At 59.1% G+C, this 113,784-nt stretch carries 111 protein-coding genes, 4 tRNA genes and 1 riboswitch (2 of these 116 only partly in view); of the genes, 52 read left to right on the plus strand and 63 right to left on the minus strand.

Annotated features, from left to right (window positions below):
• On the minus strand, window positions 1-1,632 hold the 5' portion of the coding sequence (locus KGB18_RS03515) for a long-chain-acyl-CoA synthetase (RefSeq protein WP_223569412.1). 207 nt of this gene lie to the left of the window's left edge; 1,632 of the gene's 1,839 nt are visible here — the first part of the coding sequence; the start codon lies at window positions 1,630-1,632; its stop codon lies off the left edge, out of view.
• Between the two features lie 353 nt (window positions 1,633-1,985).
• Between KGB18_RS03515 and KGB18_RS03520 the strand changes: the two genes are divergently transcribed.
• Window positions 1,986-2,264 carry a DUF3509 domain-containing protein gene (locus KGB18_RS03520; protein ID WP_008005638.1) on the plus strand — a complete coding sequence of 93 codons (279 nt, stop codon included), beginning with the start codon at window positions 1,986-1,988 and terminating at the stop codon, window positions 2,262-2,264.
• 92 nt (window positions 2,265-2,356) lie between these two features.
• Here the strand turns inward: KGB18_RS03520 and mtnC are convergent, their stop codons facing one another.
• Genes mtnC through aroC form a run of 5 tightly spaced genes read right to left on the minus strand, consistent with a single transcriptional unit; the run spans window position 2,357 to window position 6,505 of the window.
• Entirely contained in the window at window positions 2,357-3,040 is a 684-nt protein-coding gene (mtnC, locus tag KGB18_RS03525) for an acireductone synthase (protein WP_123720805.1), read from the minus strand.
• A gap of 4 nt (window positions 3,041-3,044) precedes the next feature.
• Complete coding sequence (locus KGB18_RS03530) at window positions 3,045-3,590, minus strand: 1,2-dihydroxy-3-keto-5-methylthiopentene dioxygenase (protein WP_201059330.1); 546 nt, start codon at window positions 3,588-3,590, stop codon at window positions 3,045-3,047.
• 20 nt (window positions 3,591-3,610) lie between these two features.
• A complete protein-coding gene (locus tag KGB18_RS03535) occupies window positions 3,611-4,237 on the minus strand; it encodes a methylthioribulose 1-phosphate dehydratase (protein ID WP_223569413.1) in 627 nt (208 codons plus the stop codon).
• Complete coding sequence (locus KGB18_RS03540) at window positions 4,234-5,379, minus strand: MFS transporter (protein WP_223569414.1); 1,146 nt, start codon at window positions 5,377-5,379, stop codon at window positions 4,234-4,236. The genes KGB18_RS03535 and KGB18_RS03540 overlap by 4 nt, the downstream gene beginning before the upstream one ends.
• Before the next feature lie 34 nt (window positions 5,380-5,413).
• Window positions 5,414-6,505 carry a chorismate synthase gene (gene aroC / locus KGB18_RS03545; RefSeq protein ID WP_052963693.1) on the minus strand — a complete coding sequence of 364 codons (1,092 nt, stop codon included), beginning with the start codon at window positions 6,503-6,505 and terminating at the stop codon, window positions 5,414-5,416.
• A gap of 85 nt (window positions 6,506-6,590) precedes the next feature.
• Here aroC and KGB18_RS03550 point away from each other — a divergent pair, with 85 nt between their 5' ends.
• Both KGB18_RS03550 and KGB18_RS03555 read left to right on the plus strand, forming a co-directional pair.
• Window positions 6,591-7,589 (plus strand): alpha/beta hydrolase, encoded by a 999-nt coding sequence (locus tag KGB18_RS03550; protein ID WP_223569415.1) that lies wholly within the window; start codon window positions 6,591-6,593, stop codon window positions 7,587-7,589.
• A gap of 111 nt (window positions 7,590-7,700) precedes the next feature.
• The gene (locus tag KGB18_RS03555; RefSeq protein WP_223569416.1) at window positions 7,701-8,492 is read left to right on the plus strand and encodes a hypothetical protein; all 792 of its coding nucleotides are present in this window, start codon (window positions 7,701-7,703) and stop codon (window positions 8,490-8,492) included.
• A gap of 126 nt (window positions 8,493-8,618) precedes the next feature.
• On the opposite strand, the gene prmB is transcribed toward KGB18_RS03555, so the two are convergent.
• Window positions 8,619-9,527 (minus strand): 50S ribosomal protein L3 N(5)-glutamine methyltransferase, encoded by a 909-nt coding sequence (gene prmB / locus KGB18_RS03560; protein WP_052963689.1) that lies wholly within the window; start codon window positions 9,525-9,527, stop codon window positions 8,619-8,621.
• Between the two features lie 238 nt (window positions 9,528-9,765).
• Between prmB and KGB18_RS03565 the strand changes: the two genes are divergently transcribed.
• From KGB18_RS03565 to KGB18_RS03585, 5 genes are all read left to right on the plus strand, one after another.
• Window positions 9,766-10,356, plus strand: coding sequence for a cysteine hydrolase family protein (locus tag KGB18_RS03565; RefSeq protein WP_008005646.1), 591 nt, complete (start codon window positions 9,766-9,768; stop codon window positions 10,354-10,356).
• A 132-nt stretch (window positions 10,357-10,488) separates the two neighbouring features.
• Window positions 10,489-10,809, plus strand: a complete 321-nt coding sequence (locus KGB18_RS03570; RefSeq protein WP_030131642.1) for a hypothetical protein — start codon at window positions 10,489-10,491, stop codon at window positions 10,807-10,809.
• 75 nt (window positions 10,810-10,884) lie between these two features.
• Complete coding sequence (locus KGB18_RS03575; protein ID WP_007898817.1) at window positions 10,885-11,442, plus strand: Smr/MutS family protein; 558 nt, start codon at window positions 10,885-10,887, stop codon at window positions 11,440-11,442.
• Window positions 11,443-11,519: 77 nt separating this feature from the next.
• Complete coding sequence (gene folE / locus KGB18_RS03580; protein ID WP_007898818.1) at window positions 11,520-12,065, plus strand: GTP cyclohydrolase I FolE; 546 nt, start codon at window positions 11,520-11,522, stop codon at window positions 12,063-12,065.
• Window positions 12,066-12,166: 101 nt separating this feature from the next.
• Entirely contained in the window at window positions 12,167-12,538 is a 372-nt protein-coding gene (locus KGB18_RS03585) for a glutathione S-transferase N-terminal domain-containing protein (protein ID WP_048394407.1), read from the plus strand.
• A 197-nt stretch (window positions 12,539-12,735) separates the two neighbouring features.
• On the opposite strand, the gene KGB18_RS03590 is transcribed toward KGB18_RS03585, so the two are convergent.
• Window positions 12,736-13,902, minus strand: coding sequence for a PLP-dependent aminotransferase family protein (locus tag KGB18_RS03590; RefSeq protein WP_223569417.1), 1,167 nt, complete (start codon window positions 13,900-13,902; stop codon window positions 12,736-12,738).
• An 81-nt stretch (window positions 13,903-13,983) separates the two neighbouring features.
• On the opposite strand from KGB18_RS03590, the gene KGB18_RS03595 reads away from it, so the two are divergent.
• The 3 genes from KGB18_RS03595 (at window position 13,984) to KGB18_RS03605 (ending at window position 16,805) form a co-directional block, all read left to right on the plus strand.
• Window positions 13,984-14,430, plus strand: coding sequence for a MarR family winged helix-turn-helix transcriptional regulator (locus tag KGB18_RS03595; RefSeq protein ID WP_123720798.1), 447 nt, complete (start codon window positions 13,984-13,986; stop codon window positions 14,428-14,430).
• 318 nt (window positions 14,431-14,748) lie between these two features.
• Window positions 14,749-16,098 carry an NCS2 family permease gene (locus KGB18_RS03600; RefSeq protein WP_008005650.1) on the plus strand — a complete coding sequence of 450 codons (1,350 nt, stop codon included), beginning with the start codon at window positions 14,749-14,751 and terminating at the stop codon, window positions 16,096-16,098.
• 80 nt (window positions 16,099-16,178) lie between these two features.
• Complete coding sequence (locus KGB18_RS03605; RefSeq protein WP_123720796.1) at window positions 16,179-16,805, plus strand: LysE family translocator; 627 nt, start codon at window positions 16,179-16,181, stop codon at window positions 16,803-16,805.
• A gap of 208 nt (window positions 16,806-17,013) precedes the next feature.
• Here KGB18_RS03605 and uraH read toward each other — a convergent pair whose 3' ends face one another.
• The gene (uraH, locus tag KGB18_RS03610) at window positions 17,014-17,367 is read right to left on the minus strand and encodes a hydroxyisourate hydrolase (RefSeq protein ID WP_007898824.1); all 354 of its coding nucleotides are present in this window, start codon (window positions 17,365-17,367) and stop codon (window positions 17,014-17,016) included.
• A 435-nt stretch (window positions 17,368-17,802) separates the two neighbouring features.
• Here uraH and puuE point away from each other — a divergent pair, with 435 nt between their 5' ends.
• The 8 genes from puuE to KGB18_RS03650 all read left to right on the plus strand — a co-directional run bounded on the left by puuE (window position 17,803) and on the right by KGB18_RS03650 (window position 25,952).
• Entirely contained in the window at window positions 17,803-18,729 is a 927-nt protein-coding gene (gene puuE / locus KGB18_RS03615) for an allantoinase PuuE (RefSeq protein ID WP_201059443.1), read from the plus strand.
• The gene (uraD, locus tag KGB18_RS03620; protein ID WP_123720794.1) at window positions 18,726-19,241 is read left to right on the plus strand and encodes a 2-oxo-4-hydroxy-4-carboxy-5-ureidoimidazoline decarboxylase; all 516 of its coding nucleotides are present in this window, start codon (window positions 18,726-18,728) and stop codon (window positions 19,239-19,241) included. The genes puuE and uraD overlap by 4 nt, the downstream gene beginning before the upstream one ends.
• Window positions 19,242-19,331: 90 nt before the next feature.
• On the plus strand, window positions 19,332-20,327 hold the full coding sequence (alc, locus tag KGB18_RS03625) for an allantoicase (RefSeq protein WP_123720793.1): 996 nt from the start codon (window positions 19,332-19,334) through the stop codon (window positions 20,325-20,327).
• Window positions 20,328-20,453: 126 nt separating this feature from the next.
• Window positions 20,454-20,957 carry an ureidoglycolate lyase gene (locus KGB18_RS03630; RefSeq protein WP_007898831.1) on the plus strand — a complete coding sequence of 168 codons (504 nt, stop codon included), beginning with the start codon at window positions 20,454-20,456 and terminating at the stop codon, window positions 20,955-20,957.
• 50 nt (window positions 20,958-21,007) lie between these two features.
• Window positions 21,008-22,312: a urate hydroxylase PuuD gene (locus KGB18_RS03635; protein ID WP_123720792.1), complete on the plus strand. Its 1,305-nt coding sequence runs from the start codon at window positions 21,008-21,010 to the stop codon at window positions 22,310-22,312.
• A 167-nt stretch (window positions 22,313-22,479) separates the two neighbouring features.
• Window positions 22,480-23,835 carry a nucleobase:cation symporter-2 family protein gene (locus KGB18_RS03640; RefSeq protein ID WP_223569418.1) on the plus strand — a complete coding sequence of 452 codons (1,356 nt, stop codon included), beginning with the start codon at window positions 22,480-22,482 and terminating at the stop codon, window positions 23,833-23,835.
• Window positions 23,836-24,005: 170 nt separating this feature from the next.
• The gene (locus KGB18_RS03645; protein ID WP_201059446.1) at window positions 24,006-24,791 is read left to right on the plus strand and encodes an outer membrane protein OmpK; all 786 of its coding nucleotides are present in this window, start codon (window positions 24,006-24,008) and stop codon (window positions 24,789-24,791) included.
• Window positions 24,792-25,166: 375 nt separating this feature from the next.
• Entirely contained in the window at window positions 25,167-25,952 is a 786-nt protein-coding gene (locus tag KGB18_RS03650; protein ID WP_123720789.1) for an outer membrane protein OmpK, read from the plus strand.
• Window positions 25,953-26,070: 118 nt separating this feature from the next.
• On the opposite strand, the gene KGB18_RS03655 is transcribed toward KGB18_RS03650, so the two are convergent.
• Window positions 26,071-27,243, minus strand: a complete 1,173-nt coding sequence (locus tag KGB18_RS03655) for a patatin-like phospholipase family protein (protein WP_123720788.1) — start codon at window positions 27,241-27,243, stop codon at window positions 26,071-26,073.
• Between the two features lie 35 nt (window positions 27,244-27,278).
• Entirely contained in the window at window positions 27,279-28,211 is a 933-nt protein-coding gene (locus tag KGB18_RS03660; RefSeq protein WP_201059447.1) for a lipid A biosynthesis lauroyl acyltransferase, read from the minus strand.
• A 118-nt stretch (window positions 28,212-28,329) separates the two neighbouring features.
• On the opposite strand from KGB18_RS03660, the gene minC reads away from it, so the two are divergent.
• The 7 genes from minC to KGB18_RS03695 all read left to right on the plus strand — a co-directional run bounded on the left by minC (window position 28,330) and on the right by KGB18_RS03695 (window position 35,315).
• The gene (gene minC, locus KGB18_RS03665) at window positions 28,330-29,067 is read left to right on the plus strand and encodes a septum site-determining protein MinC (RefSeq protein ID WP_123721244.1); all 738 of its coding nucleotides are present in this window, start codon (window positions 28,330-28,332) and stop codon (window positions 29,065-29,067) included.
• A gap of 201 nt (window positions 29,068-29,268) precedes the next feature.
• Window positions 29,269-30,081 (plus strand): septum site-determining protein MinD, encoded by an 813-nt coding sequence (minD, locus tag KGB18_RS03670; protein WP_050681334.1) that lies wholly within the window; start codon window positions 29,269-29,271, stop codon window positions 30,079-30,081.
• Window positions 30,081-30,335 carry a cell division topological specificity factor MinE gene (gene minE / locus KGB18_RS03675; RefSeq protein ID WP_048394400.1) on the plus strand — a complete coding sequence of 85 codons (255 nt, stop codon included), beginning with the start codon at window positions 30,081-30,083 and terminating at the stop codon, window positions 30,333-30,335. Before minD ends, minE begins: the two co-directional genes overlap by 1 nt.
• 179 nt (window positions 30,336-30,514) lie before the next feature.
• On the plus strand, window positions 30,515-31,150 hold the full coding sequence (locus KGB18_RS03680) for an RluA family pseudouridine synthase (protein WP_030131660.1): 636 nt from the start codon (window positions 30,515-30,517) through the stop codon (window positions 31,148-31,150).
• A 238-nt stretch (window positions 31,151-31,388) separates the two neighbouring features.
• Window positions 31,389-32,678 carry a M18 family aminopeptidase gene (locus KGB18_RS03685; RefSeq protein WP_123720786.1) on the plus strand — a complete coding sequence of 430 codons (1,290 nt, stop codon included), beginning with the start codon at window positions 31,389-31,391 and terminating at the stop codon, window positions 32,676-32,678.
• A gap of 231 nt (window positions 32,679-32,909) precedes the next feature.
• Window positions 32,910-33,086, plus strand: a complete 177-nt coding sequence (locus KGB18_RS03690; RefSeq protein WP_167344810.1) for a hypothetical protein — start codon at window positions 32,910-32,912, stop codon at window positions 33,084-33,086.
• Between the two features lie 72 nt (window positions 33,087-33,158).
• Window positions 33,159-35,315 (plus strand): mechanosensitive ion channel domain-containing protein, encoded by a 2,157-nt coding sequence (locus KGB18_RS03695; RefSeq protein ID WP_223569419.1) that lies wholly within the window; start codon window positions 33,159-33,161, stop codon window positions 35,313-35,315.
• A gap of 119 nt (window positions 35,316-35,434) precedes the next feature.
• Here the strand turns inward: KGB18_RS03695 and KGB18_RS03700 are convergent, their stop codons facing one another.
• Complete coding sequence (locus KGB18_RS03700; protein WP_123360108.1) at window positions 35,435-36,148, minus strand: UTRA domain-containing protein; 714 nt, start codon at window positions 36,146-36,148, stop codon at window positions 35,435-35,437.
• A gap of 350 nt (window positions 36,149-36,498) precedes the next feature.
• Between KGB18_RS03700 and KGB18_RS03705 the strand changes: the two genes are divergently transcribed.
• From KGB18_RS03705 to KGB18_RS03730, 6 genes are all read left to right on the plus strand, one after another.
• A complete protein-coding gene (locus KGB18_RS03705; RefSeq protein WP_123720784.1) occupies window positions 36,499-37,563 on the plus strand; it encodes an ABC transporter substrate-binding protein in 1,065 nt (354 codons plus the stop codon).
• 212 nt (window positions 37,564-37,775) lie between these two features.
• Entirely contained in the window at window positions 37,776-38,582 is an 807-nt protein-coding gene (locus KGB18_RS03710; RefSeq protein ID WP_123720783.1) for an alkaline phosphatase family protein, read from the plus strand.
• Between the two features lie 5 nt (window positions 38,583-38,587).
• On the plus strand, window positions 38,588-39,424 hold the full coding sequence (locus KGB18_RS03715; protein WP_187326435.1) for an ABC transporter permease: 837 nt from the start codon (window positions 38,588-38,590) through the stop codon (window positions 39,422-39,424).
• Complete coding sequence (locus tag KGB18_RS03720) at window positions 39,411-40,211, plus strand: ABC transporter permease (protein WP_123720781.1); 801 nt, start codon at window positions 39,411-39,413, stop codon at window positions 40,209-40,211. Before KGB18_RS03715 ends, KGB18_RS03720 begins: the two co-directional genes overlap by 14 nt.
• The gene (locus KGB18_RS03725) at window positions 40,208-41,197 is read left to right on the plus strand and encodes an ABC transporter ATP-binding protein (protein WP_123720780.1); all 990 of its coding nucleotides are present in this window, start codon (window positions 40,208-40,210) and stop codon (window positions 41,195-41,197) included. Before KGB18_RS03720 ends, KGB18_RS03725 begins: the two co-directional genes overlap by 4 nt.
• Before the next feature lie 34 nt (window positions 41,198-41,231).
• Window positions 41,232-41,885, plus strand: a complete 654-nt coding sequence (locus KGB18_RS03730; RefSeq protein ID WP_007898869.1) for an HAD family hydrolase — start codon at window positions 41,232-41,234, stop codon at window positions 41,883-41,885.
• Window positions 41,886-41,991: 106 nt separating this feature from the next.
• Here KGB18_RS03730 and KGB18_RS03735 read toward each other — a convergent pair whose 3' ends face one another.
• The gene (locus tag KGB18_RS03735; RefSeq protein ID WP_223569420.1) at window positions 41,992-42,954 is read right to left on the minus strand and encodes a zinc-binding dehydrogenase; all 963 of its coding nucleotides are present in this window, start codon (window positions 42,952-42,954) and stop codon (window positions 41,992-41,994) included.
• Between the two features lie 138 nt (window positions 42,955-43,092).
• On the opposite strand from KGB18_RS03735, the gene KGB18_RS03740 reads away from it, so the two are divergent.
• Window positions 43,093-45,174, plus strand: a complete 2,082-nt coding sequence (locus KGB18_RS03740) for a carboxy terminal-processing peptidase (RefSeq protein WP_187326421.1) — start codon at window positions 43,093-43,095, stop codon at window positions 45,172-45,174.
• Window positions 45,175-45,319: 145 nt separating this feature from the next.
• Window positions 45,320-47,110 (plus strand): bifunctional diguanylate cyclase/phosphodiesterase, encoded by a 1,791-nt coding sequence (locus KGB18_RS03745; RefSeq protein WP_223569421.1) that lies wholly within the window; start codon window positions 45,320-45,322, stop codon window positions 47,108-47,110.
• A gap of 147 nt (window positions 47,111-47,257) precedes the next feature.
• Here the strand turns inward: KGB18_RS03745 and KGB18_RS03750 are convergent, their stop codons facing one another.
• The 6 genes from KGB18_RS03750 to KGB18_RS03775 form a co-directional block, all read right to left on the minus strand.
• Window positions 47,258-47,587 carry a hypothetical protein gene (locus KGB18_RS03750; protein ID WP_123720776.1) on the minus strand — a complete coding sequence of 110 codons (330 nt, stop codon included), beginning with the start codon at window positions 47,585-47,587 and terminating at the stop codon, window positions 47,258-47,260.
• Window positions 47,588-48,075: 488 nt separating this feature from the next.
• On the minus strand, window positions 48,076-48,483 hold the full coding sequence (locus tag KGB18_RS03755; RefSeq protein ID WP_123720775.1) for an SEL1-like repeat protein: 408 nt from the start codon (window positions 48,481-48,483) through the stop codon (window positions 48,076-48,078).
• Entirely contained in the window at window positions 48,484-48,855 is a 372-nt protein-coding gene (locus tag KGB18_RS03760; protein ID WP_007898892.1) for a hypothetical protein, read from the minus strand. It abuts the gene before it with no gap.
• Window positions 48,852-49,193: a helix-turn-helix domain-containing protein gene (locus KGB18_RS03765; RefSeq protein WP_030131674.1), complete on the minus strand. Its 342-nt coding sequence runs from the start codon at window positions 49,191-49,193 to the stop codon at window positions 48,852-48,854. The genes KGB18_RS03760 and KGB18_RS03765 overlap by 4 nt, the downstream gene beginning before the upstream one ends.
• Window positions 49,194-49,308: 115 nt before the next feature.
• A complete protein-coding gene (locus tag KGB18_RS03770) occupies window positions 49,309-49,764 on the minus strand; it encodes a YkvA family protein (RefSeq protein ID WP_123720774.1) in 456 nt (151 codons plus the stop codon).
• A 294-nt stretch (window positions 49,765-50,058) separates the two neighbouring features.
• Window positions 50,059-50,772, minus strand: coding sequence for an FKBP-type peptidyl-prolyl cis-trans isomerase (locus KGB18_RS03775; RefSeq protein WP_123720773.1), 714 nt, complete (start codon window positions 50,770-50,772; stop codon window positions 50,059-50,061).
• A 269-nt stretch (window positions 50,773-51,041) separates the two neighbouring features.
• Here KGB18_RS03775 and KGB18_RS03780 point away from each other — a divergent pair, with 269 nt between their 5' ends.
• Window positions 51,042-52,874 (plus strand): di-heme-cytochrome C peroxidase, encoded by a 1,833-nt coding sequence (locus tag KGB18_RS03780; RefSeq protein WP_123721243.1) that lies wholly within the window; start codon window positions 51,042-51,044, stop codon window positions 52,872-52,874.
• A 3-nt stretch (window positions 52,875-52,877) separates the two neighbouring features.
• Window positions 52,878-54,014 carry a catalase family protein gene (locus KGB18_RS03785; RefSeq protein WP_123720772.1) on the plus strand — a complete coding sequence of 379 codons (1,137 nt, stop codon included), beginning with the start codon at window positions 52,878-52,880 and terminating at the stop codon, window positions 54,012-54,014.
• 295 nt (window positions 54,015-54,309) lie between these two features.
• On the opposite strand, the gene KGB18_RS03790 is transcribed toward KGB18_RS03785, so the two are convergent.
• The 4 genes from KGB18_RS03790 to KGB18_RS03805 form a co-directional block, all read right to left on the minus strand.
• A tRNA-Asp gene (locus KGB18_RS03790) sits at window positions 54,310-54,386 on the minus strand.
• 19 nt (window positions 54,387-54,405) lie between these two features.
• Window positions 54,406-54,481, minus strand: a tRNA-Val gene (locus tag KGB18_RS03795).
• Between the two features lie 198 nt (window positions 54,482-54,679).
• Window positions 54,680-54,756: transfer RNA gene (locus KGB18_RS03800), tRNA-Asp, on the minus strand.
• 18 nt (window positions 54,757-54,774) lie between these two features.
• A tRNA-Val gene (locus KGB18_RS03805) sits at window positions 54,775-54,850 on the minus strand.
• Between the two features lie 161 nt (window positions 54,851-55,011).
• Between KGB18_RS03805 and rdgC the strand changes: the two genes are divergently transcribed.
• The 3 genes from rdgC (at window position 55,012) to sugE (ending at window position 57,508) form a co-directional block, all read left to right on the plus strand.
• On the plus strand, window positions 55,012-55,932 hold the full coding sequence (rdgC, locus tag KGB18_RS03810; RefSeq protein ID WP_052967943.1) for a recombination-associated protein RdgC: 921 nt from the start codon (window positions 55,012-55,014) through the stop codon (window positions 55,930-55,932).
• A gap of 176 nt (window positions 55,933-56,108) precedes the next feature.
• Window positions 56,109-57,074 carry a bile acid:sodium symporter family protein gene (locus KGB18_RS03815; protein ID WP_052967942.1) on the plus strand — a complete coding sequence of 322 codons (966 nt, stop codon included), beginning with the start codon at window positions 56,109-56,111 and terminating at the stop codon, window positions 57,072-57,074.
• 119 nt (window positions 57,075-57,193) lie between these two features.
• Window positions 57,194-57,508 carry a quaternary ammonium compound efflux SMR transporter SugE gene (gene sugE, locus KGB18_RS03820; protein WP_027922462.1) on the plus strand — a complete coding sequence of 105 codons (315 nt, stop codon included), beginning with the start codon at window positions 57,194-57,196 and terminating at the stop codon, window positions 57,506-57,508.
• A gap of 125 nt (window positions 57,509-57,633) precedes the next feature.
• Here sugE and KGB18_RS03825 read toward each other — a convergent pair whose 3' ends face one another.
• The 4 genes from KGB18_RS03825 to KGB18_RS03840 all read right to left on the minus strand — a co-directional run bounded on the left by KGB18_RS03825 (window position 57,634) and on the right by KGB18_RS03840 (window position 62,404).
• Entirely contained in the window at window positions 57,634-59,508 is a 1,875-nt protein-coding gene (locus KGB18_RS03825; RefSeq protein WP_123720771.1) for an MFS transporter, read from the minus strand.
• A gap of 91 nt (window positions 59,509-59,599) precedes the next feature.
• A complete protein-coding gene (locus KGB18_RS03830; protein WP_123720770.1) occupies window positions 59,600-60,751 on the minus strand; it encodes a TDT family transporter in 1,152 nt (383 codons plus the stop codon).
• 105 nt (window positions 60,752-60,856) lie between these two features.
• Window positions 60,857-61,168: a cupin gene (locus KGB18_RS03835; RefSeq protein WP_123720769.1), complete on the minus strand. Its 312-nt coding sequence runs from the start codon at window positions 61,166-61,168 to the stop codon at window positions 60,857-60,859.
• A 42-nt stretch (window positions 61,169-61,210) separates the two neighbouring features.
• A complete protein-coding gene (locus KGB18_RS03840) occupies window positions 61,211-62,404 on the minus strand; it encodes an MFS transporter (protein ID WP_123720768.1) in 1,194 nt (397 codons plus the stop codon).
• A gap of 91 nt (window positions 62,405-62,495) precedes the next feature.
• Between KGB18_RS03840 and KGB18_RS03845 the strand changes: the two genes are divergently transcribed.
• Both KGB18_RS03845 and KGB18_RS03850 read left to right on the plus strand, forming a co-directional pair.
• Window positions 62,496-63,035 carry a TetR/AcrR family transcriptional regulator gene (locus KGB18_RS03845; protein WP_123720767.1) on the plus strand — a complete coding sequence of 180 codons (540 nt, stop codon included), beginning with the start codon at window positions 62,496-62,498 and terminating at the stop codon, window positions 63,033-63,035.
• Window positions 63,036-63,210: 175 nt separating this feature from the next.
• The gene (locus KGB18_RS03850; RefSeq protein WP_123720766.1) at window positions 63,211-66,681 is read left to right on the plus strand and encodes a PAS domain-containing hybrid sensor histidine kinase/response regulator; all 3,471 of its coding nucleotides are present in this window, start codon (window positions 63,211-63,213) and stop codon (window positions 66,679-66,681) included.
• Window positions 66,682-66,798: 117 nt separating this feature from the next.
• On the opposite strand, the gene rmuC is transcribed toward KGB18_RS03850, so the two are convergent.
• Both rmuC and KGB18_RS03860 read right to left on the minus strand, forming a co-directional pair.
• Window positions 66,799-68,163, minus strand: coding sequence for a DNA recombination protein RmuC (rmuC, locus tag KGB18_RS03855; RefSeq protein ID WP_187326434.1), 1,365 nt, complete (start codon window positions 68,161-68,163; stop codon window positions 66,799-66,801).
• 175 nt (window positions 68,164-68,338) lie between these two features.
• Window positions 68,339-68,662 carry a sel1 repeat family protein gene (locus KGB18_RS03860; protein WP_123720764.1) on the minus strand — a complete coding sequence of 108 codons (324 nt, stop codon included), beginning with the start codon at window positions 68,660-68,662 and terminating at the stop codon, window positions 68,339-68,341.
• A 1,001-nt stretch (window positions 68,663-69,663) separates the two neighbouring features.
• On the opposite strand from KGB18_RS03860, the gene KGB18_RS03865 reads away from it, so the two are divergent.
• The 3 genes from KGB18_RS03865 (at window position 69,664) to KGB18_RS03875 (ending at window position 72,061) form a co-directional block, all read left to right on the plus strand.
• Window positions 69,664-69,888, plus strand: a complete 225-nt coding sequence (locus KGB18_RS03865) for a hypothetical protein (protein WP_007898912.1) — start codon at window positions 69,664-69,666, stop codon at window positions 69,886-69,888.
• 275 nt (window positions 69,889-70,163) lie between these two features.
• Window positions 70,164-70,646: a hypothetical protein gene (locus KGB18_RS03870; protein ID WP_038979731.1), complete on the plus strand. Its 483-nt coding sequence runs from the start codon at window positions 70,164-70,166 to the stop codon at window positions 70,644-70,646.
• Window positions 70,647-70,792: 146 nt separating this feature from the next.
• Window positions 70,793-72,061 carry an OmpP1/FadL family transporter gene (locus tag KGB18_RS03875; protein ID WP_201059473.1) on the plus strand — a complete coding sequence of 423 codons (1,269 nt, stop codon included), beginning with the start codon at window positions 70,793-70,795 and terminating at the stop codon, window positions 72,059-72,061.
• Between the two features lie 89 nt (window positions 72,062-72,150).
• Here KGB18_RS03875 and KGB18_RS03880 read toward each other — a convergent pair whose 3' ends face one another.
• The 14 genes from KGB18_RS03880 to cobO all read right to left on the minus strand — a co-directional run bounded on the left by KGB18_RS03880 (window position 72,151) and on the right by cobO (window position 83,647).
• The gene (locus KGB18_RS03880) at window positions 72,151-72,702 is read right to left on the minus strand and encodes a glutathione peroxidase (RefSeq protein WP_201087334.1); all 552 of its coding nucleotides are present in this window, start codon (window positions 72,700-72,702) and stop codon (window positions 72,151-72,153) included.
• 56 nt (window positions 72,703-72,758) lie between these two features.
• Window positions 72,759-72,881, minus strand: coding sequence for a hypothetical protein (locus KGB18_RS29835; protein ID WP_007898919.1), 123 nt, complete (start codon window positions 72,879-72,881; stop codon window positions 72,759-72,761).
• Window positions 72,878-74,086, minus strand: coding sequence for an MFS transporter (locus KGB18_RS03885; RefSeq protein WP_123720761.1), 1,209 nt, complete (start codon window positions 74,084-74,086; stop codon window positions 72,878-72,880). The genes KGB18_RS29835 and KGB18_RS03885 overlap by 4 nt, the downstream gene beginning before the upstream one ends.
• 52 nt (window positions 74,087-74,138) lie before the next feature.
• The gene (locus KGB18_RS03890; RefSeq protein WP_095051845.1) at window positions 74,139-74,543 is read right to left on the minus strand and encodes a MarR family winged helix-turn-helix transcriptional regulator; all 405 of its coding nucleotides are present in this window, start codon (window positions 74,541-74,543) and stop codon (window positions 74,139-74,141) included.
• A 78-nt stretch (window positions 74,544-74,621) separates the two neighbouring features.
• On the minus strand, window positions 74,622-75,356 hold the full coding sequence (locus KGB18_RS03895) for an adenosylcobinamide-GDP ribazoletransferase (RefSeq protein ID WP_223569422.1): 735 nt from the start codon (window positions 75,354-75,356) through the stop codon (window positions 74,622-74,624).
• Window position 75,357: 1 nt separating this feature from the next.
• Entirely contained in the window at window positions 75,358-75,933 is a 576-nt protein-coding gene (cobC, locus tag KGB18_RS03900; RefSeq protein WP_223569423.1) for an alpha-ribazole phosphatase family protein, read from the minus strand.
• Window positions 75,930-76,985, minus strand: coding sequence for a nicotinate-nucleotide--dimethylbenzimidazole phosphoribosyltransferase (gene cobT, locus KGB18_RS03905; protein WP_223569424.1), 1,056 nt, complete (start codon window positions 76,983-76,985; stop codon window positions 75,930-75,932). The genes cobC and cobT overlap by 4 nt, the downstream gene beginning before the upstream one ends.
• A complete protein-coding gene (cobU, locus tag KGB18_RS03910; protein ID WP_123720757.1) occupies window positions 76,982-77,503 on the minus strand; it encodes a bifunctional adenosylcobinamide kinase/adenosylcobinamide-phosphate guanylyltransferase in 522 nt (173 codons plus the stop codon). Before cobU ends, cobT begins: the two co-directional genes overlap by 4 nt.
• Before the next feature lie 147 nt (window positions 77,504-77,650).
• The gene (locus KGB18_RS03915) at window positions 77,651-79,111 is read right to left on the minus strand and encodes a cobyric acid synthase (RefSeq protein ID WP_123721242.1); all 1,461 of its coding nucleotides are present in this window, start codon (window positions 79,109-79,111) and stop codon (window positions 77,651-77,653) included.
• 8 nt (window positions 79,112-79,119) lie between these two features.
• Window positions 79,120-80,112, minus strand: coding sequence for a threonine-phosphate decarboxylase CobD (cobD, locus tag KGB18_RS03920; protein ID WP_123720756.1), 993 nt, complete (start codon window positions 80,110-80,112; stop codon window positions 79,120-79,122).
• The gene (gene cbiB / locus KGB18_RS03925) at window positions 80,105-81,013 is read right to left on the minus strand and encodes an adenosylcobinamide-phosphate synthase CbiB (protein ID WP_123720755.1); all 909 of its coding nucleotides are present in this window, start codon (window positions 81,011-81,013) and stop codon (window positions 80,105-80,107) included. The genes cobD and cbiB overlap by 8 nt, the downstream gene beginning before the upstream one ends.
• Window positions 81,010-81,660 carry a 5,6-dimethylbenzimidazole synthase gene (gene bluB / locus KGB18_RS03930; protein ID WP_123721240.1) on the minus strand — a complete coding sequence of 217 codons (651 nt, stop codon included), beginning with the start codon at window positions 81,658-81,660 and terminating at the stop codon, window positions 81,010-81,012. Before bluB ends, cbiB begins: the two co-directional genes overlap by 4 nt.
• Window positions 81,657-83,039, minus strand: a complete 1,383-nt coding sequence (locus KGB18_RS03935) for a cobyrinate a,c-diamide synthase (protein WP_223569425.1) — start codon at window positions 83,037-83,039, stop codon at window positions 81,657-81,659. Before KGB18_RS03935 ends, bluB begins: the two co-directional genes overlap by 4 nt.
• Complete coding sequence (cobO, locus tag KGB18_RS03940; RefSeq protein ID WP_052967210.1) at window positions 83,036-83,647, minus strand: cob(I)yrinic acid a,c-diamide adenosyltransferase; 612 nt, start codon at window positions 83,645-83,647, stop codon at window positions 83,036-83,038. The genes KGB18_RS03935 and cobO overlap by 4 nt, the downstream gene beginning before the upstream one ends.
• Window positions 83,648-83,727: 80 nt before the next feature.
• Window positions 83,728-83,962, minus strand: a riboswitch (cobalamin riboswitch).
• A 156-nt stretch (window positions 83,963-84,118) separates the two neighbouring features.
• On the opposite strand from cobO, the gene KGB18_RS03945 reads away from it, so the two are divergent.
• Window positions 84,119-84,715, plus strand: a complete 597-nt coding sequence (locus KGB18_RS03945; RefSeq protein ID WP_007898940.1) for a hypothetical protein — start codon at window positions 84,119-84,121, stop codon at window positions 84,713-84,715.
• A gap of 68 nt (window positions 84,716-84,783) precedes the next feature.
• Window positions 84,784-86,097: a PQQ-dependent sugar dehydrogenase gene (locus KGB18_RS03950; protein ID WP_223569426.1), complete on the plus strand. Its 1,314-nt coding sequence runs from the start codon at window positions 84,784-84,786 to the stop codon at window positions 86,095-86,097.
• A 164-nt stretch (window positions 86,098-86,261) separates the two neighbouring features.
• On the opposite strand, the gene KGB18_RS03955 is transcribed toward KGB18_RS03950, so the two are convergent.
• The 5 genes from KGB18_RS03955 to KGB18_RS03975 all read right to left on the minus strand — a co-directional run bounded on the left by KGB18_RS03955 (window position 86,262) and on the right by KGB18_RS03975 (window position 90,937).
• Window positions 86,262-86,798: a C40 family peptidase gene (locus KGB18_RS03955; RefSeq protein ID WP_123720753.1), complete on the minus strand. Its 537-nt coding sequence runs from the start codon at window positions 86,796-86,798 to the stop codon at window positions 86,262-86,264.
• 165 nt (window positions 86,799-86,963) lie between these two features.
• Window positions 86,964-87,614: a C40 family peptidase gene (locus KGB18_RS03960; protein ID WP_223569427.1), complete on the minus strand. Its 651-nt coding sequence runs from the start codon at window positions 87,612-87,614 to the stop codon at window positions 86,964-86,966.
• A 227-nt stretch (window positions 87,615-87,841) separates the two neighbouring features.
• The gene (gene hda, locus KGB18_RS03965) at window positions 87,842-88,546 is read right to left on the minus strand and encodes a DnaA regulatory inactivator Hda (protein WP_007898944.1); all 705 of its coding nucleotides are present in this window, start codon (window positions 88,544-88,546) and stop codon (window positions 87,842-87,844) included.
• A gap of 228 nt (window positions 88,547-88,774) precedes the next feature.
• Window positions 88,775-89,848 (minus strand): AI-2E family transporter, encoded by a 1,074-nt coding sequence (locus KGB18_RS03970; protein ID WP_123720751.1) that lies wholly within the window; start codon window positions 89,846-89,848, stop codon window positions 88,775-88,777.
• A gap of 30 nt (window positions 89,849-89,878) precedes the next feature.
• Window positions 89,879-90,937, minus strand: a complete 1,059-nt coding sequence (locus KGB18_RS03975; RefSeq protein ID WP_123720750.1) for a DUF2066 domain-containing protein — start codon at window positions 90,935-90,937, stop codon at window positions 89,879-89,881.
• 387 nt (window positions 90,938-91,324) lie between these two features.
• Between KGB18_RS03975 and purM the strand changes: the two genes are divergently transcribed.
• Genes purM through KGB18_RS03990 form a run of 3 tightly spaced genes read left to right on the plus strand, consistent with a single transcriptional unit; the run spans window position 91,325 to window position 93,755 of the window.
• Complete coding sequence (purM, locus tag KGB18_RS03980; protein WP_008013877.1) at window positions 91,325-92,383, plus strand: phosphoribosylformylglycinamidine cyclo-ligase; 1,059 nt, start codon at window positions 91,325-91,327, stop codon at window positions 92,381-92,383.
• The gene (gene purN, locus KGB18_RS03985) at window positions 92,383-93,033 is read left to right on the plus strand and encodes a phosphoribosylglycinamide formyltransferase (protein ID WP_018925121.1); all 651 of its coding nucleotides are present in this window, start codon (window positions 92,383-92,385) and stop codon (window positions 93,031-93,033) included. The genes purM and purN overlap by 1 nt, the downstream gene beginning before the upstream one ends.
• A gap of 8 nt (window positions 93,034-93,041) precedes the next feature.
• The gene (locus tag KGB18_RS03990; protein WP_123496149.1) at window positions 93,042-93,755 is read left to right on the plus strand and encodes a DUF3108 domain-containing protein; all 714 of its coding nucleotides are present in this window, start codon (window positions 93,042-93,044) and stop codon (window positions 93,753-93,755) included.
• Window positions 93,756-93,827: 72 nt separating this feature from the next.
• On the opposite strand, the gene KGB18_RS03995 is transcribed toward KGB18_RS03990, so the two are convergent.
• Window positions 93,828-94,292: a DUF3859 domain-containing protein gene (locus KGB18_RS03995; protein ID WP_123720749.1), complete on the minus strand. Its 465-nt coding sequence runs from the start codon at window positions 94,290-94,292 to the stop codon at window positions 93,828-93,830.
• A 254-nt stretch (window positions 94,293-94,546) separates the two neighbouring features.
• Complete coding sequence (locus tag KGB18_RS04000) at window positions 94,547-95,557, minus strand: amidohydrolase family protein (protein ID WP_223569428.1); 1,011 nt, start codon at window positions 95,555-95,557, stop codon at window positions 94,547-94,549.
• A gap of 163 nt (window positions 95,558-95,720) precedes the next feature.
• Between KGB18_RS04000 and KGB18_RS04005 the strand changes: the two genes are divergently transcribed.
• Window positions 95,721-96,137 (plus strand): OsmC family protein, encoded by a 417-nt coding sequence (locus KGB18_RS04005; protein WP_123720747.1) that lies wholly within the window; start codon window positions 95,721-95,723, stop codon window positions 96,135-96,137.
• A 61-nt stretch (window positions 96,138-96,198) separates the two neighbouring features.
• Entirely contained in the window at window positions 96,199-97,086 is an 888-nt protein-coding gene (locus tag KGB18_RS04010; RefSeq protein ID WP_223569429.1) for a pirin family protein, read from the plus strand.
• 143 nt (window positions 97,087-97,229) lie between these two features.
• On the opposite strand, the gene htpG is transcribed toward KGB18_RS04010, so the two are convergent.
• From htpG to KGB18_RS04025, 3 genes are all read right to left on the minus strand, one after another.
• Window positions 97,230-99,134 (minus strand): molecular chaperone HtpG, encoded by a 1,905-nt coding sequence (gene htpG / locus KGB18_RS04015; RefSeq protein ID WP_123721239.1) that lies wholly within the window; start codon window positions 99,132-99,134, stop codon window positions 97,230-97,232.
• Window positions 99,135-99,215: 81 nt separating this feature from the next.
• A complete protein-coding gene (locus tag KGB18_RS04020) occupies window positions 99,216-99,668 on the minus strand; it encodes a PaaI family thioesterase (protein ID WP_030131718.1) in 453 nt (150 codons plus the stop codon).
• Window positions 99,665-100,141 carry a PaaI family thioesterase gene (locus KGB18_RS04025; RefSeq protein ID WP_123720745.1) on the minus strand — a complete coding sequence of 159 codons (477 nt, stop codon included), beginning with the start codon at window positions 100,139-100,141 and terminating at the stop codon, window positions 99,665-99,667. The genes KGB18_RS04020 and KGB18_RS04025 overlap by 4 nt, the downstream gene beginning before the upstream one ends.
• A gap of 157 nt (window positions 100,142-100,298) precedes the next feature.
• Here KGB18_RS04025 and KGB18_RS04030 point away from each other — a divergent pair, with 157 nt between their 5' ends.
• Complete coding sequence (locus KGB18_RS04030) at window positions 100,299-100,544, plus strand: hypothetical protein (RefSeq protein ID WP_123720744.1); 246 nt, start codon at window positions 100,299-100,301, stop codon at window positions 100,542-100,544.
• Window positions 100,545-100,621: 77 nt separating this feature from the next.
• On the opposite strand, the gene KGB18_RS04035 is transcribed toward KGB18_RS04030, so the two are convergent.
• From KGB18_RS04035 to sdhA, 10 genes are all read right to left on the minus strand, one after another.
• A complete protein-coding gene (locus KGB18_RS04035; protein WP_223569430.1) occupies window positions 100,622-101,023 on the minus strand; it encodes an MAPEG family protein in 402 nt (133 codons plus the stop codon).
• Window positions 101,023-101,760 (minus strand): DUF599 domain-containing protein, encoded by a 738-nt coding sequence (locus tag KGB18_RS04040; protein ID WP_048394339.1) that lies wholly within the window; start codon window positions 101,758-101,760, stop codon window positions 101,023-101,025. Before KGB18_RS04040 ends, KGB18_RS04035 begins: the two co-directional genes overlap by 1 nt.
• Window positions 101,761-101,920: 160 nt before the next feature.
• On the minus strand, window positions 101,921-103,234 hold the full coding sequence (gene brnQ, locus KGB18_RS04045) for a branched-chain amino acid transport system II carrier protein (RefSeq protein WP_123720742.1): 1,314 nt from the start codon (window positions 103,232-103,234) through the stop codon (window positions 101,921-101,923).
• A 421-nt stretch (window positions 103,235-103,655) separates the two neighbouring features.
• Complete coding sequence (sucD, locus tag KGB18_RS04050) at window positions 103,656-104,537, minus strand: succinate--CoA ligase subunit alpha (protein WP_007898976.1); 882 nt, start codon at window positions 104,535-104,537, stop codon at window positions 103,656-103,658.
• A complete protein-coding gene (gene sucC, locus KGB18_RS04055) occupies window positions 104,537-105,703 on the minus strand; it encodes an ADP-forming succinate--CoA ligase subunit beta (protein ID WP_007898980.1) in 1,167 nt (388 codons plus the stop codon). Before sucC ends, sucD begins: the two co-directional genes overlap by 1 nt.
• A gap of 179 nt (window positions 105,704-105,882) precedes the next feature.
• The gene (gene lpdA, locus KGB18_RS04060; protein ID WP_007898983.1) at window positions 105,883-107,319 is read right to left on the minus strand and encodes a dihydrolipoyl dehydrogenase; all 1,437 of its coding nucleotides are present in this window, start codon (window positions 107,317-107,319) and stop codon (window positions 105,883-105,885) included.
• A gap of 110 nt (window positions 107,320-107,429) precedes the next feature.
• The gene (gene odhB / locus KGB18_RS04065; RefSeq protein WP_010456848.1) at window positions 107,430-108,650 is read right to left on the minus strand and encodes a 2-oxoglutarate dehydrogenase complex dihydrolipoyllysine-residue succinyltransferase; all 1,221 of its coding nucleotides are present in this window, start codon (window positions 108,648-108,650) and stop codon (window positions 107,430-107,432) included.
• A gap of 42 nt (window positions 108,651-108,692) precedes the next feature.
• Complete coding sequence (locus KGB18_RS04070) at window positions 108,693-111,524, minus strand: 2-oxoglutarate dehydrogenase E1 component (RefSeq protein WP_007898987.1); 2,832 nt, start codon at window positions 111,522-111,524, stop codon at window positions 108,693-108,695.
• A 262-nt stretch (window positions 111,525-111,786) separates the two neighbouring features.
• A complete protein-coding gene (locus KGB18_RS04075; protein WP_007898989.1) occupies window positions 111,787-112,491 on the minus strand; it encodes a succinate dehydrogenase iron-sulfur subunit in 705 nt (234 codons plus the stop codon).
• Window positions 112,492-112,502: 11 nt separating this feature from the next.
• A protein-coding gene (gene sdhA, locus KGB18_RS04080) for a succinate dehydrogenase flavoprotein subunit (protein ID WP_123720740.1) crosses the window boundary here: on the minus strand, window positions 112,503-113,784 show its 3' portion. It continues 491 nt past the right edge of the window; the window shows 1,282 of its 1,773 coding nt (coding positions 492-1,773); its start codon lies beyond the right edge, outside the window; its stop codon occupies window positions 112,503-112,505.

The following is a 113,784-nucleotide window of genomic DNA, read 5'->3' on the forward strand; positions in this document are numbered from 1 at the left end:
ATAGGCAGGCATTTGCTGCTTGGCGAAAGCCAGCAACTCGCTGAAGTCCAGGGTCGCCAGGGATTCGGCCGGCGTGATTGCCGCCATCCCTGCCCTCCCATTGGTGTTGTGGATTTCCACGCCATAGGCCACGGCTTCGGCGATCTGCGGGTGTTGCAAGAGGATGTTTTCGACCTCGGTGGTCGAGACGTTTTCACCCTTCCAGCGGTAGGTGTCGCCCAAGCGATCGACAAACTGCGCGTGGCCAAACCCGATATTGCGCAGCAGGTCACCGGTATTGAAGTAACGGTCGCCCTTCTTGAACACGTCGTGGAGCACGACTTTTGCGGTCTTCTGCGGATCGGTATAGCCGTCCAGCGGCGCCTTGTCGTCGATCCTCGCCAGCAGCAAACCCTGCTCGCCCTTGGCCACTTTGCGCATGAAGCCCTTGGCATCTCGCGTAGGTGCGCCGCTGTCGTGGTCGTACGCCACCAGTTCCCAGGACATCAGGGAAAAACCGATGGTGTTGTCGAAGTTGAGGATGTTGGTGAAGCCGATATTGCCGTCGCTGGCGGCGTACAGCTCGCAGATATGGTCAACGGCAAAACGCGTCTTGAACTCGCTCCACGCGCCGGGGCGCAGACCATTGCCGATCATCTTCGTCACGCTGTGCCGACTGTCGTCGACGCTGCGCGGTTGATCCACCAGGTAGCGGCACAATTCGCCGACGTAACCGAGGGTGGTCGCCCGGTACTTGCGCACGTCACTCCAGAACTGGCTGGCGCTGAACTTGCGGCGGATGGCAAACCCCGACGCCCCACTGATTGCCGAGCCCCAGCACACGCAGAGCCCGGTGGCGTGGTACAGCGGCAAGGTGCAATAGACGATGTCCTGCGGCTGCATATCCAGGGCAATCAGCCCGAAGCTGGCGGAGCTGCGCATCCAGCGGCCGTGCTTGAACACCCCGGCTTTGGGCAACCCGGTGGTGCCCGAGGTGTAAATGTAGAAACAAGGATCGTCGAGAAAAACCTTCTGGCTGCTGACGGGGTTATCGCTGCACGCTTCGGTGCTGACCGTCATCAGGTTGATGAAGCCATCGGGCGAATTGCCCGGATCGCGATAAGTGTCTTGATCGGCGACAAACCAGGTGCGCGCTGAGTCGATGGACACCCGTTCGCGGACCGCATTGAAGGCTGGAACCAGCTCTTCTCCGACCACGATCGCCACCGGCGCCACCAGGTTCAGGCTATGGGCCAGGGTATCGCGGGTCTGGGACGTATTGAGCAAGGCACTGATCGCGCCGACCTTGGCCACCGCCAATATCGTCACCAGCAGTTCCGGACGGTTTTCGATAAAGATCGCCACCACATCGCCCTTGCCGATGCCTTGGGCTATCAAGTGATGGGCGACGCGATTGGCCCACTGATTGACCTGTGCATAAGTGAGCGCTACCTCGCCCTGCAGCAAGGCCGGGCCATCGGGATTACGCAATGTCGCCTGCTCGAAGCTCCAGCCAAGGCCGCACGGTTGGGTCGGGTCCTTGACGTTGGCGGCTTTCATGCCCTTCACCACGCGGGGAATGGCTTTGGCAATGGAAGGCAGCTTGCGGAGCATCATGCCCCAGGTGATCGTGTCGTTCAGCGTGCGGCTCATGATGCTCCCGTTCGATCTTCTTATTGTCGGGTGGCGTTGATTGAGGCCGAAAATACGTCAGCGGTTCTTGAGCTGTACACGCAGTTTTTGAAATGTTTTGTATCCGCAGCCGAAGCGTTCGGACCAGACATCGAAAAGCGGAACTCTGGCGTTGTAATTGGTTCCATCGAGCCGATGCCGACCACGCAAAATGCAGGATGCACGATGGCCATTCATGCAGATTGCACGAAAGCATATAAACGCCAAAAGACTAACTTATTGATTTATATGAATTTTTAAAAAATCAGGGGCTGGCACAATCACTGCAACTACCTCTCCATGTTGCCCTTCAAGCACAAACGGAGCTGATAGACATGAGCCTGATCCAGGAAAAATTTTCGTCGCTGTTCTCCAACTTCGAAGTGACCACCCAGCCACGGCCTGACGGCGGCATTCTGCTGACCCTGCGCAGTACGGACGGCAAAGTCTTCAAACGTTCGATTTCCTACCAGCAATTACATGCCGGCGATCAGCTGTCGTGGGTGATCAGCGCGATTCGCCGTGACATCGCCGAACAGGCCAGCGAACTGCCGCAGATCTCCATGCTGCAAAGCCAGCAACGGTTCGCCTTGCCGACCTATCACTCGGTTTAAACGCTACAACGCTACAAACAAACAGGCCGTGAGAGCTTTCGCTTCACGGCCTGAGTTGTTTCTGGCTTCGCGCAATCCTTGTAGGAGGGGGTTTACAGGGCAGAAGGATTGATCCGCGCAAAGCTGTCGACGGTCACATGCCCTGCCAGTTCCCCGCCCTCACGGGCCAGGCCACAGGTTGCCATGCCGGCAGTGCGCGCCGCGTCCAGCTCTTGAACAATGTCGGACAGAAACAGAATCTGCGAAGCCTCGACGCCAATTGCCTGGGTGATGCGCTCGTAGGACTGCGCTTCACGCTTGGGCCCTGAGGTGGTGTCGAAATAGCCGCTGAACAGTGGCGACAAATCCCCCGCGTCCGAGCAACCGAAGATCAGTTTTTGCGCCTGAATCGAGCCCGAGGAATACACAAACAGTTGATAGCCTTCCTGATGCCAGCGCTTGAGCGCTTCGACGGCATCCGGGTACACGTGGCCTTTCAACTGCCCGGCCTGATAACCCTGCTCCCAGACCATGCCTTGCAACGCCTTGAGCGGCGTGGCCTTGCGGTCTTCGGCGATCCAGCCCAAGAGAATTTCGATGACCCGTTCGACGTCGGCTTGCGGCTCACCGCTGTCACGCCGAACAGCGGTGAGCTGCTCGGCAACGTCGGCGCGTTCGGCGTTTTCGCGAACGAAATCCGGCAGGTGTTTGGCCGCGTAGGGAAATAGCACGTCGAACACAAAACTCACCGCACTGGTGGTGCCTTCGATGTCGGTGAGAATCGCTTTGATCGGCATCGACTCAGTCCTCGAGACGCGGGAAGCGGCTGGCGATGTCGTCGCCGGTGAAACTGGCCACCCAGCCTTCGGGGTTGTTGAACAGTCGGATTGCGACGAAATGCGGATGCTCGCCCATGTCGAACCAGTGCGGCGTACCGGCCGGCACCGAGATCAGGTCGTTTTTCTCGCAGAGCACGGCGTAGACGTAATCGCCGATGTGCAGGGTGAACAAGCCACGGCCGGCGACGAAAAATCGTACTTCGTCTTCAGCATGGCGGTGTTCATCGAGGAACTTGGCGCGCAACTCGGCTTTTTGCGGGTGATCGCTGTTCAGGCTGATCACGTCGACAGTGACGTAACCGCGCTCGGTCATCAGCTTGTCGATTTGCTCCTGGTACGCGGCGATCACTTCTTCCTGGCTGGCACCGGGCTGGATTTTCGCCGTGGCCTGCCAACGGTCGAAGCGCACGCCCTGCTCGGCCAGGGTCGAGGCGATGTCCTCGAGGTGGGTCAGGACTTTGTTCGGTATTTCAGGGCTGGAGACGTGATAAACGGACAGGCTGCTCATCTGGGCAACTCCTTAACGGTTCATGCTTTATGGTTCGAGAGCGAGCGCGTCTTCAACTCGCACTCGAACAAAAATTCAAAGGCCTCGATCTGCCGCAGCGCGTCGCTCATGCGCGCGCCCCACGTGTAGAGGCCATGGCCGCGGATCAGATAACCGACGCAATCAGGATGGGCGTCGAGCCAAGGCTGCACCTTGGCGGCCAGCCGTGCAATGTCCTGGTCGTTGTCGAAAATCGGCACGCGCACCCGGGACTCGTGGGTCGAGATGCCGCTGAAGGCTTTTTGCAGTTCATAGTCTTCGAATTCGATGAAGTCTTCCGGCGTCAGGCGCGACAGCACGGTGGCATTCACCGAATGGGTGTGCAGCACCGCACCGATCTCCGGGCGCCAACTGTAGAGCTGAGTATGCAACAGGGTTTCGGCGGACGGTTTTTTGCCCGGTTCCAGGCTATTGCCCGACAAGTCGGTGGCCAGCACATCGTCGATGCCCAGGTGGCCTTTGTGCTTGCCAGACACCGTCAGCAAGGCTTCGGTCGGCGACAGGCGGGTCGAGTAATTGCTGCTGGTGGCCGGCGACCAGCCGCGGCCATACAGAAAACGCCCGGCGTCGATGATTTCCTGGGCGAGGTGTTCACGGGTAAGGCTCATGGCCTGTCCTCTTGCATACGTGTGGCAATGATAACGGCAGCGGCAAAGGCTGCGAGGCTGGCAATACTAAAGGTCAATGTGGCGCCGAGGGCATTCCAGCTATAGCCGGAGTACAGCGCGCCCAGTGCACCGCCAGTGCCGGCCAGCGCGGCATACAACGCTTGGCCCTGCCCTTGCTGACGCGCGCCGAAGCTACGTTGCACGAACTGGATGGCAGCCGCGTGAAAGCTGCCGAAGGTGGCGGCGTGCAGCACTTGGGCAAACAGCAGCACCCAGAGGAACTCGGCAAACGAACCGAGCAACAACCAACGCAAAGCCGCCAGCAGGAAACTCGCCAGCAGCACTCGGCGTACCGAGAAACGCGCAAGGATTTTGCTCATGACCAGAAACATCAAGACTTCGGCAACCACACCGACCGCCCAGAGCATGCCGATCAGCCCGCGGCTGTAACCGAGTCGCTCAAGGTGCAGGGTCAGAAAGGTGTAATACGGCCCGTGACTCATCTGCATCAACGCCACGCAACCGTAGAACGCCAATACCCCGGGGTTGCGCAATTGCTGGAGGAATCCCTCCCCCGCCAGCCGTTCACTCTGAATCGGTTGCGCGTTAGGCACCCATAAACTGCTGACCACGATCCCGGCCATGATCAGCACCAGCGTGACCGGATAGATGTCGAGGCTGAGCCATTCGAACATTCGACCGAGGGCGACCACGGTAATGATGAAACCGATGGAACCCCACAGGCGAATCTGACTGTAGCGAGATGTCTGGCCGTTCAAGTGCGCCAGGGTGATGACTTCGAACTGCGGCAATACCGCGTGCCAGAAGAAGGCGTGCAAGGCCATGACCATCGCCAGCCACGCGTAGCTTTTGCTGACGAAAATCAGTGAGAAGGTCAGCAACGTACAGACCGCGCCGAACCGCACGATAGCCAGCCGTCGCCCGGTGTAGTCACCGAGCCAGCCCCAGATGTTCGGCGCCACGCAGCGCATCAGCATCGGGATCGCCACCAGTTCGCCAATGCGCGCACTGGAAAAGCCCAGGTGATCGAAGTACAGCGCCAGGAATGGCGCTGTCGAACCGAGCAAGGCGAAATAGAACAGATAGAAACTGGAAAGCCGCCAGTACGGGAGCGCCGCCACGGTCGTCAGACCCCGGCGGCCATAAGGTCAGCCATTAAAGCTGACCCAGCACCGGAGTGCTCACGCGCACATTGAGGTTCTGCCCGCGGTGACGCAGCAGGTGATCCATCAGCACGATGGCCATCATCGCTTCTGCAATCGGCGTGGCGCGGATGCCGACGCACGGGTCGTGACGGCCCTTGGTGACGACCTCAACCGGGTTGCCATGGATGTCGATGGAGCGACCCGGCGTGGTGATGCTCGAGGTTGGCTTAAGTGCCAGATGCGCAACGATCGGCTGACCGGACGAGATGCCACCGAGAATGCCGCCAGCATTGTTGCTTAGGAAACCTTCCGGGGTCATTTCATCACGGTGTTCGGTGCCGCGCTGGGCGATGCTGGCAAAACCGGCGCCGATCTCAACGCCTTTGACCGCGTTGATGCTCATCAGCGCGTGGGCCAGTTCGGCGTCGAGGCGGTCGAAAATCGGCTCGCCGAGGCCAGGCATCACGCCTTCGGCAACCACGGTGATCTTCGCGCCGACCGAATCCTGGTCGCGACGCAACTGGTCCATATAGGCTTCCAGCTCCGGCACTTTGTCCGGGTCGGGGCTGAAGAAAGCGTTTTCTTCCACCGAATCCCAGGTCTTGAACGGAATTTCGATCGGGCCGAGCTGGCTCATGTAGCCACGAATGACGATGCCCTGGGTGGCCAGGTACTTTTTCGCAATCGCCCCTGCCGCCACGCGCATGGCGGTTTCACGGGCCGAACTGCGACCGCCGCCGCGGTAATCGCGCTCGCCGTATTTGTGGTGGTAGGTGTAGTCGGCGTGGGCCGGGCGGAACAGATCCTTGATCGCCGAATAGTCCTTGGACTTCTGGTCGGTGTTGCGGATCAACAGGCCGATGGCGCAACCGGTGGTGCGGCCTTCGAACACGCCAGAGAGGATTTCGACTTCGTCGGCTTCCTGGCGCTGGGTGGTGTGGCGGCTGGTGCCGGGCTTGCGGCGATCCAGGTCGCGCTGCAGATCCTCAAGGGAAATCTCCAGGCCCGGCGGGCAGCCATCGACAATGGCGACCAACGCCGGACCATGGCTTTCGCCCGCGGTGGTGACAGTGAACAGCTTGCCGTAGGTATTGCCGGACATGCGGGACGCTCCGTGAAATCGAAACTAAAATACGTAATGCGCGCCAGTATACGCAGGCTACCCGACTAGTTCATCCTCGAACCTTATGGGTGCCTGCGAGTCCAACCGGCACCTTGTTGATGATGGCGTGATGATGCTGCGAGTTCTAGCCTTGAGCCTTACCTTGTTTACCGGCTTTGCACAGGCCACTGTCCTGCAACGCCCGATCACATTGGACACCGGCAGTGGCGAGCTTTTCGGCTCGCTGTTGCTGCCCAAGTCCGACACCCCTGTACCGGTTGTCCTGATCATTTCCGGCTCCGGTCCTACGGATCGTGACGGAAACAACCCCGACGGCGGACGCAACGACAGCCTCAAACGGCTGGCCTGGGTGCTGGCCAAACACAACATTGCCAGCGTGCGCTACGACAAGCGTGGCGTGGCGGCGAGCCTGGCTGCGACTCCAGACGAACGTAATCTGTCGGTGGAGGCCTATGTGGTCGACGCCGAAGCCTGGGGCCACAAGCTCAAAGCCGATCCGCGCTTTGGCAAACTGATTTTGCTGGGCCACAGCGAAGGTGCGTTAATCGCCAGCCTGGCGGCGCCAAACGTCGATGCCGCGGCGGTGATTTCCATGTCCGGCAGCGCCCGACCGATCGATCAGGTCCTGCGCCAGCAGCTAAGCAATCGCCTGCCGCCTCCCTTGATGCTGCGCAGCAATGAGCTACTCGACAGCCTCAAGGCCGGCCACACCGACGACAACGTGCCCCCGCAATTGCAGGTGATTTTCCGCCCCAGCGTGCAGCCGTATCTGATTTCGCTGTTCCGCCAAGACCCGGCGGCGGCCTTCGCCAAATTGAAAATGCCGGCGCTGATCATCCAGGGCAGCAACGACATTCAGGTCGGCGTCGGTGATGCCCAGGCGCTCAAGGCGGCCAAACCGGACGCCGAACTGGCGCTGATCGAAGGCATGAACCACGTGATGCGCATCGTGCCCAACGACGTGAAGCGGCAATTGGCCTCCTATAAAGATCCGCAATTACCACTGGCAGCCGAACTCGGCGCGCGAATCCTCGGGTTTATTGACGGACTTCGCACCAGTTAAGCGCTGTTTTAAGCGCTGTTGACCCTCCAGTCCTGAAAAAAACGGCCGATAAGCCTTTGTCGCCAGCGCACTGGCTGGCGGCAAGCAGGGCTTGGACAGGATCTCGCCGTTATGACTGATACCCAGACTTCACCCGACACCACCGCTGAAAAAGACGCACCGCCAGCGGTCGAGCTGCCGTGGGCGGACGTCCACGTCGAGCACCACAAAATGCTCCGCCTGGCGCCGCTGCAAACCGACCGCAATACCGGTGGACGGCCGTTGCGCTTTGTCGAATTCGGTTACGCCGAACGCAATAGCAAGGAACACAGCCTGATGCGCATGACCATCAAGCTGCCGGGCCAGCGTGTGCGCAAAGAACAGAATCATCTGGACGTGTGGGTCAATCACACGACCAAACGCGTGCATTTCGGGCCGGAAAGCGGTTTGCAGATCGAGCCGATGAACCGCGGCATCGGGCGCTATATGGCCGCTCAGGGCATTATCTGGGCGAAGAAGAGATGGCCCGCCTACACCGTCGACGGCACTGACCTGAACAACAAGGATGCGCTGAACGAAGACACTCGCCTGCGCCGCGATCACTTTCTGCGGGTGCATGGTTTTGATGTGGTCTACGCCGACGCCCAGCATTTGAAGGGCAGCGTTAAAGAGGTGTCGGTCGGTGATTTGCTCGGCGACTGGAATAGCGAAAAGTTGCAGCAGGTAGAAATCCTCGAAGCCGCGCAGATGCTCCAGCAAGCCGAGCAGAACCTGGCGGAACAGGAAGTCAAACTGAAGAAGCACGAAGAAAAAGTCAGCAAGTACAAACGCGAAGACGCCGGGCTGCGTTTTACCATTACCTGTCTGGTGGCGTTTGCGGTGTTTCAGGCGGGGTTGTTGATCTGGATTGCTACGCATCGGTAAAGATTTGAGACCGAGGGGCGGCCATCGCGGGCAAGCCTCGCTCCCACAGGTTTTGTGTGTGCATCATCATTTGGACACAACACAAAACCTGTGGGAGCGTAGCTTGCCCGCGAAGGCATTCTCAGGTCAGACGCGAGAAGCAAACAACGCCTGATGATCGCGGCATTGCTCCGCTGTCAGCATGAACACCCCATGCCCGCCACGCTCGAACTCCAGCCAGGCGAAGTCGACTTCCGGGTACAACGCCTCGACGTGAACCTGGCTGTTACCCACCTCGACAATCAGCAAACCCTTCTCGGTCAGATGATCCGCCGCTTCGGCGAGCATGCGACGCACCAGGTTCAAACCGTCGTCGCCACAGGCCAGGCCCAGCTCCGGTTCGTGCTGATACTCGTCCGGCATGTCGGCGAAATCTTCCGCATCGACGTAAGGCGGGTTCGACACGATCAGGTCGAAGCGTTGACCCGGCAAGCCATCGAAACCATCACCCTGAACGGTGAACACCCGCTCATCGACACCGTGGCGCTCGATGTTCTGGTTCGCCACTTCCAGCGCTTCGAACGACAGATCGGCCAGTACCACTTCGGCGTTCTGGAACTCGTAAGCACAGGCGATGCCGATGCAACCGGAACCGGTGCACAGGTCGAGAATGCGTGCAGGCTCGGCGCCGAGCCACGGTTCGAAACGCTTTTCGATCAGCTCGCCAATCGGCGAGCGCGGGATCAGCACGCGTTCGTCGACAATGAACGACATGCCGCAGAACCAGGCTTCACCCAGCAGGTAAGCGGTCGGAATGCGCTCTTCGATGCGGCGCTTGAGCAAGCGTTGCAGATTGACCAGTTCGTCATCTTCCAGACGGCAGTCCAGATAGCTGTCGGCGATTTCCCACGGCAAGTGCAGCGCACCCAACACCAGTTGACGGGCTTCGTCCCAGGCGTTGTCGGTCCCATGGCCGAAAAACAGATCCTCCCCATGGAAGCGGCTGACGGCCCAACGGATATGGTCACGCAGGGTACGAAGTCGGGAAGTGATCACGGGGCAAACTCCAGAAAAAACGACTGACGATTCTAACAGCCAAAAGACGCCACGACGACGCAGGAAAAACACCGGATCAGATGTAGGACTCTTCTATTTTTTAAGCAAGCTATTGAACAGAACGAGTATCTTGACAAGGCTGCGACCCAACAACGGCGGTGCCTACGATGGTAGCGATTCACAGAAGCGCTCAGCCAGAGGACAATGTCGCAAAAGCCCCACCCGAAGGAGCCCCAGAATGTCCGTTCCAAAAACGATGTTTCAACTCAGCGGCCGTGGTTATGCAGCGGCCAATCTGGGTCATGCGACCCTTGTCATCATCGATGCCCAGAAAGAATACCTCAGCGGCCCCTTGGCACTGAGCGGCATGGATGCTGCCGTCGCGAACATCAAGCAACTGGTGGCCGCTGCCCGTGCAGCCGGTCGGCCGATCGTGCACGTGCGCCACCTCGGCACCGTCGGTGGGCTGTTCGACCCGCAAGGCGAGCGCGGCGAGTTCATCCCGGGGCTCGAGCCACAGGGCGACGAAACCATCATCGGCAAATTGTTGCCGAGTGCGTTTCATGGCACCGAACTGCTGGAGCGCCTGCAGAATCTCGGCTCGCTGGACCTTATCGTCTGCGGCTTCATGAGCCACTCCAGCGTCAGCACTACCGTGCGTGCCGCGAAGAACCTGGGCTTTCGTTGCACATTGGTTGAAGACGCCTGCGCGACTCGCGACCTGCCCTACAAGGGTGGCGTCCTGAGCGCCGAGCATGTTCAGCACACCGAGATGGCGATCATGGCGGACAATTTCGCCACCCTCGCCCAGACCCGCGAACTGATCTGATCAACGCTTCGATGAGCGGTCCATGCCGCCGCTCATCCGCAAAAGCCTCTCATTTGCTGTAATTGCCCTAGCCTCAGGAACATCCCGGTCAACTCCCGGTCGAAGGGCCGATACCCATTGAGGAAGGTCGGAATGAAGTTATCCGATGGTTTTGATGCACGCCGCTTGCGGCCCAAAGGCCAAAGCAACTGGCGTTTTCGCTTCGGCGCAGCGTTCGCTGCCTTGCTGGCGACGTGCGGTGTGTTGCTGGCGATGGCCGGCGCGGCCAGCTTGCTGGGCCGCCCACCGGCGCTGGGCGAGTTGAATGCCAGCCCGCTGGGCTCGGCGATCATTCTGGCCGTGGGCCTGTTCGTGCTGTACATCGGCGTGTGGCTCTGGCGCCGCTGCCGTCGCCGCTCGCGCCAGTCGCGAGAGCTGAACATGTCTCCGCACCTGATGAAAAAACACGACTAAGCCCAAAGCCGGACGTTTTGTCGCGCCCGATTCGTCCCGACTTGGGTAAACTGGCCGCCCTTCGCGGAGGCTGACATGCAAGACGACGATTTTTCCCTGTTCAAAAGCGCGATCCAAGGCGTCAAGCCGATCAAGCACGATCGCGCCGAAACCGGCAAACCCAAGGCCGACCGCGCGCAAATCGCCAAGCTGCGCCAGGCCGCCACTGTGCGCACCGATGCCACCACCGTTGACGGGTTGTCCGATCAGTTCGTCATCGATGTCGGCCCCGAAGATGAGCTGATGTGGGCCCGTGACGGTGTCCAGGAAAGCCAGATGCGCAAGCTCAAGATCGGACAGATTCCGTTCGAAGGCAGCCTCGATCTGCATGGCATGAACGTGGAAAAGGCCCGTGAAACCTTGTGGGCCTTTCTGGCCGAAGCGACCAAATTCGAAATCCGCTGCGTACGTGTCACCCACGGCAAGGCTGTGCGCCTGGACGGCAAGCGGCCGATGATCAAAAGTCACGTCAACACGTGGCTGCGTCAGCATTCACAGGTGCTCGGCTTCACCTCGTGCCAACCGAAACACGGCGGCGCCGGAGCGGTTTATGTGATGCTCAAACGCACCATGATGGAAGGTCGCGACGAGTAATGCCGTCGCTTCACGCTTGCAGCGCCGTGTCCGTCACCGTACCCTTGCCCTTTGCGTAAAATCCCACAGGTAGTTTCATGTCCCTGGAACAGAATTACACCGAGATTCTCGGCCAATTGGGCGAGGACGCCTCCCGCGAGGGCCTGCTCGACACGCCAAAACGTGCCGCCAAAGCCATGCAGTACCTCTGCCGCGGTTATGAACAGACACTGGAAGAGGTCACCAACGGTGCCTTGTTCAGCTCCGACAACAGCGAGATGGTGCTGGTCAAGGACATCGAGCTCTACTCGTTGTGCGAGCACCACATGCTGCCGTTCATCGGCAAAGCTCACGTTGCCTACATTCCGAGCGGCAAGGTCCTGGGGCTGTCGAAAGTCGCGCGTATCGTTGATATGTACGCCCGCCGCCTGCAGATCCAGGAAAACCTCAGCCGCCAGATCGCCGATGCGGTCCAGCAAGTCACCGGCGCGCTGGGCGTTGCGGTGGTGATCGAGGCCAAGCACATGTGCATGATGATGCGCGGTGTGGAGAAACAGAATTCGACGATGATCACCTCGGTGATGCTCGGCGAGTTCCGCGAAAACGCGGCCACCCGCAGCGAGTTTCTCAGCCTGATCAAGTAACTCGCAGCACAAAGAAAACCGGCACTGATCGCCGGTTTTTTTTCGCCTGCGAAAAATCAGGTAAGCTGCGCGCCTTCTGTTTGCCCTGTGAGGCTTATCCCGTGTTCGTTAAAGCGCTTCGTATCGGCCTCGGCCAACTGATCATCTTCATCGACTTCATCACTCGTCCAGGCAAGAAGCAGCGCCCCGCCGCCGCTCAGGCTCAGGTCGAAACCGCCGCCAAGGACCTGACCCTGTATCAGTTCCACGCCTGCCCGTTCTGCGTGAAAACCCGCCGCACCCTGCGCCGCCTGAACGTTCCAGTGGCGTTGCGCGATGCGAAGAACAACGAACAGGATCGCCAGGCTCTGCTGGAGCAAGGCGGCAAAATCAAGGTGCCGTGCCTGCGCATCGAAGAGAATGGCCAGACCACCTGGATGTATGAATCCAAGGTGATCATTGATTATCTGGATAAGCGGTTTGCTGCTGCCTGATGGTTTTGTGGTGCTTCGACCAGCGCCATCGCGGGCAAGCCCGCTCCCACAGGGATTTGTAGAGTAAATGGGATCTTTGTTTAAAACAGATCCACTGTGGGAGCGGGCTTGCCCGCGATGAGGCCAGACCAACCACCACAAATTACAGACAAAAATAAACCGGCCCATAGGCCGGTTTATTTGTTTACGCCCTCCCCTCAAGCCGCTTTTGCCGCCAGGGCCTGACGCACCACCGTCGCCAATCGCTTGAGCCCTTCGTCCAGCCTCGCCGGGTCGATGTGGCTGAAGTTCAGCCGCAGATGACCGGGGTTCTTGTCCGGCTCTGGGAAAAATGGCTCGCCCGGCATAAACGCCACATCCGCCGCCAGCGCAGCCTTGAGCAGCGTGCGGGTATCCAGCGGCTGCTTGAGCGTCAGCCAGAAAAACAGCCCACCCTGCGGCACGTTCCACTGCGCCAGGTCGCCAAAATGCTTTTCAAGGGCTGACTGGAATGCATCCCGACGAACCCGATAGAAGTCCCGCAACTCACCCAGGTGCTGCTGATATTTCTCGGTGCCGATCCATTGCAGCGCTTGCCATTGCCCGATGCGGTTGGTGTGCAGATCGGCCGATTGTTTGAGCCGCAACAAGTGCGGAAACAAGTCCGGGCTGGCGATCAGGTAACCGACCCGCAGGCCCGGCAACAGGGTTTTCGACACGGTGCCGGTGTAGATCCAGCTGGCCTTGTTCAAGCGACTGACGATTGGCGTGGCACTGCCGCCGTCGAAGGTCAGTTCGCGGTAGGGTTCGTCTTCGATCAGGGTTACGCCGAACTCGTCGAGCAACGCCGCCACTGCGTCGCGCTTGGCTTCGCTATAACGCACTGCCGACGGGTTCTGAAACGTCGGAATCAGGTAGATGAACGCGGGTTTGTGCTTTTCCAGACGGTTGCGCAATTGCGCCAGGTTCGGGCCATCGGCTTCCAGCGGGACGGTGATGCAGTCGGCGCCGAACAGCTGAAAAATCTGCAACGCCGCCAGGTAAGTCGGCGCTTCAAGCAGGATCTCGGTGCCTTTGTCGATATAGAGCTTGGCCGCCAGATCGAGGGTTTGCTGGGAACCGCTCACCACCAGCACCTGACTCGCCTCGCACGGCACGCCCAACGCTCGGGCTTCGGCCGCCAGCGCCTCACGCAGCGCCGGCTCGCCTTCGCTCATACCGTATTGCCCCATGGACAGCGGCATGTCCGCCCACTCGACTTTCGGCAGCATGGCTTCGGCCGGCAAGCCGCCGGCGAACGACATCACTTCCGGGTGCTGGGCCGCGGCGAGGATTTCACGGATCAAAGAACTTTTAAGGCGCGAGACACGTTCGGAAAAAGCCATGGGGTCACCGGTAGCGAGGCCTGAGGAAAATGAGTCAAACTGGTTGACCGAAATTACGACAGACCGAGCGGATACGTCAACATGCTTGACCTTAAAAACCCCAGCACTCAGCAACAAGCCATGGAAGCGTTTTTCTTCGGTTACCAGGCGTTCACCGCCAAGGCCGACGAAATGCTCGAGCGTCGCGGCTTGAGCCGGGTGCATCAACGCATCGTGTTTTTCATAGCCCGCTACCCTGCCCTCAGTGTCAAGGAGTTGCTGGCGTTGCTGGGTGTGAGCAAGCAGGCGCTGAACATTCCGCTGCGACAATTGGTGGAAATGCATTTGGTGAACAGCGTCGCGTCCGAGACCGACAAGCGTAAGCGGCTGCTGGAACTGACCGACGATGGTGCGCGGTTCGAGCAGTCATTGCGGCGCGAGCAGGTGAAATTGCTGGAGCGGGTGTTTGCCGAGGCTGGGGAGACGGCAGTGAATGGGTGGCTGGCGGTGAATCTGGCCTTGGGGAAAAGTCAGGTGACAGCTGACTGAACGCTCTGCCCGCGACATGTGTATCGACTGATCTAAAGCTATCGCGGGCAAGCCACGCTCCCACAGGGGAATGCGCTCACCTGTAGGAGCGAGGCTTGCCCGCGAAGGCGTCCTTCCTGGCGATATATCCCTATTGCCAAACTTTTCGTCTACAAAATCAAAAACATTATTTGCTTTATTTGTATACAAAAGCATAATTCGCTTCGTGCGAGTTCCTGACCATCAGGTCAACAAATTCGCAAGTACCTCAAAGGGTCGCTGCCACCCTCATGGGTCCGGCCCTGGAAATAACAATAAAACTCTTGAGGAGTATTCGCTGTGGAAAGCCGCAAATCCGAAGCCCCGACGCTGGAACTCTCGCCGCCATTACGCAATGGCTGGCTGGAGCGCATCTTCAAACTCAGCTTGCACGGCACCACGGTGAAGACCGAGCTGATCGCCGGTCTGACAACCTTCATCACCATGGCTTACATCATCTTCGTCAACCCGAACATCATGGCCGATGCCGGCATCGATCACGGGGCGGCGTTCGTCGCCACCTGCATCGCCGCCGCGCTGGGTTGCCTGCTGATGGGCCTGTATGCCAACTGGCCGGTCGGCCTGGCGCCGGGCATGGGCCTGAACGCGTTCTTCACTTACACCGTGGTCGGCACCATGGGCTACAACTGGGAAACCGCCCTCGGTGCGGTATTCGTTTCCGGTGTGTTGTTCATGTTCCTGACCTTTTCCCGGATTCGCGAATGGCTGCTCAACAGCATTCCAGTGAGTTTGCGCTTTGCCATGGGCGCCGGTGTGGGCCTGTTTCTGGGGCTGATCGGTTTGAAAACCGCTGGCATCGTTGTCGATAGCCCGGCCACTCTGATCAAGCTTGGTTCCCTGCGCGAGCCTGGCCCGCTGCTGGCGGCCATCTGCTTCCTGATGATTGCCGTGCTCAGCTACCACAAAGTGTTCGGCGCGATCCTCATCAGCATCATCACCGTGACCCTGGCCGGTTGGGGCCTGGGCCTGGTGCACTACGAGGGCATCATGTCTGCCCCGCCGAGCCTGGCACCGACCTGGATGGCCATGAATGTCGCCGGCGTATTCAACGTCAGCATGATCAGCGTGGTGCTGGCCTTCCTCTTCGTACACATGTTCGACACCGCCGGCACCCTGATGGGCGTCGCCCAGCGCGCCAACCTGGTGAACGCTGACGGCCGGATCGAAAACCTTTCCCGCGCCATGAAAGCCGACAGTGCTTCCAGCGTGTTCGGTGCGGTGGTCGGTGTTCCGCCAGTCACCAGCTATGTGGAAAGTGCCGCTGGCGTAGCAGCGGGTGGTCGGACTGGTCTTACCGCCGTGACCGTAGGTGTGCTATTTATTGCCGCAATGTTTTTCGCACCGCTGGCTGGCATGATCCCCGCTTATGCAACCGCCGGTGCACTGATTTATGTGGCGATGCTGATGATGGGCGGCATGGCGCATATCGAATGGGACGAAGCGACCGACAGCATTCCGGCGATCGTTACCGCGATCATGATGCCGCTGACCTTCTCGGTCGCCGACGGCATCGCGCTGGGCTTCATCACTTATGTGGCGCTGAAGGCCGGCACCGGTAAGTACAAGGAAATTTCCGTCAGCCTGTGGGTGCTTTGCGCGATTTTCATCGCCAAGTTCATTTTCTTGTAAGCCGTTTACGTTTCAAAAAACGGTGCTTCAAAACAGCCTCACCCCGTCGGGTGGGGCTTTTGCACATAGGGAGGAAAGTGATGAGTCTGGAAACCTGGCTGCTGTTCAGCGGCGCTGCGCTGGTAGTGATCCTGATCCCGGGGCCACTGTCTTTGCTGATGATCAGCAACAGTCTGAATTACGGTTTGCGCCGTTCTTACCCAGCGTTTCTGGGAGGCGTGATTGCGTCGATCTGCCTGCTCAGTGCTTCGGCTTTGGGTTTGGGCGCATTGTTGCTGGCGTCGGAACAGCTGTTCAGCGCCCTGAAAATCGTCGGTGCGCTGTACCTGTTCTACCTCGCCTGGCAGAGCTGGCAGCAATCGCGTCAGCCATCCCAAGGCGCCGAAGTGCCCCAGGCTGCACCGGTGCCGCGCTTTCGCGCACTGTTCGGGCGCGCGTTCATGCTCGGCGCGAGTAATCCGAAAGACATTTTGTTCTTTGCCGCTTTTCTGCCGCAGTTTTTGAGTGCCGAGCAACCCTTCTTGCCGCAGTTACTGGTGATGATTGCCACCTGGACCGTGCTGGATCTGCTGTGCAAATTGGCTTATGGGCTGGGTGCTCACGGCGCGGCGCGGTATCTGCGCAGCGGCGAGGGGCAGAGCTGGTTTAACCGGGTGAGTGCGGGGTTGTTTAGCGGGGCTGGTGCGGCTTCGTTGTTGAGTCGTTAAAAGCAAAAGCTTCACGAGCAAGCCCGCTCCCACATTTGATCTCTGCCGGTCACAAATAATGTATTCGCAGAAGATCCAGTGTGGGAGCGGGCTTGCTCACGAAGGCGTCATCAGCAACACCACATATCTCAGGGCCAAAAAAAGCCCGCAGTGTGAGCGGGCGAAAGACCAAAGAAGCTATATGCGCAGGATTCTTGGGGGGAAAGTCCTAGCTTCCTCTGTAGGTCGAATAGCTATACGGCGAAATCAACAACGGCACATGGTAGTGATCCTGTTCCGCAGAGATGCCGAAACGCAGCACCACCACATCCAGGAACGCAGGCTCAGGCAGCTGAACCCCACGGGCGCGGTAGTAATCACCCGCATGAAACTGAAGCTGATAAACCCCGGACCGATAGTCATCACCTTGCAGCAGCGGCGAATCGACACGGCCATCGCTGTTGGTGAGCGCAGTGGCGACCAATTCCAGCTGCGAACCTTCAACGCGGTACAACTCGACCTTGATCGAACTGCCCGGGCAACCGTGTGCAGCGTCCAAAACGTGTGTAGTCAAACGTCCCATTGATTCTGCGCGCCTGCCTGCGTGGAGCAGTCAGACCTCGCGCCTCCCGAAGTCAGTTGAAAAGGAGACCGCACCGTTTCGGAGCACGAAAAGCTGCGGCGAGCGACTGATTAAGACATTTTTAATAAAAATTGTACACAATAAAAACGACATTTTTACCGCTGCCACCGTCATTCAGCCTTTGGCAGCGAATCTTGCGCCGAACCATAAGATCAGAGGACCTTCTATTCATTAGCTGACCAGTCAGGCAGGTTTCTTGCAGTACCCTTCAAAGTAGACAGTCAGTGAAAAATGCAAAAAATCAGGCTTACAAAGTGGATATAAAGTTGTATACAATCACTCCATCGCTGTGACGCCAGCCTGCCCTCTCATCGCCAGGCCGCCACACACACCCTGACTTTGAATAAGTCGACACGAACAAGAAGGAAGACTGCAGTGAGCGCTGACTATCCACGCGACCTGATCGGTTACGGCAGTAACCCTCCTCACCCACACTGGCCGGGCAATGCCCGCATCGCGCTGTCCTTCGTGCTCAATTACGAGGAAGGTGGCGAGCGCAATATCCTGCACGGCGATAAAGAGTCCGAAGCTTTCCTCTCGGAGATGGTCTCGGCGCAGCCGCTGCAAGGCGAGCGCAACATGAGCATGGAATCCCTTTACGAGTATGGCAGCCGTGCCGGCGTCTGGCGGATTCTGAAACTGTTCAAGGAATTCGACATTCCGCTGACGATCTTCGCCGTGGCCATGGCCGCCCAGCGCCACCCGGATGTGATCCGCGCCATGGTCGATGCAGGCCACGAAATCTGCAGCCACGGCTATCGCTGGATCGACTACCAGTACATGGACGAAGCGCAGGAACGCGAGCACATGCTCGAAGCGATCCGCATCCTCACCGAAATCACCGGCGAGCGCCCACTGGGCTGGTACACCGGCCGCACCGGGCCGAATACCCGTCGGCTGGTGATGGAAGAAGGCGGTTTCCTCTACGACTGTGACACCTACGACGACGACCTGCCCTACTGGGAACCGAACAACCCGACCGGCAAGGCGCATCTGGTGATTCCGTACACCCTGGACACCAACGACATGCGCTTCACCCAGGTCCAGGGCTTCAACAAGGGCGACGATTTCTTTGAATACCTGAAAGACGCGTTTGATGTGCTGTACGCCGAAGGCGCCGAGGCTCCGAAAATGTTGTCGATCGGCCTGCACTGCCGCCTGATCGGCCGTCCGGCGCGCCTGGCCTCGCTCAAACGCTTTATCGAATACGCTAAAAGTCATGAACAGGTGTGGTTCAGCCGTCGCGTCGACATCGCCCGTCACTGGCACGAAACCCACCCGTATCAAGGGGCCGCGAAATGAGCCACTTCCAAACCCTGAAGCCCTCGACCCTGAGCCGCGACGCGTTTGTCGCCGCCTTCGCCGACATCTACGAGCACTCGCCATGGGTGGCCGAGAAGGCCTTCGACCTGGGCCAGGACGCTTCGATCGACGAGATCGAAACCCTGCACCAGCGCATGAGCGACATCTTGTTGAGCGCTGATCACACAAGCCAACTGGCCCTGATCAACGCTCACCCGGACCTGGCCGGCAAAGCCGCCGTCCAGGGCCAGCTTACCGCAGCCAGCACTGAAGAACAGTCTGGCGCGGGTATTCACCAATGCACGGCCGAAGAGTTCCAGCGCTTCACCGAGCTGAACGACGCCTACAAGGCCAAGTTCAAGTTTCCCTTCATCATGGCGGTAAAAGGCAGCAACCGGCATCAGATCCTCGCGGCGTTCGAAACGCGCATTCACAACTCGGTCGACACCGAATTCAAATGCGCGCTGGCGGAGATCAACAAGATCGCGTTGTTCCGATTACTGACCCTATAAGCGAGCCTGGCCCGAGTGCTCTTAAACGCGAAAAGTACCCAGGGCCCTGCAAGCATCCCAAGCCAACTTATTTAAAGGCAGACAAGAAGAATGAAAGCTTACGCCGTACCTTTCGAGAAGTTCGTCAACCTGGCCGACGCCCGCCTGGGCACCAAAATCATCTCGGTCACCGATGACTGGTTCGCAGATGCCAACCGTCTGTTCCAACCGACCCCGGCCGTGTGGAAGGAGGGCGTGTTCGATGACAACGGCAAGTGGATGGACGGCTGGGAGTCGCGCCGCAAGCGCTTCGAAGGCTACGACAGCGCGGTGATCCGCCTGGGCGTACCGGGCTCGATCAAAGGCGTGGACATCGACACTTCATTCTTCACCGGCAACTTCCCTCCGTCGGCTTCCCTGGAAGCCTGCTTCCTGACCTCCGGCGAGCCGGACGAAAACACCCAGTGGACTGAAGTGCTGTCGGCCGTCGAGCTGCAAGGCAACAGCCACCACTACCACGAAATCACCAACGACCAGGCCTTCAGCCACCTGCGCTTCAACATCTACCCGGATGGCGGCGTGGCCCGTCTGCGTGTGTACGGCATTCCGTTCCGCGACTGGTCAGCTGTGGGCGACAACGAACAGGTCGACCTGGCCGCAGCTCTGAACGGTGGCCGTGCGCTGGCCTGCTCCGACGAACACTTCGGCCGCATGAGCAACATCCTCAACCCGGGTCGCGGCATCAACATGGGCGACGGCTGGGAAACCGCACGTCGTCGTACGCCGGGCAATGACTGGGTGATCGTCGCGCTGGGTCATGCCGGCGAGATCGAGAAAGTCATCGTCGACACCCTGCATTTCAAAGGTAACTACCCGGACACCTGTTCGATCCAGGGTGCATTCGTGAAGGGCGGCACCGACAGCCAGATCGAAACCCAATCGCTGTTCTGGCGTGAACTGTTGCCAAGCCAGAAGCTGGAAATGCACGCCGAACACACCTTCGCCGAGCAGATCAAGGCGCTGGGCCCGATCACCCACATCCGCCTGAACGTGTTCCCGGATGGGGGCGTGAGCCGCCTGCGGGTATTGGGCAAGGTCGCTAAATAAACGTCGCCCCCAATCGCGGGCAAGCCCGCTCCCACAGGTTTTGCGAATGCCACAATTCATGTGGGAGCGGGCTTGCCCGCGATGGCGATAGAACAAACAACACAGAATTTGGATAAGAAGACCAGCATGCGCACATTGACGATTGAACCGCTGACCAAAGAAGCCTTCGCCCCTTTCGGTGACGTGATCGAAACCGACGGCAGCGATCACTTCATGATCAACAACGGTTCGACCATGCGCTTTCACAAACTGGCGACGGTGGAAACCGCTACGCCAGAGGACAAGGCGATCATCAGCATCTTCCGCGCCGACGCGCAGGACATGCCGCTGACCGTCTGCATGCTGGAGCGTCACCCGCTGGGCAGCCAGGCTTTCATTCCGCTGCTCGGCAACCCCTTTCTGATCGTGGTCGCGCCACTTGGCGATGAACCTGTATCAGGCTTGGTCCGCGCCTTCGTCACCAACGGCAGGCAGGGCATTAATTACCATCGCGGCGTTTGGCACCACCCGGTGCTGACGATCGAAAAGCGGGATGACTTCCTGGTGGTTGATCGCAGTGGCACAGGCAATAACTGCGATGAGCATTTTTTCAAAGAGGATGAGCGTTTGATCCTCGCCCCCCACCAATAAGAGAAGGTCTGATCACTCGACGACAGAGTGACAGGCGAGAGGTAAAGACTGTGGAAGCACATCTGTTGGAATGGCTGAACCTGAGCGTGCGCTGGGTTCACATGATTACTGGCGTGGCCTGGATCGGCGCGTCGTTCTATTTCGTCTGGCTGGAAAACAACCTCAATCGGGTCAACCCGAAAAACGGGCTGGCGGGCGATTTGTGGGCGATCCACGGCGGCGGTATCTATCACCTGGAAAAATACAAACTGGCTCCACCGACCATGCCGGACAACCTGCACTGGTTCAAATGGGAAGCCTACTTCACTTGGCTGTCGGGGGTCGCGCTGCTCTGCGTGGTGTTCTACTCCAACCCGACGCTGTACTTGCTGGCACCGGGAAGCACCCTGAGCGGCCTTGAAGGCGTGGCCATCGGTCTGGGCTCGCTGTTCATCGGATGGTTTGTCTACTCCTTTCTCTGCGACTCGGCCCTGGGCAAACGCCCTGCCCTGCTCGGCTTCATCCTGTTCGTGCTGATCATTGGCGCCGCTTACGGCTTCAGCAAAGTGTTCAGCGGTCGTGGTGCGTACCTGCACGTCGGCGCGATCATCGGCACCATCATGGTCGGCAACGTGTTCCGCATCATCATGCCGGCGCAGCGCGCCTTGGTGGCGGCGATCGCCGAGAACCGCACGCCCGATCCGGCCCTGCCGGCCAAAGGCTTGCTGCGTTCGCGTCACAACAACTACTTCACCTTGCCGGTGCTGTTCATCATGATCAGCAACCACTTCCCGAGCACCTACGGCAGCCAATACAACTGGCTGATCCTGGCCGGGATCGCGGTGCTGGCGGTGTTGGTGCGTCACTACTTCAACACCCGTCATGACAGCCACAAATTCGCCTGGACCCTGCCCGTTGCGGCGGTCGGCATGATCTGCCTGGCCTACGTGACCGGGCCGGCGCCGATGTCCAGCGCACCTGAAGTGGCCAAGGCGCCTGGGACCATCGAGTACCAGCCGTTGCCGGAAACAGCCCTGGGCGGTGGCAAGAACCCGGCTGAAGCTGCACCGGCGGCGGCCCCTGAAACTGCACCCGCCCAGGCATCAAATGCCGGTCCTGCCTTCGACAAGGTGCACGACGTGATCCAGGAACGCTGCACGGTCTGCCATTCGGCCAAACCTACCAGCCCGCTGTTTAGCGCGGCGCCGGCTGGCGTGATGTTCGATACCCCCGAGCAGATCAAGCTCCAGGCCCCGCGCATCCAGGCCCAGGCTGTTGCCAGCCAGATCATGCCACTGGGCAACATCACCCAGATGACCCAGCAGGAACGTGACCTGATTGGTGCGTGGATTGTTCAGGGGGCCCAAACCCAATAAGTAGCAAAAGCATCGCGGGCAAGCCCGCTCCCACAGGGTTTGCATTGCCCTGTGTGGGAGCTGGCTTGCCTGCGATTGGCCGCAACGCGGTCCACCTGATTAGAAAACAGCTGCCAGCAGCACTGCGGCTGTAAATCACAAGAATAAAAAAAGATCCGAGGTGTTGCATGTCCGAGCTATCCGAAGCCCGCATCCCCGACGCACCCGCCATTCAGCGCTTACCCCTTTTGCAACTGATCCTGGTCGGTCTGCAACACGTTCTACTGATGTACGGCGGAGCCATTGCGGTGCCGCTGATCATCGGGCAGGCCGCGGGGCTGAGCCGTGAAGAAATCGCCTTTCTGATCAACGCTGACCTGCTGGTGGCTGGCATCGCCACTATCGTCCAGTCGCTGGGCATTGGCCCGATGGGCATTCGCATGCCGGTGATGATGGGCGCCAGTTTCGCCGCGGTCGGCAGCATGGTGGCCATGGCCGGGATGCCTGGCATCGGTCTGCAAGGGATTTTCGGCGCAACCATCGCCGCCGGTTTCTTCGGCATGCTCATCGCGCCCTTCATGTCCAAAGTCGTGCGTTTCTTCCCGCCGCTGGTGACCGGCACCGTCATCACCTCGATCGGTTTGTCGCTGTTCCCCGTGGCCGTGAATTGGGCCGGCGGCGGTGCTGACGCGGCTCAGTTCGGTTCTCCTGTTTACCTGGCCATCGCGGCATTGGTACTGGCTACGATTCTGTTGGTCCATCGTTTCATGCGCGGTTTCTGGGTCAACATTTCGGTGCTGATCGGCATGTGCCTGGGCTACATCATCTGCGGCGTAATCGGCATGGTCGACCTCAGCGGCATGGCCCAGGCGCCGTGGCTGCAGATCGTCACGCCACTGCATTTCGGCATGCCGCAATTCCACCTCGCGCCGATCCTTTCGATGTGCCTGGTGGTGATCATCTTCGTCGAGTCCACCGGGATGTTCCTGGCGCTAGGTAAAATCACGGGGCAGGACGTCACGCCACGGATGCTGCGTCGTGGCTTGCTCTGCGATGCCGGCGCTTCGTTTTTCGCCGGCTTCTTCAACACTTTCACCCACTCCTCTTTCGCCCAGAACATCGGTTTGGTGCAGATGACCGGCGTGCGTTGCCGTTCAGTGACCATCGTCGCCGGCGGCTTGCTGGTGGTGCTGAGCCTGCTGCCGAAAGCGGCATTCCTGGTGGCATCGATTCCACCTGCGGTACTGGGCGGCGCGGCCATTGCGATGTTCGGCATGGTCGCCGCCACCGGGATCAAGATTCTTCAAGAGGCCGATATCGGTGACCGTCGCAACCAATTGCTGGTGGCGGTGAGCATCGGCATGGGGTTGATTCCGGTGGTCCGTCCGGAGTTCTTCGCCCACCTGCCAATGTGGATGAGCCCGATCACCCACAGCGGCATCGCCATGGCCACGCTGAGCGCCCTGGCGTTGAACCTGTTGTTCAACATTCTTGGCGGTCACGAACGCGCGGACATCAACGACTGCCACGCGCACCCGCACTAATCGAACCGGCGAACAGGCTTCCTGTGGCGAGGGGGCTTGCCCCCGTTGGGTCGCGAAGCGGCCCCGGCATCCTTCAAGCAAACAGCATTCACCTGTTTTACGACTGCCTCGCAGCCGAACGGGGGCAAGCCCCCTCGCCACAAAACAATAAAAACAAGAGGGAGCAACAGATGATTCGGACAAAAACCAGCGTGCTGTTGGGCACTGGCCTGTTGGCCGCGAGCCAAGCCATGGCCGGGGATTTGCTGCTGTGGCAGACCAACAGCCTGAGCTATCTGTATGGCAAGGATTTCGCGGTCAACCCGTCAATCCAGCAGACGATAACCTTTGAGCACGCCGACCGCTGGAAGTACGGCGACAACTTCCTGTTCGTCGACAGCACTTACTACAACGGCGAGAAAGACCGGAATAAAGGCGTTCACGCCTATTACGGCGAGTTCAGTCCGCGCCTGTCTTTCGGCAAAATCCTCGACCGCCGTTTCGAATTCGGCCCGATCAAGGACGTGTTGCTGGCCATGACCTACGAGAATGGCGAAGACGACACTGAGGCCTATCTGATCGGCCCCGGTTTCGACCTCGCAGTACCGGGCTTCAATTTTTTCACCTTGAACTTCTACTATCGCCAGACCGAAGGCTCGCGTCCCGGCGACGATGTCTGGCAGATCACGCCGGCCTGGTCCTACACCCTGCCATTGGGCAACTCGAACCTGTTGATCGACGGCTACATCGACTGGGTCGTGGATAACGACCAGAACTCACAGGGCACCTACCACGCCAACCTGCACCTGAACCCGCAGATCAAATACGACCTGGGGAAGGCTTTGGCCTGGCGGGAGAAACAGGTGTACGTCGGCGTCGAATACAGCTACTGGAAAGACAAATACGGCATCGAAAACAACGCCAACCTCGACACTAATGAGAACACCACCAGCCTGCTGATGAAGGTGCATTTCTAGATGATCCGCAACCGTGCTCCAAACCTGTCGTCGGTGCGCTGTTGCGGGGCACTTGAGACCTGGCCAAGGAGTCAGTATTCTCCGCGGCCGCCCGAATCTGGTCTAAAAAAAAGCCCGGATTTAATTCCTGACCAGAAAGCCAACTTACCCCGGCGCTGGACGGTACCAAGGCACTCCAAAACCACTCTCAATCGACTGCTCTTGAGCCGCCGAACGGGAGTTTTTTGGCTTTTTAAAAGCCTTGGCTCAGCTCTTGCTAACAGCACTGAAGCTGACCGATTGGATGATTTTTTACAGCTAAAGAAAAAGGCGCCACACCAGAGCGCCGACCTTAGAAAAATAACGTGGAACCACCTACTTTTTGGGAGCAACCGAATGAAACGTACGTGCACCAGCCTGATGCTTGCGGGATCCTTGTTGGCCGGGGGCCAGGCAATGGCCGGCGACTTGCTGCAATGGCAGAACAACAGCCTGACCTACCTCTATGGCAAGGACTTCCAGGTCAACCCGCGCATTCAGCAAACCGTCACCTTCGAGCACGCCGATGCCTGGAAATACGGCGACAACTTCGTGTTCGTCGACAAGATTTTCTACAACGGCAAGGAAGACAGCGGCGTCGGCTCGAACACCTATTACGGCGAAATCAGCCCGCGCTTGTCGTTTGGCAAGATCTTCGACCAAAAACTGGAGTTCGGCCCGGTCAAAGACGTGCTGCTGGCCATGACGTACGAATTCGGTGAGGGCGATACCGAGTCCTACCTGATCGGTCCTGGTTTCGACCTGGCGATTCCCGGGTTCGATTACTTCCAGCTGAACTTCTACCAGCGTCACACCGAGGGCAGTCGCCCGGGTGACAACGTCTGGCAGATCACCCCGGTTTGGTCCTACACCATTCCAGTGGGCGATTCGAACATCCTGATCGATGGCTTCATGGACTGGGTGGTCGACAACGACCAGAACAGCAAAGGCACCTACCACGCCAACCTGCACTTCAACCCACAGATCAAATACGACTTGGGCAAAGCCCTGAACATAGGCGAGAAGCAGTTGTACGTCGGTGTCGAGTACGACTACTGGTCAGACAAGTACGGGATTAAGGACAGCCAGTACTTCAAGACCGATCAGAGCAACACGAGCTTCCTGGTGAAGTTCCACTTCTAATCGTAAAAGCTTCGCGGGCAAGCCTCGCTCCCACAGGTTTTGTGTCGTTCACATCATCGGCGAACGACACAAAACCTGTGGAAGCGAGGCTTGCCCGCGAATTGCCGCACCGTAAATCTCAAGCCGAAACCGCAGGCTCCACCAACCCCAGAAACCGGCACAGCTCATCCCGCTTGGCCAACGCATCGCGCCGGCCCAGATCAATCAGCTCGCTGCAATACCCCGCCTCAAACAGCAGATAACTCAGCACCCCCGCCCCGCTGGTCTTGGTCGCCCCCGGCCCGCGCAAAAACAGGCGCAAGGCCGCCGGTAATTCCTGGCGATGCCGCGCCGCAATTTCATCGATCGGCTGACTCGGCGAAATCACCAGCACGTCCACCGGCGCTGCTCCCAATGCACGACTCGGTGTGCCGTCGGGCAGCAGATGGCTGAACTGATTCAGACGCTGCAGCAACTCGATGTCACTTTCCAGGCTGTCAATGAATGTACTGTTGAGCATGTGCCCGCCGATTTGTGCCAGGGTCGGCTGCTGACCGGTGTAGGCGCGTTGCAGCGGCTGTTCCGGATCGACCCCGCGCGGGTTGCCGCTGACGCCCACCACCAGCACGCGACTGGCACCCAGGTGCAGGGCCGGGCTGATCGGTGCCGATTGGCGTACTGCGCCATCGCCAAAATATTCTTCGCCGATTTTCACCGGTGCAAACAGTAATGGAATCGCCGAACTGGCCAGCAAATGATCGACGCTCAATTGGGTCGGCACGCCGATTCGCCGATGGCGCAACCAGGACTCGATGGTGCCACCGCCCTGATAAAACGTGACGGCCTGACCGGACTCATAGCCAAACGCCGTGACCGCCACCGCCTTCAATTGCTTTTGCGCGATAGCCTCGGCAATCCCGGGCATGTGCAGTTTGTCGTTGAGTAAACCGCGTAGCGGCGAGCTGTTGAGCAGGGCCACAGGCACCGGAGCGCCAATCCCCATCAGATTGTGACTGACAAAACGGGTGGCTTGATGGATCACCCCAGGCCAGTCGCTGCGCAGTACCAGATGGCTGCGGAAACCTTGCCAGAAGGCGGTCAGACGCTGAATCGCGCCGCGAAAGTCCATTGCCCCACTGGCCAGGCTGACCGCGTTGATCGCGCCGGCCGAGGTGCCGACGATCACCGGAAACGGATTCGCCGCGCCCACCGGCAGCAGCTCGGCAATCGCCGCCAGCACACCCACCTGATAAGCCGCCCGAGCCCCGCCGCCGGAAAGTATCAACCCTGTAACCGGTTCAGCAGAACTCATCGCAACACTCCATGGTGCTTAAAGGGATCGGTGACTCAACCGCGTTTGGCGTACAGCTTCGGTTCGCCCGGTGGTCGGCTCTTGAAGCGGCGATGTGCCCAGAGGTATTGCTCCGGACATTCGCGCAACGTACTTTCGACCCACTGATTGATCCGAATGCAGTCAGCCTCTTCCGTCTCGCCGGGAAAGCCCTCGAGCGGCGCATGAATCACCAACCGATAACCACTGCCGTCAGCCAGGCGTTGCTGAGTGAACGGCACTACCAGCGCCTTGCCCAGCCGCGCGAACTTGCTGGTGGCGGTGACGGTCGCCGCCTGAATCCCGAACAACGGCACGAAGATACTTTGCTTGGCGCCGTAGTCCTGATCCGGTGCGTACCAGATCGCTCGGCCTGCCCGCAGCAGTTTGAGCATGCCACGCACGTCGTCGCGCTCCACCGCCAGCGAGTCAAGGTTATGCCGCTCGCGGCCACGACGCTGGATGTAGTCGAACAGCGGATTCTTGTGTTCGCGGTACATGCCATCGATGGTGTGCTGCTGACCGAGCAGCGCCGCGCCGATCTCAAGCGTAGTGAAATGCACGGCCATCAGAATCACGCCCTTGCCGTCGCGCTGGGCCTGCTGCAAATGTTCCAGGCCTTCGACATGGGCCAGTTTCGCCAGACGCTTGCGCGACCACCACCAGCTCATGGCCATCTCGAAGAAGGCGATGCCGGTGGAGGCGAAGTTTTCCTTGAGCAGACGCTTGCGCTCGGCAGCGGTCTTTTCAGGGAAACACAGCTCAAGATTGCGCTTGGCAATGCGCCGTCGGTCGCCGGCCACTCGATACATCAATGCACCCAAGACGCGACCGGCCGACAGCAACGCCGGATACGGCAGCTGCACAATCAGCCACAAAAGCCCCAAGCCACACCACAGCGGCCAGAAACGTGGAGAAAGAAATGCTGTTCGAAAACGCGGGCGATCCATTAAAGGTTCCGTCAAGACAGTGGCCGCGCATTCTACATCGTTCGACCCGGCTTGCGGCCTGCGGGCGTTCTCGTTATAAGTCTCGGCACTTTTAGTGACAAGCCGTTGTATGCCAACCATGAGCCAAACCGAACCGCTAGACCAAGATCCCGTGTTCCAGTTGAAGGGCAGCATGCTTGCCATTACGGTGCTGGAACTGGCCCGTAACGACCTTGAGAACCTTGATCGACAACTGGCCGCCAAGGTCGCCCAAGCGCCCAACTTCTTCAGCAACGCGCCGCTGGTACTGGCCCTGGACAAACTCCCGGCCAGCGAAGGCTCGGTCGATTTGCCGGGGCTGATGCGCATCTGCCGCCAGCATGGCCTGCGCACCCTGGCGATCCGTGCCAGCCGCATTGAAGACATTGCCGCCGCCATTGCGGTCGATCTGCCGGTGCTGCCGCCGTCCGGCGCCCGTGAGCGACCGCTCGACCCGATCGAAGGCACTGTTGCGAAAAAACCGGAAAAACCACCGGAACCGACCATCAAACCGACCAAAATCATTACCTCGCCGGTACGCGGTGGCCAGCAGATTTATGCCCAGGGTTGCGATTTGGTGGTGATTTCGTCGGTCAGCCCGGGGGCGGAACTTCTCGCCGATGGGAACATCCATGTATACGGCGCGATGCGCGGTCGTGTCTTGGCCGGCGTCAAAGGTGACACGAAAGCCAGGATTTTCTGTCAGCAAATGACCGCTGAACTGGTCTCCATCGCCGGCCACTACAAGGTTTCCGAGGATTTGCGTCGTGATCCATTGTGGGGCGCGGGCGTACAAGTCAGCCTGTCGGGCGACGTGTTGAACATCATTCGGCTTTAACGGATACTGCCGCATTTTCCAAGCATCTCTAAAACGTAGCGAAAACGGCTCAAACGAAGTAGGAAAAAGGCTAAAAGCAGTGTTTACCGGGGGTAAGCGCCGCTCAGAACCGGATTCCAGCCAAGGCTGTCCGACTGCAGTAGTTTTTCAAGAGATGTTTTTCAGGGGCTAAACGTCCTTTTTCCTTAGGGGTAAAACACCTTGGCCAAGATTCTCGTGGTTACATCCGGCAAGGGTGGTGTGGGTAAGACCACCACCAGCGCCGCTATCGGTACCGGCCTCGCTCTGCGTGGTCACAAAACAGTTATCGTCGACTTCGACGTCGGTTTGCGTAACCTCGACCTGATCATGGGTTGCGAGCGCCGCGTGGTGTATGACTTCGTCAACGTGGTAAACGGCGAAGCCAACCTGCAACAGGCTCTGATCAAAGACAAGCGTCTGGAAAACCTCTACGTACTGGCCGCCAGTCAGACTCGCGACAAAGACGCGCTGACCCTGGAAGGCGTGGAAAAAGTGCTGATGGCACTTAAAGAAGACTTCGAATTCGTGGTCTGCGACTCCCCGGCGGGCATCGAGAAAGGCGCTCACCTGGCCATGTACTTCGCTGATGAAGCGATTGTAGTGACCAACCCGGAAGTCTCCTCCGTACGTGACTCGGACCGCATGCTGGGCCTGCTGGCCAGCAAATCCCGTCGCGCCGAGAACGGCGAAGAGCCGATCAAGGAACACCTGCTGCTGACCCGCTACAACCCTACACGCGTGAGCAACGGCGAAATGCTCGGCGTCGAAGACGTCAAGGACATCCTCGCGGTGACCCTGCTGGGCGTGATTCCGGAATCGCAGGCAGTCCTCAAAGCCTCCAACCAGGGCGTGCCAGTGATTCTCGACGACCAGAGCGACGCCGGTCAGGCGTACAGCGATGCCGTCGATCGTCTGCTGGGCAAAACCGTGGACCATCGTTTCCTCGATGTCGAGAAGAAGGGATTCTTCGAGCGACTTTTTGGAGGTAGGTAATGAACCTTTTTGACTTCTTTCGTGCCAACAAAAAGCCTAATACCGCCTCGGTAGCGAAAGAGCGTCTACAGATCATCGTGGCGCATGAACGCGGCCAGCGCAGTACGCCGGATTACCTGCCAGCCTTGCAGAAGGAACTGGTGGAAGTGATCCGCAAGTACGTCAATATCGGGTCCGATGACGTGCACGTCGCTCTGGAAAACCAGGGCAGCTGCTCGATTCTGGAACTCAATATCACCCTGCCAGATCGCTGAGTCGATCCGGCGGGAGCCACGGCGGCTCAGAACCTTCGAGCCTGTGTAGGAGCTGCCGCAGGCTGCGATCTTTTGATCTTGTTTTAAAAGCAAAATCAAAAGATCGCAGCCTGCGGCAGCTCCTACATGGACAGTGAAGGTTCTGAGCCGCCGTTGGCGTTTGTTACGAGGCTGTTTTAATGCCGTTGTCCAACATCCGCATCATCCATCAGGACGCCGCCGTACTGGTGGTCGACAAACCGACCCTGTTGCTCTCCGTCCCTGGCCGGGCCGATGACAACAAGGACTGCCTGATTACGCGTCTGCAAGAAAACGGCTACCCGGAAGCACGAATTGTTCATCGGCTGGACTGGGAAACTTCCGGCATCATTCTGTTGGCCCGTGACCCGGACACTCATCGCGAGCTGTCTCGGCAATTTCACGACCGCGAAACCGAAAAGGCCTACACCGCCCTGTGCTGGGGACAACCGGAACTGGACAGCGGCAGCATCGACCTGCCCCTGCGCTATGACCCGCCGACCAAGCCACGCCATGTGGTGGACCATGAGTTCGGCAAGCATGCCTTGACCTTCTGGCGTGTGCTGGAGCGTTGTGGCGACTGGTGCCGCGTCGAGCTGACGCCGATCACCGGCCGCTCTCACCAGTTGCGCGTGCACATGCTGTCGATAGGTCACCCGCTGTTGGGTGATGGGCTCTATGCCCATGAGCAAGCCTTGGCTGCCTGGCCACGACTTTGTTTGCACGCCAGCATGCTCAGCTTCACTCATCCCCAGACTGGCGAACGCCTGCGCTTCGAGTGCCCTGCGCCGTTTTAACGGTCGATGAGCATGCTTTTGTGGCGAGGGGGCTTGCCCCCGTTCGGCTGCGAAGCAGTCGTATATCCTGCAGATACGGTTAGCCGGTTTCAGGAGTGCTTCGCACTCCAACGGGGGCAAGCCCCCTCGCCACAAAAGCTCCCTCGCCACATTGAGTCTCACTCTGCACGCGTAATCGCCCGCCGCACTTTGCGCTTTCAATACGTTAAACTGGCGCCACTGCTGTCTGGAGCTACTTATGCGCGAAGAGTTGAACCAAGGCCTGATCGACTTCCTCAAGGCCTCCCCTACCCCATTCCATGCCACTGCCAGCCTTGTTCAGCGTCTGGAAGCGGCCGGTTTTATGCGCCTCGACGAGCGCGAGCCTTGGAGCACCGAAGCCAACGGTCGTTACTACGTCACCCGTAACGACTCTTCAATCGTCGCGTTCAAAATGGGCCGTCATTCGCCCCTGCACGGCGGCATTCGTCTGGTCGGCGCGCACACCGATAGCCCGTGCCTGCGGGTCAAACCCCAGCCGGAACTGCAACGCCAGGGATTCTGGCAACTGGGTGTCGAAGTGTATGGCGGTGCACTGCTGGCGCCGTGGTTCGACCGCGATCTGTCTCTGGCCGGCCGCGTGACGTTCCGCCGTGATGGCAAGGTCGAGAGCCAATTGATCGACTTCAAGGCACCGATCGCGATCATTCCGAACCTGGCCATTCACCTCAACCGCGAAGCCAACATGGGCTGGGCGATCAATGCCCAGACCGAACTGCCGCCGATCCTCGCGCAATTCGCCGGTGACGAGCGTGTGGACTTCCGCGCCGTGCTCACCGATCAACTGGCCCGCGAACATGGCCTGAACGCCGACGTGGTGCTCGATTACGAGCTGAGCTTCTACGACACCCAAAGCGCCGCGGTCATCGGCCTGCATGGCGATTTCATTGCGGGCGCGCGCCTGGATAATTTGCTGTCGTGCTACGCCGGCCTGCAAGCTTTGCTGACGACCGAAACCGACGAAACCTGCGTGCTGGTCTGCAACGATCATGAAGAAGTCGGTTCCTGCTCGGCCTGTGGCGCCGACGGCCCGATGCTTGAGCAAACCCTGCGTCGTCTGTTGCCTGAAGGGGACGAATTCGTACGGACCATTCAGAAATCCCTGCTGATCTCGGCCGACAACGCCCACGGCGTGCATCCGAACTATGCCGACAAGCACGATGCCAACCACGGCCCGAAACTCAACGCCGGCCCGGTGATCAAGGTCAACAGCAACCAGCGCTACGCCACCAACAGCGAAACCGCCGGTTTCTTCCGCCATTTGTGCATGGCTGAAGAAGTACCGGTGCAGAGCTTCGTGGTTCGCAGCGACATGGGCTGCGGTTCGACCATCGGCCCGATTACCGCCAGCCATCTGGGCGTGCGCACCGTGGACATCGGCCTGCCGACGTTCGCCATGCACTCGATCCGCGAGCTGTGCGGCAGCCATGACCTGGCGCACCTGGTCAAAGTGCTGAGCGCGTTCTACGCCTGCCGCGAATTGCCGTAGTCCTTGGTGATTAAAAGGTAACTTTTGTGGCGAGGGAGCTTGCTCCCGCTCGGCTGCGAAGCAGTCGTAACTTGGCGAACCCGGTCTCACTGATAACCCGATATTGCTTGTTTTTGGGGCTGCTTCGCAGCCCAACGGGAGCAAGCTCCCTCGCCACGATGATCTTCATCACCTCCGCTCGTCCGAAAGCCGCCTAGACTTGCAATACCCCTCTCCGACAAGGCTGTCACCATGATCTCGATGTCATCATTCCACTCCATGCTGATCCCGATTCTTTCCGGGATGATCATGCTGGCCATCGGCTTCAACTTTCGCGACAAGAACGTTGGTGTGTTCGCGATGTGGGTTGGCATGCTGATGATCCTCGCCACCGTGATCTACAAGATCCTCGCCAAACTCAACGAATAAAACCTCGCGCCTGGCTCGCATTGATTTTGACGGGCTCGTACACTCGGCCGATTCGTTCATCCGAGGTTGACCGTGTTCGCTCGTCTTTTTGCCCTGCCTTGTTTATTCCTTGTCTGCCTGATGACACTGCTGCCGACGGCACCTGCCCAAGCGGTCAGTTTGCCGGGGCTGCTCAATGGCTCGGCGAAAACCCAGCCGCAAGCACAAGAGCCGTTGGGGCAATCGCTGGACGAAGTCATCAAGTCTCTGGAAAACGATCAGCAGCGCACCCAGCTACTGACAGACCTGAAAAAACTTCGCGACGTCACCCAAAAGGCTCAGCCGACCACTGAAGAAGGCGTGCTGGGGCTGATCGGCGGCACTCTGGCCGGTTTCGAAAAGCAATTTTCCGGCGCCGACAGTCCCCTCAATCGCTGGTCCGAAGAGGTCGATCTGGCCAAGGATGAACTGGCGGCGCTGATGCTGCCGGCCAATGAATGGCTGCCAATCATCTTCGCGTTCGCTGTGATCCTGATGGTCTGGAGCCTGCTGGCCGCCGCCCTGATCTGGCTCGGCCACCGAGTGCGTATGCGCTTCGGCCTGACCGAAGAATTGCCGCAACACCCCAAGGCGCTGGACATGCTGCGCTTCGCCTTGCGCAAACTCGGGCCGTGGTTGATTGCCTTGGTCATGACGGTTTACATGACCTACGCCCTGCCTTCGTCATTGGGCAAAAGCCTGGCCATGGTGCTGGCCTATGCGCTGGTCGTCGGTACTTGTTTCTCGGCGATCTGCGTCATCGCATTTTCCGTGCTGGATGGCCCGCATCGCCATCGCGCCTTGTACATCCTGCGGCATCAGGCTTTCCGCCCGTTGTGGCTGATCGGCAGTTTCGCCGCTTTCGGTGAAGCCCTGAGCGATCCGCGTCTGGTTGAAAGCCTCGGCAGTCATCTGGCGCACACAGCAGCGACGTTCGCCAATGTGTTGGCGGCGATCTTCACCGGTTTTTTCATTCTGCGTTTCCGTCGGCCCATCGCCCACTTGATCCGCAACCAGCCGCTGTCCCGGCGCCTGACTCGCCGAGCCTTGAGCGACACGATCGAAATCCTCGGTACCTTTTGGTATCTGCCAGCGCTGGTGCTGGTGGGCATCTCACTGTTCGCCACCTTCGTCTCCGCCGGCGATACCAGCACTGCCTTGCGTCAATCACTGATCTGCACCGTGCTGCTGGTGTTGTGCATGGTCATCAACGGGTTGGTGCGCCGCCATTCACTCAAACCGCAGCGCAGCGTAAAGCGCCATGCACTGTATTCGGACCGCTTGAAAAGCTTCTTCTACACCCTCGCCCATCTGCTGGTGTGGCTGGCATTCATCGAACTCGGCCTGCGCGTCTGGGGCATGTCGCTGATCCGCTTCACCGAAGGCGAAGGTCATGAAGTCAGCGTCAAACTGTTCAGCCTCAGTGGCACGCTGATTTTTGCCTGGTTGATCTGGATCCTCAGCGACACCGCCGTGCATCACGCCCTCACCCGCTCGCGCAAAGGCCTGGCCAATGCCCGCGCGCAGACGATGATGCCGCTGATCCGCAACGTGCTGTTCGTAGCAATATTCATCATTGCGCTGATCGTCGCCCTGGCGAACATGGGCATGAACGTCACGCCGTTGCTGGCCGGTGCCGGCGTGATCGGTCTGGCCATCGGTTTCGGCGCGCAGTCACTGGTGGCTGACCTGATCACCGGGCTGTTCATCATCATCGAAGACTCCCTGGCCATCGACGACTATGTGGACGTCGGCGGCCACCTGGGCACGGTCGAAGGCCTGACCATCCGCACCGTGCGCCTGCGGGACATCGACGGCATCGTTCACACCATTCCGTTCAGCGAAATCAAAAGTATCAAGAACTACTCCCGGGAATTCGGTTACGCGATCTTCCGGGTGGCGGTGCCCTCCAACATGGACATCGACGAGGCGATCAAACTGATGCGCGAAGTCGGCCAGAAAATGCGCACCGACCCGCTGCAACGGCGAAACATCTGGTCGCCGCTGGAGATTCAAGGGGTAGAAAGTTTCGAATCCGGCAACGCGATTCTTCGCGCACGGTTCAAGACCGCGCCGATCAAACAGTGGGAAGTTTCCCGGGCGTTCAACCTGTCGCTCAAGCGACATCTGGATGAAGCCGGGCTGGATCTGGCGACGCCGCGGATGAGTGTCCACGTTGCCACGGCGACAGGTGGGCCGCAGAAAGAATAGCCTTGGCTGTCAGGCCGCCATCGCGAGCAGGCTCGCTCCCACATGGGTTTTGTGAACGACATAGATCCATTGTGGGAGCGAGCCTGCTCGCGATGGCGGCGACTCGGTTTTACTGCGAACTAAACCACATCCACCCCGACATGAATCGCATCATGGCGCCAGAACTCCAGGTCACAGTCGATCAGTCGTTGATGTTGATCGTAATTGACCCGCGCAATCCGCAACCCCGGGCTGCCCACCGATACCCGTAAAGCCGCCGCAGCGTCCACCGACAACGCCGTCGGCACGATCTCGAAACGCACCCGCCCGTAATGCAAGTCGTAATGCCGGGCATACAGTTCGGTCATCGACTGATTCAGATCGAAATCCAGAATCCCCGGGAAAAACTGCGGGTTCAAGTAGTGCTCCACATACAGCACCAATCGCCCGTCAATCCGTCGCGAGCGGCAGATCTGGATCACGCTCGACAGCGCCGGCAACTGCAACCAGGCACACACCGCCGCCGACGCCGGTTGCAACCGCGCCGAGATCACCTCGGTGGACGGCACCCGCCCCTGCGCACTGACCATCGCGTGAAAGTGGCTGCGCTGCATCAAGTTATAAGCCAGCCGGGGTGGCGATACGAACCAGCCGCGTCGCTCCTCGCGATAAATCTGGCCCTGGGCCTCCAGTTGCAATAACGCCTCACGCACGGTGATCCGCGTAGTACCGAACAACTCACTGAGCTTGCGCTCTGCCGGCAACTTGCTCCCGGGCGCCAACAAGCCGTGGTCGAGCTGTTCCTGCAGAACCTGCCCGATGGCTGTCACCGCTTTGGTTGTCTCGATGCGCATCAACGTTACCTATCTGGACTAGACCAGCACTGATTCAGGGCAGAACCGCGATTCAAATCGGATCCTTCAACTGCCTGCAAGCCTAGGCACTGCACATGACTGACAGATGACAAAGCCGCCGAACGGTTGCGCCAGACACCTGCAATTTTATGGCCAAGTCCCTTTCATATCAGCTCTTTAGCCATGGTCTACGCTTATCTCGCACCCCGCGTATCCGAGCGCAGAAAATTCAGGCCGACCGGTCGTCGACATCAAAATGTCATCCAACCCGCCTAAATTGGCTCAGGTATTGCTGACCTAGACCAACACAACCGCAATCGCAGCGTTGAAAACGCCCAAAGGAGCTTCGGATGAAACAGTTTTTCCTGGCATCACTGTTAGGCTCGACCATTGCCCTGTGCACCACCGCCATGGCGGCGGATGATCTGAAAACCCTGGAAGCCGCTGCGAAAGCGGAAGGCGCAGTCAACAGCGTCGGCATGCCCGATGACTGGGCCAACTGGAAAGGCACCTGGGAAGACCTGGCCAAGAAATATGGCCTGAAACACATCGACACCGACATGAGCTCGGCTCAGGAAATCGCCAAGTTCGCCGCCGAAAAAGACAACGCCAGCGCCGACATCGGCGACGTCGGTGCCGCCTTCGGCCCGATCTCGGTCAAGCAGGGCGTGGTACAACCTTACAAGCCAACTACCTGGGAACAGATTCCGGATTGGGCCAAGGATAAGGACGGTAACTGGGCGCTGGCCTACACCGGCACCATCGCGTTTATCGTCAACAAAAAACTGCTGCACGGTTCTGAAGCACCGACCAAATGGGCCGACCTCAAGACTGGCAAGTACAAAGTCTCTATCGGTGACGTGAGCACCGCAGCCCAGGCTGCCAACGGTGTACTGGCCGCAGCCCTCGCCAACGGTGGTGACGAGAAAAACATTCAGCCAGCCCTGTTGCTGTTCGCTGACATCGCCAAGCAAGGCCGCCTGTCCATGGCCAACCCGACGATCGCCACCATGGAAAAGGGTGAAATCGAAGTCGGCGTGGTCTGGGACTTCAACGGTCTGAGCTACAAGGCCAAGATGGCGAATCCGGATGACTACATCGTGCTGATTCCGTCCGATGGCTCGGTGATTTCCGGTTACACCACCATCATCAACAAATACGCGAAGAACCCGAACGCCGCCAAGCTGACCCGTGAATACATCTTCAGCGATGCCGGCCAAATCAACCTGGCGAAAGGCAACGCCCGTCCGATCCGCGCCGAACACATCAAACTGCCGGAAGATGTGAAGGCCAAGCTGCTGCCTAACGAGCAGTACAAAAAGGTTACGCCAATCAAAGACGCCGACGCATGGGAAAAGACCTCCAAGTCGCTGCCACAGAAGTGGCAGGAAGAAGTCATCATCAACATGCCGTAACACGGTAGATCCCCATTCGGGGATCTGATGGAGATCCATTGTAGGAGCGGGCCTGTGGCGAGGGGGCTTGCCCCCGTTGGGCCGCGCAGCGGACCCAGTATCTGCGAGCGCTGCGCACTCGAACGGGGGCAAGCCCCCTCGCCACACAAGCCCGCTCCCCCAGGGGATTGGTTGCGTACTTGAATCATCTGTTTTCGCGGAGTCCCAGCCCTATGAAGCACAACGTCATCCTTGTCGTGCTCGACGGCCTCAATTACGAAGTCGCGCGCCACGCCATGGGGCATCTGCAGGCTTACGTTGGCGCAGGACGCGCGGCACTCTACAAGCTGGAGTGCGAACTGCCGGCCCTGTCCCGACCACTTTATGAATGCATCCTGACCGGCGTTACGCCGATCGTCAGCGGTATCGTTCACAACAACGTCTCACGCCTGTCCAACCAGCGCAGCATCTACCACTACGCCACCGATGCCGGCCTGAAAACCGCCGCCGCGGCCTATCACTGGGTCAGCGAGTTGTATAACCGTTCGCCGTTCGTGGCCGCCCGGGATCGTCATACCGACGACCCCAAACTGCCGATCCAGCACGGTCATTTCTACTGGAGCGACCACTACCCCGACTCGCACCTGTTCGCCGACGCGGAAAACTTGCGTCTGCGCCACGCGCCGGACTTTTTATTAGTCCACCCCATGAACATCGACGACGCCGGGCACAAGCACGGCCTCGACACCCCGCAGTATCGCAATAGCGCTCGCTCAGTCGACATCATCCTCGCCGATTACCTGCAAGGCTGGCTCGACGCCGGTTACCAGGTGCTGGTGACGGCTGACCACGGCATGAACAACGACCGCTCGCACAACGGCCTGTTGCCCGAAGAACGCGAAGTGCCGCTGTTCGTCCTCGGCGATGCCTTCAGCTTCAACCAAAACGCCGCACCGAAACAGACCGAAATCTGCGGCACCGTCTGCGAACTGCTGGGCGTGCCCCACGACAAACCTGTGTGCCGGGAGCTGCTCAAGTGAACGCCATGACCCGTGGTAAATGGCTGGCCGTTCTGTGCCTGGTGCCCTTCGCGATTTTCTTCTTCGTGTTCCAGATTGCCCCGCTGCTCTGGGTGATGATCAACAGCCTGCAATCGGAAGAATTCGGCTGGGGCCTGGCCAACTTCAGCAAAATCTTCAACTCGAAGTTCTATTTGCAGGCGATCCAGCACAGCCTCGAGATCAGTTTCTGGTCCAGCGTGTTCGGCATCATCATCGCCATACTCGGCGCCTACTCCCTGCGCCGGGTCGACTCGAAACTGCGCAACTTCGTCAACGCCTTCGCCAACATGACCAGCAACTTCTCCGGCGTGCCCCTGGCCTTTGCGTTCATCATTTTGCTGGGGTTCAACGGCACCTTCACCATCATGCTCAAACAGGCGGGGATCATTCAGGATTTCAACCTGTACTCGAAAACCGGTCTGATCATTCTCTACACCTACTTCCAGATTCCCTTGGGCGTGCTGCTGCTCTACCCGGCTTTCGACGCCCTGCGCGAAGACTGGCGTGAGTCCGCCGCGTTGCTCGGTGCCAACGGCTGGCAATTCTGGCGACACATCGGTTTGCCGGTGCTGACCCCAGCGCTGTTGGGGACTTTCGTGATTCTGCTGGCCAACGCCCTCGGTGCGTACGCCACGGTCTACGCCCTGACCACCGGCAACTTCAACGTGTTGCCGATCCGCATCGCGGCAATGGTCTCTGGCGACATTTCCCTCGACCCGAACCTGGCCAGTGCCTTGGCCGTGGTGCTGGTGGCGTTGATGACCCTGGTGACCATCGTGCATCAGCTGCTGTTGAAGAGGAGCTACCATGTCTCGCGTTGAACTGGGACCCGTCGGTGTCTATCACCGCGTCGTGGCGTATTTGTTGTTTGCCATTCTGCTGTTGCCGCTGCTTGGAACGCTGATCTACTCGATCTCCACCAGTTGGTCTGCGACGATTATGCCCAGCGGTTTCACCTTCAAGTGGTACATCCAGCTGTGGAGCGATCCGCGTTTTCTCGACGCGTTCGGTCAGTCGTTGCTGGTCTGCGTCGGCTCGCTGATTTTGTCGGTGGTGCTGATTCTGCCGCTGCTGTTTGTGGTGCATTACCACTTCCCGAAACTCGACGCTTTGATGAACATCCTGATCCTGCTGCCCTTTGCGGTGCCGCCGGTGGTGTCGTCGGTGGGGCTGTTGCAGCTTTACGGTTCGGGGCCGTTCGCGATGGTTGGCACGCCGTGGATTCTGATCGGTTGCTACTTCACCGTGGCGCTGCCGTTCATGTACCGGGCAATCACCAACAACCTGCAAGCGATCAACCTGCGCGACCTGATGGACTCCGCGCAACTGCTCGGCGCCAGCACTTGGCAAGCGGCATTCCTGGTGGTGCTGCCGAACCTGCGCAAGGGTTTGATGGTGGCGTTGCTGCTGTCGTTCTCGTTCCTGTTCGGCGAGTTTGTGTTCGCCAACATTCTCGTCGGCACCCGCTACGAAACCCTGCAGGTCTACCTCAACAACATGCGTAACAGCAGCGGCCACTTCACCAGTGCGCTGGTGATCTCCTACTTCTTCTTTGTGCTGGTTCTGACCTGGGCTGCCAATATCTTGAACAAGGACAAAAGCGAATGAGCTACGTCAGCGTCCAACATCTTCAAAAAAATTACTCCGGCACCACGGTATTCAGCGACATCAACTGCGAAATCAAGAAAGGCGAGTTCGTCACCCTCCTCGGTCCGTCCGGTTGCGGCAAGTCCACCCTGCTGCGTTGCATCGCCGGCCTGACCTCGGTGGATGGCGGCAAGATTCTGCTGGAGGGTCAGGACCTCGTCCCGCTGAGCCCGCAAAAACGCGGGATCGGCATGGTGTTCCAGAGTTATGCGCTGTTCCCGAACATGACCGTGGAGCAGAACGTCGCCTTCGGCTTGCGCATGCAGAAGGTCAACGCCGACGATAGCCACAAGCGCGTCGCCGAAGTACTGACACTGGTGGAGCTCAATGACTTCGCCGCCCGTTACCCGCATCAACTGTCCGGTGGCCAGTGCCAACGTGTCGCCCTGGCTCGCTCGCTGGTGACCCGGCCTCGGTTGTTGTTGCTGGATGAGCCGCTATCGGCACTGGATGCGCGGATTCGCAAGCACCTGCGCGAACAGATCCGTCAGATCCAGCGCGAACTGGGGCTGACCACGATCTTCGTCACTCACGATCAGGAAGAAGCCCTGACCATGTCTGACCGAATCTTCCTGATGAATCAGGGAAAGATCGTACAGAGCGGCGATGCCGAAACCCTCTACACCGCGCCAGTCGATGTTTTTGCCGCAGGCTTCATCGGCAACTACAACTTGCTGGATGCCGACAGCGCCAGCAAGCTGTTGCAACGACCGATAACCCATCGCCTCGCCATTCGCCCGGAAGCCATCGAGCTGAGCCTGAACGGCGAACTCGACGCGCAGATTCGCAGCCACAGCCTGTTGGGCAACGTCATTCGCTATCGGGTCGAAGCCCGGGGCGTGGAATTGGTGGTGGATGTGCTGAACCGTTCGGCGGCTGACCTGCATCCCGATGGTCAGCGCCTGGCGCTTTCCATCGATCCGACGGCCCTGTGTGAGGTAGCCTGATGACTTTGCTGATGTTGAAGAGAGAACTGCACTGATGGCCCTGGCAATTTTTGATCTGGACGAAACCCTGATCCACGGCGACTGCGCCACCCTTTGGAGCGAGCAAATGGGTCGCTTGGGCTGGGTCGATCCCGAGTCGTTCATGCGTCAGAACAACGAATTGATGGACGCTTACAGCCACGGCAAGTTGCGGATGGAGGAGTACATGACCTTCAGTCTGGAACCGATGATCGGTCGCACGCCGGAAGAGGTCGACCATCTGGTCGGACCTTGGGTGGAAGACTTCATCGAGCCGATCATCTTCAGCGACGCCACCAAAGCCATTGCCGCCCACCGCAAGGCCGGCGACCGGATCCTGGTGATCTCGGCTTCGGGCACGCATTTGGTCAAGCCGATTGCCGACCGCCTGGGCATCGACGAGATTCTCGGCATCGAGCTGGAACTGCTGCACGGGGTGTACAGCGGCAACACCGTTGGCACCCTGACCTACCGCGAAGGCAAGATCACCCGGTTGCTGGAATGGCTGGATGCCGAAGAGGAAAACCTGGAAGGCGCGAGTTTCTATTCCGATTCACGCAACGATTTACCGCTGCTGCTGAAGGTGGATTTCCCACACGTGGTGAATCCGGATCCGGTGCTGCTTGAGCACGCCGAAAAGGCCGGCTGGCCGATCCATATCTGGAAGTAATCCAAATCCTGTGGGAGCGGGCTTGCCCGCGATTCAGGCGACGCGGTGTGTCTTTCATACCGCGTCATCGTTCATCGCGGGCAAGCCACGCTCCCACAGGTGAGTGTCAAACCAGGCTGTCGTCGATCACCAACACCAGTTTGCCGGACACCTTATTGGTCGCCAGTTCCGCAAACGCCGCTTCGGCATCCTTGATCGCAAATGTCTTGGCCAGTTGCGGGCTCAAACGCCCTTCGGAGAACAGCGGCCAGACATGCTGGCCAAGATCACTGAACAAATCGGCCTTGAACTGCTCGTCGCGACTGCGCAGGGTCGAACCCAGCAGTTGCACCCGCTTGGCCAGTACCTGTGCCAAATCCAGCTGCGCCTCACGACCGCCCATCAAGCCGATCAGCACCCAACGACCATCGCGAGCCAGCAGCTTGAGGTTCAACGCCGCATAGTTGCCACCCACCGGGTCCAGGATCACGTCGAACGGCGCAAGATCATTCAAGCTATCCAGATCGCCATTGCGCACTACGCCACCCTGTGCGCCCAACGCTTCGCAGTAAGCCAGACGCTCGGCAGAACCGACGCTGACCCAGCACGGGTTACCAAACGCCTTGCACAGCTGAATGGCAGCTGAACCGATTCCACTCGCTCCGGCGTGCAGGAGAACTTTCTCACCCGGTTTGAGCGCAGCCAGTTGAAACAAATTCAGCCAAACGGTCGCATACACTTCCGGCAATGCTGCCGCCTCGGCCAGAGACAAACCTTCGGGAACCGGCAACACATGCCGTCCGTCGACAACTACCTCTTCGGCCATCCCACCCCCGGCCAGCAAGGCGCAAACCCGATCGCCGACCTGCCAGGAGGAGCCCGGGCCAACCTCGCTAATCACCCCGGAACACTCAAGACCCAGTACTTGACTGGCCCCCGGCGGTGGCGGGTAAAGTCCTGCTTTCTGTAACAAATCGGCGCGATTGAGTCCTGCTGCCGCTACTCGGATGCGAACTTGTCCTACATCGCACGTAGGACTCGGCTCTTCAACCCACTCCACTCGCCCCTCAACGCCTTGCAATGCTTTCACAGTGCCTCCATAGTGAGTCTGGACTGAGCCCGAAGCTGTAGCGCCGGGCTTTTTGCATTATGCGACCGGTCCTTGTGGATCCGGCGACTTCAAAGACGGCCTAATATGCGTGATCAATTGTCCCCGCGTCGAATCAGCATGAAGCATTTTTTTCCCAGCACCGCCCTCGCTCTTGTCATTGGTCTCGGTCTTTTGCCGATGTCGAGCAATTCGTTCGCAGCCAACAGCTGGGACAAGCTTCAGCCCGATCGTGACGAAGTAATCGCCAGTCTGAACGTCGTCGAATTGCTCAAGCGTCACCATTACAGCAAACCACCGCTCGACGATGCACGCTCCGTGATCATCTACGACAGCTATATCAAGCTGCTGGATCCATCGCGCAGCTACTTCATGGCCAGCGATATTGCCGAATTCGACAAATGGAAAACCCAGTTTGACGACTTCCTCAAAAGCGGCGACCTGAACGCCGGGTTCACCATCTACAAGCGCTACCTGGACCGCGTCAAGGCGCGTCTGGACTTTGCCCTTGTCGAGCTGAACAAGGGCGTCGACAAAATCGACTTCACCACCAAGGAAACCTTGCTGGTCGATCGCAAGGATGCCCCTTGGCTCAAGACCACCGCCGATCTGGACGACCTGTGGCGCAAACGCGTCAAGGACGAAGTCCTGCGGATGAAGATCTCCGGCAAAGAGTCGAAGCAGATTCAGGAAACCCTGACCAAGCGTTACAAGAATCAACTGGCGCGTCTGGACCAGACCCGTGCAGAAGACATCTTCCAGGCGTACATCAATACCTTCGCCATGTCCTACGACCCGCACACCAATTATCTGTCGCCGGATAACGCGGAAAACTTCGACATCAACATGAGCCTGTCCCTGGAGGGCATCGGCGCCGTGTTGCAGAGCGATAACGATCAAGTGAAAGTCGTGCGTCTGGTGCCTGCCGGCCCGGCCGACAAGACCAAGCAGGTTGCACCGGCCGACAAGATCATCGGCGTAGCCCAGGGCAACAAAGAGATGGTCGACGTGGTCGGCTGGCGCCTGGACGAAGTGGTCAAACTGATTCGTGGTCCGAAAGGCACCGTGGTGCGCCTGGAAGTGATTCCGGCCAGCAATGCGCCGAACGACCAGACCACCAAAATCGTACCGATCACCCGCGAAGCGGTGAAGCTTGAAGACCAGGCAGTGAAGAAGTCGGTCCTCAACCTCAAGCAGGATGGCAAGGACTACAAGCTCGGTGTCATCGAGATCCCGGCCTTCTACCTGGACTTCAAAGCCTTCCGTGCTGGCGATCCGGACTACAAGAGCACCACCCGCGACGTCAAGAAGCTGCTGACCGAGCTGCAGAAAGACAAGGTCGACGGCGTGGTCATCGACCTGCGCAACAACGGCGGCGGTTCCTTGCAAGAGGCCACCGAGCTGACCAGTCTGTTCATCGACAAAGGTCCGACCGTACTGGTGCGTAACGCCGATGGCCGGGTCGATGTACTGGAAGATGAAAACCCGGGCGCGTTCTACAAAGGCCCGATGGCGTTGCTGGTCAACCGTTTGTCCGCCTCGGCTTCGGAGATTTTCGCCGGCGCCATGCAGGACTACCACCGCGCGCTGATCATCGGCGGCCAGACCTTCGGTAAAGGCACCGTGCAGACCATTCAGCCGCTGAACCATGGCGAACTGAAACTGACCCTGGCCAAGTTCTACCGGGTTTCCGGCCAGAGCACCCAGCATCAGGGCGTGCTGCCGGACATCGATTACCCGTCGATCATCGACACCAAGGAAATCGGCGAAAGCGCCCTGCCGGAAGCCATGCCGTGGGACACCATTCGTGCGGCTATCAAGCCTGCGCTTGACCCGTTCAAACCGTACATCACGCAGCTCAAGTCCGAGCATGACGTGCGCACGGCCAAGGACGCGGAGTTTGTGTTCATCCGCGACAAACTGGCCCTGGCGCAGAAGTTGATGAGCGAAAAAACCGTCAGCCTCAATGAAGTCGACCGTCGTGCACAGCACGCCGATATCGAAGCCAAGCAACTTGTCATGGAAAACATCCGTCGCAAGGCCAAGGGCGAAGAGCCGCTCAAAGAACTGAAGAAAGAAGACGAGGATGCCATCGCGGCCGAGCAGGACAAGACCAAGCCAGAAGACGATGCTTATCTGAGCGAGACCGGGCGGATTCTGCTGGATTACTTGAAACTCAACACCGCGGTTGCCAAGCACTAAGTTGTTACAAGCAAGATGATGGCAATTTAATGTTGACGCTCCCCGGAGCGTCATCAAACAGTCATCATTCTGTCGTGAAATACAGGACTGGGCGTGCTCTTTAACGAGACCACGCCCAGTCCTTTTTTTATCGCCAGAGAACGCCATGACCACGACCGAACAGCTGAGTGCCTTGAGTTCAATACTGACTCAAAGCGGTTTGCACAGCCTGTTCCAGCCGATCATTTCCCTCTCTGAACGACGCATCATCGGCTACGAAGCCCTCAGCCGTGGCCCCTCCAACAGTCCCCTGCACTCTCCCATCGCCCTGTTCGCGGTAGCCCGCCAGGCCGGTCGCCTCAGCGAACTGGAGATCGCTTGCCGTCAAAGTGCTTGCCGCCGTTTCAATGAACACCAACTACCCGGCAAACTCTTCCTCAATGTGTCCCCGGAATCCCTGCTCGAAGCCGCCCACCAACCCGGACGTACTTTGCAACTGCTGCAGGATTTCGGCATACCACCGAGCCAAGTGGTGATCGAACTCACCGAACAGACCCCGACAGACGATTTCCAGTTATTGCAAAACGCCCTGCATCACTATCGGGCAATGGGCTTTTCCATTGCGCTGGATGATCTGGGTGCGGGTTATTCGAGCTTGCGGCTCTGGTCTGAATTGCGCCCGGATTACGTCAAGATCGATCGGCACTTTATCGACGGCATTCACCAGGACGCGCTCAAGCGCGAGTTCGTCGGCTCTATCCTGCAGATCGCCAAGGCTTCGCGGGCAAAAGTGATCGCAGAAGGCATCGAATTGCCGGAAGAACTGGCGGTGCTGACCGAAATGGGCGTCGATCTGGTCCAGGGTTATCTGCTCTGCCGGCCCCAGGAGCATCCGCCCCGCGATGCCCGAACTTTCATACCCAAACCAAACAGCATCGCCGCGATACTGAACGAGGAAGTCAGTGACCTCAGCGCCCTGCTCAACGACCAGCCGGCGGTGGCCAACGACACCCCGACCGCCACCGTACTGGAAGCCTTCCGCCGCCAGGCCAACTTGAACTCCCTGGCGGTGCTCGACGAGCAGGGCCAGCCGTGTGGCATCGTCCACCGTCATTCGCTCTCCGATGCCTTGCTCAAGCCTTTTGCCACCGACCTGTTCGCCCGCAAGCCCATCAGCCGCTTGATGAGCGACGACTTCCTCGCCGTGGAGCTGAGCCAGTCGCTGCAACAGGTCAGCCGCTTGATCACCAGCCGCGCCCGCCAGCGCATCGAAGAGGACTTCATCATCACCCTCAACGGCGGCTATCTGGGGCTGGGCCGAGTGATCGACGTGCTCAAACTGATTACGGAACTGAAAATCCAGCAAGCCCGCTACGCCAACCCGCTGACCCTGCTACCGGGCAACGTACCGATCCAGCAATGCCTGACACGCCTGCTGCAACAGGAACGGGAATCGGTGATCTGCTACGTGGACATCGACAGCTTCAAACCCTTCAACGACATCTACGGCTACGGTCGCGGGGATGAAGTCCTACTGTGCCTGGCGCAATGCCTGAACGATCGCGTCGACCCTTCCCGCGACTTCGTCGGCCATATCGGCGGCGACGACTTCCTGCTGGTGCTCGGCCCGGAAGACTGGCGCAAACGCCTGAATCAACTGCTGGATGACTTCCACAGCCAATGCCGACGCTTTTACCGCAGCGAACACCTGGAAGCCGGCTGCTTCATCGCCCCCAACCGCCAAGGCGTAAGACAAGAGTTTCCGCTACTGTCCCTGTCCATCGGCGTGGTGCATTTGCACCCACAGGCCTGTGGACAACTCGATGCGAGCCAGTTGGCGGAAATGGCATCACAGGCCAAGCACCACGCGAAGAATGTGCCGGGGTATAGCGTGCATGTGATTGATAGCCTGGCGGTGCCCGGACCAGAAGAAGAGCTGCTCATTGGGCATCGTTGATTGATCTGACGCCTTCGCGGGCAAGCCTCGCTCCCACAGGTTTTGTGTCGTTTGTGAATATTGCGTACGACACAAAACCTGTGGGAGCGAGGCTTGCCCGCGAAGAGGCCCGCTCAGGCACCATAAATTCCCAGGGCTAATCCGTCACTAGGCATCGCCTGAAGGCCGAGCCCGCAACCGCCGCCCAATCACATCCAGCACATCACACCCATCGCGCAGTGGAATGGCACAGAGCAAGGCAAAGTCGCTGAGTATCGTCGAATCACACTCGACTGAGCCGCGCATGGACAGGTTCTCAAGTACCTGGGTGACGGCACGAATTCGATAGCTGGCAGCATCGGTCAAAATATCGAGCGGCGCGTGGGTATCGACGAACAGCGTGGGCATGTCGTTGCAGTTGCTGGTGAGCGCCATGAAGCGGCTTTTGGGGTGGGGAATTGGTTTTTCGTAGGGTGGATCAGGGGTAATTGCCGTCATTGTTTGATTCCTAACGTATGGACTGGAGCCGCCAGAAATCACTTCCACGCAATAGGTGGCGGCTGTACGCAGGTGTGGAAGACCAGGACGTTAGGCACCTGGCGCACTCGAAAGCGCCCCGCGCACAGCCACCATAAAACACAGACGATAAAAAACGCCGAACTGGTGGCGCTTGATGCGCCTAACGATAGAAGGGCTTCCACGCCCTGTCACTGAATTTGCAGTGACAACCCCAAGACTATCGATGGAGCGCATCGCGCACCAGTTCATGCAAACCGCTACAACTTGAAGGAAATCTCCGATGGATCTGCCCGGCAATAAACGCGCGAGACTTTGCGGGGGATCAATCAGGAAAGAAGTCGGGGAAGGATGATGTTGATGTAGGGCGATTCGCTAATGATCGCTCCATTAATCAACAAGCAGGCAGAAACGCAAACGTGGCGGGAGGTTTCCCTCACGCCACGTTCGTTTGTCAGACACACAATTGTTTAATCTGCAGAACCACTAGACGCCAACTCTTTCAATTTGAGTTCGGCCAGCGGATGCCCGGCCTTCGCCGCCATTTCCCACCAGCGAGCCGCTTCAGCCGGATCAGGCGCCTTGCTCGGCGTTCCGGCCAGGCTGATCACACCAACCTGATAGGCCGCCTTGCCATCCCCCGCCAACGCGGCCAGGCGCAGTAATCGCATCCCCTCCTCGCGTGCCCCAAGACCGACGCCGCGAAAGGTCAGAATGTGGCCATAGAAGCTCTGGGCGCCGACGTCCCCCAGGTTCGCCATGCGCGCGAACTGGCCCTCGAGCCAGCGCCAGCCTCGCGGCTGGCGCACAAACCACGGCCAGTGGAACAACCGGCGGGCCAGCCAGTAACTGGCCCGTGTCTTGAGTCGTAAAAACACTCAGGCTTCCGCCGACTCGGGGTACTCGTATTCGAACACCCGCACCACTTCCGAGGCATGCCAGGACGCGGCAGCCACGCCATCGGACGGGCCGGAAAAGCGCCCGAGACGCTCGACACATTCAAAGAAGCCGGTGCGCGGCAAGCGGCTGGCGCCTTGGCTGATCACCAACGAGCTGCGCAACGGCTGCTCGGCTCTGGCATCCAGCGCGGCCAGATGCTCAAGGGCTGCGGTCAAGGTTTGCATGGCCGGCGTGGGTAGCTGCAAACGCTCCAGCAACGCCCGATAAGTCAAAAGATGGCGCTGACGACGCGCCTGATCCAGCTCCCCCAACAATCCGTCCCAATGTTGACGACTGATGCGTACGCTCACGATTCATCCCTCCATCCTGGCACCGTCAATTCCCAGGCGAGGCTGCGGCGAATAGCAGCGTCGGGTTGACGCTCACCGCTTTCGATCAAGGCGAGATATGACGGGCTGATGCCTACCGTGCGGGCGAGCGCCTCAATGGCGATGCCCTTCCCTTCGCGCAAATTGCGTAGTTGATCCAGACCCGGAAGAATCTGGTCTGGTGCCGCCGCGGGAGGCACTGTGGCGTCGCGCGGTGGTTGTTGCTTGATGCCTGCTGCTTTCAGTAGAGCCTGATACTGAGCCCATGGCAGAACCGCATATTCGGGTTCACCTTCGCGTGTAATTATCTGGATATCCATGACCACCCCGTAGGACAACGACACTTAGCGAGTCGGCGCTTTTCCTTAGAAGTGTAATCCTAACAGCGGCCAAGGTCGCGGGGGGGCATGAATATCTGGAGGATTTTGAATTGGCTCAGTTTTTTTTCGGGCCCTGAAGCTGCAATTGTTCGGGGGTATCGGGCAGGCGTTCGACCACCGCAAGCTTTTCCGGCAGCTGACGCTTGCGCCAGGCACGGAAGGCGTTGAGTTCGTCATCAAGGACTTTCATCAACCAGGCCAGCACGGCAATGTCGTCGAGCATGCCGAATACCGGGATGAAATCCGGGATGGCATCCACCGGGCTGAGGAAATACATCAGGCCGGCCACCACCGAAACCAGTGCTTTCGGACTGATGGCCCGGTATTCGCCCCGCCAGTAGGCCAGGCAAAGTGCCTGTAACAGGCGCAGATCGTCTTTGATCTTGCCCAGGCGATTGCCCTGGCTCGCGCCTTTGCTGGCAACAGCGAACAGCAAGGTCGGCAAACGACCACGGGCCAGCAGGCGTCCGGCCAGAGGCAGAAAACGAGCGAAATTCCAAGGTGCTTTCATCATTTTCTCCCACTGAAATGTTATCCACACAAATTGTGGATAACCTTGTGAACAGAGCTGCATTTCATCGCTGAAAGCCCCGTTTCATAAGGGCCTGACTCAGATCGGGCGTTTTTTACTCACATAAAAAAACCCAAGAATTCATTGACTTGGCGCACCGGTCCGTCTAGCTCAAGCGCTCTCACTGGCTATGACTCCAGCGTACCGCATCTGTTCGCTTTGTTTACCGCCACTGAACGCCAGATGCAACAACGCCCCGCATAAGCGAGGCGTTGTTTTTCGAGCAGACGCGTATTACTTGGTGGCGTCTTGTTTTGCTGGGTCCTTGATGGCCAGCAGCTCCAGGTCGAATACCAGCACCGAGTTGGCTGGAATCGCCGGGCTTGGGCTTTGGGCGCCGTAAGCCAGTTCGCTAGGGATGTACAGTTTGTACTTCTCGCCAACGTGCATCAGTTGCAGGCCTTCGACCCAACCCGGAATCACACCGCTGACCGGCAGATCGATCGGGCTGCCGCGCTCGACGGAACTGTCGAAAACGGTGCCGTTGGTCAATTTACCGGTGTAGTGAACAGTCACTACGTCGGTCGGCTTAGGCTGAGCGCCATCGGCTTTCTTGACCACTTCATATTGCAGACCGGAAGCGGTGGTGGTGACACCGGCTTTCTTGCCGTTCTCTTCGAGGAATTTCTTGCCGGCGGCTGCCGACTCTTCGCTCATCTTGGCCAAACGCTCTTCAGCACGCTTTTGCAGTGCGGCGAAGGCTTCGACCAACTCTTCATCTTTCAGCTTCTGTTCTTTCTTGCCGACGGCATCTTCGATGCCCTGGGCAACTGCTTTGGAATCCAGGTCATCCATGCCTTCCTGAGCCAGGCTTTTGCCCATGTTCAGGCCGATACCGTAGGAAGCTTTTTGCGCCGGGGTTTTCAGCTCTACGCTGGTCTGCGAATCACAACCCGCAAGTACCAGGCCAACCAGGGCCACCGCCGCCGCCAACCGATGCTGTTTCATGCTATTTCCTTGTTCATGCGCCTAAAGGGCAATCGAGTAAAGCCGCGAGCTTATCAGGCCGCCACGACCAATGGCTACCGGCATGAGAGCCGGAAACGCCTGATAAGTTCAGGTGTTTCAACGCATTTCGGCCATAGAAGGATGAAGCCTCTGTCATTTGGCTCTTACAGACTCAAGGGCCGGCTCCCACAGCCTCTGGCGTAATGGCCTCTTGCCGCACCTCGTCAGCTGAGGCATAAGAGAGCTACAAATTTACAAGGATGTTTATCTTGCGCCTCATATTCCGCTTGCTGATTCTGATCGCAGTATTACTGGGGCTAGGCCTCGCCATAGTGCTGTATTACGTCGCCAACCCGAGATTACCGGCCTGGTCACCGGCGCAACAGGTGAATTACCTGGAGCAATGGAGCGCCGCCGACCGACAGGCTTACTACTTCACACCTCAGGGTACCCAGGTCAAAGGCTTGCGCTATGACTGGTTCAACGCCCTGGAATTGCCCTTCTCGCAAAAACGATTCGCCGCTCCTGAATACCTCGCACGCTTTGGTTTTCTGATCGACCCGAGCCAGAAAGCCACGCCGAACAATCCTGGTAACCTGCCCGTCGGTTTTGCCCGTCATCAAAACCCCGGCAGCCAGGACGAGTTTCTGGACATCACCTGCGCCGCCTGCCACACCGGCGAATTGCGTTTCAATGGCCAGGCCGTACGCATCGACGGCGGCTCGGCCCAGCATGTGTTGCCATCCAGCGTTCCGACCCTGCGAGGCGGCAGCTTCGGCCAGGCACTGGTGGCCAGCCTCGCCTCGACTTACTACAACCCCTGGAAATTCGAACGTTTCGCACGCAACGTTCTGGGCCAGGACTACGACGCACGGCATCAAAAGCTACGCCAGGATTTTAAAGTCTCACTCGATACCTTCTTGAAAGTGGCCTGGAACGACACCCATCGCGGCCTCTACCCCACCGAAGAAGGCCCCGGCCGCACAGATGCCTTCGGGCGTATTGCCAACGCCAGCTTCGGCGACGCGATTTCACCCGCCAACTACCGCGTAGCCAACGCACCGGTGGACTACCCGCAACTGTGGGACATGTGGACCTTCGACTGGGTGCAGTGGAACGGTTCGGCGCAGCAACCGATGGCCCGTAATATCGGAGAAGCCTTGGGAGTGGGCGCCACGCTGAATTTCTTCGACAGCAGCGGGCAGCCGCTCAAGGGCGACGACCGCTACCCGTCCAGTGTCCGGGTGCGCGATCTGCACCGGATCGAGGAAACCCTGCAACGACTCAAACCGCCTGCCTGGCCGGAAGCCCTGTTGGGCAACATCGACAAGCCTCTGGCCGCAAAAGGCCGCGAACTATTCGCTGAAAACTGCGCCGGGTGCCACGTACCTCGCGTCACCCAAAGCGACGGCAGACCGGTGCATCATCTGAAATTACTGCCTGTGGAGGTGATTGGCACAGACGCCGGCGCCGCCAACAATATTGCTGATCACCGCTTCGATCTGACGGCCTTGCAGTGGGATCCGGCAGAACTTGCGCAACTGGACGTACAACTGCATCCCAAACCCACAGAACCATTGGATATGAGCCAGTTGTCAGTGGCCAAGGGACTGGCTTACGTCACTGCTTTCGTGAGTAACCAGGCCTACCGCGAAGCCAACGTGACACCTGCAGAGCGCCCGAACCTGGACGGATTCGGCCTGCCGATCGGTGTTCAGGAATTACGCAGCTACAAAGCCCGACCATTGGCAGGCGTCTGGGCTACGCCGCCGTTTCTGCATAACGGTTCGGTACCCAGTATTTATCAACTGCTCTCGCCCCAGGATGAACGCGCCACCTCGTTCTACAAGGGCACCTTCGAATACGACCCCAAACATTTGGGTTATCGCACCGAAGCCTTCACCAACGGTTTTGTGTTTGATACGCGCGTCACTGGCAATCACAACAGCGGTCACGAGTTCCGCGCAGGCGAGCGCGGGAACGGCGTCATTGGTCGCCTGCTGCAGCCGGAGGAACGCTGGGCGCTGCTGGAATACCTGAAAGTGTTGGGCGGCCCGATGGAGTCGCAACTGCCAGACCGCCGCCTCAGTCAAAAGGATTGACCCATGCTGATTACTCTCTGGCTGCGCCTGGGCGCCTTCCTTGGCAAAACCCTGCTGTGGTTGCTGGGTCTGGGCCTGCTCGGCTGGGCGCTGATCATGGCCTGGTCCGCCTGGCAGCATCGCGGCCCGGTATCGGCCGAAGAACTGATTCCGGACGGCGAAGCGGCAATGACCCAGGACATCATCCAGACGGCCGTGCGTATCGTCGATCAACACCGTGAAAGTACTCGCTACCTGCGCGATGCCCATGCCAAAGCCCATGGCTGCGTGAAGGCCGAGGTTCAGGTGCTGCCAGATCTGGCGGCGGAGTTACGTCGAGGCGTGTTCAGCGAACCCGGCAAAACCTGGCAAGCGACGATGCGGCTGTCCAATGGCAATGCGTATCCGCAGTTCGATAGCGTCCGCGATGCCCGGGGTATGGCGATCAAACTGTTCGATGTGCCTGGTAAACAGCTGCTGAATGACCGACAAGGGCGCAGCGAACAAGATTTCGTGATGTTCAACCATCCGAACTTCTTTGTCAGCGATGTCGCCGAGTATCGTCAGAATGTGGCCGCTCAGGCTGATGGCAAAAAGGTCATGGCGTTCTTCCCGGGTTGGGACCCGCGCACCTGGCAGCTTCGCCATCTGTTTATCGCGCTGGCGACGCTCTCCCCTGCCCCGGCAAGCCCGACGCAGACCACTTACTTTTCGGTTTCGCCGTACAAGTTTGGTGACGCCAATGCCAAATTCCGGGTGATGCCGGATCCTGATAACTGCCCGGCCTACGCGCTGCCCACGCAAAATCAAAACCTGCCGAACTTCCTGCGCAGTGCGCTGAACCAGCAGCTGTCGACCGATCGGGTGCCGGCGTGTTTCGTCTTGCAGATCCAGCGTCAGGATGCGGGCAAGTACATGCCGATCGAAGACACCAGCATCGAATGGCGTGAACGCGATGCACCCTTCGAAACCGTGGCCCGGATCAAACTGCCTGCCCAGGATTTCGACACCCCGGCGCTGAACCTGCAATGCGACAACCAATCGTTCAACCCATGGTTCGGCCTTGAAGCCCATAGGCCGATTGGCGGGATCAACCGGTTGCGCAAAGCGGTGTACGAGGCCGTCAGCGACTACCGGCACAGTCGTAACGCCGAACAATAGGCAAGACAGAAACGAAAAAAGCGACCCGAACAGGTCAATGCTGGTCAGGTGCGGAACCTGTGGGAGCGGGCTTGCTCGCGAAAGCGGTATGTCAGGCGACATCAATGGTGAATGTGCTGCCGTCATCGCGGGCAAGCCCGCTCCCACAGGGATTTCGCGTAACTTAAAGGCATCACCCGAACAGGTCGCTTTTTCAGTGGGAGGCCAGCACAAAGCCAAATCCCAGACAGCAAAAAGCCCGCATTAAGCGGGCTTTCTGTGGTGATCTGGCGTTCAGCGTTCCAGATACCGAATATGGCGCAGCGGACGGGACTCGAACCCGCGACCCCCGGCGTGACAGGCCGGTATTCTAACCGACTGAACTACCGCTGCGCGTAGCGTTGAAAGTAAGTGGTGGGTGATGACGGGATCGAACCGCCGACATTCTGCTTGTAAGGCAGACGCTCTCCCAGCTGAGCTAATCACCCTTTACCTTCGTTGCGGGGCGCATTGTGCCACAGATTTTCATAAAGTGTTGATTTAATTGATAAATTTATCAAAAAATCTGAAAACCGGTAAAACGACACGACCTGCAGGAACAACGTTCAAACCATGGACAGAAAAAAACCCGCGTTAGCGGGCTTTTCCGTGGTGACCTGGCGTTCAGCGTTCCAGGTTACCGAATATGGCGCAGCGGACGGGACTCGAACCCGCGACCCCCGGCGTGACAGGCCGGTATTCTAACCGACTGAACTACCGCTGCGCGTAACACTAAAGCGAATGGTGGGTGATGACGGGATCGAACCGCCGACATTCTGCTTGTAAGGCAGACGCTCTCCCAGCTGAGCTAATCACCCTTCACTTTCGGTGTGGCGCGCATTCTACGGAGCGACCCAACCTCTGGCAAGCACTTTTTTAATTAATTTTCTCAGGCCTTCCAAAGGCTTAGAGAAGGGTTGGCCTATGGCACACGGAGGACAATAATGCCCCCCTTTGTATAAAGGAGAGACTCATCCCCATGTGGTTCAAAAACCTGCTTATCTATCGCCTGACCCAAGATCTGCCTTTTGATGCCGAGGCGTTGGAAACTGCACTGGCCACCAAACTGGCGCGTCCATGTGCAAGCCAGGAGTTGACCACCTACGGTTTCGTCGCGCCATTCGGTAAGGGCGAAGACGCGCCGCTGGTGCACATCAGCGGTGACTTCCTGCTGATCGCCGCCCGAAAGGAAGAGCGCATTCTGCCGGGCAGCGTCGTACGCGACGCGGTGAAGGAAAAGGTCGAAGAGATCGAAGCCGAACAAATGCGCAAGGTCTATAAAAAGGAACGCGATCAGATCAAGGATGAAATCATCCAGGCCTTCCTGCCCCGGGCCTTTATCCGCCGCTCGTCGACCTTCGCCGCCATCGCGCCGAAACAGGGCCTGATCCTGGTTAACTCGGCTAGCCCGAAACGTGCCGAAGACCTGCTGTCCACTCTGCGCGAAGTGATCGGCTCGCTGCCAGTGCGTCCGCTGACGGTGAAGATGTCGCCGACCGCCACCATGACCGAATGGGTCACCACCCAGAAAGCCGCGAATGATTTCTTCGTGCTGGATGAGTGCGAGCTGCGCGACACCCACGAAGACGGCGGCATCGTGCGCTGCAAGCGTCAGGACCTGACCAGCGAAGAAATCCAGCTGCACCTGAGCACCGGCAAAGTGGTCACTCAACTGTCACTGGCCTGGCAGGACAAACTGTCGTTCGTGCTCGACGACAAAATGGTGGTCAAGCGCCTGAAGTTCGAAGATCTGCTGCAAGATCAGGCGGAACAGGACGGTGGCGACGAAGCCCTGGGCCAGCTGGACGCCAGCTTCACCCTGATGATGCTGACCTTCGGCGACTTCCTGCCGTCGATGGTTGAAGCGCTGGGTGGTGAAGAGACCCCGCAGGGTATCTAAAAAACAACCGGTTCCCATTGAAGGAACCGGATCAAATGTGGGAGCTGGCTTGCCTGCGATGGCGGCGTATCAGACGGCTTAAATGTAGTCTGGCACACCGCCATCGCAGGCAAGCCAGCTCCCACATTGATTGGATTCCAAACTGGGAATCCCACTTATATAACAAGGATCAGGCCATGCGCGCACTGGCTGCATTGAGTCGTTTTGTCGGCAACACCTTCGCTTACTGGGTACTGATTTTCGCCGTCGTGGCGTTTCTGCAACCGGCCTGGTTCATCGGTTTGAAAGGCGCCATTGTGCCGCTGCTGGGGCTGGTGATGTTCGGCATGGGCCTGACCCTCAAGCTCGAAGACTTCGCCGAAGTCGCTCGTCATCCGTGGCGTGTGGCCTTGGGTGTGGTTGCCCATTTCGTGATCATGCCCGGTGTGGCGTGGTTGCTCTGCCAGGTTTTCCACTTGCCACCGGAAATCGCCGTCGGTGTGATTCTGGTCGGCTGCTGCCCAAGCGGCACCTCGTCGAACGTGATGACCTGGCTGGCGCGCGGCGATCTGGCGTTGTCGGTGGCCATTGCCGCCGTCACCACCCTCCTCGCTCCGCTGCTGACCCCGGCGCTGATCTGGTTGCTGGCCTCGGCCTGGTTGCCGGTGTCGTTCATGGAGCTGTTCTGGTCGATCCTGCAAGTCGTGCTGCTGCCGATCGTGCTCGGCGTGGTTGCCCAGCGCGTACTCGGTGATCGGGTACGTCACGCGGTAGACGTGCTGCCACTGGTGTCGGTGGTGAGCATCGTGATCATCGTCACTGCCGTGGTGGCCGCCAGCCAGGCGAAGATTGCCGAATCCGGCCTGCTGATCATGGCCGTGGTGATGTTGCACAACAGCTTCGGCTACTTGCTGGGTTACTTCACCGGGCGCCTGTTCAACCTGCCATTGGCCCAGCGCAAATCCCTGGCACTGGAAGTGGGCATGCAGAACTCCGGCCTGGGCGCGGCGCTGGCCAGTGCGCACTTCTCGCCGCTGGCAGCGGTGCCAAGCGCGTTGTTCAGCGTCTGGCACAACATTTCCGGGGCGCTGCTCTCGACGTATTTCCGTCGTATGAGCGAGAAAGAAGACCGGCAACTCGCTGCTCAGCAGGCAGCGGATTAAGCCGCAAACTTGATCCTCGGATTAATGATGGGCACTCTAATGCGCAATGCGGGGACGACCTCGCGGCTCGATCGAGTGATTAATCCGGGGACGACCCCATCCATTGATGGAGGTCTTTGATGTCCTGGATCATTCTGTTTTTCGCCGGCCTGTTCGAAGTCGGCTGGGCCGTCGGCCTGAAATACACTGACGGTTTCAGCCGCCCTCTTCCTACCGCACTGACCGTTGCCGCCATGGCGATCAGCCTTGGCCTGCTGGGCCTTGCGATGAAGGAATTGCCGCTGGGCACGGCCTATGCGATCTGGACTGGCGTGGGCGCGGTGGGCACGGTGATCGCCGGGATTATTCTGTTTGGTGAATCCATGGCGTTGTTTCGGCTGGCCAGTGTGGCGTTGATCATTGCCGGGTTGGTTGGACTCAAGGTTAGCGCTTAGGCCTCCGACGCCATCGCGGGCAAGCCCGGCTCCCACAGGTTTTGTGTTGTGCCACATAGTGTGGACACACCATCAATCCTTGTGGGAGCCGGGCTTGCCCGCGATGAGGCCCGCCCGATCACCGACTATCTAACAGCCCCACGCAATTCCCCCACCAACCCTTGCAACGTCGCCGGTTCAGCCACTTCAACGGCCACCGCCGGCCCCGCCACCAGGGTCACCCGCGACCACAGCCTGCGAAACACGCCCTTGTCTGGATCACGGCTGAAGAAACTCCCCCACAACCCCTGCAACGCCAACGGAATCACCGGCACCGGCGTTTCTTCGAGAATCCGCGTCAGCCCGCCCTTGAACTCGTTGATCTCGCCATCGGCGGTCAACTTGCCTTCAGGAAAAATGCACACCAGCTCACCATCCTTCAGGTACTGGGCGATGCGGGTGAAGGCTTTTTCGTAGATCTGAATGTCTTCCTGACGCCCGGCAATCGGAATCGTCCCCGCTGTACGGAAGATGAAGTTCAGCACTGGCAAGTTGTAGATTTTGTAATACATCACAAAGCGAATTGGCCGACGCACTGCGCCGCCAATCAGCAACGCGTCGACGAACGACACATGGTTGCAAACCAGCAATGCCGCGCCCTCATCGGGAATCAGCTCCAGATTGCGATGCTCGACGCGGTACATGGAATGGCCAAGCAGCCAGATCATGAAGCGCATGCTGAACTCGGGGACGATTTTGAAGATGTAAGCGTTGACGCCGATGTTCAGCAGCGACACCACCAGGAACAGCTGTGGGATCGACAGCTTGGCAAGGCTCAACAAGACGATCGACACAATGGCCGAGACCACCATGAACAGGGCGTTAAGAATGTTGTTGGCGGCGATCACCCGCGCCCGTTCGTTCTCGACGGTGCGCGACTGGATCAGCGCATACAGCGGCACGATGTAGAAACCGCCGAAGATCCCAAGCCCGAGGATGTCGATCAACACCAGCCAGGCGTGGCCAAACCCAAGGACTTCGATCCAGCCATGGCCAGCAACGCTGTCGGGAATTCCGCCGGAATGCCACCACAGCAACAGGCCAAACACCGTCAGACCGAATGAGCCGAACGGCACCAGACCGATCTCGACTTTGCGCCCGGAGAGTTTCTCGCAGAGCATCGAACCCAGTGCGATACCGACCGAGAACACCGTAAGAATCAGCGTCACCACGGTCTCGTCGCCGTGCATCCATTCCTTGGCATAGGCCGGGATTTGCGTCAGATAAATCGCCCCGACAAACCAGAACCATGAGTTGCCGACGATCGAACGCGATACCGCGGGCGTTTGCCCGAGGCCCAGCTTCAAGGTGGCCCAGGACTGGCTGAAGATATTCCAGTTCAAACGCATTTCCGGCGATGCCGCTGCGGCCCGGGGAATGCTGCGGCTGGCCAGGTAACCGAGCACCGCGATACCGATGATTGCCGTGGACACGACCGGCGCGTAGTTGCTGGTGGACATCATGATCCCGGCACCAATCGTCCCGGCGAGAATCGCCAGGAAGGTGCCCATTTCCACCAGACCATTGCCGCCCACCAGCTCCTCTTCGCGCAAGGCCTGTGGCAGGATCGAGTACTTCACCGGCCCGAACAGCGCCGAGTGGGTACCCATGGCAAACAGCGCCAGCAGCATCAGCGACAGGTGATCGAACATGAAACCGACCGCCCCCACCGTCATGATGACGATTTCCCCGAGCTTGATCAGACGGATCAGGGCGTCCTTGGCGAACTTTTCCCCGAATTGCCCGGCCAGGGCCGAGAACAGGAAAAACGGCAAGATAAACAGCAACGCACACAAGTTGACCCAGATCGAACGGTCACCCTCGATTGTCAGCTTGTACAAAATGGCGAGGATCAGCGACTGCTTGAAGATGTTGTCGTTGAAGGCCCCGAGGGACTGCGTGACAAAAAACGGCAGGAAGCGCCGAGTGCGAAGCAAGGTGAACTGTGAGGGGTGACTCATCTTCCATGTGTCCCTGATTTTGGGTGGCGTGGATACTGTTATTGGAATGTCGAGCGTCGATCCAGGCCACAGATTACCTAATCTTTGCCCCTTATTTCTTTAATCCTGCAATGCACGGCGAGACAAATAGCTCACCTCGCCACGCACCCTGCACCGTACGCTTGGCGACTATCAGCCACATCACCGCCAGCATTGCCACCAACAGGCAACCAAAGACACTGAAAAACGTCAGGCTCAAGGTGCTGGCCAGTTTCAGCGTAGCCAGTGAGTAGACACCCAGCGGAAAAGTGAAGCCCCACCAGCCGAGGTTGAACGGGATACCGGCGCGCAAGTAACGCACGGTGATCAACAGCGCAATCAACATCCACCAGAGCCCGAAGCCCCACAACGTGATGCCGGCCACCAAGCCAAGCCCAGCGGCGATCTCGCCAATACCCGGCAGACCGTTGGCGGCAAAGATCGTCGGTGCGTCGGCGCCCAACAGCAACATGCCCAATGCTCCGGTACCGATGGGACCGAGGGCCAGCCAGCTCGAGGCAGCCATGTTTTCATGGGGCAGTTTATGCAACGCCATGCGCAGTAACAGGATGGTCAGAATGCTGAATGCCACCGGTAGGGAGAAGGCCCAGAGCACGTAGCTGGTCACCAACACCACCAGTTGTGAATGAGCATCGGCCAGGTGCGGTGCCAGCAAGCCACCGCTGGCAGCCGCGACTTCCGCCGCCACCACCGGCAACAGCCAGACAGCGGTCATCTGGTCGATGCTGTGCTCCTGACGGGTGAACATCATGTAGGGAATCAATACGCCGCAGGCCAGCGACATCGCCACGTCCAGCCACCACAGCACTTCGGCGAGATGAATCACACCGTCACCCCAGCGCGGCAAACCGAACAACAGAAAGCCATTGATGATGGTCGCAAGGCCCATGGGAATGGTGCCGAAAAACATCGAAACCGTGGAGTGGCCGAAAATCCGCCGCGCCTCGTCGAAGAACATGACCCAACGGGCGGCATACATGGCCGTGAACACCACAAACAAAGCGATGTTGAATAGCCACAGGCCTTCGGCAAACGCATGCAGACCGGGATTCGACACCGGCAATTGCGCAAGCGCCAGCGCCAATACACCCGTGCCCATGGTCGCCGCGAACCAGTTGGGGGTGAATTGGCGGATGGCCTCTCGAGGGTGCTGCAAATGACTGAACGGTTTGATACCGGGTTTGACGCTATGGGTGCAGGTCATGGTGAACTCCTGTCCTCTCGTGAGGTGGAGCCCATGGTAGATCCGAATCGAATATCGATATAACGGGCAATATCTCTAACTGTTATCTGTTTTACAGATACATCATCAGACGCTGCCTTCGGTCTCGATCACCAATATGCGCGCCACACCCAGTGGATGAGCCACATGCCCGGTGCCCACCGAGGCATAAAAGATATCGCCGACCTCGAGTAGCGTTTCCTTTTCCAGGCCTTCTTCGCGATAACGCATCTGCACCTGCCCATCGAGCACCACGAACACTTCCTGACCGTCGTTGATGTGCCATTTATAGGGCTGATCGGTCCAGTGCAAACGGGTGGTAATGCCGTTCATGTTAGCGATATCCAACGCCGCCCAGGCGCGGTCACCGGTGAAGGATTTGCTGCGGATGATCTTCATGGGGCGGTCCGTCGAAATGAATGGCGGTGCCAAGGCTAACGGTCATCGAACATCGACGCCACAGGCTTTGACGGACCGCTCACGCATCAACCCGAAGAGCGCACCGAGCGACAGGATAATCAGCACCGCGCCATAACCATCGGTGGTTGCCACCAAGCCAAAGGTCCGCGTCAGACCGCCAGCCAGCAACGACGGCAAGCAGAACGCCAAGTAACTGAGCGCATAGAACGCCGACATCAAACCCGCCCGCTCATGAGGCAAGGCCAGCGGCACGATGCTTCGCAAGGCACCCAGGAAACCCGCGCCAAAACCGCCGCCCGCCACCAGGGTGCCGAAGAAAAACAACGGCAGGCTGGCGCTGTGTACCGCCAGCAGAATCAGCGCAACGCCCGCAGGCAGCAGGCTCGCGCCCAACAGCAAGACTTTGTCGGCCGGCCGATTGCGCAAGGTGTAGATCATCAAGGCGCCGGTCACTGTCAACACGGCCACCGTCGCCCCACCAATCAGATTCGAGGTGGACCCAGTGGCGGTCCGCACCAAAGACGGCGCCAGGGAAGCGAAAAAACCACCGAGCGCCCAAACCGCCAGATCTATCGGCAGCACCCGCCACAGCATACGCCGCGCCTGAATCGGCACATGCAAGGTCGGGCGCAGCGAGGCCCAGGCACCCGATTGCCGTGTGACGCTTTCCGGCAGGCGCCAGACGTACAACGCTTGCATCACAAACAGCGCGAACAGCACCCAATAGGTCAATTGCAGCGGCAGCGGCGCAAACTCGGCCAACACACCGCAGCCCATGGCACCCAGCGCCATGCCCAGCAACGGCGCGACGCTGTTGACCATCGGCCCTTGCTGACGGTCAGTGTCCAGCAGCGCCGCACTCAAAACGGCGGTGGCCATGCCCGTGGCAAAACCCTGCAGGACCCGGGCACTGATCAGCCAGGCAACGCTGTCGGCGTTGATAAACAGCAACATCGCCAGCATGTTCAGCAATACGGCGGTAAAAATCACCGGTTTGCGCCCCAGATAATCCGAAAGCGAACCGACCGTGAGCAACGCCGCCAGCAAGCTGAGGGCGTAGACCCCGAAAATCAGGGTCAGGGTCGCTGCCGAGAACTGCAGGTGTTCTTGATACAAGTGATACAACGGCGTTGGCGCGGTGGAAGCGGCGAGAAAACTGAGTAAGGTGATCGCCAGAAACCACAGGCTGGAACGGTTTGACGTTAGACGAGACATAAGCACACTCCGCAAAAGCTAACTTTTTGCTTTTGCGGAGTGTGCTACTGGTAAACACTTAAAGCAAATTCTTTGTGTTAAGGTCCGCCGTATGGCTATTAAAGAAGGTTTACGTCCTGGGGGCCGCAGCGCCAGGGTGCAAGAGTCGATTCATTCGGCAGTCCGCGCGCTCCTCGAAGAACAGGATCGCGCGAGCGTGACCGTGCCGCAAATCGCTGCCCGGGCCGGAGTGACGCCGTCGACCATTTACCGGCGCTGGGGTGATCTGTCGGCGCTACTGGCCGACGTCGCCCTCGCCCGCATGCGCCCCGACAGCGAACCGGCCAATACCGGCAGCCTGCGCGGTGACGTGCGGGCCTGGGCGGAGCAGTATCTGGACGAAATGAGTTCCGAGCCCGGGCGCAACATGATGCGCGACGTGCAATCCAGCGCCACGCCGGGTTATTGCGTGGCGATCATTGGCGGGCAGTTGCAGACGATTCTGGATCGCTATCCCGAGCAGCCTAAGCCGAGTGTCGATCGACTGATCAATATGGTGGTGGCGCCGACGGTGTTTCGCATCCTGTTTGCGGCGCAGGCGCTGGAGGTTGAAGAGTTGCATCGGTTGATTGATATTGCGTTGAGTCAGTAACCGCCATCGCGAGCAGGCTCGCGATGAAGGCCGCACAGGCACCAGAGATCTGACGGTCTCCCAACCTGCGACACCCCACCACGCCACGACCTTGGTCGACACTGACTAACTCAAGCGGTCATGCGAGACTGTCCTGACCGGGCGGAGTCCCGGATGTCTTTTGTCTGGAGTTCCCATGTCGCTGTCCATCGGGCTGATCGCCACCGTCGCCCTGGCCTATATGGCCATCCTGTTCGCTATCGCCTTTTATGGTGATCGGCGCAGCGCGCCGTTGCCGCCACGGGTGCGCGCCTGGGTGTACAGCCTGTCGCTGGCCGTTTATTGCACCAGTTGGACATTCTTTGGCGCCGTGGGCCAAGCGGCCGAACAACTCTGGTCATTCCTGCCGATCTACCTCGGGCCGATCCTGCTGCTGGTGTGCGCGCCGTGGGTCCTGCAAAAAATGGTGATGATCAGCAAACAGGAGAACATCACCTCCATCGCCGACTTCATCGCCGCCCGCTACGGCAAATCCCAGTCGCTGGCGGTGGTGGTGGCGCTGATCTGTCTGGTCGGCGTGCTGCCGTACATCGCCTTGCAGCTCAAGGGCATCGTGCTGGGCGTGAACCTGCTGATCGGCGCCGGTGCCGACGCCATGGGCACGCGCGCGCAAGACACGGCGCTGATCGTGTCCTTGGTGCTGGCACTGTTCACCATCGTTTTCGGTACCCGCAACCTCGACGCCACGGAACACCACCGCGGCATGGTGCTGGCGATTGCCTTTGAATCGCTGGTCAAGCTGTTCGCGTTTCTCGCGGTCGGCGCGTTCGTGACCTACGGCCTGTACGACGGTTTCGACGACCTGTTCGATCAGGCCATGCTCGCCCCGCGCCTCGAAGCGTACTGGAAAGAAACCATCAACTGGCCGTCCATGGTGGTGCAAACCGGCGTGGCGATGATGGCGATCATCTGCCTGCCCCGGCAGTTCCATGTAACCGTGGTGGAAAACATCGATCCCCAGGATCTACGCTTGGCCAAGTGGGTGTTCCCGGCCTATCTGGCGCTGGCGGCATTGTTTGTCGTGCCAATCGCGCTGGCCGGCCAGATGATGCTGCCCAGTTCGGTGCTGCCCGACTCCTTCGTCATCAGTCTGCCTCTGGCGGAATCTCATCCTGCCTTGGCGATGCTGGCGTTTATCGGCGGTGCTTCGGCGGCGACCGGTATGGTGATCGTGGCCAGCGTGGCGCTGTCGACCATGCTTTCCAATGACCTGCTGCTGCCGTGGTTGCTGCGGCGCAACAACGCCGAGCGGCCGTTCGAAGTGTTCCGCCAGTGGATGCTTTCGGTGCGGCGGGTGAGCATCGTGGTCATTCTGCTGCTGGCCTACGTCAGTTATCGACTGCTGGGCTCCACCGCGAGCCTGGCAACCATCGGCCAGATCGCCTTCGCTGCCGTCACCCAACTGGCCCCGGCCATGCTCGGCGCGCTGTACTGGAAACAGGCTAACCGTCGTGGAGTGTTCGCAGGGCTGGCCGCAGGCACCTTCCTCTGGTTCTACACATTGGTGTTGCCGATCGCCGCCAAGAGTCTCGGCTTGCCCTTGAGCAGTTTTCCGGGCCTGGCCTGGCTGCAAGGCAACCCGTTGAACCTGCCGATCACGCCGCTGACTCAAGGCGTGGTGCTGTCCCTGGCGGGCAACTTCACCTTGTTCACCTGGGTCTCGCTACTGTCACGCACGCGGGTTTCGGAGCACTGGCAGGCCGGCCGCTTCATCGGCCAGGAAATCAGCGCCCGACCCAATGCCCGCTCAATGCTGGCAGTACAGATCAACGACTTGCAGCAACTGGCCGCCCGTTTTGTCGGCGAAGAGCGGGCTCGTCAGAGTTTCCTCCGTTTCGCCTACCGTCAGGGCAAAGGCTTCAACCCGAACCAGAACGCGGACGGTGAATGGATTGCCCATACCGAACGCTTGCTGGCCGGTGTACTCGGCGCTTCCTCGACCCGGGCGGTGGTAAAAGCCGCCATCGAAGGTCGGGAAATGCAACTCGAGGACGTCGTGCGGATCGCCGACGAAACCTCGGAAGTGCTGCAGTTCAACCGCGCCCTGCTGCAAGGCGCCATCGAGAACATTACCCAGGGCATCAGCGTGGTCGACCAGTCGCTGAAACTGGTCGCCTGGAACCGGCGCTACCTTGAGTTATTCAACTACCCCGACGGTTTGATCAGCGTTGGCCGGCCGATTGCCGACATCATTCGCTACAACGCCGAGCGCGGTCTGTGCGGCCCCGGCGAAGCGGAAGTACACGTCGCCCGCCGCTTGCACTGGATGCGTCAGGGCCGGGCCCATACCTCCGAGCGGCTGTTCCCCAATGGTCGAGTGATCGAGCTGATCGGTAACCCGATGCCCGGCGGCGGTTTCGTCATGAGCTTCACCGATATCACCGCGTTCCGCGAGGCCGAACAGGCGCTGACCGAAGCGAACGAAGGTCTCGAGCGACGGGTCACCGAACGGACCCACGAGCTGTCGCAACTCAACGTTGCCCTGACCGAAGCCAAGGGCACCGCCGAATCGGCCAACCAGTCGAAAACCCGTTTCCTGGCTGCCGTCAGCCATGACTTGATGCAACCGCTGAACGCCGCACGACTGTTCTCTGCCGCCCTCTCCCACCAGGAGGAAAACTTATCCAGTGAAGCCCGGAAACTGGTTCATCACCTGGACAGTTCACTGCGCTCGGCCGAGGACCTGATCAGCGACCTGCTGGACATTTCCCGTCTGGAAAACGGCAAGATCAACCCTGACCGCAAGCCCTTCGTGCTCAATGAGTTGTTCCATACATTGGGCGCCGAGTTCCAGGCACTGGCGCAGGAACAGGGGCTGAAGTTCCGCGTCAGGGGCAGCGCGCTGCGGGTCGATAGCGACATCAAACTGCTTCGGCGGATTTTGCAGAACTTCCTCACCAATGCCTTCCGCTATGCCAAAGGGCCGGTGCTGCTCGGCGTTCGGCGGCGCAACGGTGAGCTGAGCCTGGAGGTCTGGGACCGTGGACCGGGCATTCCGGAAGACAAACAACAGGTGATTTTCGAAGAGTTCAAACGCCTCGACAGCCACCAGACCCGGGCCGAGAAAGGTCTGGGCTTGGGCCTGGCAATTGCCGATGGGCTGTGTCGCGTGCTGGGTCATACCTTGCGCGTTCGCTCCTGGCCGGGCCGCGGCAGCGTGTTCAGTGTCAGCGTGCCGCTGGCTCGGGTACAAACCGCGACGCCGGCCAAGACCGCCGAACTCAATGGCCATTTGCTCAGCGGCGCGCAGGTGCTGTGTATCGATAACGAAGACAGCATTTTGATCGGCATGAACAGTTTGCTCACGCGCTGGGGTTGCCAGGTCTGGACCGCGCGCAACCGTGAGGAATGCGCGACGCTGCTTGGCGACGGGATGCGTCCGCAATTGGCGCTGGTGGATTATCACCTGGACGATGGCGAGACCGGGACCGAGTTGATGGCGTGGTTGCGCACGCAACTGGGCGAGCCGGTGCCGGGGGTGGTGATCAGTGCCGATGGACGGCCAGAGACGGTGGCCCAGGTGCATGCGGCGGGCCTGGATTACCTGGCCAAACCGGTGAAACCGGCGGCGTTGCGGGCGTTGTTGAGTCGGCATTTGCCGTTGTAGGGTGATGATTGAGGTCTGTGTTGCCTTCGTAAAGATCGCAGCCTTCGGCAGCTCCTACAGGATCGGGTTTCCACGCGGTCAATGTAGGAGCTGCCGAAGGCTGCGATCTTTTACTCTTTATTCGGGGAGTTCGGCCAAGCCATCGACATCCGTCATCGCCCGCTCCAGCAGGTCCGCCGGCAAGCTCTTGCTGGCCCGCGCCCCGAGCAACTTGAGCTGCTCGCTGCGACTGACAAGGTTGCCGCGGCCTTCCGTCAGCTTATTGCGTGCAGAGCTGTAGGCTTTGTCCAGTTGTTGCAGGCGATTACCGACCTCATCCAGATCCTGAATAAACAACACGAACTTGTCGTACAGCCAACCGGCGCGCTCGGCGATTTCCCGGGCGTTCTGGCTCTGGCGCTCCTGCTTCCACAAGCTATCGATGACCCGCAAAGTGGCCAGCAACGTGGTTGGACTGACGATCACGATATTGCGGTCGAATGCCTCCTGAAACAGCGTCGGCTCAGCTTGCAATGCCGCAGAAAACGCCGCTTCGATCGGGACGAAAAGCAAAACGAAATCCAGGCTGTGCAAGCCGTCGAGCCGCTTGTAGTCCTTGCCGGCCAAGCCTTTGACGTGAGTGCGCAGGGACAGCACATGCTGCTTGATGGCGATCTGGCCGATAGCATCGTCCTCGGCCGCTACATATTGCTGATAGGCCGTGAGGCTGACCTTGGAATCGACCACGACCTGCTTGTCGCCGGGCAGGTAAATAATCACATCCGGCTGGAAACGCTCACCGTCCGGCCCCTTGAGATTGACCTGGGTCTGGTACTCACGCCCCTTCTCCAGCCCCGCGTGCTCAAGCACCCGCTCGAGAATCAGTTCGCCCCAGTTGCCTTGGGTTTTCTGTCCTTTCAAGGCGCGCGTCAGGTTGGTGGCTTCGTCGCTCAGGCGCAGGTTCAGTTGTTGCAGCCGTTCCAGTTCCTTGGCCAGGGAAAAGCGCTCGCGGGCTTCAGCCTGATAGCTTTCCTCGACGCGTTTTTCGAACGACTGGATACGTTCCTTCAACGGATCGAGCAACTGCCCCAAACGTTGCTGGCTGGTTTCGGCAAAACGCTGCTCACGCTCGTCGAAGATCTTGCCCGCCAGCTCGGCGAATTGCGCGCGCAGCTCGTCCCGCGAGCCTTGAAGGTCGTTGAGGCGCTGCTGATGGCTTTCCTGCTGCTCACGCAGCTCGGCATTGAGGGAGGCGGCCTGCGCGTCGAGGCGGCGCAACTCAGCCTCTTTGCCGGCGCGTTCGATGTTCCAGGCGTGGGCCGCGTCGCGGGCATCGTCGCGTTCGATCTGGAGCAGTTCGACTTCACGGCGCACGGCGGCCAGATCGGCCTGTTTGGCGGAGTTGGCCTGGCTCAGGTCGGCGATTTCATCACGGCAGGTATCAAGCTGAGCATTCAAGCCGTCCTGCGTCAACTGGGCGATGGCAAGGCGCTCTTCCAGCAGCGCCAGCTCGGCCTGCCCCGCACTCGCTCGACGCTGAAGTTGCCAGGCCAGTACCAGTAACGGCAGCCCAGTGCCCGCCAGCCCCAGCAATGCGCTGGTCAAGTCCATCGCCATAGCCACTCCTGCCGATTAGTTAAAGCGTGAAGGTTAACCAAGGCGTCAGGTCTTGGACAGCTCAGTCTTCGGTCAGGCCCAGTTCCTGTTGCGCGCGTCGGTCGCCCGCACGCGCGGCCTGACGCAACAGTTCCTGGCCAATTCGGCGATCCCGTGCGTTACCGCATTCACGGCACATCAGCTGGCCGAGACGGCTTTGCGCGGCCACCACGCCGTCCCGGGCAGGCTGCTTGAGCAAGCGTCCGGCGAAGTGTTTGACGTTGGAGTTTTCGCCCAGGCGCGGGCTGTCCAGCAGCCACTCGGCCACCCGCATCGAAAAGCGCTTGGGAGGGGTAACACTAGGGGATGTTGAGGCAGCAGAGATTGATACTGAGCGAAACTTCATAAAGCACTGTGGGGCAGATCGGAAGGCGCGCCACTCTACTCTTTTTTTCGTACAGGTAAAGTCGAAAAAAGCCTGCACGCCCGTCCTAGAGCAAGCGCTTGGGACAATCCACAGAAGCTGTGGATAACTCAGTGGACAACCGTCTTTGAACTCGCGCAAAGCCCTGTGGAATGGGGCTCGCAGTCAAACTGACGATTTTTTCACCAGTAAAAAAAAGCGATGTTTTTCATTGACTTAAATTTTCGTTACAGGCACCCACTCCCGTTGAAGCCAGGATGACAGTGGGATGACAGTCCGCGCAACTTATGTGCACAAGTACCTGCGAGGCGGTTATATCGATGCGCTTTTTCGGCGCGTTTTTCCGTAAAGCCTGGGGATAAACCCGGGCAACCCGCGCAACGATTGATCCTGGCTCGATCGTCCTCTCGGATCAACGGTCGGGTTCTGGGCTATTACGGGGCGCCGGGTCTGCCGGTGGCCCTGTCGGTGGTCTTCGAATCGCTCAGCCGGGACTAGTCGACAGGCACCCCAGCGATCTTTTTTGCGATCCGGCTTCCCTTTGGCAATTCAATCCGTTAGTATCCGCGGCGTTAGTACCAAGCTGAAAGTCAATTCTGGTCGAACAAATCCCCGGTCAGCCTTCCCTAAGAGAAGCCTCCACCGACAAAACGGGATCGACCACCTCGATGGTTTCCAGGTAAATCTTGCACCAACACAGCCTTTGAATCGAAAGCAAAGGGTGTTGCCAAGCTCACTTACTCTGACCGAACCAGCCTGCAAATTGATCAGGATCTTCACCCCGGGCCCAGAACCTTTGCCCTTGATGTGTTGCCTGCCCTCCTAAGTACCTACCTGCCAGCCCAAGCGCGCCAACTTATCAGCGCTTCAAACTGGCTGCTTTGTTCCAGTCGGGTTCTTCGTTCGACCAATGGTGGTCGTCGTCACTGGAACGTTTTAACTTTGCACGGTTCTTATCCGTGTCGCTTGTAGGAACACCAATTATGTCCACTCAAATCCACACTCAGGATGCCATTCGCACCCTAACCAACGCTTTTGCTCCAATGAACTGCCTGATCATGGCCGCTCGCAAAGGCTGCTTCAGCTTCACTCTGGTCAACGAACACGGCATCGCTCGTCACAGCGAACGCCTGTACCCGGATCAATACTCCAGCGCAGAACCGCTGCAGGCTGTGATCGAGCGTACTCGCCAGGCACTGGTTGCCTGAGACGCCAGAAAGGCTGAAAACCTCAAAAGCCCTGCTGAAAAGTGGGGCTTTTTATTGCCCGATATTTCTCATTTCGTGGCCAACGACTAAGCACCAACCGATATAACGGTTATAACTCGAAGCCGGAAATATTTTAAAAACAGTCCTTTACAGCGAAATAATGACACTACACTTCAACTCAAGCGGCTTGATCCGCTTCCGGCGAGCCTGAATCGATCCACTGCTGCCAAGGCCCCCTTCAGGTATCGCCGACCACTTGATGTTTCGAGGGCTTTATGGGAATCGCTGCCAGCGAACTGTGTCGTTATGTGATCCGTCCGACGTTGATCTACCTCGGACGCCATAGCGCAACTGCCGAATCCCTGCTGCTGGGCATTGCCGCCAGTCAGTCAGCCCTTGGGTCAGCCTTGCACGACCGCCGTGGACACGGCCTGTACCGAATCGCCGAACCCCGCCACCAGGCCCTATGGGATCATTATTTGGCCCTGGACCCGGATCGGGCGAGCCTGGTCCGCGGCCTGGCCAGCCAGCATGCTTTTCTCAGCGGGCCGCATCTGGAATTGACCGTCAACCTGCGTTACGCCACCGCCATCGCCTGGCTGCTGGTAGAAGAACAGAACACTCCCCTCCCCGCCTCCGATGACCTGTTGGGAATGGCCCGAATCTGGCGCCAGACTTTCCAGCCCCAAGGTCGTCTGCGAGATTTCACCTACGCCTGGCAAACCTGTGTTTCATCGTTGAATCAGGTCGCCTGCTGACCCACCCATTTCCGAAGATCGCGTAACTTGTCGCGATTTTGGTCGGATTGTCCTACAAAACCGCTCTAAATCAAGCGATACAGGCTATAGCGCCCGGACGAAAATGTTGGTAATTTTCGCCCCGGTGATCACCAGGAGTTCTAATAATGAAAAAAGTAATGCTCAAAACCACCCTTAGCCTCGCCGTTACGTTGGCATCCACCCAGATCTTCGCAAGTGGCTTTGCCCTCAACGAACAAAGCATCAGCGGGATGGGGACAGGTTTTGCCGGGCGATCTTCAGCTGCCGACGACGCATCCACCGTTTTTGGTAACCCTGCCGGCATGTCTCGCCTCAAGCGCGAACAAGTGACAGGTGGTGTTGCATTTATCGACGCGCACGCTGATATCAGTGATACGAGCTCCAGTCCGAATGGTGGTACCAACAAAGGTGACATGGTCCCTTTCATGGGCGTCCCCATGGGCTATTACGTAAAGCCAATCAATGACCAGTGGGCAGTCGGTTTCGGCGTCTACGCTCCATTCGGCCTGGTGACCGACTACGAGAACGGCTTCGCCGGCAAATACTTCGGCAGCAAGAGCGAAGTAAAAATCGTAACCCTGCAGCCAACCGTCAGCTACGCCTTCAATGACAAGGTGTCGATCGGTTTCGGTCCGACCATCAACCGCATTGACGGCACCCTGGAATCGAATCTGTCGCTGAACCCGCTCGCAGCGGACGGTAACGTCAAGATCAAGGGTGACGACACCGCGCTGGGTTACAACATCGGCATCATGGTTCAAGCCACCGACAGCACTCGCGTCGGCCTGACCTACCACTCGAAAGTGAAGTACAAGCTTGAGGGTGACACCAAGGTCAACTACAACCTCCTGGGGGCCCTTGGTCAGAACCCGAGCCAGAAGTACGACGCGTCGCTGGACATCACCACGCCTGAGTCGGTCGACTTCTCGGTTACTCACCAGCTGGACGACAAATGGACTCTCTACGCAGGCAGCACCTGGACTCGCTGGAGCCGCCTGAAAGAAATCTCCGTTGAGAACAGTGGCGTTCCTGCCGCCCTGAACGGCCGCTTCGGTACCATCACCGAAGAACAGAACTGGCACGACACCTGGGCTCACGCCATCGGTGCTTCGTACCAGCTGAACAAGCAATGGGTCCTGCGCACCGGTCTGTCCGTCGACCAGGCACCAACCAACAACGAAAACCGCTCTCCACGCATTCCGACTGGCGATCGCAAGATTTTCAGTCTTGGTGCTGGCTGGAGCCCGACCGACGATCTGACCATCGACGTTGCGTACTCGTACCTGCGCGAAGAGTCGGTCAAGGTCAACAACAGCAACGGCCGCCAGAATTACAGCGCCGAGTATGAAAACTATGCGAATGGTTTCGGTGTTGGCGCGACCTACCGCTTCTGATGATTCACGACGAGCCTGAACCATTGGCTGCCTGAATTGAAAAAGCCCCGCACTCTTGTACAGAGGCGGGGCTTTTTAGTGGCCGTCGATCAGGGTTTCGAGGCCAGGGCTTTCTCAACCGCCTCGATGAACTCGGGATTGTCAGGTTTGGTCAGGCTGGAGAAATTGGCGATCACCTTGCCCTGGCGATCGACCACGTACTTGTAGAAATTCCACTTCGGCGAACTGCTTTGTTCAGCGAGAACCTTGAACAAATGCGCTGCGTCATCGCCGCGGACTTTCTGTGGTTCGGTCATGGTGAAGGTCACGCCGTAGTTCACGTAACAGACTTTGGCAGTCTCTGCGCCATCTTTGGACTCTTGCTTGAAGTCATTGGAAGGAACACCAATCACCTCAAGCCCTTGATCCTTGTAACGCTGATACAGCGCCTCAAGGCCTTTGAACTGGGGGGCGAAGCCACAGAAGCTCGCGGTATTGACCACCACCAGCGGCTTGCCGGCGAAGCGCTGGCACAGATCAATGGATTCCTTGGCCCGCAGCTTGGGCAATGAGCCTTGTAACAACTCCGGGCATTCTGCCGCCTGGACCAACCCGGCAAAAGCCGTCAGCAACGCGGGGACTGCAAGCCAGCGCATCAGCATGTCGGTGCATCCTTGAACAATCGTCAGAAAACGAAATTACTCGCCTTCGCCGCTCGCTAGCAAGCACCCATGCCCAACTGCATCAATGCCAGGCCACCCTGATGCCAGCCCCACCACGCCAGGGCCAGCAGCAGTACGCCGATGGCGATTACAGCCATCCGCGGCCAGAGACTGTTCATGCTGCACTCATCCGGGTTTGCAGACGCGCCACCGGCTGCTCGCGCACCGGCCAGTTCAGGGCTGCGGCCACCAGACTCAAGAGAATTGCCACCTGCCAGATCAAGTCGTAGCTCCCGGTTCGGTCATACACCACCCCACCCAACCAGCCACCGAGGAACGAGCCGAGCTGGTGGAAGAGGAAAACGATCCCACCGAGCATGGACAAATTTCGTACACCGAACAAGGTGGCCACCGTGCCGTTGGTCAAGGGTACCGTCGACAACCAGAGAAAGCCCATGGCCATGCCGAACAGATAAGCCGTGACCTGGGTGACCGGTGCCCAGAGGAACAGCACAATCACCACCGCCCGCAACAGATACAGACCGGTGAGCAGGCGCGGCTTGGACATCCGCCCGCCGAGCCAGCCTGCTGTGTAGGTGCCGAAAATATTGAACAGCCCGATCAGCGCCAGCACCGTGGTGCCGACGGAGGCTGGCAAGTGCTGGTCCACCAGATAGGCCGGTAAGTGCACGCCAATGAACACCACTTGAAAACCGCAGACAAAAAAACCAAACGCCAGCAGCCAGAACCCTGAATGGGAACAGGCTTCGCGCAGCGCTTCAGAGAGGGTTTGCTCGTGTCCGAGAACCGGCAGCGGTTTGTCTTTGAGCATGCTCACCAGCGGCACGATCAGTGCCACGATCAGGCCCAGCACCAGCAATGCCGCGGACCAGCCAAGCCAGCCGATCAGCCCCAGCGTGCCGGGCAACATGGCGAATTGACCGAAAGAACCGGCGGCGCTGGCGATCCCCATGCCCATGCTGCGTTTTTCCGGCGGCACGGCACGGCCGACCACGCCGAGGATCACCGAGAACGAGGTGCCTGACAGGCCGATACCGATCAACAGGCCGGCGCTCAAGGACAAGGTCACCGCCGAATCGGACAGTCCCATGAACACCAGGCCCAAGGCGTACAAAACACCCCCGATCAACACCACCTTCGCGGCGCCAAAGCGGTCGGCCAGCGCACCGGTGAACGGTTGCGCCAGGCCCCAGATCAGGTTCTGCAAAGCAATGGCGAAGGCAAACACTTCGCGGCCCCAGCCGAATTCGGCACTCATGGGTGCCAGAAACAGCCCGAAGCCGTGTCGCACACCCAGGGACAACGCCAGAATCAGCGCACTCCCCAACAGAACCCAACCGCATGTACGCCACATTGATGTCATTCTTGTTCTCCAGTAGCGGGTATATACCCGCTTAAGATCGAACAAACTGGCCTCAAGCCAGTTCGTCCAACAGTTTCAGCAAGATTTCGCGCTTCTCGGCACCCAGACGGTCAATCAACCGTTGCTGCGCCGCTTCCCAGGCCGGCAAGGCCGCTGCCAGACGTTCGCGCCCTGTCTCGGTGAGCAGAACGATACGATTGCGCATGTCCTCACCCTCAACCAGCGTCACCAGACCTTCGCCTTCCAGCACTCGCAGATTGCGCCCGAGGGTGCTGCGATCCAGGCCCATGGCTTCGGCCAGCGACGAGATGCTCGGCTGATCCAGACGCTGCAGATTGCACAGCAGAGAATACTGGGCAACGTTGATCCCGAAGCCGTCGAGGGCGCCGTCGTAATGCCTGCTGACGCCTCGAGCGGCGCGACGCAGGTTAGTGCACAAACATTGAGAAGGAAGCATAGTGCGTGTATATACCCGCGGTTAAATGAAAGCAAATTTTTTGAAACATATTACCGTAGGAGCGAGCGCCGCTCGCTCCTACAACATCAATGCAAGCCCCACCAGCACCGCCACCTCCAACAATTCCAGCAACGCCCCTGCCGTATCGCCCGTCGTCCCGCCCAATCGTCGCACCATCACTTGCCGCAACCAGACAAACACCGCCGCCGCCAATACAAGCGCCCACACACCACTGAGGCCAGCCATCAGCACACAGGCCACGGCACTGATCGCCAACACCTGCTGACCGGCCAAACGCGGCAGATGATCGGCCAGCGCCTGCCCCAATCCACCGGGACGCACATAAGGCGTGGTGAGGAATAACCCCAGTAACGCGCTGCGGCTAATCAATGGAACGATGATCAAGACCACGCTGTGCTGCTGCTCGATCAACGCCAGCAACGCGGCGAACTTGAGCAGCAACACCAAAACCAGTGTCACCACGGCGATCGGCCCGCTGCGCGGGTCTTTCATGATGGTCAGGGTGCGTTCACGGTCGCCGTAACCCCCGAGCCACGCATCGGCGCTATCGGCCAGGCCATCCAGGTGCAACGCACCGCTGAGCACGGCCCAAACGCTCAGCAGCAGTGCGGCATGAAGCAATAATGGCGTGCCCAGCAATAGCCAGTTCAGCCCCCACAGAATCGCGCCGAACAGCAAACCGACCAGCGGATAAAACAGCAACGACCGGCCCAGTTCCTCGGGCGTCGGCATGTCCGGCAGACGAATCGGCAGGCTGCTCAAAAATTGCAGGGCGATCCAGAACGGCAACATGTCAGATCGCTTCCCTTAACAAGACGCCGGATTCGACCGACAAAGAGAACAATGCGCCATGGCCAACTTCAACGTTGAGCAACTGCTCACGCGGCAATCCGCGCGCTTGAGCCAGCAACAGACGCATGACGCCGCCATGGCTGATCAGCAAGATTCGCTCACCCGCATAGGCCGCGTGCAGCCGCTCAATGGCCGCCAACACTCGCGCAGAAAAGTCCGCAACCGACTCACCCTCGGGCGGCGTGAACGAATAAGGATCAGCCCAGAACAAGCCCAACGCCTCGGCGCTGGTTTCCATCAGTGCCGCCGCGCTCTGCCCTTCCCAGGCACCAAAGTGCAGCTCTTGCAGATCCTTATCCAATTGCACCGGCAAACCCAGTTGCGCCCCAAGCTCTTCAGCAAAACGCGCACAACGCTGCAACGGCGAACTGACCAGTCGATCCCAGGGCCCCTGCTCGATCACCGCGGCGCGCATTTGCTCCCAGCCCCTGCCGGTCAGCGCATCGTCGAGGCTGCCACGCAAACCGCCGCCGAGCTCGGTTTCGCCATGGCGCAACAGGTCCAGGCGCAAAGTCATGCCGGGCGATCCGCCACTGCGGCTTCGGCGAACGTCGCCATCTGCCCGTGCAGGTCGCAGGCCAGACGCAGCAATGGCACGGCCAATGCCGCACCACTGCCCTCGCCCAGTCGCAGACCGAGGTCCAGCAACGGTTCGGCGTTCAGGGTTTCGAGCACATGGCGATGACCCGGCTCGGCGCCGCGATGACCGAACAGCAACCACTCACGGCAGGCCGGATTCAAACGCACCGCCACCAACGCTGCGACGCTACAAATAAACCCGTCAACCAACACCGCGATACCTTCCTGAGCACAGGCCAGGTACGCGCCGACCAGCGCAGCAATTTCAAAACCGCCGAGGTTGAACAAGGTCTGCAGTGCATCACTACGCTGAGCGCCATGCAACGCCAAGGCACGTTCAATGACTTGGGCTTTGTGGCTGACACCCGCCGCGTTCAATCCAGTGCCCGGCCCGGCCAGATACACCACCGGGCAATCGAGTAACGCACAGGCCAACGCACTGGCCGCGGTGGTGTTGCCGATGCCCATTTCGCCACCGATGAACAACTGCGCACCGGCTGCGATGGCGCGCTGCACACTGTCACGACCAGCCTGCAAGGCGAGTTCGCCCTGGGCCTGAGTCATCGCTGGCCCCTGGACGAAATTCGCCGTACCCGGGCCGATGTTCAGGTGATGCACACCCGGCAGACTCAACGACGGCGTGACAGTGCCGAGATCGACCACTTCCAGGGAAGCACCCAACTGCCGCGCCAACACGCTGATCGCCGCGCCACCGCTGACAAAGTTGTGCAGCATCTGCCCGGTGACTTCCTGCGGAAACGCCGACACGCCTTCGGCGACCACACCATGGTCACCAGCAAAAATCGCAATCCACAGCTGATCGAGCGTCGGCTTGACCTGCCCCTGCAACCCTGCCAGTTGCACCGCTACCGATTCGAGCTGGCCGAGCGAGCCGGCAGGCTTGGTCAGTTGCTGTTGACGCGCCTGCGCCTGCTCGACCGCTTGCGCATCGATTGGCTTGCACGGGTTCAGCCACCAGGAGTGAGTCATAACGCAGTTCCTTTCAAAGTCAGGGGCAGGCCGGCGACGGTCAGGACGACTCGCTGACAGCGCTCGGCCAGGGCTTGATGCAGCCAACCGGCTTCATCGACATAGCGGCGAGTCAATTCGCCCAGCGGTACGACACCCATCCCGGTCTCGTTGCTGACAAAAATGATTTCACCCGGCAATGACGCCAGGCAGTCCAGCAAAGCTTCGCGTTCGGCCGATAAGCGCTCGGCGTTGTCGAGCATCAGTAGATTGGTCAGCCACAGCGTCAGGCAATCCACCAGCAAGCAACGATCGGCACTGGCGTTTTCCCGCAGTACACGGGCCAGCTCCAGCGGCTCTTCGATCAACGCCCATTCGGCTGGACGACGGGCGCGATGATGAGCCACCCGTTCGTTCATTTCACCGTCCAGGGGTTGGCTGGTGGCGATGTAGGTGACTTGACGCTGACTGTCTGTCGCCAGTTTTTCAGCCAGGCGACTTTTGCCGGATCGGGCGCCGCCGAGGATCAGTTGCAGCATGGTTTATTCCTTAAAATCTTCGGTGAGACGACGAGCCTCATCGCGGGCAAGCCCGCTCCCACAAGGATCGAGGCTGTTCACAGATCTTTGTCCCCCCACGAAACCTGCGGGAACGGGCTTGCCCGCGAAGGGGCCTGTGCAGCCACCTCAAATCCCACAGAGCTCACGCAGCAACGAAGTATCCAGATGCTTCTCCACCAGATCCGCCAGCCGTTCGATATCGCGCTCACGCAAGGCGTGGTAATCGACTTCCTGCACATCCTGCAACCCGGCCCAGCGCAACAGCGCACTGCACGCTGCCGGAGACTCGAACAGGCCATGCAGATACGTGCCGAAAATCTGCCCATCGACACTTTGCGCGCCATCGCAGCGACCATCGTCGAGCTGCACCGCGGCGTTTTCCAGCGCCGGCCCAGTGGTCACGCCGGCATGAATTTCATAGCCGCTGACCTGCGCATCTTCCAGCACCAGACGCCCACGCACATTGCGCAATTGCTTCTCTTCTTCGAGCCGAGTTTCGAACGCCAGCAAGCCCAAACCGGTACTGGAACCCGGTGCACCTTCGAGGCCCAGCGGATCATGCACCTGCTCGCCGAGCATTTGCAGACCGCCACAGATCCCCAACACTTTTCCACCGTAGCGCAAGTGCCGCGAAATAGCCGTTTCCCAACCGTTAGCCCGCAAGTACGCGAGGTCACTGCGCACGCTTTTCGAGCCGGGAAGAACGATCAGGTCGGCCGGCGGAATCGCCTGACCGGGGCCGATGAATTGCAGATCCACTTGCGGATGCAGGCGCAGCGGATCGAAATCGGTGTGGTTGCTGATACGCGGCAACACCGGCACCACCACGTTGAGCACTTGATCGGCCTTATCGGTCTGCCGCTGATCGAGACCATCCTCGGCCTCAAGATGCAGGTCCATCACATAAGGCAAAACGCCGATCACCGGTTTGCCAGTGCGCTCCTCCAGCCAATCGAGGCCTGGTTGCAGCAAGGCGATGTCGCCGCGAAAACGGTTGATGATGAAACCTTTGACTCGCGCCTGTTCGCTGGGCGACAGCAGCTCCAGCGTACCGACCAAATGCGCGAAAACTCCACCGCGATTGATGTCGGCAATCAGCACCACCGGGCAGTCCACCGCCTCGGCAAATCCCATGTTGGCGATGTCGCCGGCGCGCAGGTTGATCTCTGCCGGCGAACCCGCCCCTTCGACCATCACCACCGGATACGCCGCGCTCAAACGTTCATGAGAGGCCAGCACCGCCTGCATGGCGATGGCCTTGTAGTCGTGATAAGCGACGGCATTCATGGTGGTGACCGCTCGCCCATGAATGATCACTTGGGCGCCGGTATCGCTATTGGGCTTGAGCAGCACCGGGTTCATGTCGGTGTGCGGTTCGAGGTTGGCGGCCTGAGCCTGCACCGCTTGAGCACGGCCAATCTCGCCACCGTCGGCGGTCACCGCGCTGTTGAGGGCCATGTTCTGCGGTTTGAACGGCACGACGCTCACGCCCTGACGCGTCACCCAACGACACAGCGCCGTCACCAGCGTGCTTTTACCGGCGTCCGATGTAGTGCCCTGCACCATCAAAGTCGCGCCTTGCACCATCAACGTAGTCATTGCGCTTCCTTAACGTAGGCTTCAAGCGCTTGCTCGAGACGCAGCCAATCCGCTTCATCGGCGGGCAAGCCAAACCGCACGCTGCTGTTGTGGGTGAACAACCGCAGCAGAATGCCGCGCCGGGCCATGAATTCATGCAGCGCTTCGGCGCACTCGGTGATCAGCCATTGGAACAATGCGCAGCCACCCTGAGGTTTGAAACCGTACTGTTCAAGCAGCAACGCTAGACGCTCGCCGGCCTCGTCAGTACGAATGCGCTGTCGAGTGTGCCCGTCCGTATCCGTCAGGCACACCTGCCCCAGCACTCGGGTCGGACCGCTGACCGCCCAAGGCCCGACCTGTTCGGCCAGCAGTTTGAGCAACTTGCGCTCGGCCAATACAAAACCCAGCCGCACACCGGCCAGGCCGAAAAATTTGCCGAAGGAGCGCAGCACGATCAAGCCGATCTGATTGGCGAACGGCGCCAGACTCAAATGCGGGGTGTTGTCCATGAACGCCTCGTCCACCACCAGCCAGCCACCGCGCTGGGCCAGCCGCGAATGCCAATCCAGCAGGCGAGCCGGGGTCAGGCTCAACCCCGTGGGATTGTTCGGGTTGACCACCACCAGCACGTCGAGGCTGTCGAGAAAGAAATCGACTTCCGACTCCAGCACTTCACGCACGATGTAACCGTTGCGACGCCAGGCTTCGGCGTGTTCGGCGTAACACGGCGACAGCACGCCGACCTTGCCGGCCCGGCGCAAACGCGGCAGCAGCTGGATCGCCATTTGCGAACCGGCCACCGGCAACACTTGGGCCGCACCGTAATAGTCGCAGGCAGCCTGCTCCAGACCGTCATCGGTTTCCGGCAACCGCGCCCAGGCCCGCAGCGGGATGTCCGGGACCGGGAATGGCCAAGGTGCCAGGCCACTGGACAGGTCGAGCCAATCGGCTTCGGCAATACCGTATTCAAGCGCCGCCTTGCGCAAGCGACCACCGTGCTCAAGCATAGAACTCAGCCCCCACGCAGAGAATCAGCAGCCATAACCATACCCCGCGCTGGACCAATTGCCAGCCACGGTCGATGGAATCGGCATCCGCCGGCACGCCTTCGCCCAATTGCGGACGTTGATGCAGTTCACCGTGATAAATCGCCGCCCCACCCAACTCGACACCCAGCGCGCCAGCACCGGCCGCCATCACCGGCCCGGCATTCGGGCTATCCCAGGTCGGGCCCTGGGTACGCCAGCACTTCAGCGCCAGTCGGGTTTTGCCCAGCAACGCGTAGGTCAACGCCACCAGGCGCGCGGGAATGTAGTTCAGAACATCATCGATCTTCGCTGCCGCCCAACCAAAACGTTCGAAGCGTTCGTTGCGATAACCCCACATCGCATCGAGAGTGTTGCTCAGACGATAGAGCACCACGCCGGGCGCACCCGCCACGGCAAACCAGAACAGCGCGGCGAACACTGCATCGCTGCCGTTCTCCAGCACCGACTCGGTGGCGGCGCGGGCAACTTCGGTTTCATCCAGTTCGCTGGTTTGACGGCTGACCAGATAACCAACACGTTTGCGCGCCTCGATCAGATCATCGCTGCGCAGGGCCTTGGCCACCGGCTCGACATGCTCGCCGAGACTGCGCATGCCAAGGGCGCAATAGAGCACGAGAATCTCGACGATCCAGCCAACGTAAGGCGCCCAGGAAAGTGCGGTGGCCAACAAGGTCAGCGGCACGACCGCCATCACCCAGGCCGTAACGCCATGACTGCGCCAGCCGCGGCCACCGTAGTTGAAACGTTGCTCGATGCGATCGGCAAAACGACCGAACGCCACCAGCGGATGCCAGCGTTTGGGTTCACCCAGCAGCGCATCCAGCGCGACCGCGGCGACACTCAACAACGCCACACTCATTGACTCACTCCCCAATAATTTTCATACAGCAACTCGTTGAGTGGACGCGCCTGCGCCCAGCCTTCGAGTACCAACATCGGCGCCGGATAGAATTCCTTGACCGGCCCCAGGCAAAGAACGGCCAAAGGCTTGGCCCCGCTCGGTAAACCCAGCAAGTCCGCCAGCGCTTGCGGCTCGAACAATGACACCCAGCCCATGCCCAAGCCTTCGGCGCGGGACGCGAGCCAAAGGTTCTGGATGGCGCAGGACAACGAGGCCATGTCCATTTCCGGCAATGTACGACGGCCGAAGATATGCCGCTCGCGATCGTCCATCAGCGCGGCGACCAGCACCTCGGCGCAGTCGTTGATGCCTTCGACCTTGAGCTTCATGAATTCGTCGGAGCGTTCGCCGAGGGCTTCGGCGGTGCGGATGCGTTCTTCTTCCACCAGCTGCTGAATCTTGCCGCGCAGTGCCCGGTCGCTGATGCGGATGAAACGCCAAGGCTGCATCAGGCCGACACTTGGCGCCTGATGCGCGGCCTCGAGCAGACGCCTCAGCAACTCAGGCTCGACGGTGCCTCCGCTGAAATGCCGCATGTCGCGGCGTTCGGCGATGGCTCGGTAAACGGCTGCGCGTTCGGCTTCGGAAAATGCGTTGTCCGTCATGGCCTCTTCGCGAGCAAGCCCGCTCCCACATTTGAAATGCGTTCCCCTGTGGGAGCGGGCTTGCTCGCGAAGGCGGCCTCAAGGTCAGGCACAAACAGCGCGGCAATCGCCGATGGATTGGACGGAAAATAAAAATGCACATAAGAGGCTGTCATCCGCCCCTCGCGATAAACCGCCTCCGCCCCTCGCCCGCCATTCGGGCTCAGCCCACGAGCAATTGGCTCAAGTTCAGTGCTGGTCAACGAGTGGTGATAGGTGTGCCCACGCAACAGACCTTCCGGCAATTCGACCGCCTGCAAGGCCAACGCGGCAAGACGCTTCTGCATCACCGCATCACCGGCCAGCAAACCGACCAGTTCAGCGCGAGTGCCCTCGACATCGGTCAATGAGTCGAGCAAATACAGCATGCCGCCACACTCGGCGAGCAACGGTTTACCCGCCGCGTGATGAGCGCGGATCGCGGTCAGCATCGGCGTGTTTTGTGACAACGCCACATGGTGCAATTCGGGATAACCGCCCGGCAGATACAGGCTGTCCGCCTTCGGCAATTCGGTGTCGCGGATCGGCGAGAAGAAAGACAATTCGGCGCCCATGGCCCGCAGCAAATCCAGGCTCGCGCCGTAGGTAAACGCGAAAGCTTCGTCCCGGGCTACGGCAATCCGTACACCGGCCAGCAACGGTTCGGCTGCGATCATTTCAGGCGCGGCGAACTCCACGGCCGGCGGTAGAGCCACATCGCAACTGCTGGCCAGTGATTCGGCCGCCGCATCGAGACGCAGGTCGAGATCATTCAGCTCGCTGGCCTGAACCAGACCGAGATGCCGACTCGGCAATTCGATCCCGGTCTCCCGGGACAACGCTCCGTACCAGCGCAAGCCTTCAGTCAGGCTGCCTTCGAGCAACTGCGCATGGCGTACAGTGCCGACCCGGTTGGCCAGTACACCGGCAAACGGCAAGTCCGGCTGATAGCGCGCAAGGCCCAGGGCCAGCGCACCAAACGTCTGCGCCATGGCGGTGCCGTCGATCACGCCGAGCACCGGCACACCGAAGTGCCGCGCCAGATCGGCGCTGGACGGCGTACCGTCGAACAGCCCCATGACGCCTTCGATGAGGATCAGATCGGCTTCGCCAGCGGCCTCCCACAATAGACGCCGACTTTCCTGCTCGCCGACCATCCACATGTCGAGTTGATAGACCGGTGCGCCGCTGGCGCGCTCGAGAATCATCGGGTCGAGAAAGTCCGGGCCGCATTTGAACACGCGAACCTTGCGCCCCTGATTGCGATGCAAACGGGCAAGCGCGGCGGTGACGGTGGTCTTGCCCTGACCGGAGGCCGGCGCGGCGATCAGTACCGCCGGGCAATGACGTGGTTGACTCACAACTCGACGCCTTTTTGCGCTTTGATTCCGGCCTGGAAGGCGTGCTTGATCATGCCCATTTCAGTGACGGTGTCGGCCAGCTCGATCATCTCCGGCTTGGCGCCACGACCGGTGACTACCACATGCTGCATCGGCGGACGGGCCTGCAAGTCGCTGAGCACCTGATCGAGATCGAGGTAGCCGTGCTTGAGGGCGATGTTCAACTCATCGAGCACCACGAGGCCAATGGCCGGATCACGCAGCAGTTCGCGGGACACCGCCCAGGCGGCCTCGGCGGCGGCAATGTCACGCTGGCGATCCTGGGTTTCCCAGGTGAAGCCCTCGCCCATCACATGAAAACGCACCTGCTCCGGGAAGCGCCGGAAGAACAGCTCCTCGCCGGTGCTGGTGCGCCCCTTGATGAACTGCACCACGCCGCATTGCATGCCGTGGCCCATGGCCCGCGAAAGCATGCCGAACGCCGAGCTGCTCTTGCCCTTGCCGTTGCCGGAGAGCACCAGCAGCAAACCGCATTCATTCGGGGAGTTGGCGATGCGTTCATCGATCACCGCTTTTTTGCGCAGCATGCGCGCCAGGTGGCGTTCGTCACGATCGGGGGTATCAGTCATGGGGGAGCTCTCCGTTGAGGCTGGATAACGGCGGGCAGGCACAAGAATAGACGGCAAGAAGCCTGGCATCGCCCACCGTGATGCCGTTGGATGAATCAGGCCGGTCTCCGGGCTCATGAGCGGCGTGTTGCCTGACTGCGCGCCTTCCCATGTTGACATCAACACAGTGGCTCAAGGCGCAGTCTTCACTCATTTACCGTTGCGGGGGCAGCGCCGGGATCATGACGTTTCGTCGCTTGACGATAGCCACTCACCGGCTTCCCTGTTTCACTCTGTCGGCCATCGCCACAGAGCACCTGAAACAAGCCGCGAAGGTTAGAGGGTTGGGGGTGGAGCGTCAATTGAAGACAAAGCGTGGGCTCTCGATATACTGCCGCCCATCAATTACCTGACACCAATCTTGCACCACACTGTCAGCAGTGATATCAAAGCGCCATAGAACCCAACAACACAATTACAAGGGTAAGCAACATGCAAGGCATGATCATCAGCAATCCGAAGCTGGAATTCCTGCGACCGGTGCTGGAACGCTGGTTTGACTGTATCGACCGCTACAACGCTGTACGCGGCGATAACGACACACCTTATTGGTACGACGAAAAAGCCAACCTCGGCCTGCTCTCCGCCGCAGCCTGGATGGCAGAAATGGTCACCTTGCAACAAACGCCGACGCGCAAGCAGAACGAAGAAGGCGAACGCAACGGCCGCGCCGATCTGTTTATCGCCACTCCCGAAGCCACTGCCGAACAACGCGCCTACCTTCAAGCCACTCAACGCTGGCCGCGGGTCAACAGCCTGAACCTGACTCAGGCGCTGCAGGACATCACCAGCGAGGCCAAGAGGATCAGCTACGCCAGCGACCTGAAACTCGGTTGCCTGTTCGTTGCGCCGCAAAAAGCTCAGCAGAGCGCTACACCGGAAGAACTCCAGGACATGCTCGACGACCTGCAAAAGGAACCCAGCTGCGCCGTGGCCTGGTATTTCCCGTACGCCTATCGCAAGTTGCGCAATGAAGCCGGCAATTACCATCCAGGGATCGCCGTATTGTTCAAGGAAGCCCGCGGCTGACGGGTTGAACCATCGAACGTCTACGCTTCTCTATGATTACGTCAATGCATTCATAGGGAAGATCAGTAATGCGCAAACCCCAGCTCGTTTTCATCATCGCGCTCGCCGGAGGGCTCGCCGCCTGTGGTGAAACCTCCAGCCTGCAAGTCTCGGACGGCACAGGCCCCTCGCCCAAGCTGCCAGAACCGAATAAAACCCTGATCCCGACAGTGAACATCGCCCCGGCGATCGGCTGGCCTGAAGACAAGAAACCTGTCGCCGCGACGGGGACTCAAGTGGCGGCGTTTGCCGAAGGCCTCGATCATCCGCGCTGGCTCTATGTGTTGCCCAACGGCGATGTGCTGGTGGCCGAAACCAACGCACCACCCAAACCCGATGATGGATCAGGCATTCGCGGCTGGGTCATGGGCAAAGTCATGGGCCGCGCCGGTGCTGGCGTCCCCAGCCCGAACCGCATCACTCTGCTGCGGGACAAGGATCACGACGGCGTCGCCGAAACCCGCACGGTGTTCCTGGAAAACCTCAACTCGCCCTTCGGCATGACCCTGGTCGGCAATGACCTGTACGTCGCCGACACTGATCGCCTGCTGCGTTTCCACTATGAAAACGGTGAGACGGCGATCAAGTCGCAGCCAATCAAGGTGGTCGATCTGCCGGGCGGCAAGCTGAATCACCACTGGACCAAAAATGTCATCGCCAGCAAGGATGGCAGCAAGCTGTACGTCACCGTGGGCTCGAACAGCAACGTCGGTGAAAACGGCATGGATCAGGAGGAAGGCCGCGCGGCAATCTGGGAAGTGGATCGCGCCACCGGCAATCATCGGATCTTCGCCTCGGGGATTCGTAATCCAAACGGCCTGGCCTGGGAGCCTCAGAGCGGCACACTGTGGACCGCCGTCAACGAGCGCGACGAAATCGGCAGCGACTTGGTGCCGGACTACATCACATCCGTGAAGGACGGCGGGTTCTACGGTTGGCCTTACAGCTATTACGGCCAGCACGTCGACATTCGCGTCGAACCGCAAAAACCCGATCTGGTGGCCAAGGCCATTGCACCAGACTACGCGGTGGGGCCACATACCGCGTCACTGGGCCTGACGTTCGCCGAAGGCAGCAAACTGCCCGCGCCGTTCACTCAAGGCGCTTTCATCGGCCAACATGGTTCGTGGAACCGCAAGCCACACAGTGGCTACAAAGTGATTTTCGTGCCGTTCAGCGCCGGCAAACCGACCGGGCAGCCGGTGGATGTGCTCACTGGGTTCCTCAACGACGAGGAAAAAGCCATGGGCCGGCCGGTGGGCGTGGTGATCGATCAGCAGGGTGGCTTGCTGGTGGCGGATGATGTCGGGAACAAGGTGTGGCGCGTTAGCACGGCTAAATAATGCGATTACTGCCAGACGAAAACCCTGTGGGAGCGGGCTTGCCCGCGATAGCGGCAGCTCAGACTACATCGATGTTGAATGCGCCGACGTCATCGCGGGCAAGCCCGCTCCCACAGGGGATCAGCGTTTACGACAGAGCGTGCGAGCGGTCATGACAACCTCCGCTATGGATTATGTGCCAAGTGCTCGGGCTGCAAGACGCGCTTGGCGCTCAGATAGGCTTTCTGCCAGTAAGCCTTGGACAAGCTGTCCAGCTTGACCGTGCCGCCCGTGGCTGGCGCGTGGACGAAGCGGCCTTCGCCGACGTAGATCCCGGCGTGGCTGACCTGGGAGCCGCCATTGGTGGCGAAGAAAATCAGGTCACCGGTTTGCAGGCCTTCCTTACCGACATTGGGGGCCTGCATGCCGATCATCTCGCGGGTGGAGCGCGGCAAGGAAATGCCTGCGACATCGCGATACACATAACCGATCAGACCACTGCAATCGAATCCGGAATCCGGCGTGTTGCCACCCCAGCGATAAGGCGTTCCCACCAGGCCCAGCGCGCGAAACAGCACGTCTTCTGCCGCAGGAGAAAAGGCTTGGGAAGGACCGAAGACAATCGGAGCGCGGACCACCGGCGCTGGTGGCGGTGGGCGGCTGGCGCAGGCACTGAGCAGCGCTGCGAAGAACATGAGTGCGAGGCGGGCCGACATCGTCATAAGCAGAACATCCTGATCTGGCTGCGGCTTTTTCTGCCACAAAGACAGAAAAGAAAACCGCCTGCGCAGAACGCAGGCGGTTTGCCATCAATAATAGATCAGGATTCTAGCGGCTACGCGGCAAACTTCAAGTAAGACTTTAAGTTCGCCTTACAAACTGTCCGCTTACTTGCGTGCCGTGACGATAGCCGGGGCCGCTGCCGGCGCCATAGCGAGTGCGCGCTTGGCTTCGATGAAGGTCTTGCTCCAGTAGCTGTCGCCCAGGTTATCGATCCGGACACCACCGCTTTTGCGGCTGCTGGAGTGGATGAACTGGTTGTCACCCAGGTAGATCCCGGCGTGACTGACACGACCGCGACGACCATTGGTGGCGAAGAACAGCAGGTCACCTGGCTTGAGGGCACTGCGAGCAACCAGAGGCGCGTCAACGTTGATCATTTCGCGAGTGGAGCGCGGCAGGTTCATGCCGGCCTCTTCACGAAACAGATAACCGATGAAGCCGCTGCAGTCGAAACCAGCCTCGGAGGTGCCGCCGAAACGGTAACGGGTACCGATCAGGGACATGCCACGTTCGAGGATGCTGTCGGCCAGAACCGGAAGCTGGTACGACTTGCCACCGGCGAAGTCTGCCAGTTCTTTATCGGTGGCTGTCTCTTCCTGGTAAAGAGTTTCCTGGAAAAGAACGGAAGACTGCGCGGTAACTGAATTCTTGACCTGCTGTTGTGGCTCTTGCTGGGACACTGGAGAGTGGGCAGCGCAACCGAACAACAGGGTAACGAGTGCGAGAGGCACGAGGGGTGCGAAGCGATTTAGCATGGGCACGACCGTGGCTGATAGTTTCTAAAGAAGCCGAGACTATGCCCGCTATCAACCTCATTTGCAAATTCAATCGATCTTTATGTGACTTATCGGTTTCTCGTTTACATCTAAGCGCTTAAGCCCATTTTGAACCTTTGCGCAGCCTGCCCTCTTGCAGGAAAGCGGATTTGTTGACGCCTGGAATATACCGAAACCCGTGTAAAACCTGGGCTTGATCAGTTTTTTCACCAACCAAGGGTTTCTTTCAGGAACGGGATTGTCAGCTTGCGCTGAGCTTGAAGGGAGGCCTGATCGAGGCGTTCAAGCAGCTCGAAAAGCGCACTCATGCTGCGGGTACCGCGGGTCAAAATAAAATGCCCGACTTCATCGGTCAGGTGCAGGCCGCGACGGGATGCGCGTAACTGCAAGGCACGCAATTTGTCTTCGTCAGAGAGTGGTCGCATCTGGAAGATGAGTGCCAGTGTCAGCCGCGACTTGAGATCCGCCAGCTTCACCGGCAGTTCGCGCGGAGATGTCGAGGCGGCGATCAGCAGACGCCGGCCGCTGTCACGCAGACGATTGAACAGATGGAACAATGCCTCTTCCCAATCCGCCTTGCCGGCGACTGCCTGCAAATCGTCCAGGCAGACCAGTTCGTATTGTTCGAGGTTGTCGAGGATTTCGATGCCACGGTCCAACAACTCGGCCAACGGCAGGTACACCGCCGGCTCCCCCAGTTGTTCGAAGCGCAGACACGCCGCCTGCAATAAATGCGTGCGCCCTACCCCGTCCTTGCCCCAGAGGTAAATCAGGCTTTCCGTCCAGCCGGCGTCGGCTTCGCAGAGCCGCTCGACATAGCCGAGTGCAGCGGCATTGGCGCCTGGGTAGTAATTGATAAAGGTAGCGTCATCACGCAGACGCACACCTAGGGGCAGCTGAATCGGTTTCATGCTGACTGAACAGTTCCAAAGGAACCGTTAGTGGCCTCTGTGTAAAGTTTGCGAAGTTTATACCCGTGCGGCTGACCGCACAATGCGACAGACCATAAGCAAAATCAAAGGTTTGCGTTAATGCATTGGTTTTATGACAGATTCTTTGACGGCGCATATGACAGCCACACGAGCGATACGGGCAAACCTGGCACGAAACCAGACTGCCCGCTACGAGCGATTAAAAACTTACAGCTCGGATTCGTCGACACCGCCGTAGATATCTGAATCCTTATACAAATCGTGTACGTGACGCACCAGGACCATGATCACCGCCGCCACCGGCAATGCCAGCAACACACCGGTAAAACCAAACAGCTCGCCGCCGGCCAGGATCGCGAAGATCACCGCCACCGGGTGCAGGCCGATCCGGTCGCCCACCAGCAATGGTGTCAGGACCATGCCCTCCAGCGCCTGACCGACCATGAACACCGCGACAATACCGATCATGGGATACAAATCGCCACCGAACTGGAACAAACCGGCAATCAATGCCGCACCAATCCCGATGACGAACCCCATGTACGGCACGATCGCCGCCAACCCGGCAATCAGACCGATCAACAGCCCCAGCTCCAGCCCGACGATCATCAAGCCCGCGGCGTAGATCACGCCCAGCGCCAACATCACCAGCAACTGGCCGCGCACGAATGCCCCGAGCACTTCGTGGCATTCTCCCGCCAAGGACATGACGCGCTCTTCACGATCACGGGGCAGCAGGCTGCGGATCTTGGCCATCATCAGGTCCCAGTCGCGCAACAGATAAAAACTCACCACCGGAATCAGCACCAGGTTGGCCAACCAGCCAATCAGTGCAAGACCTGAAGCCGTCGCCTGACTCAGCACCACGCCGACCACATCGGTGGTCTGGCCCATGTGCTCGCTGAACGCCGCCTTGAGCTTGTCGAACTTCCAGAAGCCGTCCGACAACCCGATCTTCGATTGCGCCCACGGCACAGCGGTGTGCTGCAACCAGTCGAGCATTTGCGGCGCCAGTTCATACAAACGGAACAGCTGCTTGGCGAGCATTGGCACCAGCACCAACAGCAACGCGGTGACGATCAATGTGAACAAGGCGAACACCGCCACCACGCCCCAGGTCCGTGACAGACCGTACTTTTCCAGCCGATCCACCAGCGGGTCGAACAGATAAGCCAGCAACAGCGCCACCAGGAACGGCGTCAGGATCGGGTGCAACAGGTAAACAAACGCGCAAAGCAGGACCACCCCACCGAGCCAGAACCAACGCCGTGTATCGGCCATGTACCACTCCTGCTTCTATATAAAGAAAAACTACCAGCGAAAACGTAACTGCGGCGTCGGTGCCGGGGCCGGCGCTGCGACCGGTGTCGAGCCAGCCGCCACGGGTTGAACAGGCGCAGCGGGGGCCGGCGCTTCACCGGCCGGAATCTCCTGCAACCTGGCCAAAGACAACTGCGCGCGCAACTGATCGGGGCTGCCGTTGACCCGATAAAGCACGCGGTCGCCGTCGACACTTTGCAGGCGTGCGCCAAAAGGCTCCAGCAAACGCCCGAGCGTCGCATAACGCTCCAGACTCATCCCCTGCACTTCCAGCAATTGCTCGCTCGACGCACCCGGCTTGGCGACAAAACGCGGCGCCAGGCGTTGGCTGACCGCCAGCATCACCGCATCGGCCAGCGCGGCGGTATCGGCGCCCTGCACGCTTCCGGTTTCTTTCTGATCGCCCAACCACAAACGCCACTTGGCTTGCCATTGGCCACCCTCTTCACGGGCATGCACCGCCAGCAAAGCGTCAGCATTGTAGCGGTCGGATGCGCCCCGCAGCGGTGCCGGGTCAGCACTTTCCAGATTCGGCGCAGTGGCGACAATCTGCTCGTCCAGGTCCGCCAGCGGCAAACGCAGCGGCAGCCCACGATGTTGCGCCGCTCGAAGCAGTGGCGTGGCACTGGCCTGGCCATCACCGACCAGGCTCGAACCTTCAGTGGAATCGTTCAACCACCAACCGAGAATCGACGGCCGGTTGCTACCCCACATGGCCAACCCGGCACGCCGCAAGGCCTGTTCGGTGGTGGCCGGATCGAAATCGACTTTCAGCACTTGCGGCGGCCCGGCCTCATAACCGAACTGACTGATGATCTGCTGAGGGTCTTTGCGCACGGTCGCCAGACCCGGGCTCTGCGCAGCCTTGGGGTCGCCGGTCAGGCGCAACACCAACGTATCCAGCGCCCGCTGAGTCGCCTGATCGCGCTCCTCCGGCGTCTGGCTGCTGACAGGTTCGCGCACTTGATAGAGGCTTTTGACTGTTTCGGCATGCCCAGTCAGGCTGACCATGGATAAACAGCCCACGAACAAGAATTTAAGAAAACGCATAAAAAGATTCCTGACGACAAGAGCGGCTGGAACAGACCGCGTGAAGATGATTGAACCGGGGTCTGTTGACCACACGTTCAAGCAAAACATTCACCCGATCCCGGTAAGTTTTCGCACTGTCATAACGATAGACGGTTAACGTCGATACCTTATACAGCCATCCGGGACACCGCCAACACGGGCAATATCGGTTTTTTTAACGCGATATGCCCCTGCCCGTCGGCACGAGGATGGCCGCTGCCTCTCAAGCCTGATAAAATCGCGCGCCTTCGCAGACCGGCAACAGCCGGGCACCCTGAAATTCGCGGATGGCACTCGCCTTCGTTTGTTTCGGCGGTCCCACTGGACTCGGTCGTTACCCCTGAATCCCCCCTAAAGGCCTGGATCATGAGCAAGCAACCCTCCCTGAGCTACAAGGACGCCGGTGTAGACATCGACGCCGGTGAAGCATTGGTCGAACGCATCAAGAGCGTCGCCAAGCGCACTGCGCGCCCGGAAGTCATGGGCGGCCTGGGCGGTTTCGGCGCCCTCTGCGAAATCCCGGCCGGTTACAAGCAACCGGTACTGGTATCGGGCACTGACGGCGTCGGCACCAAACTGCGCCTGGCGCTGAACCTGAACAAGCACGACAGCATCGGCATCGACCTGGTTGCCATGTGCGTGAACGACCTGGTGGTCTGCGGCGCCGAGCCGCTGTTCTTCCTCGACTACTACGCCACCGGCAAACTGAACGTCGAAACCGCGACCCAGGTCGTGACCGGCATCGGCGCAGGCTGCGAACTCTCCGGCTGCTCTCTGGTCGGCGGCGAAACCGCTGAAATGCCTGGCATGTACGAAGGCGAAGACTACGACCTGGCCGGCTTCTGCGTCGGTGTCGTGGAAAAGTCCGAAATCATCGACGGTTCCAAAGTCGCTGCCGGCGATGCCCTGCTCGCCCTGCCATCTTCCGGCCCGCACTCCAACGGCTACTCGCTGATCCGCAAGATCATCGAAGTGTCCGGTGCAGACATCGAAAACATCCAGCTCGACGGCAAACCGCTGACTGACCTGCTGATGGCCCCGACCCGCATCTACGTGAAGCCGCTGCTCAAGCTGATCAAAGAAACCGGTGCCGTAAAAGCCATGGCCCACATCACCGGTGGTGGCCTGCTGGACAACATCCCGCGCGTTCTGCCAAAAGGCGCACAAGCGGTGGTTGACGTTGCAAGCTGGACTCGCCCTGCCGTGTTCGACTGGCTGCAAGAGAAAGGCAACGTCGACGAAAACGAAATGCACCGCGTGCTGAACTGCGGCGTCGGCATGGTCATCTGCGTTGCTCAAGAGCACGTTGAAACCGCGCTGAACGTACTGCGTGAAGCTGGCGAGCAGCCTTGGGTTATCGGTCAGATCGCCACCGCTGCCGAAGGCGCGGCCCAGGTTGAACTGAAGAACCTCAAGGCTCATTGATGTCCCAGACCTGTGATGTGGTGGTGCTGTTGTCCGGCACCGGCAGTAACTTGCAGGCCTTGATCGACAGCACGCGGACCGGCGACAGCCCGGCCCGCATCGCTGCGGTGATCTCCAACCGCGCCGACGCCTACGGCCTGCAACGCGCCAGGGACGCGGGTATCGACACCCGCACCCTGGATCACAAGGCTTTCGAAGGTCGCGAGGCCTTCGATGCCGCGCTGATCGAACTGATCGACGCCTTCAACCCCAAACTCGTGGTACTGGCCGGCTTCATGCGCATTCTCAGCGCTGACTTCGTGCGCCACTATCAGGGTCGCCTGCTCAATATCCATCCCTCGCTGCTGCCCAAATACAAAGGGTTACACACTCATCAGCGCGCGCTGGAGGCCGGCGACACTGAACACGGCTGTTCCGTGCACTTCGTCACCGAGGAACTCGATGGCGGACCACTGGTCGTACAGGCAGTAATACCGGTAGAGTTGCACGATTCGCCGCAGAGTCTGGCGCAGCGAGTCCACACCCAGGAACACCTGATCTACCCGATGGCCGTACGCTGGTTTGCTGAAGGTCGTTTATCACTCGGCGAACAAGGTGCTTTACTGGACGGACAGTTACTCGCGGCCAGCGGCCACTTGATTCGAACCTAGGAGATTTTATGCGTCGCGCCCTGCTCTTCGCTTGCGCTCTGCTCGCCCTGCCGTTTGCGCAGGCCGCAGACCTTCAACCCTTCTCCGCCAGCTACACCGCCGACTGGAAGCAGTTGCCCATGAGCGGCACCGCCGAACGCAGCCTGACCAAGGGAGCCAACGGCGTCTGGAAACTCAGCTTCAAGGCGTCGATGATGATCGCCAGCCTGACCGAAGAAAGCACCCTGACCCTGGACAAGGACACGCTGCTGCCACAGTCCTACCATTTCGAACGTGGTGGCTTGGGCAAAGCCAAGAAGGCCGATCTGGACTTCGACTGGACCAACAAGATGGTCACCGGCACCGATCGCGGTGACGCCGTCAAGCTTCCGCTCAACCGCGGCATGGTCGACAAGTCCACCTATCAACTGGCGCTGCAGCATGACGTGGCCGCCGGCAAGAAAAGCATGAGCTATCAGGTCGTCGATGACGGCGAAGTCGATACCTATGACTTCCGTGTGCTGGGTTCGGAGAAAGTCGACACCAAGGCTGGCCAGATCGATGCGATCAAGGTCGAGCGCGTGCGCGATCCGACACAAAGCAAGCGCATCACCGTCCTGTGGTTCGCCAAGGACTGGGATTATCTGCTGGTCCGTTTGCAACAGGTCGAAACCGACGGCAAGGAGTACAACATCATGCTCCTCGACGGTACGGTCAACGGCAAGACGGTCAAAGGCAGCTGATTCGCAACGACATGAAAGCCCCGCAAACGCGGGGCTTTTTTTCGTCTGGCATTTGGCTGGGCGAGAAAGTGATCAGCGCACGGTAAAGCGTTGCTGGGCCAGCAGACGGTCGCCCTGGAACACCATGAAACGCCATTCACCGGGAACGACTTCATGACTTTCGGTGAACTCGAAGGCCATCAGGTCCTGCGGAGCACCGGGTACCAGTTTTTGAGTGACTTCCAGTTTGTCGTGACGCACGCCGTCCGGAGTACGAATGCCCGGGGTGAAATAGAGCAAAGTCAGCGGCTGATCTTCGGCGACCTTGCCGGCCAACTGGTAACGCATACCGAATTTGGTGCCTAGTTTGGCGGGGACGATTTCGGTCTGCTGGATCTGTTCATTGCTGCGGCGCAAAACTCGCTCGCCCGATTGCAGTTCGGCTTTCGGGCCAGCGAACACGCCGTATTCCACTGGGCCTTCGACGCGGACTTCGGCACTGGCCAGACCACTGACGAACATCATTGTAGCCAGGGCGGCTAAACGGGTGAGGTGCATGGTGCGCTCCTTGATTGAGATGAGCGCGAGGGTATGACGCAGGGGTGACAGGACGATGACAACCTTGAGTTTGGATATCTGCAGGCTGAAGACTCATTGTGGCGAGGGGGCTTGTCGGAACGCCGCATCGCCCCGTTCGGCGGCGAGCCGTCGTAAAACAGGCATATGCGGTATGTCTGAAAACATGCGATTGCAGGTTTTTAGGGTCGCTTCGCAACCCAACGGGGGCAAGCCCCCTCGCCACAGGATTGCGGTTACTTCACGACAGACCGAGGCAAAATCGCCAAAAAGTTATCCCGCGCAACCTTTCTGGCAACATCCTCCGGCAAGGCATCAAGAAACGGATCGAAGCTGCGCATTTCCTGACCGAGCTTGTTGAAACGTCCCACCACATCGGAACCGAGCATGAAGCGCTCCGGAAAGCGCGCCACCAGCTTCACCCATTCATCCCGAGGCTTGCCCTGCTCGTCCAAGAGGTAAGGCGTCAGCATGCTCCAGGACAGGTCAACGAACAGATTGGGGTAAGCCTCGAGCATTCGCGACAGCGTCGGCAACAGAAAATCCAGCTGAGTCTGATGCCGATGAATCTCCGCACTGGTGCCTGCATGAGCCCAAATGAATCGCGTGTGTGGATGATTGCGCAGCGGCTCTTCGACTTCTGCCAGGTACAGCGGATTTTTTTCACGCTTGGAGGTGATGTTGGAATGCAGCATCACCGGCAAGTCGTTCTCGGCAGCCAGGTGGTAGATGCGGGTCATCGCCTCATTGTTGGCCCGCGGCGTGTCGCCGGACGTCAGCGCAGTCAGATCGTCGTGACGGGTAAAGACTTCACCAATACCCTGCCAAAGCCCGGGATTGAGGTCGAGCATGCGCTGGATGTGTGCCGCGGAGTTTTTGTCATTCGGGTTGAAGCCGGACAGGAAAGGGTGAAAACGCTGGCGCTGCTCGGGCGTCAGCTTATTCACCGCCGCCGCGACGATCACATCGGTCGCGCTGTACCAGTAGGCATCGGCGTCATCGCCGGCGTAATAACGTGGACGCTTGGGTTCGTCTTCGTGCCATTTCTTGGCCACCGGAATGCCGGAAATCATCACATGCTCAATGGCATTTTCGTCCATGGCCGTGAGCAATTTCGACATGCCAGCCGTTTCCTGGAAAAAATCGACGTAATGCAGGTGCGCATCGCTGTAAGCGTATTCGCGGGCGTAGGCATCAACGCTGCACAGCGCCAACAGCCAAGCGAGGCTCAAGCGGATCGGGGGCACAGGATTCTCCGGTGGTGGGCAACTGCGGTATGAGCAACATAGACTGCCCCGCGCAAACAAGGGTTCAGTTGGTAAGAAAGTGGAACGCGAACTTGAAGGAATGCTCTATAACTTCAGGGTCTTTTTTGATCGAATGACTTTTCCACTGCCCGCGAGGTTTCCCATGACTGTTACCGTCAATACTGTCTCCGCCGAAGGTTTTCGTCACAGCGTCCAGATCGATGACCACGAACTCTTTGCCGATGTGTCGAAAGCCTCCGGTGGCGAAGGCACCGCGCCTGAACCACACGACTACTTCGACGCAGCCCTCGGTGCCTGTAAGGCCCTGACGCTGAAAATGTATGCCAAGAAAAAGGACATCCCGCTGACGGGTGTCGAGGTTGAGGTCACGCGCGACAACAGTGAAGAGCAGAAAGGCAAATACGCCCTGCACGTCGAACTCACGCTCAAGGGTGTGCTCACCGACGCTCAGCGTGACGAACTGCACCGCGTGGCCGACCGCTGCCCGGTACACAAGCTGATGACCACTTCCGAGATCAGCATCGAAACCCATCTGTCCGAAGGTGCCTTCAGCCAATAGCGGCAAGGGCTGCGCAAGCGGGTTATGCTCCCTGCGTCACCCGCTCAGCTTGGAATGCACCATGAACACTCCGCTCGTGATCCGCCCTCGCGCCGAAGATGTCGAAGGCCAGCCGATTCTTCGCCCATTGCCGTCAGCCAAATGCCGCAACGTCGGGCCTTTCGTGTTTTTCGACCACATGCTCGAAACCCGTTACCCGGCGGGCAAAGGCATGAACATCCGTCAGCATCCGCACATCGGCCTGTCCACCCTCACCTACCTGTTCGAAGGGCAAATCCAGCACAAGGACAGCCTCGGTTCCGATCAGGTAGTGAATGCCGGCGATGTCAGCTGGATGACGGCGGGTAGCGCAATTGCCCACGTCGAACGCACGCCCGAACCATTGAAAGACAGCGGCTTTACGATGCACGGCTTACAGATCTGGCTGGCCTCGCCCAAGGATCGTGAACACGGCCCTGGACACTACAGCCACCATCCGGCTGCCACGCTGCCCGTCAGCGATAACCTTGGTGTGAAGATACGGATGATTGCCGGGTCAGGCTTTTGCCTCGAATCGCCGGTCCCGGTGCTTTCTCCTACGCTGTATGCCGAATTGAACCTGCAAACGGCGACCACATTGCTGATTCCCACCGAGCATGAAGAACGGGCACTGTATGTGCTGAGCGGTGAGGTGCAACTGGATGGCGAGCCGCTGGAGCCGCATTCGCTGGTGGTATTGCCGGCCGGGGAAGAGATGACACTGTTTGCCGAGAACGACTGTCATGCCGTGTTGTTTGGCGGCGCGCCGCTGGATGGGCCGCGACGGATCAACTGGAATTTCGTGGCCAGCGATCCGGCGTTGATCGATGAAGCACGTCGGCGTTGGGCAGCCGGGGATTGGCCGACAGTGCCGGGGGAAAGTGAGCGGATCGAACTGCCGAAACACCGAAGCCCGCCAACGCCCCTGTAACTGATCGGCGGATTGTTCTCACGCGCAGCAAAGGAATGCATCGATAGCGACTGAACGAACCATGATTTGGCTCATGAGTAACTCCCGGTAAAAAAGCCCCAGAATGAAAAAACCCGCCGAAGCGGGTTTTTTTTACAACGCGGTTAAACCGACAGCTCAACCAGCAGCTTGTTCAGACGGCGCACATAAGCGGCCGGGTCTTTCAAGCTGTCGCCGGCCGCCAGGGCCGCCTGATCGAACAGAATGTGCGACAGGTCGCCGAAGCGCTCGTCGCTCTGCTCGTTGTCGAGTTTCTCGATCAGCGGGTGAGCCGGGTTGAATTCGAAGATCGGCTTCGAATCCGGAACCTTCTGACCGCTGGCTTCCAGGATCTGACGCATTTGCAGGCCCAAGTCCTGCTCGCCGATGGCCAGAATCGCCGGGGAATCGGTCAGACGGTGAGAAACCCGCACCTCAGCAACGGAGTCGCCCAAAGCGGTCTTGAGACGCTCAACCAGGCCTTCTTTGGACTTGGCGACTTCTTCCGCGGCTTTCTTGTCTTCTTCCGAATCCAGATTGCCGAGGTCCAGGTCACCGCGTGCCACGTCGACAAAGCTCTTGCCGTCGAAGTCGTTGAGGTAGCTCATCAGCCACTCGTCGATGCGGTCGGTCAGCAGCAGCACTTCGATGCCTTTCTTGCGGAAGACTTCCAAGTGCGGGCTGTTTTTGACTTGCGCGTAGGTTTCACCAGTCAGGTAGTAGATCTTGTCCTGACCTTCCTTGGCGCGAGCCAGGTAGTCGGCCAGACCTACAACCTGCTCGCCGTCGTCGCCCTGAGTGGACGCGAAACGCAGCAGACCAGCAATTTTTTCTTTGTTGGCGAAGTCTTCTGCCGGGCCTTCTTTCATGACCTGACCGAAGTTCTTCCAGAAGCCTTTGTATTGCTCAGGCTCGTTCTTCGCCAGCTTTTCCAGCATGTCCAGAACGCGCTTGGTCAGCGCCGATTTCATGGAATCGATGATCGGGTCTTTCTGCAGGATTTCCCGCGACACGTTCAGCGACAGGTCGTTGGAGTCGACCACGCCTTTGATGAAGCGCAGGTACAGAGGCAGGAACGACTCGGCCTGATCCATGACGAACACACGCTGCACGTAAAGCTTCAGGCCTTTCGGCGCTTCACGCTGGTACAGGTCGAACGGAGCACGGGTCGGTACATAAAGCAGCGAGGTGTACTCGAGCTTGCCTTCGACCTTGTTGTGGCTCCAGCTCAGCGGGTTTTCGAAATCGTGAGCAACGTGTTTGTAGAACTCCTGGTATTCCTCGTCCTTTACTTCAGTGCGAGGGCGAGTCCACAGGGCGCTGGCGCGGTTGACGGTTTCCCACTCAACGGCGGGCTTGTCTTCGCCTTCAACGGCTGCCACTTCTTTCGGCAACTCGATCGGCAAGGCGATGTGGTCGGAGTACTTCTTGATGATGTTACGCAGACGCCAGCCATCGGCGAATTCGTCTTCAGCGGACTTCAGGTGCAGGACGATGCGGGTACCACGGTCGGCTTTCTCGACGGTGGAAATTTCGAACTCGCCTTCGCCTTTGGACGACCAGTGCACGCCTTCGCTGGCAGCGAGGCCCGCACGGCGGCTGAATACATCAACTTTATCGGCGACGATGAAGGCCGAGTAGAAACCGACACCGAATTGACCGATCAGGTGCGAGTCTTTTTTCTGATCGCCAGAAAGGTGTTTCATGAAATCGGCAGTACCGGATTTGGCGATGGTACCCAGATGGGTGACCGCGTCTTCACGGCTCATGCCGATGCCGTTGTCTTCAAGGGTGACGGTTTTAGCGTCTTTGTCGAAGCTCACACGGATTTTCAGTTCAGCGCCGCCTTCCAGCAATTCAGGCTTGGCCAGCGCTTCAAAGCGTAATTTGTCGACAGCGTCAGAGGCGTTCGAGATCAATTCGCGAAGGAAAATTTCCTTGTTGGAATACAGCGAATGGATCATGAGGTGCAGCAGTTGCTTCACCTCGGTCTGGAAGCCCAGGGTTTCCTTTTGAGTTTCCACACTCATGGTCATCAAACTCCAATCAGATGGCATAAGCCGCGACCTTGAGGGTCGGCGGCGGGTTGTCATCAGAGTTGGGGGCTGAGATCAGGATTTCAAGGGCTCTTCGATTTTGAAGTGAGCCCGGGCCGTGGCAATGGGCTCGGCCTCAGTGCTTTGCCAGGCGGTAATCGCTACGTTTGCCACCCGGCGCCCCTGACGACACACCTGGCATCTGGCCCAGGTATCGCGAAACTGTCCCGCGCGCAGGTAGTCGAGGGAAAAGTCGATAATCTTCGGCACGCCGGGCGAGCCGGTGAAGATCAGCAGGTGCAGTGCCGCCGAGAGCTCCATGAACCCGGCAATCACCCCGCCATGGATCGCTGGCAATAAAGGATTACCAATGTTGTCCTTGTTGGCCGGCAGACGAAACAGCAGCTCATCCCCCACCCGCGAGCATTCAACTCCGATCAGTCTGGCGTAGGGAATCAGGTCCAGCAGCGAAGCGTAGTCCCCCTGCGCATGGGCCTGTTGAAGTTGTTCCTTGAACGTGTCGGTCATTTCGCAGCTCCAGCAATGGCACCGGCAAAACCTTTGGAGCCTTTGACGCCCTTGCCCATGCGCATGAAGGTGCCCACCACATGGGCAATGGGCTGTTCGGGGTCGTCCTGATAGGCAAAACCGCGCGCGAAGATCACGTCGGTGGTCACTCGGTAGCATTGGGCGAAGCCGTATACGTCCTTGTGCGGCTCGGCGGCATGCATGTAGTCGATGCGTAAGTCGAGCGTCGGACAGACTTCGAACTCGGGCAACACGCAAAGGGTGGCCATACCGCAGGCAGTGTCCATCAGTGAGGTCAGCGCACCGCCATGAATCACCCCGGTTTGCGGGTTGCCGACGATCTGCGGGCTGTACGGCAGAATCACCGTCAGCCCTTCGCTACTGGCGCTGTGAACACGCAAACCAAGCACCTGACAATGCCGCAATGCCGACAGGAATCGCGTCGCACGCTCAAAAACGGGGTTTTCGGCCATTTGATAAAACTCTTCTTAGTGTCTGGGCAAAGTAGCGGGCTAGAAGGCAAAAGTTCCGCAGCAAAACAAACTTATATATCTGTGCGAATTGAGGAACTTAACCCTATTCGCTGTGCTCGAAAGGCCAGTAGATATTTTCCATAAGGAGAAACACCCCATGCGTAAGACTTTAGCTATTGCCTTGATGTTGACCGCTTCCCTCGGTCTCGCTGCTTGCGATAAAAAATCCGAGGACAAAGCTCAAGATGCTAACCAACATGCCGAGCAAGCTCAGGAAAAAATGAGCGAAGCTCAGGATAAAGTGAACGACGCAGCAAAAGAAAACGCCGAAGCTGCCAAAGCTCAGGCCGAATCGAACGAAGCAGCGACAAAAGAAGCCGCGCCAGAAGCACCTAAAAACTAAAAGCGTTTTTAGTGATAAAAGAAAACCCGCCAAGTGCGGGTTTTCTTTTATCTGCGGCTTTTGTTTGCAATGCAGTATTAGATCAAAATCGTCCTAAAAGTCGGACTAATCATCAGCAAAAACGAACACACTAAACCCACGAACCACACCAGACTGCGCTGCCAGGCCAGATCTCCCCAATAGCACAACAAGTAAATGATGCGTGTGATCACGAAGATGATTGCCAGCGTATCGATCAGCCACCCCGCCGTCTGCGTGGTGTGCGCCATCAACACCCCTACCGCAAACAATATGAACGCCTCGAAACTGTTCTGATGGGCCGCCAATGCGCGGGCGCCGAAACCGGTTAGTTGGGCCTGTTGCTGACGCGGCAGGTGATTGTCGTAACCGCCCTGCTCGTTCATGGCTTTGGCCACCGGAATCTTTGCCACGTAAATCAACAATGCGCTGATAAACACACACCAGAACGGAATACTCATCAAGCAGCCTCCTTGTTTGCTTCAGGCAATGGCGCCTCTGTAGGGGTATAGACCATCACATCAAGAACGTCGGAGTGAAACTCGCGGCGATACAACACGAGCACGACACCGGCACTCATCAACATGAACAACCAGGGGCTGACGAACCACGCCAGCATGGTCATGCCGAAGTAATAGGAACGCAGACCGAAGTTAAACTGGTTGGCCGCCATGGAGATGACACGGGCGGCTCGGGAAGCGAAGGCTTTACGCTCTTGCTCGGACACATGGCGCTCGCCGATCATCGGCGCCGAGCCCACGAGAATCGCCGCAAAGTTGTACTGACGCATGCACCAACTGAACGTAAAGAACGCATAGACAAACACCAGCGCCAGGCACAACAACTTGATCTCCGACATCCCTTGGGAGGCCTGTTGCACCATCGGGATATCCGCCAGCAGCGACACGGCTCTGTCGGATGCACCCAACACCGTGAGAATACCGGCCAGGATAATCAGCGTACTGGAGGCGAAGAACGAGGCATTGCGCTCCAGGTTACCGATCACGCTGGCATCGGCAATGCGGTTGTCGCGCAACAGCATGCGGCGCATCCAGTCTTCGCGATACAGGTGCAGCACGCTGGCCAGGCACGCGGTGTCGCGGCCCTTCCACGTTGCGTAACGGGTGTAACCGCCCCAGCAGACGACAAACCAGAGCGCGGCGAGGATGTGGATCAGATTGGCGTGGATGAACGACATGCAGGTCCTTGTGATGTGATTTGGCAATGCTTCGACGTTAGCGCAAGGAAAAAGACACCGCATCCCGCCCATAAAAAATGCCCCGTATCGATTGATACGGGGCATTTCTATTTTTGTGCAGGACAACTCAAGGCCCGCTTGTGGCGGGCCATGAAGCAGCTTAAGCCAACGCTTCGGCGCGCTTGCCCAGCAGACGATCGCAGACCACGGCAACCACCAGGGTCATGAACGACGGCACCAGCCACGCCAGACCTTGCTCGCTCAGCGGCAGATGAGTCAGTTGAGTCGGCATCCAGTCAGCCAGACCAGCACCCTTGAGCGCATCGATCAGGCCGAAGATGAACGACACCAGCATCACAGGACCGACGATGCGGCCCTGCTCATGCCAGAAGTCCTTGCAGAAGCTCAGGGCTACCAGGGCGATGCACGGCGGGTAGATGGCGGTCAGCACCGGGATCGAGAAAGCAATCAGCTTGGTGAGACCCAGGTTGGACACCAACAGGGAGAACGCTGCCAGGATGATCACCAGCGTCTTGTAGGACAGTGGCAGTACACGACTGAAGTATTCGGCACAGGCACACGTCAGACCGACCGCTGTCACCAGGCAGGCCAAGGAGATCAGCACCGCAAGGAAACCGCTGCCGAGCGAACCGAATGTGTGCTGAACATACGCGTGCAATACCGCCGCGCCGTTGGCAGCACCGGCGGCCACTTCATGGCTGCCCGAACCGAGACGAAACAGACTGACGTAAACCAGCGCCAGGCCCACGCCGGCAATCAGACCGGCGATGATCGCGTAACGGGTGATCAACGCTGGCGATTCCACGCCGCGGGAGCGGATCGCATTGACGATGACAATGCCGAATACCAACGCGCCCAGGGTATCCATGGTCAGGTAACCATTGATAAAGCCTTGGGAGAATGGTGCGGCGACATATTCAGGAGTGGCCACGCCGATATCACCGGCCGGCAACGCGAACGCGGCAATGCCGAGAACGGCCAGAGCGATGATCTTCAGCGGTGCAAGGAAACGTCCTACGGTGTCCAGCAGACGGCCCGGATAGAGCGAGATGAAGAACACCAGCAGGAAGTACACCGAGCTATAGAGAAACAGCGCCAGCGGGCTCTCGCCAGTCAGCGGCGCCAGGCCCACTTCAAACGACACGGTCGCAGTGCGCGGCGTCGCGAACAACGGGCCGACAGCGAGGTAGCATGCGGCTGCCAGCAGGCCACCGGCGACTTTACCGATCGGGCTGCTCAAGGCATCCATTGCACCACCGACCTTGGCCAGGGCGACAACGGTGATCACCGGCAGACCGACCGCGGTGATCAGAAAACCCAGCGCCGCCATCCAGACATTAGGCCCGGACTGCAAACCGACGATAGGCGGGAAGATGATATTGCCAGCCCCGACGAACAGGGCAAACGTCATAAAACCCAGTGCCAGGATGTCCTGGCCTTTCAACACTTTCATTAAGGAAATACCACACTACTGAATCGGAATTTAGAGAGGGATTTCCCTTATGGGTGAGGGAAATGCTGTCGGCCCGTATAGGACCAACCCGTTTAGCGCGTCGCTGCCTTGTGGGCCGCGGACGCAAAAATGGCTGCTAGCCTAACGAATTTGCACGACAAACGCACTGTTACGGGGCGAACTATCCGATACGCGACACTTCAATGTCGCGTTTACATACCTAATTTTCCTACCTTGGCACAGATCATTCCCACGCTCTGCGTGGAAATGTATCCCGTGACGCTCTGCGTCACATTCAAAGACGGAACGCGGAGCGTCCCTGACGGCATTCCCACGCAGAGCGTGGGAACGATCACCCGGAAACGACAAAGGCCACCCGAAGGTGGCCTTTGTTTGGTGAAGCGTCAGCTAAGCGCGAGGCTTACTTGATCGCCCAACCGGTCAGCTCGGACAAAGCCTTACCGATGTCTGCCAGCGAACGCACGGTTTTAACGCCTGCGTCTTCCAGGGCAGCAAACTTCTCGTCTGCAGTGCCTTTGCCGCCAGAGATGATTGCGCCAGCATGGCCCATGCGCTTGCCCGCTGGGGCAGTCACACCAGCGATGTAGGAAACAACCGGCTTGGTCACGTTTGCCTTGATGTAGGCAGCCGCTTCTTCTTCAGCCGAACCGCCGATCTCACCGATCATTACGATCGCTTCGGTCTTCGGGTCTTCCTGGAACAGCTTCAGGATGTCGATGAAGTTCGAACCCGGGATCGGGTCACCACCGATGCCGACGCAAGTCGACTGACCGAAACCGGCGTCAGTAGTCTGCTTCACAGCTTCGTAGGTCAGGGTGCCGGAACGGGAAACGATACCGACTTTGCCTGGCAAGTGAATGTGACCTGGCATGATGCCGATCTTGCATTCGCCTGGAGTGATCACGCCTGGGCAGTTAGGACCGATCAGGACTACGCCCAGTTCGTCGCACTTGACCTTGGCATCCAGCATGTCCAGGGTAGGAATGCCTTCAGTGATGCAAACGATCAGCTTGATGCCGCCGAATGCTGCTTCCAGGATGGAGTCCTTGCAGAAAGGAGCTGGAACGTAGATCACGCTGGCGGTGGCGCCAGTGGCAGCTACAGCGTCTTTCACGGTGTTGAACACTGGCAGACCCAGGTGCTCGGTGCCGCCTTTGCCAGGAGTTACGCCACCAACCATCTTGGTGCCGTATTCGATGGCTTGCTGGGTGTGGAAACTACCTTGCGAACCGGTAATACCCTGGCAGATAACTTTGGTGTCTTTATTGATCAGGACGCTCATTATTTGCCCTCCGCAGCTTTAACGACTTGTTGAGCAGCGTCGGTCAGGCTGGTAGCAGCGATGATGTTCAAACCGCTTTCTGCCAGTACTTTAGCGCCCAGCTCAGCGTTGTTGCCTTCAAGGCGAACAACAACCGGGATTTTCACGCCGACTTCTTTCACAGCGCCGATGATGCCTTCGGCAATCATGTCGCAACGAACGATGCCGCCGAAGATGTTGACCAATACTGCAGCGACGTTAGTGTCGGACAGGATGATCTTGAACGCTTCGGTAACGCGTTCTTTGGTAGCACCGCCGCCCACGTCGAGGAAGTTGGCTGGTTTGCCGCCATGCAGGTTGACGATGTCCATGGTACCCATGGCCAGGCCAGCACCGTTGACCATGCAACCGATGTTGCCTTCCAGTGCTACGTAGTTCAGTTCGAACTTGGCAGCGTGCGCTTCGCGCGGATCGTCTTGCGACGGATCGTGGAAAGTCTTCAGCTTAGGCTGACGGTACATGGCGTTGGCGTCGATGTTGATCTTGGCGTCGAGGCAATGCAGATCGCCGTCAGCCTTGATCACCAGCGGGTTCACTTCCAGCAGAGCCAGGTCGTGATCCTTGAACAGCTTGGCCAGACCTACGAAGATCTTGGCGAACTGAGCAACTTGCTTGCCTTCCAGACCCAGCTGGAATGCCAGCTCGCGACCCTGGAATGGCTGAGCGCCAACCAGTGGATCGATAGTGGCCTTGAGGATTTTCTCAGGGGTGTCGTGAGCGATTTTCTCGATGTCCACGCCACCTTCGGTGGAAGCCATGAACACGATGCGACGGCTCGAACGGTCAACGACAGCGCCCAGGTACAGCTCTTTAGCGATATCAGTGCACGATTCAACCAGGATCTTGGTGACTGGCTGACCATTGGCATCAGTCTGGTAAGTCACCAGACGCTTGCCCAACCACTGTTGAGCGAATGCTTTGGCGTCTTCTTTGCTGCGAACCAGCTTTACGCCGCCCGCTTTACCGCGACCACCAGCGTGGACCTGGGCTTTGACAACCCACTCGGTGCCGCCGATTTTGTCGCAAGCTTCTGCTGCTGCTTCCGGGGTGTCTACTGCGTAGCCGGTGGAAACTGGCAGGCCGTACTCAGCGAACAGCTGCTTACCCTGATACTCGTGAAGATTCATGCTTATTACCGTCTTCGTTAGGTACTGCGCATTCGGTGCTGCACTAGTTGAAGTGCCGCACCACCTGTGACTGCTGCTTGCGTAGCTGAGCTACGCAAGACTGCGTCCAGCGGACATTCCGCGGTGAGTCTTGCATGCAAGGCTCACGACGGGCCGTACCGCCGTGGTTTCTTATTGTCTTAACGCTTCTTGCGGTTGGCGATGTGGATGGCGCCGCCATTCACAGCCAAAGCTGCTTCGTGCAAGGCTTCAGACAGGGTCGGATGGGAGAAAACCATCATGCCCAGGTCTTCAGCGCTGGTGCCGAATTCCATACCGATCGCGCCCTGCTGAACCAGTTCTGCAGCGCTCGGACCAATCACGTGGACGCCCAATACGCGGTCAGTCTTGGCATCGGCAATGACTTTCACGAAACCGCCGGTGTCGTTGGCTGCCATGGCACGGCCACTGGCTGCGAACGGGAAGGTGCCAACGTTAACTTCAACGCCTTCAGCCTTCAAGGTCTGCTCGGTTTTGCCGACCCACGCGATTTCCGGGTGAGTATAAATAACAGACGGGATCAAATCATAGTTCATCTGGGCTTTGTGGCCCTTGATGCGCTCAACGACCATGATGCCCTCTTCCGAGGCTTTGTGTGCCAGCATCATGCCGCGAACCACGTCACCGATGGCGTAAACGCCCGGTACGGTGGTGGCGCAGTGATCGTCAACGTGCACGAAACCGCGCTCGTCCAGGGTCACGCCGCAATCGGCAGCCAGCAGATCAGTGGTCACCGGACGGCGACCAACGGCTACGATCAGCTTGTCGAAAGTGATGTTCTGTTCGCCGTTGGCATCGGTGTAGTTCACAACGACTTCGTCGCCGTTCACTTTGGAACCGGTAACGCGAGCGCCCAGCTTGATGTCCAGACCTTGTTTGGTCAGGGTTTTCAGCGCTTCCTTGGAAACGGCAGCGTCAGCGGCCATCAGGAAGGTGTCCAGCGCTTCGAGAACGGTAACTTCTGCGCCCAGACGGGACCAGACCGAACCCAGTTCCAGACCGATCACGCCAGCGCCAATCACGCCCAGACGTTTTGGAACCGATTGGAATTCCAGCGCGCCAGTCGAATCGACGATCACATTCTGGTCGACCGGAGCCGGTGGAATGTCGATCGGACGCGAACCTGGAGCCAGAATCACGTTCTCGGCTTCAATGATTTCTACCGAACCGTCAGGCTTGGTGACTTCGACTTTCTTGCCGGCCAGCAGTTTGCCGTGGCCCTGGATCGAGGTCACACCGTTAGCCTTGAACAGGGTGGCAACACCCGAGGTCAGGCCTTTGACGATGTTGGCTTTACGGCCGACCATTGCTGGCACGTCCATGGTCACGCCAGCGTGGTTGATACCGTGGATCGCGAAGCCGTCTTGGGCTTCGTGGAACTTCCAGGAGCTGTCCAGCAGCGCCTTGGATGGAATGCAGCCGACGTTCAGGCAAGTACCGCCGAGGGCCAGTTTGCCTTCCTTGTCGGTGTATTTCTCGATGCAGGCAGTGGAGAGGCCCAGTTGCGCTGCTTTAATGGCAGCCACGTAGCCGCCAGGGCCCGCGCCAATCACTACCACGTCGAATTTCTGAGTCATGTGTCATTCCTTCTCGAATCAAACCGGACGGCCCCTTTTGGGGACCGTCGTGGGACGAAGCTGGTCATTACAGAAGGGCCGCCCATCGCTGAGCGGCCCGTGCAACGAAATCAGATATCCAGCAGCAAACGAGCCGGGTCTTCCAGCAGGTTCTTGATGGTAACCAGGAAGGTCACAGCTTCTTTGCCGTCGATCAAACGGTGATCGTAGGACAGAGCGAGGTACATCATCGGACGGATAACGACTTGACCGTTGATCGCCATAGGACGCTGCAGAATGTTGTGCATGCCCAGGATGGCCGCTTGTGGCGGATTGACGATCGGAGTCGACATCATCGAACCGAAAGTACCACCGTTGGTGATGGTGAACGTACCACCGGTCATTTCGTCCATCGACAGCTTGCCGTCACGAGCCTTCTTGCCGAAGGTGGCGATGCCGCCTTCGATTTCAGCCAGGCTCATCAGTTCGGCGTTACGCAGAACCGGTACAACCAGGCCGCGGTCGCTGGAAACAGCAACACCGACGTCAGCGTAGCCGTGGTAAACGATGTCAGCACCGTCGATCGACGCGTTGACAGCCGGGAAGCGTTTCAGCGCTTCGGTGGCAGCCTTGACGAAGAACGACATGAAGCCCAGGCGCACGCCGTTGTGGGACTTCTCGAACAGGTCCTTGTACTTCGAACGCAGGGCCATGACTTCGGTCATGTCGACTTCGTTGAAAGTGGTCAGCATCGCCATGTTCGATTGAGCTTCAACCAGACGCTTGGCGACGGTGGCCCGCACGCGAGTCATCGGTACGCGCTTCTCGATGCGATCGCCGGCAGCGAAAACCGGAGCAGCAGCGGCAGGCGCAGCAGCCTTGGCAGGCGCGGCAGCCGGAGCGGCTTTCTTGGCAGCTACAGCGGCAACTACGTCTTCCTTGGTCACACGACCGCCTTTGCCAGTGCCGGCAACGGAAGCAATGTTGATGCCGTTTTCTTCAGCCAGCTTGCGAGCAGCCGGTGCAGCAACAGGATCATCTTCGCCTTCAGCGGCTGGAGCAGCAGCTTGTGCAGCGGCCGGAGCAGCGGCAGCAGCTGGAGCAGCAGCAGCGCCGCCCGCTTCGATGGAGCCCAGGACTTCGTCGGACAGAACGGTGTCGCCTTCGTTCTTGACGATAGCGCCCAGCACGCCATCAGCGGTGGCCAACACTTCCAGTACGACTTTGTCAGTTTCGATGTCGACGATCAGGTCATCGCGCTTGACGGCGTCGCCCGGTTTTTTGTGCCAGGTGGCAACGGTGCCATCGGCAACCGATTCCGGGAAAGTGGGGGCTTTGATTTCGATAGCCATTATCTGTGGGTCCTTAAATTCGGTTTCAGGTGCGCGAAGGCGTTAAACAGTAAAGGCGTCTTGCAGCAGTTGTTCCTGCTGCTCAGCGTGCATCGATGCATAACCACAAGCAGGTGCAGCAGAAGCATCACGGCCCGCGTACTCAAGTACGAGAGACTTGTCGTGATTGCCAACGATGCGGCGCATGTGGTGTTGGCTGCAGTACCAGGCACCCTGGTTCATCGGCTCTTCCTGACACCAAACGATATGTTTGAGGTTGGTGTACGGAGCCAGGACTTCGTTCAAGTCGTCCTCAGGGAATGGGTACAGCTGCTCGATACGCACGATGGCGATGTCATCACGACCTTCGGCACGGCGTTTTTCCAGCAGGTCGTAGTAGACCTTGCCGCTACACAGAACAACGCGCTCGACCTTTTTCGGGTCCAGGGCATCGATTTCCGGGATAACGGTCTGGAACGAACCTTCGGCCAGATCTTCCAGGGTCGAGATGGCCAGTTTGTGACGCAGCAGCGACTTCGGAGTCAGAACGATCAACGGCTTGCGCAACGGGCGAATCACCTGACGACGCAGCAAGTGGTAGATCTGGGCCGGCGTAGTCGGAACGGCAACCTGAATATTGTGCTCGGCGCACAGCTGCAGGTAACGCTCCAGACGAGCCGAAGAGTGCTCCGGACCCTGACCTTCATAACCGTGCGGCAGCAGCATGGTCAGACCGCAGAGACGACCCCACTTGTGCTCGCCACTGGTGATGAACTGGTCGATAACCACCTGGGCACCGTTGGCGAAGTCGCCGAACTGGGCTTCCCAGATCACCAGCGCCTCAGGCGTGGTGGTCGAGTAACCGTATTCGAACGCCAGCACGGCTTCTTCGGACAGGAACGAATCGTACAGGTCGAAACGTGGCTGGCCCTTGTACAGGTTTTGCAGCGGGACGTAGGTACCCGCGTCTTTCTGGTTGTGCAAGACAGCGTGACGGTGCGAGAACGTACCGCGACCGATGTCCTGACCCGTCATGCGAATCGGGTGGCCTTCGAACGCCAGGGTCGCGTACGCCATGGTTTCGGCGTAACCCCAGTTGATCGGCAGGCCGCCGGCTTGCATTTTCTGACGGTCTTCGTAGATTTTCGAGACTTGGCGCTGAACCACGAAGCCTTCCGGAATTTCCAGCAGCTTGGCGGACAGTTCCTGCAAGGTTTTCAGATCGAAGCGAGTGTCGTGACGCGCGGTCCAGGCGTGGCCCAGATACGGACGCCAGTCCACGAACAACTCTTTGTTCGGCTCTTTGACCAGGCTTTTTACAACATGCAGACCGTTGTCCAGCGCATTGCGGTATTCGTCGACTTTCGCCTGAACACGCTCTGCGTCCAGCACACCGCCCTGGGTCAGACGATCGGCATACAGCTCACGGGTGGTGCGCTGCTTGGTGATCTGCTGATACATGATTGGCTGGGTGCCGCTAGGCTCGTCGGCCTCGTTGTGGCCGCGACGACGGTAGCAGACCAGGTCGATCACCACGTCACGCTTGAACTGCATGCGGTAGTCGATGGCCAGCTGGGTCACGAACAACACGGCTTCCGGATCATCACCATTCACATGGAGGATCGGCGCCTGGATCATCTTCGCAACGTCGGTCGCGTACTCGGTGGAGCGCGAGTCCAGCGGGTTGCTGATGGTGAAACCAACCTGGTTGTTGATCACGATGTGCACGGTACCGCCGGTCTTGAAACCGCGGGTCTGCGACATCTGGAAGGTTTCCATCACCACACCTTGACCGGCGAATGCCGCGTCACCGTGGATGGAGATCGGCAAAACCTTCTCGCCGGTAGGATCGTTACGACGATCCTGACGGGCGCGAACCGAACCCTCGACCACCGGGGAAACGATTTCCAGGTGGGAAGGGTTGAACGCCATGGCCAGGTGAACTTCACCGCCGGTAGTCATCACGTTGGACGAGAAGCCCTGGTGATATTTAACGTCACCGGACCCCAGCTCGACCTTCTTCTTGCCTTCGAACTCATCGAACAGCTCGCGCGGGTTCTTGCCGAAGGTATTGACCAGTACGTTCAGACGACCACGGTGGGCCATGCCGATCACGATTTCCTTGGTGCCGTAGGAGCCGGAACGCTGGATCAGCTCGTCGAGCATCGGAATCAGGCTCTCGCCGCCTTCCAGACCGAAACGCTTGGTACCCGGGTATTTGGTCCCGAGGTATTTTTCCAGGCCTTCACCGGCAGTGACGCGCTCAAGCAGGTGGCTCTTGATGTCGACGGAGTACGTCGGACGGCCGCGCACGCTTTCCAGACGCTGCTGGAACCACTGGCGCTGCTCGGAATCGGTGATATGCGTAAATTCAGCGCCGATGGTGCGGCAATATGTCTGCTGCAACGCTTCGTGAATTTCGCGTAGGCTCGCCTCCTCTTTGCCGATGAACAGGTCGCCGGCACGGAAGGTCGTATCAAGATCGGCATTGGTCAAGCCGTAATGATTGATTGACAGGTCTGCAGGTGCAGGACGCTGCCACAGCCCCAGCGGGTCAAGCTGGGCTGCCTGGTGGCCACGCATACGGTAGGCCTGGATCAATCGCAGCACTTCAACTTGCTTCTTCTCGTGCTCACTGCTCACGCTGCCGGCGGAAACCGGTTGGGCGCGGCGCTGGTTCTTTGCCAGCAAGACGAAATGATCGCGAATTGTGGAGTGCGAAACATCGGTGGCAGTGTTGCCATCAGCAGGCAACTTCTGGAAGTAGGTGCGCCACTCTTCTGGCACAGCGTTAGGGTCGTGCAGGTAGAGCTCGTAGAGCTCTTCCACATAGGCAGCGTTACTACCGGATAGGTAGGCGCTGTTCCACATGCGCTGCATCACGCTTTCTTGCATGCTTGGTCACCCTCGGTTAGGGGAACACCACCGGCGTCGACACCGAGAAAACTTGCAGAAGTCCGAATGCAGCGACTAAAACAAGCCACTTAGGATCACGCTGATAGTCCGGGTACCAGCCCGGATGCCCCTGCTTGTCTCATTTCTTCAAAATAAGAGCTGCAGCCTTATAAGCTGCTGCTCAGGTTAAAACTACGGCGCCGGTTGAAGCCTGCGCCGTAGCATCTACGGGTATTGCGGTCCTACGGGTACAGCAGCTGAATCACACGCCGCTTTGCAGCAGCATGTTACGAATGTGACCGATGGCCTTAGTCGGGTTCAGGCCTTTCGGACAAACGTTGACGCAGTTCATGATGCCCCGGCAGCGGAATACGCTGAACGGGTCATCCAGCGAAGCCAGACGCTCGGACGTCTTGTTGTCGCGGCTGTCTGCCAGGAAGCGATAAGCTTGCAGCAGAGCAGCCGGACCCAGGAACTTGTCCGGGTTCCACCAGAAGGACGGGCACGAAGTCGAGCAGCAAGCACACAGGATGCACTCGTACAGACCGTCGAGCTTTTCACGCTCTTCAGGGGACTGCAGACGCTCGATGGCCGGAGCCGGCGTGTCGTTCTGCAGGTATGGCTTAACCTTTTCGTATTGCTTGTAGAAGATGCTCATATCGACGACCAGGTCACGGATAACCGGCAAACCTGGCAGCGGACGGACGATCAGCTTGTTACGTTTTACGACGGCAGACAGCGGCGTGATGCACGCCAGACCGTTCTTGCCGTTGATGTTCATGCCGTCGGAACCGCAAACACCTTCACGGCAAGAGCGACGATAGGAGAAACCTTCGTCCTGCTCTTTGATCAGGGCCAGCACGTCCAGCACCATCAGGTCTTTACCACCGGTATCAACCTGGAATTCCTGCATGAACGGCGCAGCGTCCTGATCAGGGTTGTAACGATAAACACTGACTTGCAACATGGCGGCCACCCTTAATAAGTCCGAATCTTAGGTTCAAAAGTCGGAACAGTCTTCGGCGAGAAGTTCACAGCACGCTTGGTCACGCGCTTGTCACCCGGGAAGTACAGGGTGTGGCACAGCCAGTTTTCGTCGTCACGGTCTTCGAAGTCTTCACGGGCGTGAGCACCGCGGGACTCTTTGCGTACTTCTGCAGCGATGGCAGTGGCTTCGGCCACTTCCAGCAGGTTCTGCAGTTCCAGCGCTTCGATACGCGCGGTGTTGAACGCCTGGCTCTTGTCGTTGATCTTGACGTTGGCGATACGGCCACGCAGATCAGCCAGCTGAGCAATACCCTTCTGCATGTATTCGCCGGTGCGGAACACACCGAAGTAGTTCTGCATGCAGTTTTGCAGTTCGCGACGCAGGGTTGCCACGTCTTCACCTTCGGTACGCTCGTTCAAAGCGGACAGACGTGCCAGGGCCGCGGTGATGTCAGCGTCGGTGGCCTCATCGTATTCGATACCGTCGGTCAGCGCTTTTTCCAGGTGCAGGCCGGCAGCGCGGCCGAATACCACCAGGTCGAGCAGCGAGTTGCCGCCCAGACGGTTGGCGCCGTGAACCGATACGCACGCCACTTCACCCACTGCGAACAGGCCAGGGATGATTTCGTCGACGCCTTCGTCGTTCTGGGTGATTGCCTGACCGTGAATGTTGGTCGGAACGCCGCCCATCATATAGTGGCAGGTCGGAACAACCGGAACCGGAGCAACAACAGGGTCAACGTGTGCGAAAGTCTTGGACAGTTCGCAGATGCCTGGCAGACGGCTGTGCAGCACTTCCTCGCCCAAGTGGTCGAGTTTGAGCATTACGTGGTCGCCATTCGGACCGCAACCGTTACCGGCGATGATTTCTTTAACCATCGAACGGGCAACAACGTCACGACCGGCAAGGTCTTTGGCGTTCGGAGCATAACGCTCCATGAAACGCTCGCCGTGCTTGTTGATCAGGTAACCACCTTCACCACGGCAACCTTCGGTGACCAGTACACCGGCGCCGGCGATGCCGGTCGGGTGGAACTGCCACATTTCGATGTCTTGTACCGGTACGCCGGCACGCAGCGCCATACCAACGCCGTCACCGGTGTTGATCAGGGCGTTGGTGGTCGAAGCGTAGATACGACCTGCACCGCCGGTGGCCAGTACGGTGGCCTTGGCACGGATGTAGGTGGTTTCACCGGTTTCGATGCAGATGGCAATCACGCCGACGAATGCGCCTTCCTGGTTTTTCACCAGATCAACAGCGTAGTACTCGTTC

The organism is Pseudomonas sp. BF-R-26 (assembly GCF_019947395.1).
Taxonomy (GTDB): Bacteria; Pseudomonadota; Gammaproteobacteria; order Pseudomonadales; family Pseudomonadaceae; genus Aquipseudomonas; species Aquipseudomonas farris.

Coding starts and splice junctions, on each gene's coding strand:
- KGB18_RS03520 (WP_008005638.1), top strand. CDS start 1,986: ATGAGCCTGATCCAGGAAAAATTTTCGTCGCTGTTCTCCAACTTCGAA.
- mtnC (WP_123720805.1), bottom strand. CDS start 3,040: ATGCCGATCAAAGCGATTCTCACCGACATCGAAGGCACCACCAGTGCG.
- KGB18_RS03530 (WP_201059330.1), bottom strand. CDS start 3,590: ATGAGCAGCCTGTCCGTTTATCACGTCTCCAGCCCTGAAATACCGAAC.
- KGB18_RS03535 (WP_223569413.1), bottom strand. CDS start 4,237: ATGAGCCTTACCCGTGAACACCTCGCCCAGGAAATCATCGACGCCGGG.
- aroC (WP_052963693.1), bottom strand. CDS start 6,505: ATGTCCGGCAATACCTACGGCAAGCTGTTCACTGTCACCACCGCGGGC.
- KGB18_RS03550 (WP_223569415.1), top strand. CDS start 6,591: ATGGGTGCCTGCGAGTCCAACCGGCACCTTGTTGATGATGGCGTGATG.
- KGB18_RS03555 (WP_223569416.1), top strand. CDS start 7,701: ATGACTGATACCCAGACTTCACCCGACACCACCGCTGAAAAAGACGCA.
- KGB18_RS03565 (WP_008005646.1), top strand. CDS start 9,766: ATGTCCGTTCCAAAAACGATGTTTCAACTCAGCGGCCGTGGTTATGCA.
- KGB18_RS03570 (WP_030131642.1), top strand. CDS start 10,489: ATGAAGTTATCCGATGGTTTTGATGCACGCCGCTTGCGGCCCAAAGGC.
- KGB18_RS03575 (WP_007898817.1), top strand. CDS start 10,885: ATGCAAGACGACGATTTTTCCCTGTTCAAAAGCGCGATCCAAGGCGTC.
- folE (WP_007898818.1), top strand. CDS start 11,520: ATGTCCCTGGAACAGAATTACACCGAGATTCTCGGCCAATTGGGCGAG.
- KGB18_RS03590 (WP_223569417.1), bottom strand. CDS start 13,902: ATGGCTTTTTCCGAACGTGTCTCGCGCCTTAAAAGTTCTTTGATCCGT.
- KGB18_RS03595 (WP_123720798.1), top strand. CDS start 13,984: ATGCTTGACCTTAAAAACCCCAGCACTCAGCAACAAGCCATGGAAGCG.
- KGB18_RS03605 (WP_123720796.1), top strand. CDS start 16,179: ATGAGTCTGGAAACCTGGCTGCTGTTCAGCGGCGCTGCGCTGGTAGTG.
- uraH (WP_007898824.1), bottom strand. CDS start 17,367: ATGGGACGTTTGACTACACACGTTTTGGACGCTGCACACGGTTGCCCG.
- uraD (WP_123720794.1), top strand. CDS start 18,726: ATGAGCCACTTCCAAACCCTGAAGCCCTCGACCCTGAGCCGCGACGCG.
- alc (WP_123720793.1), top strand. CDS start 19,332: ATGAAAGCTTACGCCGTACCTTTCGAGAAGTTCGTCAACCTGGCCGAC.
- KGB18_RS03630 (WP_007898831.1), top strand. CDS start 20,454: ATGCGCACATTGACGATTGAACCGCTGACCAAAGAAGCCTTCGCCCCT.
- KGB18_RS03640 (WP_223569418.1), top strand. CDS start 22,480: ATGTCCGAGCTATCCGAAGCCCGCATCCCCGACGCACCCGCCATTCAG.
- KGB18_RS03645 (WP_201059446.1), top strand. CDS start 24,006: ATGATTCGGACAAAAACCAGCGTGCTGTTGGGCACTGGCCTGTTGGCC.
- KGB18_RS03650 (WP_123720789.1), top strand. CDS start 25,167: ATGAAACGTACGTGCACCAGCCTGATGCTTGCGGGATCCTTGTTGGCC.
- KGB18_RS03655 (WP_123720788.1), bottom strand. CDS start 27,243: ATGAGTTCTGCTGAACCGGTTACAGGGTTGATACTTTCCGGCGGCGGG.
- KGB18_RS03660 (WP_201059447.1), bottom strand. CDS start 28,211: ATGGATCGCCCGCGTTTTCGAACAGCATTTCTTTCTCCACGTTTCTGG.
- minC (WP_123721244.1), top strand. CDS start 28,330: ATGAGCCAAACCGAACCGCTAGACCAAGATCCCGTGTTCCAGTTGAAG.
- minE (WP_048394400.1), top strand. CDS start 30,081: ATGAACCTTTTTGACTTCTTTCGTGCCAACAAAAAGCCTAATACCGCC.
- KGB18_RS03680 (WP_030131660.1), top strand. CDS start 30,515: ATGCCGTTGTCCAACATCCGCATCATCCATCAGGACGCCGCCGTACTG.
- KGB18_RS03685 (WP_123720786.1), top strand. CDS start 31,389: ATGCGCGAAGAGTTGAACCAAGGCCTGATCGACTTCCTCAAGGCCTCC.
- KGB18_RS03690 (WP_167344810.1), top strand. CDS start 32,910: ATGATCTCGATGTCATCATTCCACTCCATGCTGATCCCGATTCTTTCC.
- KGB18_RS03700 (WP_123360108.1), bottom strand. CDS start 36,148: ATGCGCATCGAGACAACCAAAGCGGTGACAGCCATCGGGCAGGTTCTG.
- KGB18_RS03705 (WP_123720784.1), top strand. CDS start 36,499: ATGAAACAGTTTTTCCTGGCATCACTGTTAGGCTCGACCATTGCCCTG.
- KGB18_RS03710 (WP_123720783.1), top strand. CDS start 37,776: ATGAAGCACAACGTCATCCTTGTCGTGCTCGACGGCCTCAATTACGAA.
- KGB18_RS03715 (WP_187326435.1), top strand. CDS start 38,588: ATGACCCGTGGTAAATGGCTGGCCGTTCTGTGCCTGGTGCCCTTCGCG.
- KGB18_RS03720 (WP_123720781.1), top strand. CDS start 39,411: ATGTCTCGCGTTGAACTGGGACCCGTCGGTGTCTATCACCGCGTCGTG.
- KGB18_RS03725 (WP_123720780.1), top strand. CDS start 40,208: ATGAGCTACGTCAGCGTCCAACATCTTCAAAAAAATTACTCCGGCACC.
- KGB18_RS03730 (WP_007898869.1), top strand. CDS start 41,232: ATGGCCCTGGCAATTTTTGATCTGGACGAAACCCTGATCCACGGCGAC.
- KGB18_RS03740 (WP_187326421.1), top strand. CDS start 43,093: ATGAAGCATTTTTTTCCCAGCACCGCCCTCGCTCTTGTCATTGGTCTC.
- KGB18_RS03745 (WP_223569421.1), top strand. CDS start 45,320: ATGACCACGACCGAACAGCTGAGTGCCTTGAGTTCAATACTGACTCAA.
- KGB18_RS03750 (WP_123720776.1), bottom strand. CDS start 47,587: ATGACGGCAATTACCCCTGATCCACCCTACGAAAAACCAATTCCCCAC.
- KGB18_RS03765 (WP_030131674.1), bottom strand. CDS start 49,193: ATGGATATCCAGATAATTACACGCGAAGGTGAACCCGAATATGCGGTT.
- KGB18_RS03770 (WP_123720774.1), bottom strand. CDS start 49,764: ATGAAAGCACCTTGGAATTTCGCTCGTTTTCTGCCTCTGGCCGGACGC.
- KGB18_RS03775 (WP_123720773.1), bottom strand. CDS start 50,772: ATGAAACAGCATCGGTTGGCGGCGGCGGTGGCCCTGGTTGGCCTGGTA.
- KGB18_RS03785 (WP_123720772.1), top strand. CDS start 52,878: ATGCTGATTACTCTCTGGCTGCGCCTGGGCGCCTTCCTTGGCAAAACC.
- rdgC (WP_052967943.1), top strand. CDS start 55,012: ATGTGGTTCAAAAACCTGCTTATCTATCGCCTGACCCAAGATCTGCCT.
- KGB18_RS03815 (WP_052967942.1), top strand. CDS start 56,109: ATGCGCGCACTGGCTGCATTGAGTCGTTTTGTCGGCAACACCTTCGCT.
- sugE (WP_027922462.1), top strand. CDS start 57,194: ATGTCCTGGATCATTCTGTTTTTCGCCGGCCTGTTCGAAGTCGGCTGG.
- KGB18_RS03825 (WP_123720771.1), bottom strand. CDS start 59,508: ATGAGTCACCCCTCACAGTTCACCTTGCTTCGCACTCGGCGCTTCCTG.
- KGB18_RS03830 (WP_123720770.1), bottom strand. CDS start 60,751: ATGACCTGCACCCATAGCGTCAAACCCGGTATCAAACCGTTCAGTCAT.
- KGB18_RS03835 (WP_123720769.1), bottom strand. CDS start 61,168: ATGAAGATCATCCGCAGCAAATCCTTCACCGGTGACCGCGCCTGGGCG.
- KGB18_RS03840 (WP_123720768.1), bottom strand. CDS start 62,404: ATGTCTCGTCTAACGTCAAACCGTTCCAGCCTGTGGTTTCTGGCGATC.
- KGB18_RS03845 (WP_123720767.1), top strand. CDS start 62,496: ATGGCTATTAAAGAAGGTTTACGTCCTGGGGGCCGCAGCGCCAGGGTG.
- KGB18_RS03850 (WP_123720766.1), top strand. CDS start 63,211: ATGTCGCTGTCCATCGGGCTGATCGCCACCGTCGCCCTGGCCTATATG.
- KGB18_RS03860 (WP_123720764.1), bottom strand. CDS start 68,662: ATGAAGTTTCGCTCAGTATCAATCTCTGCTGCCTCAACATCCCCTAGT.
- KGB18_RS03865 (WP_007898912.1), top strand. CDS start 69,664: ATGTCCACTCAAATCCACACTCAGGATGCCATTCGCACCCTAACCAAC.
- KGB18_RS03870 (WP_038979731.1), top strand. CDS start 70,164: ATGGGAATCGCTGCCAGCGAACTGTGTCGTTATGTGATCCGTCCGACG.
- KGB18_RS03875 (WP_201059473.1), top strand. CDS start 70,793: ATGAAAAAAGTAATGCTCAAAACCACCCTTAGCCTCGCCGTTACGTTG.
- KGB18_RS03880 (WP_201087334.1), bottom strand. CDS start 72,702: ATGCTGATGCGCTGGCTTGCAGTCCCCGCGTTGCTGACGGCTTTTGCC.
- KGB18_RS29835 (WP_007898919.1), bottom strand. CDS start 72,881: ATGAACAGTCTCTGGCCGCGGATGGCTGTAATCGCCATCGGCGTACTG.
- KGB18_RS03885 (WP_123720761.1), bottom strand. CDS start 74,086: ATGACATCAATGTGGCGTACATGCGGTTGGGTTCTGTTGGGGAGTGCG.
- KGB18_RS03890 (WP_095051845.1), bottom strand. CDS start 74,543: ATGCTTCCTTCTCAATGTTTGTGCACTAACCTGCGTCGCGCCGCTCGA.
- KGB18_RS03895 (WP_223569422.1), bottom strand. CDS start 75,356: ATGTTGCCGTTCTGGATCGCCCTGCAATTTTTGAGCAGCCTGCCGATT.
- cobC (WP_223569423.1), bottom strand. CDS start 75,933: ATGACTTTGCGCCTGGACCTGTTGCGCCATGGCGAAACCGAGCTCGGC.
- cobT (WP_223569424.1), bottom strand. CDS start 76,985: ATGACTCACTCCTGGTGGCTGAACCCGTGCAAGCCAATCGATGCGCAA.
- cobU (WP_123720757.1), bottom strand. CDS start 77,503: ATGCTGCAACTGATCCTCGGCGGCGCCCGATCCGGCAAAAGTCGCCTG.
- KGB18_RS03915 (WP_123721242.1), bottom strand. CDS start 79,111: ATGGTGCAAGGCGCGACTTTGATGGTGCAGGGCACTACATCGGACGCC.
- cobD (WP_123720756.1), bottom strand. CDS start 80,112: ATGCTTGAGCACGGTGGTCGCTTGCGCAAGGCGGCGCTTGAATACGGT.
- cbiB (WP_123720755.1), bottom strand. CDS start 81,013: ATGAGTGTGGCGTTGTTGAGTGTCGCCGCGGTCGCGCTGGATGCGCTG.
- bluB (WP_123721240.1), bottom strand. CDS start 81,660: ATGACGGACAACGCATTTTCCGAAGCCGAACGCGCAGCCGTTTACCGA.
- cobO (WP_052967210.1), bottom strand. CDS start 83,647: ATGACTGATACCCCCGATCGTGACGAACGCCACCTGGCGCGCATGCTG.
- KGB18_RS03945 (WP_007898940.1), top strand. CDS start 84,119: ATGCAAGGCATGATCATCAGCAATCCGAAGCTGGAATTCCTGCGACCG.
- KGB18_RS03950 (WP_223569426.1), top strand. CDS start 84,784: ATGCGCAAACCCCAGCTCGTTTTCATCATCGCGCTCGCCGGAGGGCTC.
- KGB18_RS03955 (WP_123720753.1), bottom strand. CDS start 86,798: ATGACGATGTCGGCCCGCCTCGCACTCATGTTCTTCGCAGCGCTGCTC.
- KGB18_RS03960 (WP_223569427.1), bottom strand. CDS start 87,614: ATGCTAAATCGCTTCGCACCCCTCGTGCCTCTCGCACTCGTTACCCTG.
- hda (WP_007898944.1), bottom strand. CDS start 88,546: ATGAAACCGATTCAGCTGCCCCTAGGTGTGCGTCTGCGTGATGACGCT.
- KGB18_RS03970 (WP_123720751.1), bottom strand. CDS start 89,848: ATGGCCGATACACGGCGTTGGTTCTGGCTCGGTGGGGTGGTCCTGCTT.
- KGB18_RS03975 (WP_123720750.1), bottom strand. CDS start 90,937: ATGCGTTTTCTTAAATTCTTGTTCGTGGGCTGTTTATCCATGGTCAGC.
- purM (WP_008013877.1), top strand. CDS start 91,325: ATGAGCAAGCAACCCTCCCTGAGCTACAAGGACGCCGGTGTAGACATC.
- purN (WP_018925121.1), top strand. CDS start 92,383: ATGTCCCAGACCTGTGATGTGGTGGTGCTGTTGTCCGGCACCGGCAGT.
- KGB18_RS03990 (WP_123496149.1), top strand. CDS start 93,042: ATGCGTCGCGCCCTGCTCTTCGCTTGCGCTCTGCTCGCCCTGCCGTTT.
- KGB18_RS03995 (WP_123720749.1), bottom strand. CDS start 94,292: ATGCACCTCACCCGTTTAGCCGCCCTGGCTACAATGATGTTCGTCAGT.
- KGB18_RS04005 (WP_123720747.1), top strand. CDS start 95,721: ATGACTGTTACCGTCAATACTGTCTCCGCCGAAGGTTTTCGTCACAGC.
- KGB18_RS04010 (WP_223569429.1), top strand. CDS start 96,199: ATGAACACTCCGCTCGTGATCCGCCCTCGCGCCGAAGATGTCGAAGGC.
- htpG (WP_123721239.1), bottom strand. CDS start 99,134: ATGAGTGTGGAAACTCAAAAGGAAACCCTGGGCTTCCAGACCGAGGTG.
- KGB18_RS04020 (WP_030131718.1), bottom strand. CDS start 99,668: ATGACCGACACGTTCAAGGAACAACTTCAACAGGCCCATGCGCAGGGG.
- KGB18_RS04025 (WP_123720745.1), bottom strand. CDS start 100,141: ATGGCCGAAAACCCCGTTTTTGAGCGTGCGACGCGATTCCTGTCGGCA.
- KGB18_RS04030 (WP_123720744.1), top strand. CDS start 100,299: ATGCGTAAGACTTTAGCTATTGCCTTGATGTTGACCGCTTCCCTCGGT.
- KGB18_RS04035 (WP_223569430.1), bottom strand. CDS start 101,023: ATGAGTATTCCGTTCTGGTGTGTGTTTATCAGCGCATTGTTGATTTAC.
- KGB18_RS04040 (WP_048394339.1), bottom strand. CDS start 101,760: ATGTCGTTCATCCACGCCAATCTGATCCACATCCTCGCCGCGCTCTGG.
- brnQ (WP_123720742.1), bottom strand. CDS start 103,234: ATGAAAGTGTTGAAAGGCCAGGACATCCTGGCACTGGGTTTTATGACG.
- sucD (WP_007898976.1), bottom strand. CDS start 104,537: ATGAGCGTCCTGATCAATAAAGACACCAAAGTTATCTGCCAGGGTATT.
- sucC (WP_007898980.1), bottom strand. CDS start 105,703: ATGAATCTTCACGAGTATCAGGGTAAGCAGCTGTTCGCTGAGTACGGC.
- lpdA (WP_007898983.1), bottom strand. CDS start 107,319: ATGACTCAGAAATTCGACGTGGTAGTGATTGGCGCGGGCCCTGGCGGC.
- odhB (WP_010456848.1), bottom strand. CDS start 108,650: ATGGCTATCGAAATCAAAGCCCCCACTTTCCCGGAATCGGTTGCCGAT.
- KGB18_RS04070 (WP_007898987.1), bottom strand. CDS start 111,524: ATGCAAGAAAGCGTGATGCAGCGCATGTGGAACAGCGCCTACCTATCC.
- KGB18_RS04075 (WP_007898989.1), bottom strand. CDS start 112,491: ATGTTGCAAGTCAGTGTTTATCGTTACAACCCTGATCAGGACGCTGCG.